This window comes from Streptomyces sp. NPDC046465 (genome assembly GCF_040646035.1).
Lineage (GTDB): Bacteria > Actinomycetota > Actinomycetes > Streptomycetales > Streptomycetaceae > Streptomyces.
This window is the reverse complement of record NZ_JBEYZK010000013.1, coordinates 1-113,772: the sequence shown is the minus strand read 5'-3', so window position 1 is coordinate 113,772 and position 113,772 is coordinate 1. Positions and strand designations below refer to the sequence as shown.

Annotated in this window: 104 protein-coding genes, 2 tRNA genes and 2 pseudogenes (1 of these 108 only partly in view); 53 read left to right on the top strand and 55 right to left on the bottom strand. The window is 70.7% G+C overall.

The genetic code is table 11. The features are described 5' to 3' along the window. Positions 1–327, bottom strand: the 5' portion of a protein-coding gene (locus ABZ953_RS21495; RefSeq protein WP_361726213.1) for an ATP-binding protein. It extends 90 nt beyond the left edge of the window; 327 of the gene's 417 nt are visible here — the first part of the coding sequence; the start codon lies at positions 325–327; the stop codon falls past the left edge of the window. Next, complete coding sequence (locus ABZ953_RS21490; protein WP_361726210.1) at positions 327–608, bottom strand: hypothetical protein; 282 nt, start codon at positions 606–608, stop codon at positions 327–329. The genes ABZ953_RS21495 and ABZ953_RS21490 overlap by 1 nt, the downstream gene beginning before the upstream one ends. A gap of 243 nt (positions 609–851) precedes the next feature. Between ABZ953_RS21490 and ABZ953_RS21485 the strand changes: the two genes are divergently transcribed. From ABZ953_RS21485 to ABZ953_RS21470, 4 genes are all read left to right on the top strand, one after another. Next, positions 852–1,703 carry a helix-turn-helix transcriptional regulator gene (locus tag ABZ953_RS21485; protein ID WP_361726207.1) on the top strand — a complete coding sequence of 284 codons (852 nt, stop codon included), beginning with the start codon at positions 852–854 and terminating at the stop codon, positions 1,701–1,703. A gap of 25 nt (positions 1,704–1,728) precedes the next feature. Further along, positions 1,729–1,941 carry a DUF397 domain-containing protein gene (locus tag ABZ953_RS21480; protein ID WP_361726505.1) on the top strand — a complete coding sequence of 71 codons (213 nt, stop codon included), beginning with the start codon at positions 1,729–1,731 and terminating at the stop codon, positions 1,939–1,941. Between the two features lie 89 nt (positions 1,942–2,030). Further along, positions 2,031–2,228 carry a DUF397 domain-containing protein gene (locus tag ABZ953_RS21475; RefSeq protein ID WP_361726204.1) on the top strand — a complete coding sequence of 66 codons (198 nt, stop codon included), beginning with the start codon at positions 2,031–2,033 and terminating at the stop codon, positions 2,226–2,228. Positions 2,229–2,304: 76 nt separating this feature from the next. Continuing rightward, positions 2,305–2,979 (top strand): class I SAM-dependent methyltransferase, encoded by a 675-nt coding sequence (locus tag ABZ953_RS21470; protein WP_361726201.1) that lies wholly within the window; start codon positions 2,305–2,307, stop codon positions 2,977–2,979. 35 nt (positions 2,980–3,014) lie between these two features. On the opposite strand, the gene ABZ953_RS21465 is transcribed toward ABZ953_RS21470, so the two are convergent. The 4 genes from ABZ953_RS21465 to ABZ953_RS21450 are packed head-to-tail and all read right to left on the bottom strand — an operon-like array spanning position 3,015 to position 6,881. Then, complete coding sequence (locus tag ABZ953_RS21465; RefSeq protein ID WP_361726198.1) at positions 3,015–4,223, bottom strand: serine hydrolase domain-containing protein; 1,209 nt, start codon at positions 4,221–4,223, stop codon at positions 3,015–3,017. A gap of 48 nt (positions 4,224–4,271) precedes the next feature. Further along, entirely contained in the window at positions 4,272–5,039 is a 768-nt protein-coding gene (locus ABZ953_RS21460; protein ID WP_361726195.1) for an ABC transporter ATP-binding protein, read from the bottom strand. After that, positions 5,027–5,788 (bottom strand): cobalt ECF transporter T component CbiQ, encoded by a 762-nt coding sequence (gene cbiQ, locus ABZ953_RS21455; protein WP_361726192.1) that lies wholly within the window; start codon positions 5,786–5,788, stop codon positions 5,027–5,029. Before cbiQ ends, ABZ953_RS21460 begins: the two co-directional genes overlap by 13 nt. A 1-nt stretch (position 5,789) precedes the next feature. Then, a complete protein-coding gene (locus ABZ953_RS21450) occupies positions 5,790–6,881 on the bottom strand; it encodes an energy-coupling factor ABC transporter permease (RefSeq protein ID WP_361726189.1) in 1,092 nt (363 codons plus the stop codon). 206 nt (positions 6,882–7,087) lie between these two features. On the opposite strand from ABZ953_RS21450, the gene ABZ953_RS21445 reads away from it, so the two are divergent. Continuing rightward, positions 7,088–7,432: an SsgA family sporulation/cell division regulator gene (locus ABZ953_RS21445; RefSeq protein WP_361726186.1), complete on the top strand. Its 345-nt coding sequence runs from the start codon at positions 7,088–7,090 to the stop codon at positions 7,430–7,432. 123 nt (positions 7,433–7,555) lie between these two features. Here the strand turns inward: ABZ953_RS21445 and ABZ953_RS21440 are convergent, their stop codons facing one another. Beyond that, positions 7,556–9,823: an MMPL family transporter gene (locus ABZ953_RS21440; protein WP_361726183.1), complete on the bottom strand. Its 2,268-nt coding sequence runs from the start codon at positions 9,821–9,823 to the stop codon at positions 7,556–7,558. A gap of 100 nt (positions 9,824–9,923) precedes the next feature. Then, complete coding sequence (locus ABZ953_RS21435; RefSeq protein WP_361726180.1) at positions 9,924–10,511, bottom strand: TetR/AcrR family transcriptional regulator; 588 nt, start codon at positions 10,509–10,511, stop codon at positions 9,924–9,926. Between the two features lie 170 nt (positions 10,512–10,681). Here ABZ953_RS21435 and ABZ953_RS21430 point away from each other — a divergent pair, with 170 nt between their 5' ends. Continuing rightward, positions 10,682–14,116: a S41 family peptidase gene (locus ABZ953_RS21430; RefSeq protein ID WP_361726177.1), complete on the top strand. Its 3,435-nt coding sequence runs from the start codon at positions 10,682–10,684 to the stop codon at positions 14,114–14,116. 89 nt (positions 14,117–14,205) lie between these two features. Beyond that, positions 14,206–14,400, top strand: coding sequence for a hypothetical protein (locus tag ABZ953_RS21425; RefSeq protein ID WP_361726504.1), 195 nt, complete (start codon positions 14,206–14,208; stop codon positions 14,398–14,400). Positions 14,401–14,512: 112 nt separating this feature from the next. Here ABZ953_RS21425 and ABZ953_RS21420 read toward each other — a convergent pair whose 3' ends face one another. From ABZ953_RS21420 to ABZ953_RS21410, 3 genes are read right to left on the bottom strand one after another with little or no spacing between them, the layout of a single operon-like run. Further along, complete coding sequence (locus ABZ953_RS21420) at positions 14,513–15,391, bottom strand: SDR family oxidoreductase (RefSeq protein WP_361726174.1); 879 nt, start codon at positions 15,389–15,391, stop codon at positions 14,513–14,515. Further along, positions 15,388–16,317, bottom strand: coding sequence for an alpha/beta hydrolase (locus ABZ953_RS21415; protein WP_361726171.1), 930 nt, complete (start codon positions 16,315–16,317; stop codon positions 15,388–15,390). Before ABZ953_RS21415 ends, ABZ953_RS21420 begins: the two co-directional genes overlap by 4 nt. Then, positions 16,314–17,888, bottom strand: a complete 1,575-nt coding sequence (locus ABZ953_RS21410) for an NAD(P)/FAD-dependent oxidoreductase (RefSeq protein ID WP_361726168.1) — start codon at positions 17,886–17,888, stop codon at positions 16,314–16,316. The genes ABZ953_RS21415 and ABZ953_RS21410 overlap by 4 nt, the downstream gene beginning before the upstream one ends. Before the next feature lie 240 nt (positions 17,889–18,128). Between ABZ953_RS21410 and ABZ953_RS21405 the strand changes: the two genes are divergently transcribed. Beyond that, entirely contained in the window at positions 18,129–18,755 is a 627-nt protein-coding gene (locus ABZ953_RS21405) for a MerR family transcriptional regulator (protein ID WP_361726503.1), read from the top strand. 85 nt (positions 18,756–18,840) lie between these two features. Here the strand turns inward: ABZ953_RS21405 and ABZ953_RS21400 are convergent, their stop codons facing one another. Both ABZ953_RS21400 and ABZ953_RS21395 read right to left on the bottom strand, forming a co-directional pair. Continuing rightward, the gene (locus ABZ953_RS21400) at positions 18,841–19,881 is read right to left on the bottom strand and encodes a DUF6528 family protein (RefSeq protein WP_361726165.1); all 1,041 of its coding nucleotides are present in this window, start codon (positions 19,879–19,881) and stop codon (positions 18,841–18,843) included. A gap of 175 nt (positions 19,882–20,056) precedes the next feature. Next, positions 20,057–20,848, bottom strand: coding sequence for an exodeoxyribonuclease III (locus ABZ953_RS21395; RefSeq protein ID WP_361726163.1), 792 nt, complete (start codon positions 20,846–20,848; stop codon positions 20,057–20,059). A 69-nt stretch (positions 20,849–20,917) separates the two neighbouring features. On the opposite strand from ABZ953_RS21395, the gene ABZ953_RS21390 reads away from it, so the two are divergent. After that, positions 20,918–21,466 carry a GNAT family N-acetyltransferase gene (locus tag ABZ953_RS21390; protein WP_361726160.1) on the top strand — a complete coding sequence of 183 codons (549 nt, stop codon included), beginning with the start codon at positions 20,918–20,920 and terminating at the stop codon, positions 21,464–21,466. Positions 21,467–21,681: 215 nt separating this feature from the next. On the opposite strand, the gene ABZ953_RS21385 is transcribed toward ABZ953_RS21390, so the two are convergent. Together ABZ953_RS21385 and ABZ953_RS21380 are read right to left on the bottom strand one after the other, a co-directional pair. Then, positions 21,682–22,455 (bottom strand): HAMP domain-containing sensor histidine kinase, encoded by a 774-nt coding sequence (locus ABZ953_RS21385; protein ID WP_361726157.1) that lies wholly within the window; start codon positions 22,453–22,455, stop codon positions 21,682–21,684. 314 nt (positions 22,456–22,769) lie between these two features. Continuing rightward, on the bottom strand, positions 22,770–23,321 hold the full coding sequence (locus ABZ953_RS21380) for an EF-hand domain-containing protein (protein ID WP_361726154.1): 552 nt from the start codon (positions 23,319–23,321) through the stop codon (positions 22,770–22,772). 1,286 nt (positions 23,322–24,607) lie between these two features. Here ABZ953_RS21380 and ABZ953_RS21375 point away from each other — a divergent pair. After that, complete coding sequence (locus ABZ953_RS21375; RefSeq protein WP_361726151.1) at positions 24,608–24,859, top strand: hypothetical protein; 252 nt, start codon at positions 24,608–24,610, stop codon at positions 24,857–24,859. Between the two features lie 108 nt (positions 24,860–24,967). Here the strand turns inward: ABZ953_RS21375 and ABZ953_RS21370 are convergent. The 7 genes from ABZ953_RS21370 to galU form a co-directional block, all read right to left on the bottom strand. Next, a tRNA-Ala gene (locus tag ABZ953_RS21370) sits at positions 24,968–25,041 on the bottom strand. An 85-nt stretch (positions 25,042–25,126) separates the two neighbouring features. Then, positions 25,127–26,425 carry a gephyrin-like molybdotransferase receptor GlpR gene (gene glpR, locus ABZ953_RS21365; protein WP_361726148.1) on the bottom strand — a complete coding sequence of 433 codons (1,299 nt, stop codon included), beginning with the start codon at positions 26,423–26,425 and terminating at the stop codon, positions 25,127–25,129. A 218-nt stretch (positions 26,426–26,643) separates the two neighbouring features. Then, on the bottom strand, positions 26,644–27,267 hold the full coding sequence (locus ABZ953_RS21360) for a GNAT family protein (RefSeq protein WP_361726501.1): 624 nt from the start codon (positions 27,265–27,267) through the stop codon (positions 26,644–26,646). Then, the gene (locus ABZ953_RS21355) at positions 27,264–28,058 is read right to left on the bottom strand and encodes a MogA/MoaB family molybdenum cofactor biosynthesis protein (protein ID WP_361726145.1); all 795 of its coding nucleotides are present in this window, start codon (positions 28,056–28,058) and stop codon (positions 27,264–27,266) included. The genes ABZ953_RS21360 and ABZ953_RS21355 overlap by 4 nt, the downstream gene beginning before the upstream one ends. After that, on the bottom strand, positions 28,055–28,579 hold the full coding sequence (gene moaC, locus ABZ953_RS21350; RefSeq protein ID WP_361726142.1) for a cyclic pyranopterin monophosphate synthase MoaC: 525 nt from the start codon (positions 28,577–28,579) through the stop codon (positions 28,055–28,057). Before moaC ends, ABZ953_RS21355 begins: the two co-directional genes overlap by 4 nt. Before the next feature lie 84 nt (positions 28,580–28,663). Further along, complete coding sequence (glp, locus tag ABZ953_RS21345) at positions 28,664–30,010, bottom strand: gephyrin-like molybdotransferase Glp (RefSeq protein ID WP_361726139.1); 1,347 nt, start codon at positions 30,008–30,010, stop codon at positions 28,664–28,666. Between the two features lie 4 nt (positions 30,011–30,014). Continuing rightward, positions 30,015–30,926, bottom strand: a complete 912-nt coding sequence (gene galU / locus ABZ953_RS21340; RefSeq protein WP_361726136.1) for a UTP--glucose-1-phosphate uridylyltransferase GalU — start codon at positions 30,924–30,926, stop codon at positions 30,015–30,017. A 162-nt stretch (positions 30,927–31,088) separates the two neighbouring features. On the opposite strand from galU, the gene ABZ953_RS21335 reads away from it, so the two are divergent. Next, complete coding sequence (locus ABZ953_RS21335; RefSeq protein WP_361726499.1) at positions 31,089–31,664, top strand: 5-formyltetrahydrofolate cyclo-ligase; 576 nt, start codon at positions 31,089–31,091, stop codon at positions 31,662–31,664. A 132-nt stretch (positions 31,665–31,796) separates the two neighbouring features. On the opposite strand, the gene ABZ953_RS21330 is transcribed toward ABZ953_RS21335, so the two are convergent. Beyond that, the gene (locus ABZ953_RS21330) at positions 31,797–34,676 is read right to left on the bottom strand and encodes a penicillin acylase family protein (RefSeq protein WP_361726133.1); all 2,880 of its coding nucleotides are present in this window, start codon (positions 34,674–34,676) and stop codon (positions 31,797–31,799) included. A 233-nt stretch (positions 34,677–34,909) separates the two neighbouring features. Between ABZ953_RS21330 and ABZ953_RS21325 the strand changes: the two genes are divergently transcribed. The 6 genes from ABZ953_RS21325 (at position 34,910) to mscL (ending at position 40,632) form a co-directional block, all read left to right on the top strand. Further along, a complete protein-coding gene (locus tag ABZ953_RS21325; protein WP_361726130.1) occupies positions 34,910–36,442 on the top strand; it encodes a potassium/proton antiporter in 1,533 nt (510 codons plus the stop codon). Positions 36,443–36,666: 224 nt separating this feature from the next. Beyond that, positions 36,667–37,938 carry an MFS transporter gene (locus ABZ953_RS21320; protein WP_361726127.1) on the top strand — a complete coding sequence of 424 codons (1,272 nt, stop codon included), beginning with the start codon at positions 36,667–36,669 and terminating at the stop codon, positions 37,936–37,938. Positions 37,939–38,005: 67 nt separating this feature from the next. Next, a complete protein-coding gene (locus ABZ953_RS21315) occupies positions 38,006–38,353 on the top strand; it encodes an FmdB family zinc ribbon protein (protein WP_361726124.1) in 348 nt (115 codons plus the stop codon). Positions 38,354–38,440: 87 nt separating this feature from the next. Then, positions 38,441–39,295, top strand: coding sequence for an S-methyl-5'-thioadenosine phosphorylase (locus tag ABZ953_RS21310; RefSeq protein ID WP_361726121.1), 855 nt, complete (start codon positions 38,441–38,443; stop codon positions 39,293–39,295). Positions 39,296–39,546: 251 nt separating this feature from the next. Then, positions 39,547–40,017 carry a hypothetical protein gene (locus ABZ953_RS21305; protein ID WP_361726118.1) on the top strand — a complete coding sequence of 157 codons (471 nt, stop codon included), beginning with the start codon at positions 39,547–39,549 and terminating at the stop codon, positions 40,015–40,017. 135 nt (positions 40,018–40,152) lie between these two features. Continuing rightward, a complete protein-coding gene (gene mscL / locus ABZ953_RS21300) occupies positions 40,153–40,632 on the top strand; it encodes a large conductance mechanosensitive channel protein MscL (RefSeq protein WP_361726115.1) in 480 nt (159 codons plus the stop codon). A gap of 7 nt (positions 40,633–40,639) precedes the next feature. On the opposite strand, the gene ABZ953_RS21295 is transcribed toward mscL, so the two are convergent. From ABZ953_RS21295 to ABZ953_RS21275, 5 genes are all read right to left on the bottom strand, one after another. Next, positions 40,640–40,861: a hypothetical protein gene (locus tag ABZ953_RS21295; RefSeq protein WP_361726112.1), complete on the bottom strand. Its 222-nt coding sequence runs from the start codon at positions 40,859–40,861 to the stop codon at positions 40,640–40,642. A 49-nt stretch (positions 40,862–40,910) separates the two neighbouring features. Then, positions 40,911–41,732, bottom strand: coding sequence for a pyruvate formate-lyase-activating protein (gene pflA, locus ABZ953_RS21290; protein WP_361726110.1), 822 nt, complete (start codon positions 41,730–41,732; stop codon positions 40,911–40,913). Positions 41,733–41,846: 114 nt separating this feature from the next. Next, a complete protein-coding gene (pflB, locus tag ABZ953_RS21285; RefSeq protein ID WP_361726107.1) occupies positions 41,847–44,117 on the bottom strand; it encodes a formate C-acetyltransferase in 2,271 nt (756 codons plus the stop codon). A gap of 296 nt (positions 44,118–44,413) precedes the next feature. Continuing rightward, on the bottom strand, positions 44,414–45,847 hold the full coding sequence (locus tag ABZ953_RS21280; protein WP_361726104.1) for a NarK family nitrate/nitrite MFS transporter: 1,434 nt from the start codon (positions 45,845–45,847) through the stop codon (positions 44,414–44,416). A gap of 135 nt (positions 45,848–45,982) precedes the next feature. Next, the gene (locus ABZ953_RS21275) at positions 45,983–46,597 is read right to left on the bottom strand and encodes a nitrite reductase (NAD(P)H) small subunit (RefSeq protein ID WP_361726101.1); all 615 of its coding nucleotides are present in this window, start codon (positions 46,595–46,597) and stop codon (positions 45,983–45,985) included. A gap of 146 nt (positions 46,598–46,743) precedes the next feature. On the opposite strand from ABZ953_RS21275, the gene ABZ953_RS21270 reads away from it, so the two are divergent. From ABZ953_RS21270 to ABZ953_RS21260, 3 genes are all read left to right on the top strand, one after another. Beyond that, positions 46,744–47,850 (top strand): P1 family peptidase, encoded by a 1,107-nt coding sequence (locus ABZ953_RS21270; RefSeq protein WP_361726098.1) that lies wholly within the window; start codon positions 46,744–46,746, stop codon positions 47,848–47,850. A 161-nt stretch (positions 47,851–48,011) separates the two neighbouring features. Continuing rightward, the gene (locus ABZ953_RS21265; protein ID WP_361726095.1) at positions 48,012–49,226 is read left to right on the top strand and encodes an Ig-like domain-containing protein; all 1,215 of its coding nucleotides are present in this window, start codon (positions 48,012–48,014) and stop codon (positions 49,224–49,226) included. 137 nt (positions 49,227–49,363) lie between these two features. Next, positions 49,364–50,146, top strand: coding sequence for a DUF6227 family protein (locus ABZ953_RS21260; protein WP_361726092.1), 783 nt, complete (start codon positions 49,364–49,366; stop codon positions 50,144–50,146). 107 nt (positions 50,147–50,253) lie between these two features. Here the strand turns inward: ABZ953_RS21260 and ABZ953_RS21255 are convergent, their stop codons facing one another. From ABZ953_RS21255 to ABZ953_RS21235, 5 genes are all read right to left on the bottom strand, one after another. After that, on the bottom strand, positions 50,254–50,517 hold the full coding sequence (locus ABZ953_RS21255; protein WP_361726089.1) for a hypothetical protein: 264 nt from the start codon (positions 50,515–50,517) through the stop codon (positions 50,254–50,256). Between the two features lie 152 nt (positions 50,518–50,669). After that, positions 50,670–52,772, bottom strand: a complete 2,103-nt coding sequence (locus ABZ953_RS21250; protein ID WP_361726086.1) for a fructose-specific PTS transporter subunit EIIC — start codon at positions 52,770–52,772, stop codon at positions 50,670–50,672. 67 nt (positions 52,773–52,839) lie between these two features. Beyond that, complete coding sequence (gene pfkB, locus ABZ953_RS21245) at positions 52,840–53,787, bottom strand: 1-phosphofructokinase (protein ID WP_361726497.1); 948 nt, start codon at positions 53,785–53,787, stop codon at positions 52,840–52,842. 53 nt (positions 53,788–53,840) lie between these two features. Then, positions 53,841–54,602, bottom strand: a complete 762-nt coding sequence (locus tag ABZ953_RS21240) for a DeoR/GlpR family DNA-binding transcription regulator (protein ID WP_361726495.1) — start codon at positions 54,600–54,602, stop codon at positions 53,841–53,843. Positions 54,603–54,797: 195 nt separating this feature from the next. Next, entirely contained in the window at positions 54,798–55,487 is a 690-nt protein-coding gene (locus ABZ953_RS21235; protein WP_361726083.1) for a TetR family transcriptional regulator, read from the bottom strand. A gap of 172 nt (positions 55,488–55,659) precedes the next feature. On the opposite strand from ABZ953_RS21235, the gene ABZ953_RS21230 reads away from it, so the two are divergent. Beyond that, on the top strand, positions 55,660–56,913 hold the full coding sequence (locus tag ABZ953_RS21230; protein WP_361726080.1) for an extracellular solute-binding protein: 1,254 nt from the start codon (positions 55,660–55,662) through the stop codon (positions 56,911–56,913). A 94-nt stretch (positions 56,914–57,007) separates the two neighbouring features. On the opposite strand, the gene ABZ953_RS21225 is transcribed toward ABZ953_RS21230, so the two are convergent. Next, positions 57,008–58,552 carry an MFS transporter gene (locus tag ABZ953_RS21225; protein WP_361726077.1) on the bottom strand — a complete coding sequence of 515 codons (1,545 nt, stop codon included), beginning with the start codon at positions 58,550–58,552 and terminating at the stop codon, positions 57,008–57,010. Between the two features lie 63 nt (positions 58,553–58,615). Here ABZ953_RS21225 and ABZ953_RS21220 point away from each other — a divergent pair, with 63 nt between their 5' ends. Beyond that, positions 58,616–59,719, top strand: coding sequence for a YafY family protein (locus ABZ953_RS21220; protein WP_361726074.1), 1,104 nt, complete (start codon positions 58,616–58,618; stop codon positions 59,717–59,719). Positions 59,720–59,764: 45 nt separating this feature from the next. Here ABZ953_RS21220 and ABZ953_RS21215 read toward each other — a convergent pair whose 3' ends face one another. After that, complete coding sequence (locus ABZ953_RS21215) at positions 59,765–60,763, bottom strand: sigma-70 family RNA polymerase sigma factor (protein WP_361726071.1); 999 nt, start codon at positions 60,761–60,763, stop codon at positions 59,765–59,767. A gap of 244 nt (positions 60,764–61,007) precedes the next feature. On the opposite strand from ABZ953_RS21215, the pseudogene ABZ953_RS21210 reads away from it, so the two are divergent. Together ABZ953_RS21210 and ABZ953_RS21205 are read left to right on the top strand one after the other, a co-directional pair. Next, positions 61,008–61,130: pseudogene (locus ABZ953_RS21210) on the top strand (GNAT family N-acetyltransferase); the annotation flags it as partial. A gap of 209 nt (positions 61,131–61,339) precedes the next feature. Then, positions 61,340–62,380 carry a questin oxidase family protein gene (locus tag ABZ953_RS21205; protein ID WP_361726068.1) on the top strand — a complete coding sequence of 347 codons (1,041 nt, stop codon included), beginning with the start codon at positions 61,340–61,342 and terminating at the stop codon, positions 62,378–62,380. Between the two features lie 63 nt (positions 62,381–62,443). Here ABZ953_RS21205 and ABZ953_RS21200 read toward each other — a convergent pair whose 3' ends face one another. Further along, complete coding sequence (locus ABZ953_RS21200) at positions 62,444–63,214, bottom strand: class III extradiol ring-cleavage dioxygenase (protein ID WP_361726065.1); 771 nt, start codon at positions 63,212–63,214, stop codon at positions 62,444–62,446. A gap of 181 nt (positions 63,215–63,395) precedes the next feature. Between ABZ953_RS21200 and ABZ953_RS21195 the strand changes: the two genes are divergently transcribed. Further along, positions 63,396–63,911, top strand: a complete 516-nt coding sequence (locus tag ABZ953_RS21195) for a MarR family transcriptional regulator (protein WP_361726062.1) — start codon at positions 63,396–63,398, stop codon at positions 63,909–63,911. A gap of 51 nt (positions 63,912–63,962) precedes the next feature. Here the strand turns inward: ABZ953_RS21195 and ABZ953_RS21190 are convergent, their stop codons facing one another. Next, positions 63,963–65,483, bottom strand: a complete 1,521-nt coding sequence (locus tag ABZ953_RS21190) for an MFS transporter (RefSeq protein ID WP_361726059.1) — start codon at positions 65,481–65,483, stop codon at positions 63,963–63,965. Positions 65,484–65,632: 149 nt separating this feature from the next. Next, on the bottom strand, positions 65,633–66,295 hold the full coding sequence (locus ABZ953_RS21185) for a TetR/AcrR family transcriptional regulator (protein WP_361726056.1): 663 nt from the start codon (positions 66,293–66,295) through the stop codon (positions 65,633–65,635). A 297-nt stretch (positions 66,296–66,592) separates the two neighbouring features. Between ABZ953_RS21185 and ABZ953_RS21180 the strand changes: the two genes are divergently transcribed. After that, on the top strand, positions 66,593–67,876 hold the full coding sequence (locus ABZ953_RS21180) for a M6 family metalloprotease domain-containing protein (RefSeq protein WP_361726054.1): 1,284 nt from the start codon (positions 66,593–66,595) through the stop codon (positions 67,874–67,876). Here the strand turns inward: ABZ953_RS21180 and rho are convergent. Further along, positions 67,863–69,335: a transcription termination factor Rho gene (rho, locus tag ABZ953_RS21175; protein ID WP_361726051.1), complete on the bottom strand. Its 1,473-nt coding sequence runs from the start codon at positions 69,333–69,335 to the stop codon at positions 67,863–67,865. The genes ABZ953_RS21180 and rho overlap by 14 nt on opposite strands. Positions 69,336–69,382: 47 nt before the next feature. Here rho and ABZ953_RS21170 point away from each other — a divergent pair, with 47 nt between their 5' ends. The 4 genes from ABZ953_RS21170 to ABZ953_RS21155 all read left to right on the top strand — a co-directional run bounded on the left by ABZ953_RS21170 (position 69,383) and on the right by ABZ953_RS21155 (position 74,097). Beyond that, a complete protein-coding gene (locus ABZ953_RS21170; RefSeq protein ID WP_361726048.1) occupies positions 69,383–70,201 on the top strand; it encodes a 2,3-dihydro-2,3-dihydroxybenzoate dehydrogenase in 819 nt (272 codons plus the stop codon). A gap of 326 nt (positions 70,202–70,527) precedes the next feature. Next, a complete protein-coding gene (gene dhbC / locus ABZ953_RS21165) occupies positions 70,528–71,733 on the top strand; it encodes an isochorismate synthase DhbC (protein WP_361726045.1) in 1,206 nt (401 codons plus the stop codon). Then, positions 71,730–73,433, top strand: a complete 1,704-nt coding sequence (locus ABZ953_RS21160; RefSeq protein ID WP_361726042.1) for a (2,3-dihydroxybenzoyl)adenylate synthase — start codon at positions 71,730–71,732, stop codon at positions 73,431–73,433. The genes dhbC and ABZ953_RS21160 overlap by 4 nt, the downstream gene beginning before the upstream one ends. A 28-nt stretch (positions 73,434–73,461) precedes the next feature. Beyond that, positions 73,462–74,097, top strand: a complete 636-nt coding sequence (locus ABZ953_RS21155) for an isochorismatase family protein (RefSeq protein ID WP_361726039.1) — start codon at positions 73,462–73,464, stop codon at positions 74,095–74,097. Here the strand turns inward: ABZ953_RS21155 and ABZ953_RS21150 are convergent. Next, entirely contained in the window at positions 74,060–74,629 is a 570-nt protein-coding gene (locus tag ABZ953_RS21150) for a MarR family transcriptional regulator (protein ID WP_361726037.1), read from the bottom strand. The two genes, ABZ953_RS21155 and ABZ953_RS21150, sit on opposite strands and share 38 nt — an antisense overlap. Positions 74,630–74,822: 193 nt before the next feature. Between ABZ953_RS21150 and ABZ953_RS21145 the strand changes: the two genes are divergently transcribed. Further along, entirely contained in the window at positions 74,823–75,236 is a 414-nt protein-coding gene (locus tag ABZ953_RS21145; protein WP_361726034.1) for an organic hydroperoxide resistance protein, read from the top strand. A gap of 3 nt (positions 75,237–75,239) precedes the next feature. On the opposite strand, the gene ABZ953_RS21140 is transcribed toward ABZ953_RS21145, so the two are convergent. Then, complete coding sequence (locus ABZ953_RS21140) at positions 75,240–75,554, bottom strand: helix-turn-helix transcriptional regulator (RefSeq protein WP_361726031.1); 315 nt, start codon at positions 75,552–75,554, stop codon at positions 75,240–75,242. A gap of 139 nt (positions 75,555–75,693) precedes the next feature. On the opposite strand from ABZ953_RS21140, the gene map reads away from it, so the two are divergent. After that, positions 75,694–76,500, top strand: a complete 807-nt coding sequence (gene map / locus ABZ953_RS21135) for a type I methionyl aminopeptidase (RefSeq protein ID WP_361726028.1) — start codon at positions 75,694–75,696, stop codon at positions 76,498–76,500. A 132-nt stretch (positions 76,501–76,632) separates the two neighbouring features. Then, positions 76,633–76,708: transfer RNA gene (locus tag ABZ953_RS21130), tRNA-Arg, on the top strand. A gap of 842 nt (positions 76,709–77,550) precedes the next feature. On the opposite strand, the gene ABZ953_RS21125 is transcribed toward ABZ953_RS21130, so the two are convergent. From ABZ953_RS21125 to ABZ953_RS21105, 5 genes are all read right to left on the bottom strand, one after another. Further along, positions 77,551–77,949 (bottom strand): hypothetical protein, encoded by a 399-nt coding sequence (locus tag ABZ953_RS21125; protein WP_361726025.1) that lies wholly within the window; start codon positions 77,947–77,949, stop codon positions 77,551–77,553. A 409-nt stretch (positions 77,950–78,358) separates the two neighbouring features. Continuing rightward, entirely contained in the window at positions 78,359–78,520 is a 162-nt protein-coding gene (locus ABZ953_RS21120; protein WP_361726022.1) for a hypothetical protein, read from the bottom strand. Beyond that, on the bottom strand, positions 78,513–78,707 hold the full coding sequence (locus ABZ953_RS21115) for a hypothetical protein (RefSeq protein WP_361726019.1): 195 nt from the start codon (positions 78,705–78,707) through the stop codon (positions 78,513–78,515). The genes ABZ953_RS21120 and ABZ953_RS21115 overlap by 8 nt, the downstream gene beginning before the upstream one ends. Beyond that, on the bottom strand, positions 78,704–79,183 hold the full coding sequence (locus tag ABZ953_RS21110) for a hypothetical protein (RefSeq protein WP_361726016.1): 480 nt from the start codon (positions 79,181–79,183) through the stop codon (positions 78,704–78,706). The genes ABZ953_RS21115 and ABZ953_RS21110 overlap by 4 nt, the downstream gene beginning before the upstream one ends. 106 nt (positions 79,184–79,289) lie before the next feature. Beyond that, entirely contained in the window at positions 79,290–80,492 is a 1,203-nt protein-coding gene (locus ABZ953_RS21105) for a helix-turn-helix domain-containing protein (protein ID WP_361726013.1), read from the bottom strand. A gap of 81 nt (positions 80,493–80,573) precedes the next feature. Between ABZ953_RS21105 and ABZ953_RS21100 the strand changes: the two genes are divergently transcribed. Continuing rightward, positions 80,574–81,242, top strand: coding sequence for an HAD family hydrolase (locus tag ABZ953_RS21100; protein WP_361726010.1), 669 nt, complete (start codon positions 80,574–80,576; stop codon positions 81,240–81,242). A gap of 114 nt (positions 81,243–81,356) precedes the next feature. Continuing rightward, complete coding sequence (locus tag ABZ953_RS21095) at positions 81,357–81,929, top strand: hypothetical protein (protein ID WP_361726007.1); 573 nt, start codon at positions 81,357–81,359, stop codon at positions 81,927–81,929. A 92-nt stretch (positions 81,930–82,021) separates the two neighbouring features. Here the strand turns inward: ABZ953_RS21095 and ABZ953_RS21090 are convergent, their stop codons facing one another. Beyond that, entirely contained in the window at positions 82,022–82,465 is a 444-nt protein-coding gene (locus ABZ953_RS21090; RefSeq protein WP_361726004.1) for an ATP-binding protein, read from the bottom strand. Between the two features lie 97 nt (positions 82,466–82,562). Beyond that, positions 82,563–83,303 (bottom strand): GntR family transcriptional regulator, encoded by a 741-nt coding sequence (locus tag ABZ953_RS21085; RefSeq protein ID WP_361726001.1) that lies wholly within the window; start codon positions 83,301–83,303, stop codon positions 82,563–82,565. Between the two features lie 81 nt (positions 83,304–83,384). Here ABZ953_RS21085 and ABZ953_RS21080 point away from each other — a divergent pair, with 81 nt between their 5' ends. Further along, entirely contained in the window at positions 83,385–84,473 is a 1,089-nt protein-coding gene (locus ABZ953_RS21080) for a DUF1152 domain-containing protein (protein WP_361725998.1), read from the top strand. A gap of 355 nt (positions 84,474–84,828) precedes the next feature. On the opposite strand, the gene ABZ953_RS21075 is transcribed toward ABZ953_RS21080, so the two are convergent. Beyond that, positions 84,829–85,203, bottom strand: coding sequence for a hypothetical protein (locus ABZ953_RS21075; protein ID WP_361725995.1), 375 nt, complete (start codon positions 85,201–85,203; stop codon positions 84,829–84,831). 371 nt (positions 85,204–85,574) lie between these two features. On the opposite strand from ABZ953_RS21075, the pseudogene ABZ953_RS21070 reads away from it, so the two are divergent. Both ABZ953_RS21070 and ABZ953_RS21065 read left to right on the top strand, forming a co-directional pair. Beyond that, positions 85,575–85,916 (top strand): annotated as a pseudogene (locus tag ABZ953_RS21070) (Scr1 family TA system antitoxin-like transcriptional regulator); the annotation flags it as partial. A 220-nt stretch (positions 85,917–86,136) separates the two neighbouring features. Next, entirely contained in the window at positions 86,137–86,556 is a 420-nt protein-coding gene (locus ABZ953_RS21065; protein ID WP_361725993.1) for a hypothetical protein, read from the top strand. Positions 86,557–86,630: 74 nt separating this feature from the next. Here the strand turns inward: ABZ953_RS21065 and ABZ953_RS21060 are convergent, their stop codons facing one another. After that, the gene (locus ABZ953_RS21060; protein WP_361725990.1) at positions 86,631–86,960 is read right to left on the bottom strand and encodes an ANTAR domain-containing protein; all 330 of its coding nucleotides are present in this window, start codon (positions 86,958–86,960) and stop codon (positions 86,631–86,633) included. A gap of 345 nt (positions 86,961–87,305) precedes the next feature. Here ABZ953_RS21060 and ABZ953_RS21055 point away from each other — a divergent pair, with 345 nt between their 5' ends. Continuing rightward, on the top strand, positions 87,306–87,470 hold the full coding sequence (locus ABZ953_RS21055) for a hypothetical protein (RefSeq protein WP_361725987.1): 165 nt from the start codon (positions 87,306–87,308) through the stop codon (positions 87,468–87,470). A 104-nt stretch (positions 87,471–87,574) separates the two neighbouring features. Here ABZ953_RS21055 and ABZ953_RS21050 read toward each other — a convergent pair whose 3' ends face one another. Continuing rightward, a complete protein-coding gene (locus ABZ953_RS21050) occupies positions 87,575–88,309 on the bottom strand; it encodes a hypothetical protein (protein ID WP_361725985.1) in 735 nt (244 codons plus the stop codon). Between the two features lie 401 nt (positions 88,310–88,710). Here ABZ953_RS21050 and ABZ953_RS21045 point away from each other — a divergent pair, with 401 nt between their 5' ends. Continuing rightward, positions 88,711–90,174 (top strand): cytochrome P450, encoded by a 1,464-nt coding sequence (locus ABZ953_RS21045; RefSeq protein WP_361725982.1) that lies wholly within the window; start codon positions 88,711–88,713, stop codon positions 90,172–90,174. On the opposite strand, the gene ABZ953_RS21040 is transcribed toward ABZ953_RS21045, so the two are convergent. Next, the gene (locus tag ABZ953_RS21040; RefSeq protein ID WP_361725980.1) at positions 90,128–90,565 is read right to left on the bottom strand and encodes a PPOX class F420-dependent oxidoreductase; all 438 of its coding nucleotides are present in this window, start codon (positions 90,563–90,565) and stop codon (positions 90,128–90,130) included. The genes ABZ953_RS21045 and ABZ953_RS21040 overlap by 47 nt on opposite strands. A gap of 354 nt (positions 90,566–90,919) precedes the next feature. On the opposite strand from ABZ953_RS21040, the gene snpA reads away from it, so the two are divergent. The 8 genes from snpA (at position 90,920) to ABZ953_RS21000 (ending at position 102,935) form a co-directional block, all read left to right on the top strand. Continuing rightward, positions 90,920–91,600 carry a snapalysin gene (gene snpA / locus ABZ953_RS21035; protein ID WP_361725977.1) on the top strand — a complete coding sequence of 227 codons (681 nt, stop codon included), beginning with the start codon at positions 90,920–90,922 and terminating at the stop codon, positions 91,598–91,600. Between the two features lie 110 nt (positions 91,601–91,710). After that, the gene (locus tag ABZ953_RS21030) at positions 91,711–93,660 is read left to right on the top strand and encodes a transglycosylase domain-containing protein (protein ID WP_361725974.1); all 1,950 of its coding nucleotides are present in this window, start codon (positions 91,711–91,713) and stop codon (positions 93,658–93,660) included. A 128-nt stretch (positions 93,661–93,788) separates the two neighbouring features. Further along, on the top strand, positions 93,789–94,706 hold the full coding sequence (locus ABZ953_RS21025; protein WP_361725971.1) for a MerR family transcriptional regulator: 918 nt from the start codon (positions 93,789–93,791) through the stop codon (positions 94,704–94,706). A 112-nt stretch (positions 94,707–94,818) separates the two neighbouring features. Beyond that, on the top strand, positions 94,819–96,633 hold the full coding sequence (locus tag ABZ953_RS21020) for a trypsin-like peptidase domain-containing protein (RefSeq protein WP_361725968.1): 1,815 nt from the start codon (positions 94,819–94,821) through the stop codon (positions 96,631–96,633). Between the two features lie 41 nt (positions 96,634–96,674). After that, complete coding sequence (locus ABZ953_RS21015) at positions 96,675–99,071, top strand: tetratricopeptide repeat protein (RefSeq protein ID WP_361725965.1); 2,397 nt, start codon at positions 96,675–96,677, stop codon at positions 99,069–99,071. Beyond that, entirely contained in the window at positions 99,020–100,444 is a 1,425-nt protein-coding gene (locus tag ABZ953_RS21010) for a vWA domain-containing protein (protein ID WP_361725962.1), read from the top strand. Before ABZ953_RS21015 ends, ABZ953_RS21010 begins: the two co-directional genes overlap by 52 nt. Beyond that, positions 100,441–101,643 carry a hypothetical protein gene (locus ABZ953_RS21005; protein ID WP_361725959.1) on the top strand — a complete coding sequence of 401 codons (1,203 nt, stop codon included), beginning with the start codon at positions 100,441–100,443 and terminating at the stop codon, positions 101,641–101,643. Before ABZ953_RS21010 ends, ABZ953_RS21005 begins: the two co-directional genes overlap by 4 nt. After that, on the top strand, positions 101,640–102,935 hold the full coding sequence (locus ABZ953_RS21000; protein ID WP_361725956.1) for an alpha-glucoside ABC transporter substrate-binding protein: 1,296 nt from the start codon (positions 101,640–101,642) through the stop codon (positions 102,933–102,935). The genes ABZ953_RS21005 and ABZ953_RS21000 overlap by 4 nt, the downstream gene beginning before the upstream one ends. 22 nt (positions 102,936–102,957) lie before the next feature. On the opposite strand, the gene ABZ953_RS20995 is transcribed toward ABZ953_RS21000, so the two are convergent. Next, on the bottom strand, positions 102,958–104,808 hold the full coding sequence (locus ABZ953_RS20995; protein ID WP_361725953.1) for an MFS transporter: 1,851 nt from the start codon (positions 104,806–104,808) through the stop codon (positions 102,958–102,960). A gap of 198 nt (positions 104,809–105,006) precedes the next feature. Beyond that, complete coding sequence (locus ABZ953_RS20990) at positions 105,007–107,415, bottom strand: D-alanyl-D-alanine carboxypeptidase (protein ID WP_361725950.1); 2,409 nt, start codon at positions 107,413–107,415, stop codon at positions 105,007–105,009. 220 nt (positions 107,416–107,635) lie between these two features. Here ABZ953_RS20990 and ABZ953_RS20985 point away from each other — a divergent pair, with 220 nt between their 5' ends. The 3 genes from ABZ953_RS20985 (at position 107,636) to ABZ953_RS20975 (ending at position 109,977) form a co-directional block, all read left to right on the top strand. After that, positions 107,636–108,400, top strand: coding sequence for a GPP34 family phosphoprotein (locus ABZ953_RS20985; RefSeq protein ID WP_361725947.1), 765 nt, complete (start codon positions 107,636–107,638; stop codon positions 108,398–108,400). Between the two features lie 259 nt (positions 108,401–108,659). Beyond that, positions 108,660–109,517 carry a helix-turn-helix transcriptional regulator gene (locus ABZ953_RS20980; RefSeq protein ID WP_361725944.1) on the top strand — a complete coding sequence of 286 codons (858 nt, stop codon included), beginning with the start codon at positions 108,660–108,662 and terminating at the stop codon, positions 109,515–109,517. 250 nt (positions 109,518–109,767) lie between these two features. After that, a complete protein-coding gene (locus ABZ953_RS20975; RefSeq protein WP_361725941.1) occupies positions 109,768–109,977 on the top strand; it encodes a DUF397 domain-containing protein in 210 nt (69 codons plus the stop codon). Positions 109,978–110,143: 166 nt separating this feature from the next. Here the strand turns inward: ABZ953_RS20975 and ABZ953_RS20970 are convergent, their stop codons facing one another. After that, positions 110,144–110,983, bottom strand: a complete 840-nt coding sequence (locus ABZ953_RS20970; protein ID WP_361725938.1) for a hypothetical protein — start codon at positions 110,981–110,983, stop codon at positions 110,144–110,146. Between the two features lie 90 nt (positions 110,984–111,073). Between ABZ953_RS20970 and ABZ953_RS20965 the strand changes: the two genes are divergently transcribed. Continuing rightward, a complete protein-coding gene (locus tag ABZ953_RS20965; RefSeq protein WP_361725935.1) occupies positions 111,074–111,868 on the top strand; it encodes an SDR family oxidoreductase in 795 nt (264 codons plus the stop codon). A gap of 294 nt (positions 111,869–112,162) precedes the next feature. Continuing rightward, positions 112,163–113,734 carry a sodium:solute symporter family protein gene (locus ABZ953_RS20960; protein ID WP_361725932.1) on the top strand — a complete coding sequence of 524 codons (1,572 nt, stop codon included), beginning with the start codon at positions 112,163–112,165 and terminating at the stop codon, positions 113,732–113,734. Positions 113,735–113,772 lie beyond the last annotated feature (38 nt).

Sequence of the window (113,772 nt, the reverse complement as noted above, 5' to 3'; positions counted from 1 at the left end):
GGCGACGAGGAAGAGCCCACGACCCGAGCACGCGTCACTGTCCGGCAGCGGCATCGGTCGCGGCAGCTCGCAGGCGGCGTCGTGCACCTCGATCCGTACGCCACCCGACATCCGCAGGTAGCGGGTCTCCACCTCCCGCCCTCGGGGCACGACCCCATGAACGACGGCGTTGCCGAACAGCTCCGACAGGACGAGCAGCGCGATGTCCTCGGCACCGCTCAACTCCCAGGCGGCCAGCACCTTCCGCAGCCCTTCCCTGGCCCGCCCGACGGACCGGGGGTGCCGGGGCCACCTGAGTACGACGACGCCGTGCGCTTCTCCCTCCATCAGGCCGCCGCCACACCGTGGATGAACCGTGGCCCCACGTCGACACCGTGCACGGCGAGCCACAGCGCCCGCCTCCGCCGCCGCTGCAACCGCAGCTCGTCGGCTACGAGGTAGGGCCGGACGATCGCGTTTTCCTCTCCGTTCAGCAGGTCCAACTCGACGTACGGACCGAGCTGTTCCCACCCGGGCGGCAGGAAGGTGGGCCCGCTTCGGTGCCGCCCCGTAGCCGGGAGCAACAACCGCAACAGTGCCCCGAAGAGACGGGCGATAAGGTCAGCCATGTCAGCGCTCCTCCAAGCGTTGGCCATGCCCCCGGACGCCGTGTCGCGTCGCGGGGGTGTTTCCGTGCGCTGCGGCACGCGGCAGCAGCAACGCCCCACGGTGATGAACAGATCACAGTGGGCAACCAACACCAGATTGCACCCGCAGCGATTCGAACTGCAACCGAACCGTTTGGAAATAGTTCCAACTTCCCGAGCGAGCCCTACTCTTGGTCCCGCAACGCACTGTGCAAGGGGGCTCACATGTCGCAGCCGCGACCCACTGTCCGCCGTCGCCGACTGGCGTCACTTCTCGTCGAACTGCGTGAGGCGGCAGGCAAGTCGATGGAGGACGCCGCAGAACGCATCGGCTGTCACAAGACAAAGATCAGCCGCATCGAGAACGCCCGGCTCGGCGTCTCGCTGGGCGAGTTGCGGGATCTACTCACGTTCTACGGAATCGATGACGCCTCATACATCGAGGAGTTGGTGAACCTGGCCCGGCGGGGAGGGGAGCGGGGCTGGACCCGTAACCTCGGAGCGACGCTCCCTTCGTACGCCGACCACATCGACTACGAGGAGACGGCCAATTACATCCGCTCGTTCCAACCGCTGCTGATCGCCGGGCTCCTACAGACGCCTGACTATGCGCGAGCCCTCTACGGAGCCAACCCCGAGAAGTTCAGCAGCGAGCAAGTGGACCAGTACGTGCACACCCGCATGCAGCGCCAACAAGTCCTGGAGAGGGACGACGCACCCCACCTTGTGATCATCGAGGGTGAGGCAGCGCTCCGGAACGAGGTGGGTGGCAGAGAGGTGATGGCGCCGCAGCTCGACCGCCTGATCGAGTCCGCCGACCGCCCCAACATCGATGTGCAGGTGCTGCCGTTCAATGGCGGCGCCCATGTAGGGCTCACCGGAGCCTTCGTACTGTTCGGCTTCCCCACCCCCGCTTTCTCCGACGTCGTGTGCGTGGAGCACATCACCGGGACCCTGCACATGGAGACCACGGAGGAGATGCGCTCGTATACGCTCGCGTTCGACTCGCTGAGGTCCCTTGCGCTGAGTCCTGCGGCCAGCCTCGATCTGATCCGGCGAGTCAGGAATGAACTCTGACGAACTGAAAGTCGAGGTAGCCACCATGCTGCTCGTCCCCGAACTCGGCAACGTCGCATGGCGCAAGAGCAGCTACAGCGGCGGGGGTTCGGGAGGAGGCGACTGCGTGGAAGTCGCCGACCTCCCCCGCCACACCGCGATACGCGACAGCAAGAACCCGAGCGGCCCCGCCCTCACCTTCCCCCAAGAGGCATGGGCCCCCTTCGTCACGGCGATCAGGTCGCCCCACACCTGGTAGCCGTGGGAGCGCGAGCCAACGATCAACGACGGAGCTGCCCGGATCCAGCACATCCTCACCACTAAGCCGCAACAGATGGATGACCAACCGTGAGCGCCGAGATAGTCACCGAGTTCCGCAAGTCGTCGTACTCGGACCAGCAGGGCGACTGCCTTGAGGTCGCACACACCAGCATCGGGGGGCACGCCGTACGCGACAGCAAGAGACCGGCGGGACCGACCCTCGCCTTCCGCCAGGAGGCGTGGGACGACTTCGTCGCGGGGATCAAGTCGGCCCGCTCCAGGTAGCCGAAGTCAGCCACCCGCTGCGCGGATACGGTGTCCAGCTCGATGGACACCGCCCCCCATCCTCCCGAGGACGTTCATGCCCCACGAACCGACGACCGCAGCCGAATACTGGGACAAGTACAAACCCCACAAGGGCGAGGGGCCCCAGGCCGTGCCACAGGCCGACCGGTTCGAGTGGACTCAGTATCCCGGTCACGGGCCCGGTGCCGAGATCCTCGGCCGCCCCCGCCGCGCTCTCGAGCTGGGACCGGCCGAAGGCAAGGAAGCCGCTCACCTGGCCCACCGAGGCGTGGACGTGACGGCGGTGGACTTGTCCGCGGTGCAGATCGAGCGGGCCCGGACCTTTTGGTGGGAGACCCCGGGGCTGTCCTTCGTCCACGGGGAGGCCCGCGCGTTCCTCGCCGCCGACACCACGGCGTACGACGCGATCTATTCGGTGTGGGGCGCCGTGTGGTTCACCGACCCCGAGGATCTGTTTCCAGTCGTCGCCACGCACCTCACCCCCGGCGGCATCTTCGCGTTCTCCCAAGCCGAGCCCGTCGCCGGTTTCTACGGCCCCCAGCAGATGCGCGGCAAGTGGCTCGAGGGGCGTGAGCGCGAACTCACCGTGATGCGCTGGCAGTTCTCCCCCGAGATGTGGGCGGACATACTCAAGCGACACAGCTTCACCGGCGTCGACGCCCACATCCTCAAGGCCCCCGACCCCAAGAGCTTGGGGACTCTCATGGTGCGCGCGCAGGCTCCGCGGTAGGCGCGGTAGGACCGGTCGAGGCCGAAGTCCACGGGCTACGTCGCCTCGCGCAGCGCCCGTACCAGTGCCTGTGCCCGTGGGTCTGCCGTCACTCCCTTGTTCATGCCGTTCGTCACGTAGCCGAAGGCGAGGCCCGAGTCCGGGTCTGCGAAGCCGAGGGCGCCGCCGCGGCCGGGGTGGCCGAAGGAGGCGGGGGACAGGAGCGGGGACGCGCCGCCGTGCAGCATGTAGCCGAGGCCGAAGCGGGTGGTGACGACCAGGACGCGGTCGGGGCCCGCGGACGCCTCGGTCCGGGCGAGCGCCACCGTGTCGGGGGTGAACAGGCGCCGCCCGCCGGGCACTTCGCCGATCAGCGCCGCGTAGAAGCGGGCGATCCCGTCCGCCGTGGCCACGCCGTTGGACGCGGGCAGCGCCGCCGCCCGGTACGCGGCGTCGTTCTCGTCCGGCACGGGATCGATCGCGCCGAACGCGCGGCGGGTCAGCGAGGCGGGGTCCTCGTACGCCTCGGACACGTTCCGCTTGGGGCGGACTCTTGGGCCACCCGGCGCCGGGGGCGGGTCGATGCGGCCCAGTCGGCCGGCCCGCGCCGCCTCCGCCTCCGGGAGTCCGACCCAGAGGTCGAGGCCGAGCGGGCGGGCGATCTCGGCCGCGATCCACTCCCCCACGGGCCGCCCCGTCACGCGCCGCACCAGCTCGCCGACCAGCCAGCTGTACGTATGCGCGTGGTAGCCGTGCTCCTCGCCGGGCTCCCAGAAGGGGGCCTGCGCCGCGACGACCGCGGCGGCGAGGTCCGGGTCGAGCGCCTCGGCGGGCGTCAGCGGGCGGTCCAGGGCGGGGACGCCCGCGCGGTGCGCGAGGACGTGCCGGACCAGGACCCGTTCCTTGCCGCGCGCCTTGAACTCCGGCCAGTAGTCGCCGACCGGCGCGTCCAGGTCCAGCTTGCCGCGCTGGTGCAGCAGGAGCAGCGCGGCCGCCGCCACGCCCTTGGTCGCCGAGCGGACGATCTGCGCGGTGCCGGGCTCCCACGGCGCGTCACCCGCGGCGAGGTCCCCGTCGACGTCCTTCGCGCCGCCCCACAGGTCCACGACCTGCTGCCCGTCGCGGTACACGGAGACCGCGGCGCCCCGTTCCCCGCGCTCGCCGAAGTTGCGTACGAAAGCGTCCCGGACCGGCTCGAACCCGGCCGCCACCGTGCCGTGCACCCCGACCCCGCCGCCCTGAACCCCACCCATGACATCGTTCATGACCTCGTTCATGACAAGGTCAACGGACCCGCACCTGCCGTCGATTCCCTAGCGTCCCGCCTTCACCGTCTTCGGATCGAAGCCGAAGGGCAGTTCCAGCCGGTGTGCGCTCATCAGGTCGTCGTCGGAAAGGAGCTCACCCGTCGGCCCGTCGGCCGCGATGACGCCCTCGCTGAGGATCAGCGCACGGGGGCAGAGCTCCATGGCGTACGGCAGGTCGTGCGTGACCATCAGGACCGTCACGTCCAGGGACCGCAGGATGTCGGCCAGCTCGCGGCGCGAGGCCGGGTCGAGGTTCGAGGACGGCTCGTCCAGGACGAGGATCTCCGGCTCCATGGCGAGGACCGTGGCCACCGCCACCCTGCGCCGCTGGCCGAAGGAGAGGTGGTGCGGCGGCCGGTCCGCGAACTCCGCCATGCCGACCTGCGACAGGGCCTTGAGGACCCGCGCCTCCAGCTCCGGCCCCCGCATCCCGGCCGCCGCGGGACCGAAGGCGACGTCCTCGCGCACCGTCGGCATGAACAGCTGGTCGTCCGGGTCCTGGAAGACGATGCCGACCCGGCGCCTGATCTCCGCCATGTGCCGCTTGCCGACGGGCAGTCCGGCCACGGTCACCGTGCCCGCGCCGCCGGTCAGGATGCCGTTCAGGTGCAGTACGAGGGTCGTCTTGCCCGCGCCGTTCGGCCCGAGCAGCGCGACGCGCTCGCCGCGCCCGACGGTGAGGTCGACGCCGAAGAGCGCCTGGTGCCCGTCGGGGTAGGCGAAGGCCAGTCCGGCCACGTCGAGAGAAGGTGGTGCAGAGGTCACAGGGTCCATCCCAACAGGCATACGACGAGTGCGGTCAGCGGCAGGGCCAGCGCGTACGTCCACTGCGCCCGGGAGGCCTCCACCTCGTCGATGACCGGCATCGACCCGGCGTAACCGCGGCTGACCATGGCCAGGTGCACGCGCTCGCCCCGCTCGTACGAGCGGATGAAGAGCGCGCCCGCGGACTTGGCGAGGACGCCCCACTGCCGCACGCCCCGCGCCTCGAAGCCGCGCGACTCGCGGGCGATCTTCATGCGGCGCATCTCGTCCGTGATCACGTCGCCGTACCGGATCATGAACGAGGCGATCTGGACCAGGAGCGGGGGCAGCTTGAGGCGCTGCAGTCCGAGGAGCAGGGCGCGCAGTTCGGTCGTGGAGGCGAGCAGCACGGACGCGGCGACGCCCAGTGTGCCCTTGGCCAGGACGTTCCACGCGCCCCAGAGTCCGTTGACGCTGAGGGACAGGCCGAGCACGTCGACGCGCTCGCCCTGGGCGACGAACGGCATCAGCACGGCGAACGCCACGAACGGGATCTCGATCAGCAGCCGCTTCAGCAGGAACCCGGCCGGGACGCGGGCGGCGTACGCGACGACGCCGAGCAGCACCGCGTACAGGCCGAAGGCCCACATCGCCTCGCGCGGCGTGGAGACCACCACGATCACGAAGCAGAAGACGGCCGCGAGCTTGGTGTGCGGGGGGAGCGCGTGCACCGGCGAGCGGCCCCGGCGGTAGAGCCGGTGGGCGTGGCCCGCACCCATGTCAGGCCTTCTCGGAGGTGACGCTCTCGGGCACGGCGGCCGGCGAGGCGTCACTCGTACGGCGGCGCCGCAGCGCCCAGAAGACCGCGGACCCGGCGACGACCGTGACGCCCACGCCGATCACCCCGGCGAGCCCGCCGGAGACGCGGGCGTCGGTGACGTCCTTGACCCCGTAGTCGGCCAGCGGGGAGTCCGCGGCGGCGTGGTCCTCGGCCTTCTCGTCGATGCCCTTGTCGTGGGCGACCTTCTCCAGGCCGTCGGGGTCGGCCGAGGCGTAGAAGCTGACGAAGCCCGCGAGGACGAGGGAGGTGACGATGCCCGCGATCCACACCTTGCGGGTGGAGTGGGTGGACCGGGGGGAGCCGTCGGAGCGGGCGGCGACCGGCGTCGGCTCGGCGCCCGGCGCGTCCACCAGTTCCCCGCCGACGCGCAGCTTCAGCGGCTGGGTCAGGCCGCGGGCCCCGTACACGAGGTCAGGGCGTACGGCGATGACGGCGCCGACGGTGAGCGCGGTGATCGCGGCCTCGCCGATGCCGATGAGGACGTGTACGCCGACCATGGCGGTGGCGACCTTGCCGATGGAGACGTCGGTCGTACCGCCGATGGCGTAGATGAGGGTGAAGGCGACCGCGGCGGCGGGTACGGAGAGCAGCGCGGCGGTGAAGGAGGCGATGGTCACGGAGCGGCGGCCGCGGGGCAGCACCTTCACCAGGCCGCGGAAGACGGCGTAGGCGACGACGGTGGTGACGATCGCCATGTCGGAGATGTTCACCCCGAGCGCGGTGAGGCCGCCGTCCGCGAAGAGCACGCCCTGCATGAGCAGGACGACGGAGACGCAGAGCACCCCGGTGAAGGGCCCGACGAGGATCGCGGCGAGCGCGCCGCCCAGGAGATGTCCGCTGGTCCCGGCCGCGACGGGGAAGTTCAGCATCTGTACGGCGAAGATGAAGGCCGCGACCAGACCGGCGAGCGGCGCGGTCCGTTCGTCCAGCTCCCGCCGCGCGCCCTTGAGGCTGACGGCCACGGCGCCGGCCGCGACGACCCCGGCGGCAGCGGACACCGGGACATTGATGAACCCGTCGGGGACATGCATGAGCTCGCTCCTGGGCAGGGGCCCTGGACAGGGCAGATCGCTCGTGACGCTCGTGAACCGTTCAATGATAGGGCCTTGTTGCAAACGGCTTGCAAGAGCGCTGCGGTCCCGAATCGGCTACGCCCCCCTGCGGCGGATTGCCGGACATATGGGACATTGGTGAGGAAGGGCCCGACGGAGTGCCCGGTGGGAAGAGGAGTTCAGTGATGTCCGCAGTTGAGCAGTACGCACGCGCCCACCTCGTCACGGACTCCTCCGAGGGCCACCGCGCCGTGCCCGTCATGCTCCACTACGACGCGGAGGCCGACCCGCAGGCGGTGCGGATCGGCCTCCCCGGCTCCCCCCACCGGGTCCTCGACCGGCACCTTCTGGAGCAGGGCCTGCGGGCCCCGGTCACGGCCGATGGCGTGCACGTCTGGCCGTGCGGCCGGGTCCAGACCGTCCTGGAGTTCCACGACGGGGACGGGGTGACGGTCGTCCAGTTCGACGCGTCGGCGCTGATCCGCTTCCTACGCCGCACCTACGCGGCCGCCACCCCGGTCACTCGCTAGGGCCGGTCACCCGCTGGGGCCGGTCACCCACTGGGACCGGTCACCCGCTGGGGCCGGACACCCGCTGGGGCCGGTCACCCGCTGGGGCCGGTCACCCGCTGGGGCCGGACCCGGGTACGGGTCTCAGACCCGCACCCGCTCCCGTTCCGCGTCGGCGGACCCGGCGCCCTTCTCCGCCTCCGTACGCAGGCCCTCGCCCTCGACGTCCACGTTCGGCAGCGCGCGGTCCAGCCACTTCGGCAGCCACCACGCCTTCTTGCCGAGCAGCGCGAGCACCGCGGGCACCAGCGCCATGCGGACCACGAACGCGTCGAAGAAGACGGCGATCGCGAGGCCGAAGCCGATCATCTTCACCATCTGCTCGGACGAGCCGATGAAACCGGCGAACACCGCGATCATGATGACCGCCGCCGCCGAGACCACCCGGGCCCCGTGCCGGAACCCGGTCACGATCGCCTGGCCGGGCCGCTCCCCGTGGACGTACGCCTCCCGCATCCGGGTCACGAGGAACACCTCGTAGTCCATCGCGAGGCCGAAGACGACGCCCACCATGAAGATCGGCATCATCGACATGATCGGGCCGGTCTGCTCGACGCCGAAGAGCGAGCCGAGCCAGCCCCACTGGAAGACCGCGACGACCGCGCCGAGGGCCGCGAGGACCGAGAGCAGGAAGCCGAGGGCCGCCTTGAGCGGGACCAGGATCGAGCGGAAGACGATGATCAGGAGCAGGAACGCGAGGCCCACGACCAGCGCCAGATAGGGCAGCAGGGCGTCGTTGAGCTTCTGCGAGACGTCGATGTTCATGGCCGTGGTGCCGGTGACCATGATGTCGGCGCCGGTGTCGGACTTGATCTGCGCGCCGGTGTCGCGGATCGAGTGGACCAGGTCCTCGGTCTCGACGCCGCTGGGCTTGGAGGACGGCACGACGCTGATGATCGCGGTGTCGCCCGCCTTGTTGAGCATCGGCGGGGCGACGGTCAGGACGTCGTCCAGCTTGGCGATCGACGTGCGGATGTCACCGGCCGCGGCCTTCGGGTCGTCGGCGCCTTCGAGGTCACCGACGACCATCAGCGGACCGTTGAAGCCGGGGCCGAACCCGTCGGAGACCAGGTCGTACGCCTTGCGCTGGGTCGTGGACGTCGGCTGCGCGCCGTCGTCCGGCAGGCCGAGCTCGAGCTGCGAGACCGGCAGAGCCGCGGCGCCGAGACCCACGATGCCGACGAGCAGCACGGCGATCGGGCGGCGCACCACGAAGCGGGCCCAGCGGGTGCCCATGTTCTGCTTCGGCTCGCCGCCTTCCGCCGCGGTGGCGGCCTTCTCCGCACCGGCCTTCTCCGCACCGGCCTTCTTCTTGCCGCCGAACAGCCTGCTCTTTTCGCCCATCGGCATGACCCGCTTGCCCGCGTACCCGAGCAGCGCCGGGATGAGCGTGAGGGCGATGAGGACGGCGATGACGACCGTCCCGGCCGCGGCGAAGCCCATCTTGGTGAGCATCGGGATGTTGACCACGGCGAGGCCGACCAGGGCGATGACCACGGTGAGTCCGGCGAAGACGACCGCCGATCCCGCCGTGCCGACGGCGCGGCCCGCCGCTTCCTCGCGGTCGCGGCCGTCGGCGAGTTCGCCGCGGTAGCGCGAGACGATGAAGAGCGCGTAGTCGATGCCGACCGCGAGGCCGATCATCATGGCGAGCGTCGACGTGGTGGTGCCGAGGTCGAGGGCGTTGGCGAGCGCGGTGATCGACGAGACGCCGATGCCGACGCCGATCAGCGCGGTGAGCAGCGGCAGACCGGCCGCGATCAGCGAGCCGAAGGTGATGATGAGGACGACCGCGGCGACCGCGATGCCGATGACCTCGGTGGCCCCGGTCTCGGGCATGGCCTGCAACGCGTCGCCGCCGACCTCGACCGTGAGGCCGGACTCGCGCGCCTGGTCGGTGGTCTTCTCCAGCGCGTCGCGGTCGTCGTCGGTCAGCTCCATCGAGGTGACCTTGTACGAGACGGCGGCGTACGCCGTGGAGCCGTCCTTGCTGACCGTCTTGGCCTTGAAGGGACTGTCCGCGCGGGCCACCTGGTCCGAGCCGGACTTGAGGGCGGCGACGGTCTTGTCGATCTCGGCCTTGTTGGCCTTGTCGGTGACCTTCTCGCCGTCCGGTGCCTTGAAGACGACGCGGGCGCTCGCCCCGTCCGCGCTGGCCTCGGGGGCCCGCTTCTCCAGGAGGTCGAAGGCCTTCTGGGCCTCCGTGCCGGGTATGGAGAAGGAGCTGGAGGCGGCGGTGGGCGCCGACGCGGCGCCGACCCCGGCGAGCGTCAGGAGCGCCACCCAGATCAGGGCGACGAAGTGCCTTCGCCTGAAGGCGAGTTTGCCGAGTTTGTAGAGGAAAGTGGCCACGAGGGCGTACTCCCGGTCAGGTCGTGGTGTCCGGATTGGGCAGGAGGAATCGGCCCGACGACTTGAGCGGCGACGTCAGGTACGGGGTGGTACGGGTGGGTCAGACGCCGAGGGCGGGGAGGATCACGGCGTCGATGTACGCGGCGAGGAAGGCGCGGTCGACCGGGCGGTCCTCGATGAGGTCCCGGGCCGCGAAGCCGCCGACCATCATGTGGACGACGAACTCGAGGGCCGGATTGTCCGCGGCGACTTCGCCGCGCTCCACCGCTCTGCGCAACAGGTCGTTGAGGCCGGTGAGCTCCGGCTCGATGAGCAGGTTCCGCAGCGCCTGGTGCAGTTCGGGGTTGTCGTGGATGGCGCGGAACAGGCCGCGCATCAGCGCGGTGTCCCGCTCCATCTGACAGTCGTCCGAGCGCGCCATCATGGCGTGGATGTCGCCGCGCAGCGTCCCGGTGTCGATGTCTTCCAGGGACGTCGGCTTGTCGTGCCGCAGCGCCTTGGCGATCAGCTCGGGCTTGCTCCCCCACTGGCGGTAGAGGGTGGCCTTGCTGGACCGGGTACGGGCCGCGACGGCGTCCATGGTGAGGGCGTCGTAGCCGACCTCGCGGAGCAGGTCGAGCACGGCCTCGTACAGCTCGGCCTCGCGCTCGGGTGTGATCCTGGTGCGCCGGGTCGTCGCCGTCTCCATCACGATCTGCACCTCCCTGCTCGAAAATCGGAACGAAACGGTTTCGTACGCCACGACTGTACGCGCCCTGCCCAACGAAACGAAACCGTTTCGTACGTGTGCTGCGTCACCCCCACCTTTCACCCCCGGCACGAGTTGCCGCCGCCTCCGGAGCGGAAAAGCATGGTGAGGTGACCGACGCGCGCGACGATGCCCAGGACGACCGCTCCTACCTGCGATTCCCGCACCTCAGCGGCGACCGCCTCTGTTTCGCCGCCGAGGACGACCTGTGGGTGGCCCCCCTCACCCCGGAGAGCTCCCCGGCCGGCCGGGCCTGGCGGCTCACCGTCGACCGGACCAAGGTGAGCCATCCGCGCTTCTCGCCGGACGGCAGCCACATCGCGTACACGACCTGGCGCAGCCTGGACCCGGAGATCCATCTCGCACCGGTGGCGGGCGGCCCCGCGCGCCGCCTGACCTACTGGGGCAGCACCGACACCCGGGTCTGCGGCTGGTCCCCCGACGGCGACATCCTCGCCGTGTCCTCGCACGGCCAGCCCTTCTCGTACTTCTGCTGGGCCTACAGCGTGCCCGTCGACGGCTCCCCCGGCGGCAAGCTGCCCTGGGGGCCGGTCTGGGACATCGCGATCACCGATTCCCTCGCCGACGGCGAGTGCGACCGCAAGACGCTGCTCCTGACCGGCAAGCCGCCGCACGAGCCCGCCGCCTGGAAGCGGTACCGGGGCGGCGCGACGGGCCGCCTGTGGGTGCACGGCGAGCAGATCCTCGCCGACCTCGACGGGCATCTCGACGCCCCGATGTTCGTGTCCGGGCGCATCGCCTTCCTCTCCGACCACGAGGGCGTCGGCAACCTCTACTCCTGCCTGCCCGACGGCACCGACCTGCGGCGCCACACCGACCACGACAGCTTCTACGCCCGGCACGCGGCGTCCGACGGCACCCGTGTCGTCTACCAGTGCGGGGGCGAGATCTGGCTGGTCGACGACCTCGCGCCGGATTCCGTGCCGCGCAGGCTCGACCTGCGGCTCGGCGGGCCGCGGGCCGGGCGGCGGATCTACCAGGTGCCGGCCGCACAGCACCTCGACGCGCTCTCCGTGGATACGACGGGCCGGGCCAGCGCCGTCGTCGTGCGCGGCTCCCTCTACTGGCTCACCCACCGGGACGGCCCCGCCCGCACCATCACCGACACCCCGGGCGTACGGGTCCGCCTCCCCGAGATGCTCGGCACCAGCGGGCAGGTCGCCTACATCACCGACGCCGAGGGCGAGGACGCCGTCGAGATCGCCTCACTGCCGCGGGCCAGCGGCGACCGCGCCCCGCGCAGACTCGCGAGCGGCAGGCTCGGCCGCGTCCAGGAGCTGGTGGCCGACCCCGACGGCAAACGCCTCGCCGTCGCCTCGAACGACGGCCGACTGCTCCTGATCACGGTGTCCGACGGGGCGACGATCGAGGGCTCGGATGGCCCCGAAGGTTCCGCGAGCTCTGAAGGTTCCGAAGGTTCCGAAGGTTCCGAGAGCTCCGAGGGGGCTGAGAGGGCTGAGGGGGCTGAGGGCACCCCCGACAGTCTCCACAACCCCGCCAACGCCGACGGCGACGTCACAGAACTCGTCCGCTCCCGGAACGGCCCCGTCCGCGACCTCGCCTTCTCCCCCGACGGCACCTGGCTCACCTGGTCGCACCCGGGCGTCGGCCGCTCCCTGCGCCAGATCAAGCTGGCCCGCATCGAGGGCCCCTTCGCCCGCACGGTCGTCGACGTCACCAACGGCCGCTTCGAGGACGAGAACCCCGTCTTCACCCGCGACGGCCGCTACCTCGCCTTCCTCTCCTGGCGCGGCTTCGACCCCGTCTACGACGTGCACACCGGCGACCTGTCCTTCCCGCTGGGCTGCCGCCCCTACCTCGTACCGCTGTCGTCGGCGACCCCGTCGCCCTTCGCGCTGCTGCCCGACGGGCGCCCGGCGGCGGGCGGCCTCGACCCGGCCGACGGCGGCGGGGGCTACGGCACCACGACGGTGGAGGTCGAGGGCCTTGAGGCGCGGGTCACGCCGTTCCCGGTCGCCGCATCGAAGTACTCGGCGCTGCAACCCGTCAGCGGCGGCGGCCTGGTCTGGCTGCGCTGGCCGATCTCGGGCGCGCTCGGCGAGACCTTCGCCAACCCGGCCGACACCTCGGGCCGCCCCACCCTCGAACACTTCAGCATCACCAAGACGAAAAAGTCCCAACTCGTCGACCACCTGGACTGGTTCGCGCTCAGCGGCGACGGCACCCGGCTCGTGGTCGTCGACGAGGGCGACCTGAGCGCCGTGCCCTCCACCGAGGTGGGCGACGGCGACACGACCGTCTGGATCGACCTGCGCCGCATCCTGCACGAGGTCGACCCGGCCGCCGAGTGGCGCCAGGCGTATGACGAGGCGGGCCGGATCATCCGCGCCTACTTCTGGGACCCGGGGATGTGCGGCATCGACTGGGACGCGGTGCTCGCCCAGTACCGGCCGCTGGTCGAACGCGTCGCGTCCCCCGACGAGTTCGCGGATCTGCTGCGCGAGGTCCTCGGTGAGCTGGGCACCTCCCACGCGTACGTCTCCGCCGCCCGCCGCAACGAGGGCCCGCCGCACTACCAGCGCGCCATGGGCCTGCTCGGCGCCAACCTCGTGCACCGGGACGAGGGCTGGATGGTCAAGCGGATCCTGCCCGGCGACTCCTCCGACTCCAAGGCCCGCTCGCCGCTGGCCGGTGCGGGCATCAGGGAGGGCGCGATCCTCACGCACATCGACGGCCGCCCGGTCGACCCGGTCACCGGCCCCTACCCCCTCCTCTCGGCGGCGGGCGGCACGACGGTCGAGCTCACCTTCCGGGCGGCGGAGCGCGCGGGGCGCCCCCGCCGGGTCGCGATCGTCCCCCTCGTCAACGAGCGCCCCCTGCGCTATCAGGACTGGGTCGCCAAACGCCGTGAGGTCGTACGGGAGTTGAGCGGCGGCAAGTGCGGCTATCTGCACATCCCCGACATGGGCGGGTCGGGCTGGGCCCAGTTCAACCGCGATCTGCGCCTGGAGGTGGACCGGCCTGCCCTGATCGTGGACGTGCGCGGCAACGCGGGCGGCCACATCAGCGAACTCGTCGTCGAGAAGCTGACGCGGAAGATCATCGGCTGGGACCTGACGCGCAACGCCGAGCCCGTCTCGTACGCGTCGAACGCGCCCCGCGGCCCGGTGGTGGCCCTCGCGGACGAGGCGACGTCGTCGGACGGCGACATGATCACGGCGGCCTTCAAGCTGCTCGGGCTCGGTCCCGTCGTCGGCCAGCGCACCTGGGGCGGCGTGGTCGGCATGACCGGGCGGCACCGGCTCGGTGACGGCACGGTGATCACGGTGCCGATGAACGCGGGCTGGTTCGACGCGTACGGCTGGGGCGTGGAGAACCACGGCGTCGCCCCGGACCTGGACATCCTGCGGACGCCGCTGGACTGGGCGGAGGGACGGCACGCCCAGCTCGACGACGCGGTGCAGCTGGCGCTCGATCTCCTGGAGCAGAATCCGGCGGCCTCGGCACCGGACCGCTCGGACGTCCCGGACCGCCGCCGTCCGCCGCTCCCGCCCCGCTCGTGAGGCCTCACCATGATCGAAATGCGGGTGCTGTCCGCGCGTGTAAATCTGGTCGAGGCCCCATCCCCCCACCCACTACGGGAGTGAAACGCATGGGCATCAAGGACCAGTTCCAGGACAAGGCTCAGGACCTCGCCGACAAGGCCAAGGGCTCGAAGGACCAGGCGAGCGACCGCGCTTCGCAGGGCCAGGACGAGGCGAGCGAGCGTGCCTCGCAAAGCAAGGACGATGCCCAGCGGGCGGCGCAGGAGCAGCAGGACAAGTTCGACCTCGACTACGACGCCTGACGTCTCACTCCGCGCACAGCCTGAACACCAAGAGGCCCCCCGGGACGCCGGGCGGGCCTCTTGCCGTTACCCGTTACGTGTCTCCGGTGCGCCCCGTGGGCCTCCGGTGGCGTCAGACACCGGCCCGCGCCTGCTCGTCCGCTGAGCCGCCCGCGCCGACAAGTCCGGTCGAGACGGTGCCGAGCCGCGGCTCGAAGCGCCGCATCTCCCGCTGGCCCACCGCACCGATGACACCGGGCAGATAGCCGCGGATGCCCTGCATGCCCCGCAGCCACCACTGCGCGTACACATGGCTGGAGCGCCGCTCGATACCGGCGACGATCCGGTCGACCGCCGGGCCCAGCGGATACGTCTTGTTGGACGGCCACGGCAGCCTGGAGCGCAGCTCCCGCATCACGTCGTCCTGGTCCGCGCCCCGCACCATGTCCGTGTCGGTCCAGGACAGATAGCCGACGCCGACCTTGACGCCCTTGTAGCCGACCTCGGCCCGCAGCGCGTGCGCGTACGCCTCGACGCCCGACTTCGACGCGCAGTACGCCGTCATCATCGGCGCCGGGGTGATCGCGGCGAGCGAGGCGATCTGCAGCAGATAGCCGCGGCTCTCCATCAGGACGGGCAGGAAGGCCCGGCCCGTCACCGCGCTGCCGATGAGGTTGACCTCGATGACGCGGCGCCAGGCGTCCGGGTCGGACTCCAGGAAGGGCCCGCCGCTGGCCACGCCCGCGTTGGCGACGACGATGTCGACCTTGCCGAAGCGCTCCTTGACCTCCTGCGCCACCCGCGCCATCGCGACGTGGTCGGTGACGTCCGCGTGCCAGTGCGCCGACTCGGTGTGCAGCCGCTCCGACACCAGCTTCAGCTCGTCCGGCTCCAGGCCGACGAGGGCGACCTTCGCGCCGCGCGCCGACAGCTTGCGGGCGAGCAGTTCACCGACTCCGCGCGCCGCGCCGGTGACGACGGCGACCTGCCCTTCCAGGCTGACCCTGTTCATGCGCCCTCCTTGACCTGTACGTACGTTGCGACGAGTTCGTTGATCCGCGCGGTGACGGCTTCCGGCGCCTCGATGGGCGTCATGTGGCCGACTCCGGCCAGTTCGGTGAGGCCCACGCACTCCGGCAGCGCGGCCGCGATCCGCCGGGCGTGCACGACGGGGGTGAGGCGGTCGGCCGTACCGGCGATGACGGCGGTGGGCGCCTGCAACGCGCCCACCTCTACGTCCAGTTGGAGCGATGCGAGGACGTGCGACCAGCCGTGGCGCACGATCCTCGGGCAGGCGTGCACGATCCGCGCGCACGCGTCGACCCGGTCGGGCGCCGCGCCGGGTCCCATCGTCGCGTACTTCAGGATGCGCCTGGCCAGCGGTGTGACGGGCCCGAGCGGCGCGCGCGAGCCGAGCACCGAGCCGGTGATCCGGGTCCGCACCCGCCCGGCCCGAAGCAACGGCACCACCGTCGCCTCGGCGACGAGCGCCGAACTCCCCGTACTGCAGAGCAGCACCGCGGCGGTGTGCTCGCGCACCCGGTCCCTGCCGCCCGCGGCCATGATCGTCATGCCGCCCATGGAGTGCCCCACGAGCACGGCCTTCTCGCCCGGCCCGAGGGTCGCCGCCAGGACCGCCTCCAGGTCGTCGGCGAGCGCCTGCGTGCTGTATCCGTCGGTGGCCGACGGGGCGGCGCTGCGCCCGTGCCCGCGCTGGTCGTACGCGATGACCCGGTGGCCGGTGGCGAGGGCGCGTATCTGCGCGGCCCAGAAGGCGGTCGAGCAGGTCCAGCCGTGCGCGAGCACCACGGCGGGCGCGCCCTCGGGGCCGTGCACCTCGACGTGGACGCGGGCCCCGTCGGCGGAGACGGCGGTCAGTTCGCGGGTGGCGACGGGCGGCGCGTAGGGCCCGCTCGTCACATGGGTCAGTCGGCTCATGCCCCGGCCTCGACCTTCTTCGTCCCTGACTTCTTCTCCGTACGGGGATCGGGCACGGCCTCCAGCGGCTTCGCGGGCCGCAGCACCTCGTACTCGGAGAGGTCGACCCGGCGGGTGGCCGCCCGGAACTCGGTGGTCGTGCCGGGCCACACGGTGGTGTTGACGCCGTTCTTGTCGAGGTACCAGCTGTTGCAGCCGCCGGTGTTCCACACCGTGCGCTTCATCCGCTCCTGCACCCGGTCGTTCCAGGCGCGCACGGCGTTCGGCCTGGCCGCGAGCGCGGCGGTGCCGCCGAGCACGTTCAACTGCCGCAGGTAGTCCGCCATGTAGTTCAGCTGCGACTCGATCATCAGGATCATGGAGGAGTTCCCGAGCCCGGTGTTCGGGCCGATGATCGTCATCCAGTTGGGGAACCCGGCGGCGGTCGCGCCGCGCAGCGCGTTCATGCCGTCCTTCCAGGTCTCCATGAGCGTGAGGCCCTCGTCACCGACGACCCGGTCGGCGATCGGCATGTCCGTGACGTGGAAACCGGTGCCGAAGATGATCGCGTCGACCTCGGTCTCCGTGCCGTCGGCGGCGATGACGGTGTTGCCCCGCACCTCGGCCAGACCGCTCGCGACGACGTCCACATTGGGCTTGGCCAGCGCCGGGTAGTAGGCGTTGGAGAGCAGGATGCGCTTGCAGCCGATGCGGTACGTGGGCGTCAGCTTGGTCCGCAGCACCGGGTCCTTGATCGCCCGGTACATGTTCCGCTTGGCGATCTGCTCGACCATGCCGAGCTCGTTGGGCCGCTTGGTGAACGCCTGGACCTGCAACTCCCGGATGCCCCACAGGAGTCCGCGCCGGGCCTGCGTGGTGAACGGCAACTGCTTGTGCAGCCAGCGCTCCACGCCGGTGATGGCCCGGTCCGCGCGCGGCATCACCCAGGGGGGCGTGCGCTGGAAGAGGGTGAGCTTGCCGACCTTCTTCTGTATCTCGGGCACGATCTGGATGGCCGAGGCGCCGGTGCCGATCATCGCGACGCGCTTGCCGCTCAGGTCGTAGTCGTGGTCCCAGCGGGCCGAGTGGAAGATCTTGCCGGGGAAGGTGTCGATGCCGGGGATGTCCGGGGTCTTGGGGTCGGAGAGCGGCCCGGTGGCGGAGACGACGACGTCGGCGGTGAGCGTGCCGTTGCTGGTCTCGATCTCCCAGCGCAGCTGTTCGGCGTCCCAGCGCATCAGCTTCACCTCGGTGTCGAGGCGGATGTGCGGGCGCAGCCGGAAGGTGTCGGCGACGTGCTCCAGGTACTCACGGATGCGTTCCTGGCCGGAGAAGGTGCGCGGCCAGTCCGGGTTGGGCGCGAAGGAGAAGGAGTACAGGTGCGAGGGCACGTCGCAGGCGCAGCCCGGATAGCTGTTGTCCCGCCAGGTGCCGCCCACCGCGCCGGCCCGTTCCAGGACGACGAAGTCGGTGATGCCCTCGCGGCGCAGCCGTACGGCGGCCCCGAGGCCACCGAACCCGGATCCGATCACCGCCACCCGTACGTGCTCGTGCTCGCGCCCCTGCTCAGGGCTCCGCTCGCGCTCGGCCATGCCGCCGCCTCCCGAAGTCACGACTCTGCCAGTAACCACTGGCGCAGTTCGGAGCGTAGAACACCCGCGTACTGATGGGTAGGGGTGGGAGCCAGGAAAGTTACCGGCGGTACAACATAGGCTTCTGGCGTGGCAGAGCGAGCGAACCGAGCAGAGCGAGCAGAGCGGCCCGAGGGCGGCGTGGACGGCCGGGTCGGCGAGGGCGGCGAGGGCAGCGAGGGCGGCGTTCGCGAGTACCGCATGGCGGAGCTTGCGCAGGAGGCCGGAATCACCGTGCGCACCGTGCGCTTCTATCGCGAGCGCGGCCTGATCCCGCCGCCGCGCCGCGAGGGCCGCATCGCCTGGTACGACGCGCACCACCTGGCCAGACTCCGCACCATCGCCGCCCTCTTGGAGCGCGGCCACACCCTGAACGGCATCGCCGAACTCTCCGACGCCTTCGACAAGGGCCGCGACGTCGGCGAACTCCTCGGCCTCGGCGAGCCGACCGAGGAGCAGCCGGTCCGCCTCACCCCCGAGGAACTCGCCGACCACTTCGCGGGCGAGGTCACCCCCGAGAACCTCGTCGCCGCCCTCGACCTCGGCTACCTCGGCACCGACGGCGACGAACTGGTCCACATCAGCCGCCGCCTCCTGGACGCGTCATCCACCCTGGTGCGCAAGGGAGTTCCGCTGGCCGCGGTCCTGGAGGCGGGCCAGCGCGTGCGCGAACACGCCGACGCCCTCGCGGAGTTGTTCATCACGGTCATGCGCTCCCATGTCCCCGCCACCGCGGAGGTGGACATCGAGCAGCTGCGCCCGCTCGCCAAGAGCGTGGTGGAGGCGGAACTCTCGATGGCCCTGGACCGCCGCCTCACGCAGTCCTGAGCCGCCTCACGCAGTACTGAGCCGCCTCACGCAGTCCTGAGCCGCCTCACCCAGCCCTGAAGGCCTCACCCAGCCCTGAAGGGCCTCACCGAGGCAGCCACCAACGGGCCTTGTAGATCCCGCCGTCGACATACTTGTAACTGCTCTCGGGCCGGTGCACGCTCACCGTCGTGGTCCACCAGGTCTCGCCGAGCCCGCTCTCCGGCACGGTGGTCACGACCTGCCCGGTGCGCGGGTCGTCCCCGACGGCCTTCACCGACTTCCGCGAGATCGTCTCGTACCCGGCGAAGTCCCGCACGAACTCCCCGCTCCGCTGCTCGTACTGGAAGACCGCGGCGCTGGTCGTCACCCACAGCCGCCCCGGCCGCCCGGCGACCGGGAACAGGTCGTGCCCGCCCGGCGACTTCCCCGGCGTGCCGACCGGCAGGCCCACCGCGGACAGCCGCGTCAGCGTGGGCCGCGCGGGCTTGCCGCCCACCCCGTACGTCACCAACTCGTCGTCACCGAGGGCCCACAACACCTCGCGCGCGGCGTCCCAGTGCAGCGCGTGCGCGCCCTTGAGCTCCGCCTCCGCGTACCGCGAGGCCTGCGACCCCTGCGACGCGGCGTACAGCCGCACCCGCGCGCCGGTGCTGCACGCGACGGCCACATTGCCGTCGGGCAGCAGCTCGGCGCTGTGCGGATTGAACAGATCGTCGCCGGGCCCGATCGCCGTGCCCCAGTACCGCCGGCCCGTCGGGTGCTCGACGACGGCCACGAAACCGAACGACGCGGTGGTCAAGACGTACGTGCGCCGCCGGTGCAGCCGCACCTTCGCCTCGCACGGATACACCCAGCTCACGTCCGGACTCAGGTCCGCGTAGCGCGGGTCGCCGAGCGGCGAGAACTCCCAGCGGACGGCGGACGGGTCGACGGCCGGATCCCAGACCCGGCGGCGCGGATCGAGCACGAGGATCCGCCTGCTCGCCTGCTCGGTCAGCAGAACGGGCGGCGCCCCCGCGAGAACCCCGCCACCGCCACCCTCCGCCCCCGACGCCCCCGCTGCCCGCCCGGCGGGCAGCGCCACCGCGATCCCGGCACCCGCCGCACCCAGCACGACGGCACGTCTCGACGGCACGGCAGACATGAATTCCCCCCGGAGCCCGGTCAGTTGGCCATCAGTTGGCCATCAGTTGGCCATGTGCGCGACCGCAATCTGCCATGCCGTCAGGTCCCGGGACAGCCTTCTACCGGACTTCGTGCCCGTGTCCCGCCGCCGACCACCCCGATGGAGGACGGTCGGAGGTAGGGGGAAAGGTGACCTACAGGTCGTAGACCACCGTCACCGGCGCGTGGTCGCTCCACCGCTCGGCGTGGCTCGCGGCCCGCTCCACGTACGCCTTCACCGCGCGTCCGGCGAGCCCTTCCGTCGCCACGTGGTAGTCGATGCGCCAGCCCGTGTCGTTGTCGAAGGCGCGCCCGCGGTAGGACCACCACGAGTAGGGGCCCTCGACGCCCGGGTGCTGCTGCCGTACGACGTCCTCGTACTCCTCGAAGACCTCGTCGAGCCAGGCGCGCTCCTCGGGCAGGAAGCCGGAGTTCTTCTTGTTGCCCTTCCAGTTCTTGAGGTCGGCCTCTTGGTGGGCGATGTTCCAGTCGCCACACACGACGACGTGCCGCCCCTCCGCGGCCGCCCGCGCCTTGAGCTCCTTGAGGTACACGAGGAACTCCCCCATGAACCGCACCTTCTCGTCCTGCCGCTCGGTGCCGACCTCGCCGGAAGGCAGGTACAGGCTGGCCACGGTGACGCCCGGCAGATCGGCCTCGACGTACCGGCCGCTCCCGTCGAACTCCTCCGACCCGAAGCCGACCCGCACCCGGTCCGGCTCACGGCGCGTGTACAGCGAGACACCCGCGCGCCCCTTGGCGGCGGCGGGCGCGTGCACGACGTGCCACCCCTCGGGGGCCCGCACCTCGTCCGGCAGCTGCTTCTCCTCGGCGCGCACCTCCTGCAGGCACAGCACGTCGGCCGAGGTACCGGCGAGCCACTCCACGAAGCCCTTCTTGGCGGCGGCACGCAGGCCGTTCACATTCACGCTGGTCACAGTGAGCATCCCGGCACGATACCGGCACACTGGACGCTGGATCTCCCACCCGTATCGCATAGAAGTACGATGGAGCGCATGAATATCCAAGCTCATGAGGCCGCCATTCCCGCGCCCGCCCCCGCACCGGCCGGCGCGGCCACCCCCGTCCAGCTGCGCACCGTCACCTTCGCGCACCCCGACGCGGTCCGGCTCAACGACCGCGTCCAGCTCGAATATGCGGAGCGCTACGGCGACGAGGGCGATGTCACGCCCCTCGACCCCACCATGTTCGAGCCGCCCCGCGGGCTCTACCTCATCGCGTACGACGAGCACGGCACCGCCCTCGCGACGGGCGGCTGGCGCCGCATGGACGAGAACGGCGAGGGCTACGAAGACGGCGACGCCGAGCTGAAGCGGATGTACGTCACCCCGGAGGCCCGCGGGCTCGGCCTCGCCCGCCGGATACTCGCGGCGCTGGAGCAGGACGCGAAGGCGGCGGGCCGCGTCCGCATGGTCCTGGAGACCGGCACGAAGCAGCCCGAAGCGATCACGCTCTACGCGTCCAGCGGCTACATACCCGCCCCGGCGAAATTCGGCCACTACCGCTTCGACGACCTGAGCCGCTGCTACGCAAAGGCCCTGTAGTCCAGCCGACCGCCCTTCCCGCAAAGCGCCCTACGCCTCGCACCCTCCGCCGCGCGCCCTCCGCCTCGCACCCTGCCCACACCGCCACCCGCACGGCCACCCGCACCGCCACCCGCGGCCACCCGCACGGCAAAGCCGACGCCGCCCCATCAACCCGCCCCACCGCCACGCCAGCCCCCTTGCACCCCGGGCCGCCCTCCCCTCCGCACCGCCCCCTACCCCCGCACAGCCGACCGCAGATCGAACTCCGCCAGCGCACCGCCCCCCGCCGGATTGCTGAACCGCAGCCCGGCCTTCAGCACCTGCGCCTGGCCCCGCGCGATCGTCAGTCCGAGGCCGAGGCCCACCCCCTTCTCCCCGCACCCGCTCCGGAACCGCTGCGGCCCGCCGGAGAGCAGGGACTCCGGAAAGCCGCCCCCGGAGTCCCGCACCCGCACCACCCCGGCGTCGACCTCGACCGCCACCGGCGCCGCCCCGTGCCGCAGCGCGTTGCTGACCAGGTTGGCGACCACCCGCTCCACCCTCCGGGGGTCGGTCACCACCTCCGCGTCCCGCACCACGTCCACCGTCACACCCGCCGCCCCCGCGGCGCCGGTGGCGGCCGACCTGCGGACCAGCTCCCCGAGGCCGCATGCCTCGGCCGCGACCTGCTCGCCCGCCCCGTCGAGCTGCGCCACCTCGATGACGTCGTCGACCAGCTCCCGCAGCCGCCGCGCGGCCTCGCGCACCAGCTCGGAGGGGCGCCCCGGCGGCAGCAGCCCGGCCGCCGTGACCATCCCGGCCACCGGCGTCCGCAACTCGTGCGCGATGTTCGCCGTCACCTCGCGCTCGGCCTGCAACCGCGCCGCCAACGCGTCGGCCATGGTGTTCACAGCGGCAGCGAGCCGGGTGATCTCATCCTTGCCGCGCAGCGGAAGCCGCGCCGTCAGGTCTCCCTCCGCGATGCGCTGCGCCGGGAACCGCAGGGCGGCAGCGACGGCACGGTGCATATCCCGTTGGACGGCCGCATCCGCCGGATTTCACACACGGAGTTGTCGACGCGGCCTCGCACATGCGGGCAGCGGGCCCACTGACCGCTGCTCGCAGTTGGTTGCCGCGCGAGGCGATGTTGCTGGGCGTGCTGTATGGCACGGTGGCGGTGGCGGGGATTCACGCACTTGTACTGGGGCGATCACCCGATTCATGGTGTTCATGGCTTCAACCCGATGTGCGCAGCCCCCTCTGAAGAAGCGACCGGCTCGACGACCGTGGCGAGCGCGGCCGCGCCGGACGACTTCGGCGGCCCCGGCGCTTGACCCGGGCCTCACCCGCGCGGCAGCGGCGAGCCGAGCAGCCAGTTGCCGGGGGCCTCCGTGTCGGTGCTGAGGTGAAACTCCTCGATGGCGGTGCGGAATTCGTCGTGGGAGATGGTGCCGCTGCCGTTGCGGTCGAGGCGCTGGAAGGCCGCACCGGAGGTGGCCGGGTCGATGCCGAGCGCGTCGTACATACGGACGTATTCGTCAGCGGTGAGTGTGCCGCTCCCATCGGTGTCCAGGGCTCGCATGAGGGCGTCGATGATGGGTATCACCAGGCGTTCGACGGTTTTGGCATCGGCAGCGACGTGGGACCGCATGGCGGTGATGAACTGGGCGGGCGCGATGCGGCCCTGCGCGTCGGCCGCTCCGGCCTCGCCCAGGACATCCCACCAGAGCATGAACGCCTCGCGCAGCGCGCTTTTCTCAGCCTCTTCCGGCGCCACCCGGGCGAACACCTCGCCGAACTCCTGGAAGTCGTCACGGGTCAGATAGCCGTCGCCGTTGCGGTCGAACCAACCGAACAGGGTGGTGAACTTCTGCTCTATGCTGCTCTGCGCCATGGTGGCCTCCTGGAACACCTCTGAACGCGGCGTACGCACACCGCGACGCCGTCCTGCCGCGTGCGCGGCCCATCCGTACGCGCACGGTAGGTGCGTGTCAGCGGTTCGACTAGGTGCATTCCCGGCCGCGTGAACACGTGTGAACCGGAAGTGCGGGAGTGGCAGGTGGCTTCCCACATACCCGGGAGCGCCGTACGCGGCGCTCCTCGCTGGGACCGCCGCAACACCCTCATCGCATGGCCCGATGTCGTCAACGAGCGCCTCGACCAGCTGGTTGCCGCAGGACTCGCCGCTGGCGAGAACCTGGAGTACGTCAGAAGACATGCCAGAGTTCGCGCCCAGATACCCGGCGGCACCAGTCGCGCTTCCGCAACGGGATCTGCGGCCGACCGTGCGCCCTCCGACGGATGTGCCGTCCGCTTGGCACGGCGGAGCGGATCTCGGCGGAAGGCGGCTGGGGTGTCCGAGTTCGAGTTGCTCGACCGGAAGGAAGGCGCCCTGCGCGCCGAGGCGGACATGTTGGACAAGGAGGCTGCGGAGATCCGCCAACAGGGCCGTGACCCTCCTGGCCACGTCCGGGCGGAAGATGCGGGCCCGTGCCATCGCGGAGGCGATCGGCGAGGACGTGTCAACGCCCGCCCGGGTCGAGACCCCCCGGGGCCGTCTTAAGGCCCTGGACACCGAAGGAACACTCGAGGAGGAGCCGCCAGGCGTGTTCTTCATCGCGGCCTCCGGGCGCCCCCACGATTGCGAGCCAGCCCCGGAGCGGACGGCGCGAGAAGGGAGTAACAGAGTCTCCCGCGTCGGCCGAGGAGCCGGTGCGGGGTGGGTCGGCGCCGCCGCAGCCCTACCAAGCAAAACGGCGGTGCCGCCACGCGAGCTGCCATGAGGTGGCTCCGCGCACTGGCAAGCGTAGGCAAGCTGCCCGCCGCCACGTGACCGGAGCCACGAAATCGCCATGTCCGAACGCTTCTTGCGTTCATCCAGGCGCGAATCGAGGCTGTTGCGTCACCCATTTCTTTCGTTTCTGACGGTCTGGGGCCACAGCGAGGCGCCGACGCCGACGCCGAGCCGGGCAACGGTGGCGACGTCGGGCCAGGACCGTAGCTCGCGCGGCGGGGTTCGCCGTTTCATACCGCCGACCATGTAGATGCACTCCTTTACGTGTAGATCGTGACCGACCTCTTCACTGGCTGCTTGACCAGCCAGTGGAGGTGGTCCGTGACGTTGAGTCCGCAGATCTCCGCCCGTATTCGCGATTACCGGCCCAAGCTCCCCGCAGAGCGGTGGGAACCGGTGGCCTCGCACGTGCGGGCCGTGGTCACAGCGGTGGCCCCGGGTTCTGCGACACCGCGCGGCGGCTGCTGTACGTGGTGAGCCGACTGGCGGTGTGGGCGGACTCCGTCGGCCTGCCACGCGATCCGGGGCTGTGGCTGCGGACGGAGACAATCGACCGGTTCGTCCTGGTGAGTTGGCAGCTCTGCGCCGGTGAGCGGAGTTGCTGCCCGGCCGGGCCCGGCTGGACGGCCTCGCTCTGATGGCTCTGACCGCCGGGTGCCCCGGAAACGACGAATTCCCGCCCGATCGAAGTGATCGGACGGGAATTCGTGAACCGTCTACGAGCTAACTCGCGAACGGCCCTGCAGTGGACCTGTGGGGATTTGAACCCCAGACCCCCTCGATGCGAACGAGGTGCGCTACCAGACTGCGCCACAGGCCCTTGCAACGAGTGAAACTCTAGCACCCCCAACCGGGTGCTCGGAAATCCGGTACTGGCTGGTCAGCCAGGGCGACCTCAGGACGCCTCACTCGTTGGCCGCGCGCGGCCGACCGCCGTCCTCGTACTGGTCGAAGAGCGGCGTGCGGCCGCGCTCGCGAGCCCGGCGCGCGGACGCCGCACGGCGCTTGTCGCTGCGACCGCCGTCCGCGTCGGCGCCCTCGGCCCCGTCGATGTCACCCGGCTCCTCGGCCAGCAGCTCCCGGTCGACGGCACGGTCGGCGGCACGCTGATCGACGGCGCGCTCGGCGGACGGCTCCGCCGTGCTGGACCGCGCCGCGCTCCAGGCGTCGGGCGAGCCCAGGTCGACGCTGCCGGTGGCGCGCGGGGCGACCGGCGCGGTCACGTACGTCGGGAGCGGTACTGGGACCGGGTCCCAGCTGTCGCCGCGGCCGGGGCCGCGCTGCCGCTCGCGCTGCTGGTCGATCCACTCGGCGTGGTCGGTCTGCTCGACGAGGGCGCGGCGGTCCGCGGCGAGCGCGGACAGGCCTGTCTCCGTGTCGGCCGCCGGTCCCTCGTCCGCCGCTTCGTCGGCGACGGGCTCCGGGTTCGCGGGCCTGCGCCGCGGCTGCCGCTCGCGAAGCCGCTGCGCCGCGACCTCGGCCCTGCGCCGGTCCATCGTGTAAGTGAAGCGGCGCCGCTCCTGGCCGCGCAGATAGACGATGTACCCGCTCAACAGCGCGGCGGGCGCGGCGGGCGCCCACAGGAAGGCGAGCCCGCCGACGCCTGCGACGACCGCGCCGATCGTGAAGACGAGGAAGAGGAGCACCGTCGTGCGCCGGCGCCGGGCGAGGACCTTCGTGCGCCGGGCGCGCGCGGCGGCTTCCGCCGACGCGGCGCGCTGCGCGGGCGTCGCCCTGGTCGGCGCCTTGGCCCGGGGGGCCGGGACGGAGTCGTGCCGGCGTTCGGGTACGGGTACGGGTACGGGTACGGGTTCCGGTTCGCGCTCGGGGCGTGCCTGCGGTCGAGCCACGGGTTCGGCTCGCTCGGCGGGAACCTGGACTCGCTCCTGGACCCGCTCCTCCCGGGGCTCCGTGCGGTGCCCTCCCGTATCGGATGGAGGCGCGACGAAGGACCGGACGTCCACCGAACCGGTGATGCCGTCCGCTTCGTCGCGCGACTCCCCTTCCTCAGGCGAGCGCGTTTGCAGGTCCTTGGCGTATCGGCGCTCCATGCCCGCCCGTCCGGACAGCAGCCGGATGGCGGTGCTGAAGCGTTCCGTCGGACGGGCTTCGTTCAGCTCGTCCTGCCTACGGAGCCACATCGGCACCAAGTAGGCGGCCCAGGCCCCGACGATGACTGCGTAGATGAGGCCGCTGCTGCTCACGCTCACACGGTAGAGGGGTTTCCGTGAGGCCATCTGCCAATTGAGTCGGTGTGTCGCACGATCTGGCTGATATCTCGAACTTTTTTTGCGACTGATGCGATCAACAGGCCGCCGACAGTGTGAAATTAATGCCTGAGACAAGACTCATACCCGTCTCGGACGGTCGATCGGCGATCAATTTCGAACACATATTTCATTTACGCGGGTCGGGAGCCGCTCTACGCCGTGTTCCGAGGTCGCGCCTGGTGCCAGCGGCGCAACAACCCTTCCGGTACCTCTTCGGTCGTCAGCGCGAAGACAAGATGATCGCGCCACGCGCCGTCGATGTGGAGATAGCGCGGCCGAAGCCCCTCCTCGCGGAATCCGAGTTTCTCCACGACCCGTCGGCTCGGCGTGTTCTCGGGGCGAATACACACCTCGATACGGTGCAGTCCGACCGAGCGGAAGCAGTGGTCGACGGCGAGCGCGACGGCGGTCGGCATGACTCCGCGGCCCGCGACGGACTCGTCGACCCAGTAGCCGACGTGGCCCGAGCACATCGAACCCCAGGTGATCCCGGCGACCGTCAGCTGTCCGACGAGACGGCCCTGGAACTCGATGACGAACGGCAGCATCCGGCCCGCACCGGCCTCCGCGCGCAGGTGGCGGACCATCTGACGGTACGTGGGACGGTGCACGATCGGGCCGCTGGGAGTGGGCGGCGGGATCGTGGCCTCCCAGGGGCGCAGCCAGTCGCGGTTGCGCCGGTTGACCTCGCGCCAGGCCCGCTGGTCACGCAGCTTTATGGGACGGAGGACGACATCGCCGTCTGTCAGCTCGACGGGCCAGGAGGAGCTGTTCAGCTCGCACCCCCGGCAGGGGCGGGATGGTCGCCGCCGCGCAGCTGGTCGACCGCGTGCCGCAGCAGCGGCTCCAGGACGGCGAGACCGTCGCGTACGCCTCCCGTGGAGCCCGGCAGGTTCACGATCAGCGTCCGGCCCGCCACACCGGCGAGTCCGCGCGACAGGACGGCGGTGGGGACCTTGTCCCTGCCGTACGCGCGGATCGCCTCGCCGATGCCCGGGACCTCGTGGTCGATGACGTGGCGAGTGACGTCCGGGGTGCGGTCGGTGGGCGAGATGCCGGTGCCGCCGGTGGTGAGAATGACGTCGTAACCGGCGTCCACACCCGCGCGCAGGGCCGCCTCGACGGGGTCGCCGTCGGGGACGACCTGCGGGCCGTCCACGGCGAAGCCCAGCGCGGCCAGGCCCTCGGCGAGGATCGGGCCGCCCCGGTCGGGGTAGACACCGGCGGCGGCGCGGTTGGAGGCGGTGACGACGAGCGCGCGGTAGGGCGCGGCAGCGCGCGAACCGGCATCGCGGGCCGCCCGGGCTTCGTGGCGCGAACCGGCGTCGCGGGCCGCACCGGCTTCGTGGCGCGAACCGGCATCGCGGGCCGCACCGGCTTCGTGGTGCACCCCCGCATCGCGGGCCGCACCGGCTTCGTGGTGCACCCCCGCATCGCGGGCCGCCCCGGCTTCGTGGCGCGGGCCGGCATCGTGGTGCACCCCGCCGGTCGCTCCCCCTCCGGTCACGTCCCCGCCGGTCGCTTCCGCGCCGGTCACGTCCGCGCCGGTCACGTCCCCGCCGCTCACGCCTCCGCTCCCTCGCGCGTCCAGTGGCCCGACTTGCCGCCGGTCTTCTCCTCGACGCGTACGTCGGTGATGACGGCGCCCTTGTCGACGGCCTTGACCATGTCGACGACCGTGAGGGCCGCGACGCTCACTGCGGTGAGCGCCTCCATCTCGACGCCCGTGCGGTCGGTCGTCTTCACCGTGGCGAGGATCTCGACGGCGTCGTCCGCTACGGAGAGGTCGAGTTTCACTCCGGAGACGGCCAGCGGGTGGCAGAGCGGGATGAGGTCAGGGGTGCGCTTGGCACCCATGATTCCCGCGATCCGCGCGGTGGCCAGGGCGTCGCCCTTGGGTACGCCCTCGCCGCGCAGCAGCTCGATCACGCGTGGCGAGACCCGTACGCGGCCGCTGGCGCGGGCGGTGCGGGCGGTCACGTCCTTGGCCGACACGTCGACCATGCGGGCCGCGCCCGCCTCGTCGATGTGGGTCAGTCGCTGCTGCTCAGGGGCTCCGGGGGTGTCCCCCCGGGAATTCGCGGTCATGTGCTTGGCGCTCCCGGTCCGGGCCCCGCGCGGTGCGGCGCGCGGGCCTGTTGTGCGCGACACGGTACCGCGCGGGCGGCCCACTCAGCCGAGCAGGACCACCTCGACGTCGGCGCCCGGCTCCACCGAGGTCATGTCCTCGGGGATGACGATCAGCGCGTCCGCGTGCGCGAGAGCGGCGATCAGATGCGAGCCGGAGCCGCCGACGGGCGTCACGCGGCCCGCCTCCGCGTCATACCGCCCCCGCAGGAACTGACGGCGCCCCGGCGGCGAGTTCAGCGGCTTGTCCGCGAGGAGCTCCGCGCGCGCGGTGGGCCGGTGGACCGTGGGCAGCCCCATGAGCGTGCGGATCGCGGGGCGCACGAAGAGCTCGAAGGAGACGTACGAGGAGACGGGGTTGCCCGGCAGCGCGAGCAGCGGCGTGTGGTCGGGGCCGATGGAGCCGAACCCCTGCGGCTTGCCCGGCTGCATGGCGAGCTTGCGGAACTCCACGCCGCTGCCCGCGCCCATGCCGTCCTCGTCGTCCGGGTCGCCGATGGAGGACAGCGCCTCCTTCACGACGTCGTACGCGCCGACGCTCACGCCGCCCGTGGTGACGATGAGGTCGGCGCGGATCAGCTGGTCCTCGATCGTGGAGCGCAGCGTCTCCGCGTCGTCGGCCACCGCGCCCACGCGGTAGGCGATGGCCCCGGCGTCGCGGGCGGCGGCGGTCAGGGCGAAGCTGTTGGAGTCGTAGATCTGGCCCTCGGCCAACTGCTCGCCGGGCTGGATCAGTTCGCTGCCGGTGGACATGACGACCACGCGAGGGCGGGGGCGCACCTTCACCGTGCCGCGCCCGATGGCGGCGAGCAGGGCGATCTGCGGGGGGTCGAGGACGGTGCCCGCGGTCAGGGCGCGGTCGCCGGTCTGAACGTCGCTGCCCCGCGCGCGGACGTGCGCGCGTGCCACTGCGGGGCGGTGCACGCGGACCTCGCCGGAGGCTCCTTCGGGGGAGGCGCTGTGGGCCCGCATTCCGGAGACGGGGCCCTCGCCCAGACCGCCGTCGGTCCACTCCACGGGGACGACGGCTTCGGCGCCGGGCGGCAGCGGGGCGCCGGTCATGATGCGGGCCGCCTGGCCCGCACCGACGGTGGGCTGTGCGCCGGCGCCCGCGGCCACGTCGCCGATGACGGTGAGGACGGCGGGGAACTCCTCGCTCGCGCCGTCGACATCGGCGACCCGCACCGCGTACCCGTCCATGGAGCTGTTGTCGAAGGGCGGCAGCGAGACAGGCACCGTGACGTCCTCGACCAGGACGCAGCCCTGGGCGTCGAGGAGTTGGAGCTCGATGGGTTCGAGCGGGCGGACGGTCTCGAGGATGTCGTCCAGATGCTCGTCCACCGACCAGAAGTGGTCCCGGTCGGTGATCGGTGTCGTCGTGCTGCTGCTCAAAGTGCTACATCTCCTCGGTGACGTAACTGCGGAGCCAGGCCTGGAAGTCCGGGCCCAGATCTTCACGTTCGCACGCGAGTCTGACAATGGCACGCAGATAGTCGCCACGGTCACCGGTGTCATAGCGGCGGCCCTTGAAGACGACGCCGTGCACCGGGCCGCCGATCTTCTCATCCACGGCGAGCTGCTGGAGGGCGTCGGTGAGCTGGATCTCGCCGCCGCGGCCCGGCTCGGTCTTGCGCAGTATGTCGAAGATGTGCGGGTCCAGGACATAGCGGCCGATGATCGCGTAGTTCGACGGGGCGTCGGCCGCGTCGGGCTTCTCGACCAGGCCGGTGACCTTGACGACGTCGCCGTCGTCGGTGGCGTCGACCGCGGCGCAGCCGTAGAGGTGGATCTGCTCGGGAGCCACCTCCATGAGGGCGATGACGCTGCCGCCGTGCCGCTCCTGGATCTCGACCATGCGGGCGAGGAGGGGGTCGCGCGGGTCGATGAGGTCGTCGCCGAGGAGGACGGCGAACGGCTCGCGTCCGACGTGCGGCGCGGCGCACAGGACGGCGTGACCGAGCCCCTTGGGGTCGCCCTGGCGCACGTAGTGCATCGTCGCGAGGTCGCTGGACTCCTGGACCTTGGCGAGGCGGGCCTCGTCGCCCTTCTTCAGGAGGGCCGACTCCAGTTCGTAGTTGCGGTCGAAGTGGTCCTCCAGCGGGCGCTTGTTGCGACCCGTGATCATGAGGACGTCGTCGAGACCCGCGGACACGGCCTCCTCGACCACGTACTGGATCGCCGGCTTGTCGACGACCGGCAGCATCTCCTTGGGGGTCGCCTTGGTGGCCGGCAGGAAGCGTGTGCCGAGACCCGCGGCAGGGATGACCGCCTTGGTGATCCGGGTGTGGGGGGGTTGAGACTCAGTCATGGCGCCACCATATCCGGTACGTATGTGCGGAATCTGTGGATCCAGATAAGTCGGCGGCATATGCGCCCACCAGGAAGGAATTGCGAGAACCCCATGAGCGGAACCAGTGGAACCAGCGGTACCGGCAGCGGTGCGGAACCCCGTGACCAGCCAACCAAGCGCATGTTGCGGCTGGACTTCCGCGCGGTGAGAAGCAGGTTGACTGAGGATGACGCACAGAAGGCGGCAGCGGTTCTGGCCGCCCGCGCGCTGGAATTGCCGGAACTCGCCGACGCACACACCGTCGCGGCGTACGTCTCCGTAGGCAGCGAGCCCGGCACGCGCGCCCTGCTCGACGCCCTGCACGCGCGCGGGACCCGCGTCCTGCTGCCGGTGCTGCTCGCCGACAACGACCTGGACTGGGCCGTGTACGACGGGGCCGGCTCGCTCGTCCGCGTGCAACACCAGGGGAAGATCACGCTGTTGGAGCCCTCAGGGGCGCGTGTCGGGCCCGAGGCCGTCCTCACGGCGGACGCCGTGCTGCTGCCGGGGCTCGCCGTCGACGCGCGCGGCATGCGGCTCGGACGCGGCGGCGGCTCGTACGACCGGGTCCTGGCCCGCCTTGAGCGCGCGGACGCCCATCCCGCCCTCGTGGTGCTCCTGTACGACTCCGAAGTGGTCCCGTACCTCCCCGAGGAAGCACACGATCGGCCGGTGCACGCCGTCGTGACGCCGTCGGGCGTGCGCCGCTTCCGCTGACCTCACGCCCTCACGCCCTCACGTCCTCACGAAGACCCTCCAACACCCCGAAAGGGCCCTCCACGTGTGCGTGGAGGGCCCTTTCAGTACGTGCCTTCAGTACGTGCCTTCAGTGCGTGCCGTGAGCGTCCGTCAGGGGCGCAGCACCAGCTTGTCGCTCGTGCTGTCCTCGACGGCCTTCTCCGTGTACGACCACGGAAGGAGTTCGCCCTTGGTCCACTTCTCCGTCTGGTCGGTGTAGTGGTCGTTGTACGCGTGCCCCGAAGCTCCGGTGAGGTTGATCCACTTGGACTTGTCGAGGTCCTTGAGGTTCACCACCATCCGCATCGACGGCACCCAGACCACTCCGTAGCCGCCCGCCGCGTTCCAGCCGGTCGCGTTGACCGCGGCCTCGCCGCCGCCCAGGTTCCACGGGCCGCGGTTGAGCACCCACTGCAGCCAGCCGGGTCCGTCGGTGCCGAGCGTCTGGTTCTTCAGCGTGAGGCGGTGCAGGCGGCCCCAGCTCCACGTGTCGACGTCCTTGCCGAGCTTGGCCGTCAGGTCCCAGCGCGCGTCCTCAAGAGCCCGCTTGAACAGCTGGTCGCGGTTCTTGGTCTCCTTGTCGGTACGGGTCGCGGGCGCCTTCCACCAGGCGTTGGTCTCGTCGTCGATGATCTTGCGGATCACTTCGTAGTAGCGGTCGCCGCCGTCCGGCTGGGCCGAGTCGGCCTCGCGCTCACCGCACTCGCGCACCTTCTTGCCCTCGTCGGCCGGGCCGGTGTTGTCGGCGGGCTCGACGTTCAGGCACTGCCCCTTGACCCGCAGCTCCTTGGGGAGCTTGTTGCCGAAGGCCAGCTTGAGGATGTTGCGCCAGACGGAGTTGAAGTACGCGGCGGCGGCCGAGTCGGCGTCCTGGGTGTAGTCCCAGCCCTCGAGGAGCTTCTGCGCCTCGCGGACGTACTTGTCCTTGACGTCGATCTTCAGCAGCTTGGGCACGAGCAGCTTGGCGATCTCGCTGCTGTTGTCCATCTGCATGAGGCGCATGTCCTCGGTGGAGATCTTGCCGCCGTTCTTGATCTTCGACTGGATGAGGTCGTCGATCCGCTGGCTGCGCGCTCCGTAGCCCCAGTCCGAGGTGAGCTTGTACGGGTACTTGGCCTGGTCGACCACGGCCTGGTTGGCGGTGACGATGTAGCCGCGCTTGGGGTTGTACTCGTAGGGCAGCGCGTCCTGCGGGATGTAGCCCGTCCAGCGGTAGTCGGGGTCCCAGCCCGGCGCCGGGAGCGAGCCGTCGCCCTTGCCGCGGGTGGGGATCTTGCCCGGCGCCTGGTAGCCGATGTTGCCCTTGGTGTCGGCGTAGATCAGGTTCTGGGAGGGCACTTCGAAGGAGCCGGCCGCCTTGCGGAACTGCTTGAAGTTCTTGGCCCGGTTGAGGTCGAAGACGGCGTCCATGGACTTGCCGGGGCTCAGCGCGGTCCAGCGCAGCGCCACTCCGTAGCCGTCGCCCCGGTCGGGGGCCGCGGTGTCGACCTGGGCCTTCTTGCCGACCTTGCCGAGTTCGTCGTCGCGGTCGGAGATGAGCGGGCCGTTGTCGGTCTCCCGGACCGTGATCTTCTTCGAGCTGCCGCCCGCGACCTTGATGGTCTCCTCGCGCGAGGTGAACGGCACGACCTTGTCGCCGGACAGGTAACCGTCCCCGGTGAACTTCTCCAGGTAGAGGTCCGTCACGTCGGCGCCGAGGTTCGTCATGCCCCAGGCGATGTCCTGGTTGTGGCCGATGACCACACCCGGCATGCCGGAGAAGGTGTAGCCGGAGACGTCGTACTGGCACTTCTCGGAGACCGACTTGCAGTGCAGGCCCATCTGGTACCAGACGGAGGGCAGCTGCGGCGCCAGGTGCGGGTCGTTGGCGAGGAGCGGCTGGCCGGTGATGGTGTGCTTACCGGAGACGACCCAGGAGTTCGAGCCGATGCCGTTGCCGCTCGGGCCGAGGATGGACGGGACCTCGTCCAGGGCGTCGGAGAGGCCCGAGAGCTGCGAGGTCATGCCCTCGGTCGCCTGGGTGCCGCCTGCGACACCCGTGCCTGCGGTGCCGCCGGTTCCGGTTCCAGTTCCGGACTGGGTACCGGTGCCGGTGCCCGTTCCGGTGCCGGTACCTGTACCCGTGCCGGTACCCGTGCCAGTGCCAGTGCCAGTGCCAGTGCCGGTACCCGTACCCGAACCCGAGCCGCTTCCCATGCCACTGGGAGTGCCCTCGGGGTCGTATTCCTTCGTGACGCTGCTGTACGCGCCCTCCCGGACGATGGGCTTGTTCCGCTTGTACGGGTACTCCGGGTACAGGTCCTTGATCTGCGACGGGCCGAGGCGGCTCGTCATCAGGGAGCGGTCGATCTCGTCCTGCATGTTGCCGCGCAGGTCCCAGGCCATGGCCTTGAGCCAGGCCACGGAGTCGACGGGGCTCCACTCCTGGGGTTTGTAGTCGTTCTTGAAGCCGAGCGCCGCGTACTCGACGGAGATGTCCTTGCCGTCCTTGCCGTCGAGGTAGGAGTTGACTCCCTTGGCGTACGCCTGGAGGTACTTCTTGGTCTCCGGCGAGAGCTTGGAGTCGTACTCCTTCTTCGCCACCCGGTGCCAGCCGAGCGTGCGCAGGAACTCATCGGTCTTGACCTGGCTCTTGCCGAACATCTCGGAGAGCCGCCCGGAGGTCATGTGACGACGTACGTCCATCTCCCAGAAGCGGTCCTGCGCCTGGACGTAGCCCTGTGCCATGAAGAGGTCGGCATCGGACTCGGCGTAGATCTGCGGGATTCCGTTTCCGTCGCGCTTCACGTCGACGTTGCCGGCCAGGCCGTCGAGCTTGATCGATCCCTTGGTCTGCGGGAAGGAGGCGCGCACGGTGCTCACGCTCCAGTACGCGCCGAAGCCGATGCCTCCGACGATGGCCAGGACCAGGACGATCACGACGAGTCGGGCTCGGCGCCCCTTCTTCTTGCCGGACTTATGACCGGAAGAGGCGGTGGTGTTGGAGGGCATCGCTGTCCTTGCTGTCCTTACGCGAGCGGCAGGGCGGGCTGTGCTGTCGACTTGGGGCGGCTCTGAGAGCGCTGGAGCAACCATAGGCGCAGGGCGTTGCAGCTCCGGACGCGGAGTCAGGAACCCGGCCTCCATGAGATCGAATAGTCATTCGATGGCATCAAGGAAGCGTTAACAATTAGGTAAGGTAACGAAGTACTCCTACGTAGTACTCGCGCTCCACTACGTAGTACGTGGCTCCACGGAGGAAGGAACGGCCCCTGACTGTCCACCACCTCAACCAGCTCCTGCTCGTCTGCTCGCTCGTTCTGCTCGTCGCGGTGGCGGCGGTCCGCATCTCGTCGCGCAGCGGGCTTCCCAGCCTGCTGCTTTACCTGGGCATCGGCATCGCCATGGGCCAGGACGGAGTGGGCGACGTCCACTTCGACAACGCCGAACTGACGCAGGTCATCGGCTATGCCGCCCTGGTCGTGATCCTCGCCGAGGGCGGCCTCGGGACCAAGTGGAAAGAGGTCAAGCCGGCCCTGCCCGCGGCAGCCGTGCTTTCGACCGCGGGTGTCGCCGTCAGCGTCGGCGTCACGGCCGCCGGTGCCCACTATCTCGTCGGGCTCGAATGGCGCCAAGCACTGATCATCGGCGCGGTGGTCTCGTCCACCGACGCCGCCGCGGTCTTCTCCGTACTGCGGAAGGTTCCGCTTCCCTCCCGCGTCACGGGCATCCTGGAAGCGGAGTCGGGGTTCAACGACGCCCCTGTGGTGATCCTCGTCGTGGCGTTCTCCACGGCGGGCCCGGTGGACGACTGGTACGTGCTGATCGGCGAGATCGCCCTGGAGCTGGCGATCGGTGCCGCGATCGGCCTCGCGGTCGGCTGGCTCGGCGCCTTCGGCCTGCGGCACGTGGCCCTGCCCGCCTCCGGCCTCTACCCCATCGCCGTCATGGCGATCGCGGTCACCGCGTATGCCGCGGGCGCCATGGCGCACGGCAGCGGATTCCTCGCGGTCTACCTCGCCTCGATGGTGCTCGGCAACGCCAGGCTGCCGCACTGGCCCGCCACCCGCGGCTTCGCCGAAGGGCTCGGCTGGCTGGCCCAGATCGGCATGTTCGTCCTGCTCGGCCTCCTGGTCACCCCGCACGACCTGCTCGACGACACCTGGCCCGCGATCCTCATCGGCCTGGTCCTGACCGTCGTGGCACGCCCCCTGGAAGTCGTCCTCAGCCTGCTGCCGTTCCGCCTGCCCTGGCAGGAGAAGGCGCTGCTCTCCTGGGCCGGGCTGCGCGGCGCCGTGCCCATCATCCTGGCGACGATCCCCATGGTGAGCGGCGTCGAGGACAGCCAGCGGATCTTCAACATCGTCTTCGTGCTCGTCGTCGTCTACACCCTCATCCAGGGCCCCACACTGCCCTGGCTGGCCCGGAAGCTGCGGCTCGGCGACTCCTCCGAAGCCGCCGATCTGGGCGTCGAGTCCGCACCCCTGGAGCGGCTGCAGGGTCATCTCCTTTCGGTGGCCATCCCCAAGGGCTCCCTCATGCACGGCGTCGAGGTCGGCGAGCTGCGGCTGCCCCCGGGCTCCGCCGTCACGCTGGTCGTGCGCGACGGAGAATCGTTCGTCCCGCTGCCGACCACGGTGCTGCGGCGCGGCGACGAGCTCCTCGTGGTGGCGACCGACCCGGTGCGGGACGCCGCCGAGAAGCGGCTGCGTGCGGTCGGCCGCGGCGGCAAGCTGGCCAGTTGGCTGGGAACCGACGGAGAAAAACACCAATCGTAGGTGGCGGAGGTCTCATCGGCCGCAATCACAGGCCGAATGGGATCTCCCCCTGTACGATGAAGGCACCTGATCGAACCAACTCTGCCTGAAGCAGAGCTGGCGCGACCGTATGGCGGCCGTGACGCCCTCGCAGTGGGCCCGGCATCTACCGCAGTTCCGCGCAAGAGGACAGCTCTCGGCGCCCCCGCACGGGCGCGCTACCAGGCGGCAGAAAGGCACGGGCCGTGGCATCCACGGTCACCGAAACCCGCCCCGGCTACGGACAGCTGCTGCGTACCCCGCGCGCCTGGACGTTCCTGCTGCCCGGCTTCGCGGCGCGACAGCCGTTCGCGATGCTGACCATCTCCATCGTCCTGCTCGTGCAGCACACCACCGGCTCGTACGGCGCCGCCGGCGCCGTCTCGGCCGCCACCGGCGTCTCCATGGCGCTCTTCGCCCCCTTCAGCGGCAAGCTCGCCGACCGGTTCGGGCAGCGCGCCGTGCTGGTGCCCGGCATCCTCGTGCACTCCGCCTCCGTCATCACGCTGACGGTCCTCGCGCTCTCCGACGCCCCCCTGTGGGCGCTCTTCGTGGCCGCCGTGCCCGCGGGCGCATCGACACCGCAGGTCGGCCCCATGGTGCGGGCCCGCTGGGGCGTCAAGCTCCAGGACTCCCCCCTGGCCACCACCGCGGCCGCCTTCGAGTCGGTCACCGACGAGCTGACCTTCGTTCTCGGCCCGCTCTTCGCGACCGCGCTGTGCACCACCATCGACCCCTCCGCCGGACTCCTCACCGAGGCCGGACTCACGCTGGTGGGCGGCCTGCTCTTCGCCGCGCAGAAGAGCACCCAGCCGAAGCCGTCCTCGCACGAGGACGGGCACGCACGCGTGGAGCACGTTTCCGCACTGCGCGTCCCCGGAGTGCGGGTCCTCATGGCGACGTTCATCGGCATCGGCGCCGTCTTCGGCGGCATGCAGGTCTCGCTGGCCGCCTTCACCGAGTCGATCGGCGAGCCCGGCCTGAACGGTGTCCTGTACGGCACGTTCGCGGCGGGCAACATGCTCTCCGGCATCGCCTGCGGCGCCATCGCCTGGAAGATCTCCCCGCAGCGCCGCCTCCTCGTCGGCTACACGGCCCTGACTCTGATGGCCTCCGGCCTGTGGGCCGCGCACTCCGTGCTGCTGCTCGCCGGACTCGGCCTGCTGGTCGGCGTCTGCATCGCCCCCGCGCTGATCACCGGCTACACCCTGGTCGACAAGCTGGTCGCGCCGACCGGCCGCACGGAGGCCTTCACCTGGCTGACCGGTGCGGTCGCGCTCGGCCAGGCGGCCGCCGTCACGGTGGCCGGACAGCTTGAGGACCACTTGTGGGACGGGGCCGGATTCCTGGTCCCGCTGGGCGGTACGGCCATGGCTCTCGTGGTCCTTCTGGCGCTCCGTTCACGGCTCGTTCCCAAGCCCTCCGGCCGCACGGTCGCGCGTGGCGTCGGTCACCGCGTGCCGGTGACGGTGGACTGATCTCGCGGAATACGTCACTATGGACCGTCGTTAGCACTCATCGAGTGAGAGTGCCAGGAGGAAGCAAGTGCCGACGTACCAGTACCAGTGCACCGAGTGCGGCGAGGGCCTCGAGGCGGTGCAGAAGTTCACCGATGACGCCCTGACCGTATGCCCGAACTGCGACGGACGCCTCAAGAAGGTGTTCTCGGCGGTCGGCATCGTCTTCAAGGGGTCCGGCTTCTACCGCAACGACAGCCGCGGCTCGTCGTCGAGCAGCACCCCGGCGAACGCGTCGTCGAAGTCCGCGGCATCGGGCTCCTCGGACTCGAAGGGCTCCTCGGACTCGAAGGCCGCGTCGTCGTCCTCGTCCTCGGATGCCAAGTCGTCCGGCTCCTCCCCGACGTCGTCCACGTCGTCGAGTTCGGCCGCGTAAGGCTCTCCGCACGCCTCTTCTGTGCGACCCCGCCGTCCTGCGACGGCGGGGTCGTCGGCGTTCCCCGCCGTCGCTACTGTGCGGGCCATGGTGAACACGGCGAACGCCGCGCGGGCCGAGATCGGCGTGATCGGCGGCTCCGGCTTCTACTCCTTCCTCGACGACGTGACCGAGACACGGATCGACACCCCGTACGGGGCTCCCAGCGACTCCCTCTTCCTGGGCAAGATCGCGGGCCGACGGGTCGCCTTCCTCCCCCGGCACGGCCGCGGTCACCATCTGCCGCCGCACCGCATCAACTACCGCGCCAACCTCTGGGCGTTGCGCTCGGTCGGCGTGCGGCAGGTGCTCGGCCCGTGCGCGGTCGGCGGGCTGCGGCCCGAGTACGGGCCCGGGACGCTGCTGGTGCCCGACCAGCTCGTGGACCGCACGCGGACCCGTGCGCAGACGTACTTCGACGGGGCACCGCTGCCCGACGGCAGCGTCCCGAACGTCGTGCACGTCTCGCTCGCCGACCCCTACTGCCCCGCAGGCCGCGCGGCGGCGCTGCAGGCGGCCCGCGGCCGTGACTGGGAGCCGGTGGACGGCGGGGTGCTCGCCGTGATCGAGGGGCCGCGGTTCTCGACCAGGGCGGAGTCCCGCTGGTACGCCGCGCAGGGCTGGTCGGTGGTGGGCATGACCGGGTACCCCGAGGCGGCGCTCGCCCGTGAACTGGAGCTCTGCTACACGTCGTTGACGCTGGTCACAGATCTGGACGCGGGCGTGGAGACCGGCGAGGGCGTGTCCCACGACGACGTCCTGCGGGTGTTCGCCGCCAACGTGGACCGGCTGCGGGGCGTGCTGTTCGACGCGGTGGCGGGGCTGCCGGCGAACGACGAGCGGCGGGATTGCCTGTGTGCGGGGGCGCTGGGCGGAATGGATCCGGGGATCCGGCTGCCGTGAAGTGAGGGCTCCGGGGGGGGAGCGGAAGTTCCCCTTCGGGTGAGGGAGTTGTCCACAACCGGCGAGTAGTCCACGGGGCTCAGCGGGAATCGGCGCGAGCCCGCATCGTGAGAGCGGAAGCCGAGCTCCTCGCATCGCAGGTGGTGGTTGTCGTGACCCATGTCCCTACCCATGTCCCTACCCACGCCCCTACCCATGTCCCTCCTCAGACCCGACCGGCAGACAGGTGCCAGGTCCCCCACTTCCCGCCCGTGCGGGTGCGCGGCGGCCATCCGCGGTTGCGCCGGTTGCTGCGGCACCGGCGGCGGGCCCTGGCCGTGGGCCTCGCGATGACCGCCGCCGCCCTCGCGGCCACGGCTCCGCGGGCCCCCGCACCGGCCCCACCGCAGGAGGCGGCCGCCGCGGAGCCTGCGCCCGAGGGGCGCCCCCTCGTCGCCGCGGAGCGGGCGAAGGTGACGGCGCCGGTGCGGATCGCGGACGCGGACGCGGTGCGTCTGCTGCGTCCCGGCGACCGGGTGGACGTGATCGCCGCCGACGGATCGGCCGGGGTCGGCACGCAGCCGCGCGTGGTGGCGGCGGGGGCGCGGGTCTCCGAAGTGCCCGAGTCGGCGGACGGCCCCGCCGAGAGCGGGGCGCTGGTGGTCCTCTCCGTACCGAGGGACACGGCGGCACGGCTCGCCGGGGCCGCGGCGACGATGCGCCTGGCGGTGACCCTGCGATGAGCCAGAATGTTCACGATCGCACTGACAGCCTGTCAAGTAGCTCGATGGTGCGTAGCAATTGGACAGGTACGCCATGGTCTGACGTAAGTTGCGAAGTTGTTTGTTCAGCAACCCGCACATGCAACGAAAGGCCTCGTGGTGAGCGAGAAGAAGGAACCGGGTCTCTGGGACGGCTTCAAGGCCTTCCTGATGCGCGGCAATGTCGTCGACCTGGCGGTCGCGGTGGTCATCGGCGCCGCGTTCACGAACATCGTGAACTCGGTGGTCAAGGGTGTCATCAACCCGCTCGTCGGCGCCTTCGGGACGAAGGACCTCGACCACTACAGCTCGTGCCTGAAGTCGCCCTGCGAGATGAACGACGCGGGCGAGGTCGTCAAGGGAATCCCGATCATGTGGGGTTCCGTGCTCAGCGCGGTCCTCAGCTTCGTGATCACCGCGGCCGTCGTGTACTTCCTGATGGTCCTGCCCATGGCCAAGTACCTGGCACGCGCGGCAGCCAAGCGGGCCGAGAGGGAGGGCACGAAGGAGGTCATCGAGATCAGCGAGCTGGAGGTGCTCAAGGAGATCCGCGACGCCCTGGTGGCGCAGCGCGGCTCGGGGCACCGCGAGGAGTAGCGCGGGCTCAGAGGTGGTGGGGCGGCTTCTCGTCGAGGAAGCGTGCCAGGTCGGCGGCGCTGCCGTGGCCGGGCTCAGCCCGCTCGCCCCACCCTCGGTCCGTGTCGTCCGAAGACTGCTGCGACAGCGGATCGTCGAAAATCAGCGCGTTCCCCGACCGCTTCTTCGGGTCCTGCGGGGTCTTCGGCTCGTCCGGATCTCGCGGTTCGGGGGCGGGGGCGGTGCTCATGTCTCCAGGGTACGCCGGGGGTGCGGGCGGCCGCCGCGAGCAGCTCGCGTCAGCTGGCCTTGAGGCCCTGAGCTGCGAAGATCTCCTTTGCCACGGCCACCTGCGCCGGGGAGGGCGAGGGGGTGCCGCGCAGTGCGAAGTCCTTGCCGAGCGCGTCCCACTTCGCCTCGCCCAGCTTGTGGAAGGGCAGCACGTCGACCCGGGAGACGTTGCCGAGCGAGGCGGCGAAGCGGGCGACGCCCTCGATGTTCGAGGGGTCGTCGGTCAGACCAGGCACGAGGACGAAGCGGACCCAGACGTTCTTGCCGAGGCCGGCCAGGCGGTGGGCGAAGTCGAGGGTGGGCCGCAGGGGCCGCCCGGTGACCTTCTGGTACGTCTCGGGGTCCCAGGACTTGATGTCGAGCAGGACCAGGTCGGCGTCGCGGAGCAGGGCGTCGGTGGCGCGTGCGCCGAGGAAGCCGGACGTGTCGAGTGCGGTGTGCAGCCCCAGTTCGTGCTTGAGGCGGTGCAGGAGTTCGCCGGTGAAGACGGGCTGCAGGAGCGGTTCGCCGCCGCTGATGGTGGCTCCTCCCCCGGCCGCGGAGATGAACCTGGTGTACTTGGCGGCCTCGGCGATCACCTCATCGGCCGTGGTCCGCTTGCCGTCGCGCATCCGCCAGGTGTCGGGGTTGTGGCAGTACAGACAGGTCAGCGGGCATCCGGCGAGGAACGTGACGAAGCGCGACCCCGGTCCGTCCACGCCGGTGGACAGGTCCCAGGAGTGGACGGAGCCGGTGACGGGGCGGTGGGTGGCGGCCGCCGCGGGGGTGGCCGCGTCCTCGTCGGCCCCGCGGGGGCGTACGGGGATGTCGGTACTGAGCAGAACAGCCATGGCGGAACTCCCGAACTACTGGCAGTACGTGGTGTGCGCGGCGCCCGGAGCCGGGGTGAGGGCCCGGCCCCGGGGCCGCGGTTCAGGGGCGGCTCCCCGGAGGGAGCCGGTGGCTCAGAGGGAGCCGTGGAAGGTGCGGTTGATGACGTCGAGCTGCTGGTCGCGGGTGAGCCGGATGAAGTTGACCGCGTATCCGGAGACCCGGATGGTCAGCTGCGGGTAGTTCTCCGGGTGCTCCATGGCGTCCTGCAACGTCGCCTGGTTGAGGACGTTGACGTTCATGTGGAAGCCGTCGCTGGCCATGAAGCCGTCCAGGACACCGGCGAGGTTCGCGATCCGCTCCTCGGGGGTGCGGCCGAGCGCGTCCGGGGTGATGGTGTTGGTCAGCGAGATGCCGTCCTCGGCGTCGTCGTAGTCGAGCTTGGCGACCGACATCGCGGAGGCGATGTAACCGTGCTCGTCGCGGCCGTTCATCGGGTTGGCCCCGGGGGCGAACGGCTCGCCCGCCCGGCGTCCGTCGGGCGTGTTGCCGGTCTTCTTGCCGTAGACGACGTTCGAGGTGATGGTCAGCACCGACTGGGTGTGCACCGCGTCGCGGTAGGTGGGGTGCTTGCGGACCTTCGCCATGAAGTCGTGCACGATGCGCCGCGCGATGTCGTCGACGCGGTCGTCGTTGTTGCCGTAGGCGGGGTAGTCGCCCTCGATCTCGTAGTCGACGGCGAGGCCCGTCTCGTCGCGGACCACCTTGACCTTGGCGTGCTTGATCGCCGAGAGCGAGTCGGCGGCGACCGAGAGGCCCGCGATGCCGCATGCCATGGTGCGCAGGATCTCCTGGTCGTGCAGCGCCATCTCGATGCGCTCGTAGGCGTATTTGTCGTGCATGTAGTGGATGACGTTGAGCGCGTGGACGTACGTCTTGGCGAGCCAGTCGAGCATCGCGTCGTATCCGCGCACAACGGTCGCGTAGTCCAGGTAGTCGCCCTCCATGGGCGTGAAGCCCTCGACGATGGCCTTGCCGGACTTCTCGTCGCGGCCGCCGTTGATCGCGTAGAGGAGCGCCTTGGCGACGTTCACACGGGCGCCGAAGAACTGCATCTGCTTGCCGACGGCCATGGCCGAGACGCAGCAGGCGATCGCGGTGTCGTCCCCGTACTTGGGGCGCATCAGCTCGTCCGACTCGAACTGGAGGGCCGAGGTGTCGATGGCGACCTGCGCGGCGAACTCCTTGAAGCCCTGCGGCAGTCGCTGCGACCAGAAGACCGTGAGGTTGGGCTCGGGAGCCGGGCCGAGGTTGTAGAGGGTCTGCAGGGCGCGGAAGGTGGTGCGCGAGACCAGCGGACGGCCGTCCTCGCCGATGCCGGCCATCGACCAGGTGACCCAGGTCGGGTCTCCGGAGAAGCCCTCGTTGTACTCGGGGGTGCGCAGGAAGCGGACGATGCGGAGCTTGATGACGAAGTCGTCGATGAACTCCTGGGCCTGGGCCTCGGTGATGCGGCCCGCCTCGATGTCGCGCTGCAGGTAGATGTCGAGGAAGTTGTCGATGCGGCCGATCGACATGGCCGCGCCGTTCTGCTCCTTCACGGCGGCGAGGTAGGCGAAGTACAGCCACTGGACGGCCTCGCGGCCTGTGATGGCCGGCTGCGCGATGTCGTAGCCGTACGACATCGCCATGGCCTTCAGTTCCTTGAGGGCCTTGATCTGCTCGGAGATCTCCTCGCGCCCGCGGATGACGTCCTCGGTCGCCCACTCCTCACCGAGGGCGGCCTTGTCGGCCTCCTTCGCGGCGATCAGGCGGTCGACGCCATAGAGGGCGACGCGGCGGTAGTCGCCGATGATCCGGCCGCGGCCGTAGGCGTCCGGCAGGCCGGTGATGATGCCGGACGAGCGGCAGGCGCGGATCTCGGGCGTGTAGGCGTCGAAGACGCCTTCGTTGTGGGTCTTGCGCAGGTGCGTGTAGACGTCCCTGACCTCGGGGTCGGCTTCGTAGCCATAGGCGTTGAGGGCGCTTTCGACCATCCGCCAGCCGCCGTTGGGCATGATGGCGCGCTTGAGGGGGGCGTCCGTCTGCAGGCCGACGATCAGGTCCTTGTGGTCGGCGGCGGTGCCATCGACGTATCCGGGCTTGAAGGCGTCGATACGGGAAGGGGTCCGCACGTCCACGTCGTGAATGCCGCGCTCGATCTCCGTGGGGAACATCGAGAGGAGCTGCTGCCAGGCCTGGGTGGTGCGTTCGGTCGCACCGGCCAGGAAAGAGGCGTCTCCTTCGTACGGGGTGTAGTTCTGCTGCACAAAGTCACGGACGTCGATGGCGTCCCGCCACAGACCGCCCTTGAAGCCCTCCCAAGCCTTACCGTTCACTGTCGTTTCCGCAGGAGTGGCAGTCATGACCCGCACCTTCCGTATCGCTTCTCCGGTACGTCTCCATTCCACTCCTCTTTGATCGATCAGAGGGTCAGCAATGGTCCCCGATCAGGGACCCAAGGTCCCTTTCCTCGGCCAGGTAAAAGCAACAAACCCCACCTGACCAGGCATTTCCTACAGGACCTTGGCCCTAAGTTCGCTTGTGAATCCGTTCACAAGAATTTCCGGGAAATCCCGTGGTAGCCCGCCACAAAAAGAGGGCGGGCCGAGTGCTCCCGCACTCGGCCCACCTGGGCCGGACCGCGCACGCCGTCAGGGCGTCAGCTGGGCGACTCCGCGCCCTTGCGGGCGTAGAACCACCAGGCGACCGCGATGCAACTGACGTAGAAGCCCACAAAGCCCCACATCGCGCTGGTGACCGCGAAGTTGGCGAACATCGCCGGGATGAAGAAGAAGCCGTACGCCGCGATCGCCGAGGTGAATCCGGTGACGGCACCCGATTCCATCTCCGACTGCTTCAGTGCCTTCGCGTACTCGGGCGTGCCCTCCGTCAGGCCCTTCAGGTGCTGGTTGCGGAAGATCACCGGGATCTGGCGGAACGTGGAGCCGTTGCCGATGCCCGAGAAGAAGAACGCGCAGAGGAAGCAGACGAAGAAACCCCAGAAATTGCCGCTGTCGCCGCCGGAGGGCAGGAAGTTGATGACGCCGATGATCGAGAGCGCCATGCCGACGAAGGAGATGATGGTGACCCTCGCGCCGCCGATCTTGTCCGCGATCCAGCCCCCGGCCCAGCGGGCGAGCGCGCCCACGGCCGGGCCCATCCAGGCGTACGTGGCCGCGGAGTAGGCCGCGTCGAGCGGGGTGAACGTGGTCTTGATGAGCATCGGCAGGGCCGCGGCGAAGCCGATGAAGGAGCCGAACGTACCGACGTAGAGCCAGGTCATCAGCCAGTTGTGCTTGCGCTTGAAGATGATCTTCTGCTGGCTGAAGGGGGTGGACGCGACCTTGAGGTCGTTCTGTCCGAACCAGGCGACGACCGCCAGGACCACCAGGACCGGCACCCACAGGAACGCCGCGTTCTGCAGCCAGATCGACGAACCGTCGGCCTTGTGCTGGGCCGAGCCCACCGCGATGACCGAGCTGGTGATGACGATAGGGGTGAGCAGCTGGACGACGGAGACACCGAGGTTGCCGAGACCGCCGTTGACGCCGGTGGCGTTGCCCTTGTCCTTCTTGGGGAAGAAGAAGCCGATGTTGGCGAGGGACGAGGCGAAGTTGGCGCCGCCGATGCCGCAGAGGGCCGCGATGGCGATCATCACGCCGTACGAGGTGTCGGGGTTCTGGACGGCGATGCCGAGCCAGATCAGCGGGACGACCAGAACGACCGTGGAGAGCGCGGTGAAGCGGCGCTGGCCGATCATCGGGCCGAGGAAGGTGTAGAGGATCCGGGCCGTGCCGCCCGTCAGGCCCGGCACTGCCGTCAGCCAGAACAGCTGCGAGGTGGTGAAGCCGAAGCCGACGTCCTTCAGGTTGGTCGCGGTGACCGACCACACCTGCCAGACGACGAAGGCGACCAGGAGGGCGGGGACCGCGATCCACAGGTTGCGCGCGGCGACCTTCCTGCCGGTGGACTTCCAGAAGAGTTCGTTCTCCGGCTCCCAGTCGGTGATGGTCTTGCCGGGGCGGTACTGCGCGGGGTCGTACGAGGTGCCCGTGGGCGCGGTCCGCGTCTCTTGGGCGGCAGGCGATCTCATATTGATTCCCAGTTCCCTCAGGGTCCCGACCTTGCTACGGGGCCTGACGTATCCACGATCACGCGCGCGGCGCTCCGCGAGCAGAGGCGTAGGGCACCTGCTGACCAGGCCAAACAGCGGGAATGTGACGGGACTTCAGGCCCCGGCCGCTGGGCCAAGGACCGATCGGACCTCGTGCGCCGGCGACGTGAACGACGGGTCGTCCAGACACCGGCCGGTCCGCAGGTCGAACTCCTGCTTGTGCATCGGCGACGCCACGACGGGGCGGCCCTCGCGGATGCCGAGGATGCCGTGGGCGATCACGTCGGCCCCGGAGAAGGGGTCACGGCTGCCGACCGCGTAGACCCGCCCCGCGCCGCCCTTGAACAGGGCTGCCTCCGAGCCGTCGGGCAGTACCGCCGCGCGGCCGTGGCCCGGCTCCAGGAATTCGGGCGACGGCTTCGCCAGCTGCTGCTCGAAGCGGGAAAGGGCCTGCGGGTCCGCCAGGACCGCCTGCCACGCGTCCCGGTAGGCCGCCGCGTGGCGGTCCTTCTGGGCCTCCGGTTCGGCACAGATGCCCAGCGAGTCGTCGATCAGGACCGAGATGAGGTGGTCGAGGCCGCCGATGCGCTCGAACCATGGTGCGGTGCGCTCCAGCCGTTCGCCGGCCCGCAGGTAGTACATGAGGAAGCGGTCGACGAGACGGAAGAGCTTGCCGACGACGGGCTTGCCGACGACGATGTCCTCGCCGCCCAGGCCGTGCTTCTCCATCAGTTCGGTGAAGGAGCTGGGCGGCGCTCGTGGCGGGGACCGGGACGGACGGCTGCGATGGTCGCGAAGGGGGTGACGCTCACCGCCCGTATGGCCCGCCGCGCGCGACCACGCCCGTGGCCGCGCCCCCGTGGTACGCCTTCCGCATGACCTCTGATGCCTCGAACACCACCGGGCCCCCCAAGCCCCCTGCCCCCTCCGGTTCCCTGGCTTCCGGTTCTCCGGCCTCCGGCTCCCTGACCGATGTCGCCGGTCTCCGCGTCGGGCACGCCACGCGGGCCGGGGGCGGGTGGCTCACCGGCACCACCGTGGTTCTCGCATCCGAGGGCGGTGCCGTCGCCGCCGTGGACGTGCGCGGCGGCGGGCCCGGCACGCGGGAGACGGATGCCCTTGATCCGCGCAATCTGGTGCAGCACGTCGAGGCCGTCGTCCTCACCGGCGGCAGCGCGTACGGCCTCGACTCCGCGTCGGGCGTGGTGGCGTGGCTGGAGGAGCGCGGCCGGGGCGTGCGGGTCGGCCCGGACCCCTCCCACGTCGTCCCCGTCGTCCCGGCCGCCTGCGTCTTCGACCTGGGCCGGGGCGGCGACTTCCGGGCCAGGCCCGACGCGGCGACCGGCCGGGCGGCCGCCGAGGCCGCCGCGCGCACCGCGCCGTTCGCCCCGGTCGAGGAGGGGGGCGTCGGCGCGGGCACCGGTGCGGTGGTCGGCGGCTTCAAAGGCGGTGTCGGCAGCGCGAGCGTCCGCCTCGACTCGGGGATCACGGTCGCCGCGCTGGTCGTCGCGAACGCCGCGGGCTCGGCGGTCGATCCGGCGACGGGTGTGCTGTACGGGCGGTACTTCGAGGGGCGACGGGTGGACTACCCGGCGCCCGAGAAGCACGAGGAGGCGAAGCGGCGCCTCGCCGAGGCCGCCGCCGAGAACGGCCCGCCGCCCCTGAACACCACCCTCGCCGTGGTCGCCACCGACGCCACACTCACCAAGGCCCAGGCGCAGAAGCTGGCCGGCACGTCGCACGACGGCATGGCGCGCGCGGTGCGGCCCGTCCATCTCCTCAATGACGGCGACACGGTCTTCGCCCTCTCCACCGGCGGACACACCCTGGCCGCCGACCGCCCGCTCGCCCTCAACGAGATCCTCGCCGCGGGCGCGGACGCCGTGACGGCCGCGATCGTGCGGGCGATGCTGGCGGCGGACTCGGTGAAGACGCCGGGCGGCTCCTTCCCCGCGTATCTCGATCTCTACGGTAACCAGTAGAAACGTATCAAGACGGTCAAATCGCCTCCATGGCACTGCCGTTGGGCCATGGATGTGCCCACACTCACACCGGTCGGCGGGAACCTCCGGGCACGCGCAGGCGCTCTTCACTCGTACTGGATTACTCGTACTGAATTCAGAACACGTACTTGGAGCAGCCCGTGACAAGGTCGGTCATAGTCAACCCCCGGCGCCGTGCCCTGCTGGCCGCCACCGCGCTCGCCGCCGTGGGCGCGCTGACCCTGTCGGCCTGCGGAGGTGACGCGGACGCCAAGGACGACAAGAACGGCGGCTCGGCCGCCAAGGGCGCGGACATCACCATCTCGTCCAAGGACGGCGCCACCGACGCCTCGATCAACGCCACCGGCGTCAAGGTCAAGGACGGCAAGCTGACCAGCGTGAAGATGACGTCGGTGACGTCCGGCACGGCGGTCGAGGGCACCATCTCCGGTGACGGCCTGAGCTGGAAGCCCAAGTCCCAGCTCGAGCGCGGCACGAAGTACAAGGTGACCGCCAACGCCAAGGACGGCAAGGGCAACGCGGCGACCGAGAACGCGACGTTCTCCACGGTCTCCTCGGCCAACAGTTTCATCGGCACCTACACGCCGGACGGCGGCGCCACGGTCGGTGTCGGCATGCCGGTCTCCTTCAACTTCGACAAGGCGATCACGGCGAAGAAGGACGTCCAGTCGCACATCACGGTCACGTCCAGCACCGGCCAGAAGATCGTGGGCCACTGGTTCGGCAACCAGCGCCTGGACTTCCGGCCCGAGGACTACTGGAAGGCCGGCTCCAAGGTCACGATGAAGATCAACCTGGACGGCGTGAAGGGCGCGGAGGGCGCCACCGGCGTGCAGAACAAGACGGTCACCTTCACCGTCGGCCGCGCCCAGGTCTCCACGGTCGACGTGCAGGCCAAGAAGATGACGGTCGAGCGCGACGGCAAGGTCATCAAGTCCGTCCCGATCTCCGCGGGCAGCCCGTCGAACCCGACGTACAACGGCAAGATGGTCATTTCGGAGAAGTTCACCCAGACCCGGATGAACGGCGACACGGTCGGCTTCGGCGGGGAGTACGACATCAAGGACGTGCCGCACGCCATGCGCCTGTCCTCGTCGGGCACCTTCATCCACGGCAACTACTGGGGCTCGCCCTCGATCTTCGGCAGCGCCAACACCAGCCACGGCTGCGTCGGCCTGCAGGACGCACGCGGCGCCGGCGACCCGAACACGCAGGGCGCCTGGTTCTTCAACAACTCCCTGATCGGCGACGTCGTGACGGTCAAGGGCTCCCCCGACAAGACCGTCTCCCCGGACAACGGCCTCAACGGCTGGAACATGTCCTGGAGCGAGTGGACGGCGGGCAGCGCGAGCTGACGCACCACCAACTGAGCGAGCCACGCGGGAACTTCCCGCGTGGCTCGCGCGTTTTCCGGTTCCCGGACATGATGTCGGACCCAGGGGCTACGGTATGCACTCACCAGGTGACATGTAGCAACGCCGGGAGAAGAACCTTGAGCGTTCCGTACGACACCGCGTACGAGCCACCCGAGTCGCCCGAGCCGCACTCCCCGGAGGAGCATCTCGAGCGACTCCTCGGCCGCGCCCTGAACTCCTTCGATCTGCCGGACGAGGTGATGGCCCGTCTCGACTCGGCCCTCGCCCACGACAGTTCCCTGCACTCCGCCCATCACAGCTCGGGCCTGCACCGCGAGACGTACAGACACACCTGGCTGCTCGCGGACGCCACCGTGCTCACGCTCTGGGAGCTCGTCCACAACACCGCGCCGGGCAGCGCCCCGACGCACGAGATCTACGCCGACGAGGAGGAGGCGGGTGTCGCCACCTCACGGCTGCCGCTGCCGCCCGACACACCCGCGTGCGGCCGCCCCGTCATGCTCCAGCTCCCGGCCGACTCCGAGCCCCGGCACGTGTACGCCCCCGACGACTCCGCGGACCACGCGCGCCGACTGCTGCGCCGCGCGGAGAACCCGGACGGCGACGCTCCGGGCAGGAGCGTGGTGCGTCTGCTGCGTTCGGCGTTCGCGCACCAGATCACCCAGGCCTTCGGCCGCCCCTGCCTGGCCGGCGAGATCCGCATGTGCTTCTCGCTCTACGAGCACGCGTTCCTGCTCTTCGACGGCGGCGAGAGGAGCCTGTGGGAGGTCGAGCACACGCTCACGCCCGACGGGCGCCACATGTGCGAGGTGTACGACACCGAGGAGGCGGCCCGCGCCGCGATGGAGCGCAGGGCCCAGGAGTGGATGCGGAGCCGGGGCAGCCGGGCGCAGGGCTGACGGGCCCAGGAGTGACGGGCGGGGCCAGGAATGACGGGGCCAGGGCTGACGGGGCCAAGGCTGAGCGACAAGACCCTCAGTAAGCCCCTCTGCACGGAACAGCGGGGTCAGGAACGACCGTCGCCGAACTGTCGTACGAGACCGGCGAAGGCGTCCCGCTCGTCCGCCGTGAGCTCCACGGTCTCCGCCCGCGGAGGGCCCTGCTGGGCGGGCAGCGCGCGGAGCGCCTGCGTCTGGCGCCACCCCTCCGCACTCTCCGCGCCGAAGCGGTCCCTGCGCATCACCCGCACCAGGCCGACGGCCCAGACGGCGGTCGCCAAGGCCAGCCCGGCCACGCCTATCTGCTGAACGATCGATACATCCTGGAACATGCGGCCCAGTAGACAACAGGACCGGGGGCTTTCGACAGGGGAGATCAGGACTTAGGTCCCGAAGTGACGCAACTCGCACACTCCGGGCCCTCAACCCTTTTATCCCCTTCTCCGCCTTCTCCGCCCTCACATACGGCCACGCGGCCGGGCGTTCAGACCGCCGCCGACGCCCGCTTGTTTTCAGCCACATCGGCCACAACGGACACATCGGCCGTCGACGCGTCGTCCGCGGCCACTTCCTCGGCCCCGCCCGAAGGCGCCGTCTTCCTGGCGCCCTTGAGCAGGACCACCACGACCGTCGAGACGCCGACACCGGCCGCGATCGCGACGAGGTAGAGGAGCGGCTGACCGATCAGCGGGACCACGAAGACGCCGCCGTGCGGAGCGCGCAGGGTGCAGCCGAAGGCCATCGACAGGGCGCCGGTGACCGCGCCGCCCGCCATGGACGCGGGAATGACGCGCAGCGGGTCGGCGGCGGCGAACGGAATCGCGCCCTCCGTGATGAAGGAGGCGCCGAGGAACCAGGCCGCCTTGCCGTTCTCCCGCTCGGTCTTGGTGAAGAGGCGTCCGCGGACCGTCGTGGCGAGTGCCATGGCGAGCGGCGGGACCATACCGGCCGCCATCGTCGCGGCCATCACCTTGAGGCTTCCGTCGGTCGGATGGGTGAGGCCGCCGATCGCGAAGGCGTAGGCCACCTTGTTGAGCGGGCCGCCGAGGTCGAAGCACATCATCAGGCCGAGGATGACGCCGAGGATGATCGCGTTGGCTCCGGAGAGGCCCTCCAGCCAGTCGGTCAACGCGCTCTGCAAGGAGGCGATGGGCTTGCCGACGACGAGGAACATCAGGAAGCCGACCACCGCCGAGGAGATCAGCGGGATCACCACCACCGGCATGATGCCGCGCAACACGGCCGGGATGCGGACCCGTTGGATCCCCATGACGACGGCGCCCGCGAGCAGGCCCGCGGCGAGACCGCCGAGGAAGCCCGCGTTGATGGTGACGGCGACCGAACCGCCGACGAAGCCGGGGACCAGACCCGGCCGGTCGGCCATGCCGTACGCGATGTAGCCCGCGAGGACCGGGACCAGGAAGGCGAAGGCGAGGCCACCGATCTGGAACAGCAGCGCGGCCCAGCTGGTGTGGTCCGTCCAGATGAAGTGCTCGGCGACGGACGGCGCCTTGTCGATCTTCCAGCCGCCGATGGCGAAGCCGAGGGCGATGAGCAGGCCCCCTGCCGCGACAAACGGCACCATATAGCTCACACCAGACATCAACCACTTGCGGAGCTTGGTGCCATAACCGTCACTCTCGTCCCCCGCGCCATCCACCGGCGTGGGGCCCGCGGGGGTGACGGTTTCGCCGGGGGCCGCCTTCTCCCTGGCTTCGGCGATGAGTTCGGCGGGGCGGTTGATGCCTGCCTTCACTCCTACGTCGACGGTGGGCTTGCCCGCGAAACGGGGCTTGTCGCGTACGGGGACATCGTGGGCGAAGACCACGGCATCCGCGGCGGCGATCACCGCCGGGTCGAGGCGGGTGAAACCGGCCGACCCCTGCGTCTCCACGGTCAGTTCTACGCCTGCGTCGCGGGCCGCGTTCTCCAGGGACTCGGCCGCCATGTAGGTGTGGGCGATACCCGTGGGGCAGGAGGTGACCGCGACGATCCGGAACGGCTCGGCCGCGCCGGGGGCTTCGGTGCCGGGGGCTTCGGTGTCGGGGGCATCGGTGTCGGGGGCTTCGGTGCCGGGGGCTTCGGTGCCGGGGGCATCGGTGTCGGGGGCATCGGCCGCCCGTTCCTCGCCCCTGATCAGGGCCGCCGCCTCCGCCGCCGTCGAGGCGGACCGCAGCGCGCCCGTGAACTCCCCGTCCATCAACTGCCGTGCCAGCGACGACAGAATCGTCAGGTGGGCGTCGTCCGCGCCCGCCGGGGCGGCGATCAGGAAGATCAGGTCGGCGGGGCCGTCCGGCGCGCCGAAGTCGATGCCCCGTGCCGAGCGGCCGAAGGCGAGGGTCGGCTCAGTGACGTGCGCGCTGCGGCAGTGCGGGATGCCGATGCCGCCGTCCAGGCCGGTCGGCATCTGCGCCTCGCGCGCGGCCACGTCGTCGAGGAAGCCGTTCAGATCCGTCACGCGCCCGAGAGCCACCATGCGCTCGGCGAGGGAACGCACTGCGGCTTCCTTGGTTGCCGTGGCTTCCTCGGTTGCTGCGGACCGGTCGAGTTCGAGGTCGACCAGGTCCGCAGTGATCATCTCGCTCATCGCGGGCTCCTTCGCACGCGTATCGCCCGGCGGGCGGGGGCTGCTGGGGGGACGGTGGCAGGGGGCATCATGCCGCGGGCTCCGTCAGTACGCGGTCCAGCGGGACCTCGTCCGTCACGGTGACCGCCTCCGGCGCGAGGTCCGCCGGGGTGGGCATCACGCTGCCGGGCAGCTGGACCGCGGCGGCGCCGTGCGCCACGGCCGAGGCGAGTGCGCGGGGGCCGGAGCCGCCCGCGACGAGGAAACCGGCCAGGGAGGAGTCACCGGCGCCGACGTTGCTGCGCACGGCGTCGACGGGGGCGCTCGCGAAGTACGCGCCCGACGCGTCGACCAGTAGCTGCCCGTCGGCACCGAGGCTGGCGAGGACCGCACGCGCGCCCGCCGCCCGCAGCTCCCGCGCGGCCTCGACCGCGTCGCCGACCGTCCTGAGGGGGCGGCCCACGGCCTCGGCGAGTTCACCGGCGTTGGGCTTGACGACGTCGGGGCGTTCGGCGAGCGCGGCGAGCAGCGCGGGCCCCGAGGTGTCCAGGGCGATCCGGGCGCCCGCCTCGTGCGCGCGGGCCACCAGCTCCGCGTACCAGGAGGGGCGCAGGCCGCGCGGCAGGCTGCCGCAGCAGGCGATCCAGTCGGCGCCCTGCGACCGCTCGCCGACGGTGGTGAGCAGCAGCTCCCGTTCCTGGTCGGAGAGTTCGGGGCCGGGTGCGTTGATCTTGGTGAGGGTGCCGTCGGGCTCGGCGACCGCGATGTTGGAACGGGTCTGTCCGGACACCGGCACCGGGGCGACCTCGATGCCCTGCTCGTCGAGGAGTCGGGCGACGAGCGCGCCGGGCGCGCCGCCCAACGGCAGCACGGCGACCGTCCGCACGCCCGCCGCCGCGACGGCCCGCGAGACGTTGACGCCCTTGCCGCCCGGGTCCATGCGGTCGCCGGTGGCGCGGACGACCTCGCCGCGGTCGAGCGAGGGCACCTCGTAGGTGCGGTCGAGGGAGGGGTTGGGGGTGACGGTGAGGATCATGCGTGTTCCGGCTGCTTCCGTGGTCATGCGCGTACCGGCTGCTGGTTCCGTGGTCATGCGCGTACTACTTCCGTGCCTGCGGCCTCGATGGCGGTGGCGTCGTCGGGGTCGAGACCCGTGTCGGTGATCAGCAGGTCCACGTCGGCGAGGTCGCCGAAACGGGCGAAGTGCTCCTGGCCGTGCTTGACGGAGTCAGCGAGCAGCACGACGCGGCGGGCCGCGGCCACGGCCGCGCGCTTCACGGCGGCCTCGGCGAGGTCGGGGGTGGTGAGGCCGCCCTCCGCCGAGAAGCCGTTGGCGGCGAGGAAGAGGACGTCGGCGCGGATCTCGCCGTACGCCCGCAGGGCCCACGCGTCCACCGCCGCGCGGGTGCGCTGCCGGACCCGGCCGCCGATGAGGTGGAGCTGGATGCCGGGGTGGTCGGCGAGGCGGGCGGCGGTGGGCAGCCCGTGCGTGACGACGGTGAGCGTCGACTCCAGCGGGAGCGCCGCCGCGAGCCGCGCGACGGTGGACCCGGCGTCGAGGATGACGCTGCCCTCGGCGGGCAGTTCGGCGAGGGCGGCGCGGGCGATGCGGTCCTTCTGGTCGGCGGCGGTGCCCTCGCGCTCGGCGAGGTCCGGCTCGAAGTCGAGCCGCCCGGCCGGGATGGCCCCGCCGTGCACGCGGCGCACGAGTCCGGCGCGGTCGAGCGCCTTGAGGTCGCGCCGGATGGTCTCGGCGGTCACCTGGAACTCCTCGGCCAGCGACAGCACGTCGACCCGCCCGCCGTCCCGCGCCAGCCGCAGGATCTCCTGCTGCCGCTCCGGTGCGTACATGTCCGTCTGCCTCCGCCGCATGCCCGAGTCTGTGGTTTCACTCGCAGAGTACGGTCGAACTTCCGGAAAGTAAACAGGTTCGGGCACCCCTCAGACACAAACGGACTTTAGTGCCGCACCTCGGATCCCCTTAGACCTTGGACCCCCTGGCCCCACGCCTGCCGGGGACCAGGCCCTACGGTCTACGCCCTACGCCTACGGCCAGCGGAACTCTCCGAGCTCATCCAGACACCGCTCCGCGAGCGCGGCCGGGCCCTCGGCGCCCCGCGCCGGAGCCGACCCCACCGCCCAGGTCTCCACCGCGACCCGCACCGCCGCACTCGCGATGCCCGCCGCCATGCGAGACTCCAGCGGCGACCCGGCGGCCCCGTCCGGCGACCCGGCCCCCGACCGTTCCGCGAGGATCGCGAGCAGCGTCTGCTCCGAGGCGTGGCACGCGTCCGCCCACACCGAGCGCAGCGCCGCGCTCTCCGCCGACATGCGCAGCAGCGCGCGCACCCAGTCCAGGGACGCCACCGCCGCGGCGGTCTCGGCCGCGAGGGCGTGCGTGACCGCGTGCCGCAGCGCGTCCGACATCGGCAGGTCCGCGGGCGCCCGGCGCACCGCCTCGGCCCACTGCTGCGCACCCGCCGCGAAAAGCGGCGCGACTGATTCCTCCTTGGTGGCGAAGTAGCGGTAGAAGGTGCGCGGCGCGACACCGGCCGCGCGGGCGATGTCCTCGGCGCGGGTGGCCCGCAGCCCGTCGGCGACGAAGAGCGCCGCCGCGGTGCGGGCGATGTCCAGGCGAGTCTCGGTCTTACGTCGCTCCGTCAGCGAACTCGCGGGCACGTCAGACACGTCAGGCACGTCAGGCACGTCGGGCGCCACCTCAGGCATATCAGGCATGCCAGGCAGGCTATGTCAGTCTCCACATAGGGCCACGGAGGCACGTAATGCCTGTATGGCAGAATCTGCCACCGTAATGGCGCAAGCAAGCAGCGCAGACAGTGCAGGCAGCACAGACAGCGCAGGCAGCACAGGCAGCACAGGCAGTGCGGACAAAGGGTGGCAATCAGCGGTGCGTCGTCGGCAGTTCCTTCTCCACGCGGCCGGTCTCACCGGCGCCACCGCGCTCGGCGCCGGCGGCCTCAGCGCCTGTTCAGCGGAGACCGACACCCCACTCAAACTCCTCGTGGCCAGCTACGACAAGAGCGTGGGCTCCTCGATCGGCGACCAGTGGGGCAGTCTCATCGCCGCCTTCGAGAAGGCCCACCCGGACATCAAGGTCGACCTCGAACGCATCCCGTTCGCCAAGCTCGACCGGACCCTGGCCCGGCGCGTGAAGGACGGCGACGCCCCCGACATCGCCCAGTCCAACTTCTTCGCGCCCTACGCCTATGAGAACAAGCTCTACGGCGCGTCCGACCTCTTCGACGTCCGCACCGAGGGCGACTTCCTCCGCTCCTACGCGGAGGCGGGCATGGTCGACCGCGTCCAGTACGGCCTGCCCTTCCTCGCCAGCACCCCGCGTCTCTTCTACAACCAGGCCCTCTTCAAACAGGCCCGTATCGAGGCCCCCCGCTCCTGGGCCGAACTGCGGGACGCCGCCAAGGCGTTGCAGGCGATCGGCGTGCCCACCCCCTACGGCCTGCAGCTGGGCCCGGAGGCCGCCGAGGACGAGGTGCTCGCCTGGCTGCTCGCGGACGGCGGCGGCTACGCCGGTCTCATGGGCTACGACTTCGCCAACCCCAGCAACATCGACACCCTCACCTGGCTGCGCGACCACCTCGTACGGCCGGGCCTTGCGGGCGCCGACCCGAAGGCGCTGACGAGGACGGACGCGTACGCCCAGTTCCTGCGCGGCAAGATCGGCATGATGATCGCGCATCCGGTCCTGATGGGCGCCGCCGACCAGGCCAAGTTCCCGTACGCGCACGCCCCGTTCCCCAAGAAGCTCGGCGGCGCCGCACCGCCCGTGGGACTCAACGACTGGCTGATGGCGTTCAAACGGAACGGGCGGCGCGAACAGTGCGGCACGTTCCTGAGCTACCTGTACGGCCGCAAGTCCGCCCTGGAGTACGGCGGGAGCCAGTCCGCCCTGCCGGTGACGAGCTCGGCGTCGGACGCCCTGCGCAAGGATCCGAAGCAGCGCCCGATGTGGGACTTCATCGACCAGATGCCGCAGGCGCAGTTCCAGCCGACGAACCTCGGCTCGTGGCCGGAGGTCAGGAGCGCCGTACGCCGCCACATCGGCGAGGCGGTCGCCGCGGGCGGCAACCCGAAGGACGTCCTGGAGTCCCTGGACACGGCGGCGGCCCAGGCCGAGCTGTAACGCCCGGCCGGGACCGACGAGCCGTACACCCCGATACGCCCCCCCCGATCACGCCTCCTGCCCCCCGATCACGCCCCCGGATCACGCCTCCCGGTCAGGAGGTCAACGCCGGTTCCTGTACGGGGATTTCGTCGTCGCCACCCGAGACGGGACCCTCATCCGGGCCTGCCCCCTCGACGTGCTGCCGCGGCTTCGCGGGCAGCGCGAACATCAGCAGGAAGATGACCACGAGGACGCCCATCACCCACCACAGCGCGTTCTGGAACCCGTCCGCGAACTCCGCCGGGATGCGGTTCGGCGCGACGTGCTCGTCGATCACTCCGAAGAAGGCCACCGAGACCAGGCCGAGGCCGAGCGCGTTGCCCATCTGCTGCACGGTGTTGATGAGGCCGGAGGCCGAACCGGCGTGCTCCTGCGGGACGTCGGAGAGGACCGCGTCGGTGATCGGGGCCACGATCAGGCCCATGCCGATGCCCATCACCGCGAGCGGCAGCGCCATCTGCCAGGAGGTTATGTCCGCGCCGTAGCGGTCGGCCTCCCAGATGTAGATGAGCACACCCGCGGCCATCGTCAGGGCACCGGTTTGCAGCACCTTGCGGCCGAAGCGGGGCACGAGCTTCTGCACGGAGATGCCGGCCGCCGCCGAGACGGCGATCGAGAACGGTACGCCGGTGACCCCGGCGCGCAGCGCGGTCCAGCCGAGGCCGACCTGCATGTAGAGGGTCCAGACGAGGAAGAAGATGCCGAGCGCGATGCCGAACACGGTCTGCACCGCGATGCCCGCCGCGAAGCTCTTCACCTTGAACAGCGAGAGCTCCACCAGCGGCGAACCGTCCTTGGCGGCCTTCCACTTCTCGTACGCGATGAGGGCGCCGAAGACGACGAAGGCGCCCGCCATCATGACGTACCCCCAAACCGGCCAGTCCAGCTCGCGGCCGCGGGTCAGCGGGTAGAGCAGCATCAGCAGGCCGAGCGAGACCAGGACGACGCCGACGAGGTCGAGCTTGAGGGCCCTCGGCGCCCTGGACTCGGCGATGAACTTGCGGCCGAGCAACAGACCGACGATGCCGACCGGCAGGTTGATGAGGAAGATCGGCCGCCACTGGAGGCCGAAGATGTTCCACTCGGTGAGCAGCGCGCCGAGCAGCGGCCCGGAGACGGCGCCGAGGCCGACGACCATGCCGAAGAGGCCGAAGACCTTGCCGCGCTCGTGCGCCGGGAAGGTCGCGTGCACGATCGAGAGGACCTGCGGCACCATCATGGCGGCCATGCCGCCCTGGAGGATGCGCGAGGCGACCAGCATCTCCGGGTTCACCGCGAAGCCGCAGAGCGCGGAGGCGATGGTGAATCCGGTGATGCCTATGAGGAAGAGCCGCTTGCGGCCGTGGATGTCACCGAGCCGCCCGCCGGTGATGAGACCCGCGGCGAAAGCGAGCGCGTAGCCCGCGGTGATCCACTGGATCTGGCTGAGGCTTGCGCCCTCGTTCCGCTGGATGGACGGAATCGCGATATTGACGATCGTCACGTCGACGAGGTCCATGAAGGCGGCTGTCATCACGATGGCCAGGGCGAACCAGCGCCGCCGGTCGCCGGTGGCCACCGGCGTCCCGGGTACTGAAGTGGTGCTCGGTGAAGTCATGCTGATCAGGCTAGAGGCCATGTAGGACAGCTAACGACCTAATTCTCCGGCATCCTGGACGCCATGACGACGGACGGCGTGAGCATAGGCGGCATGGCAGGCGCCACCAGGGCGAGCAGCGCCGCGACCAGCCGCACCGCTACGAACAACACCGCAGCCAGCCGCACCGCGACCAGCGGCTCGTCGGCCGGTACCGACACCCCCGCCCGCCTCTTCCAGCTCCTCTCACTCCTCCAGACGCCCCGCGAATGGCCCGGCGCCGAGCTCTCCGAGCGGCTCGGCGTCAGCAGGCGCACGGTGCGGCGCGACATCGACCGGCTGCGGGACCTCGGCTATCCGGTGCGGGCCAGCCAGGGCGCGACCGGCGGCTACCGCTTGGTCGCGGGCAAGGCCATGCCGCCGCTGGTCCTGGACGACGAGGAGGCGGTGGCCATCGCGGTCGGCCTGCGGGCCGGGGCGGGGCACGCGGTGGAGGGCGTCGAGGAGGCGTCGGTCAGGGCGCTCGCCAAACTGGAACAGGTCCTGCCGACCCGCCTGCGCCACCGGGTCTCCGCGTTGCAGATCGCGACGACGCCGCTGACAAGCGGCGACGGGGCGAGCATCGCGCCGGAGACGCTGACGGTGATGGCGTCGGCCGCGGCCGGCCACGAACGCCTGCGGTTCGCCTACCGCGCGGGCGACGGCACGCAGTCGCGGCGGCTCGCGGAGCCCTACCGCCTGGTGTCGACGGGGCGGCGCTGGTATCTCGTGGCGTACGACATCGACCGCGAGGACTGGCGCACGTTCCGCGTGGACCGGGTGAGCGAGCCCTTCGCGACGGGCGCGCGCTTCGCGCCGCGGCCGCTGCCCAACGGGGACGCCGCGCAGTTCATCCGCGACTCGGTGTGGCGCGGCCGCCAGTCGTACGACCTGGACGTGACCTTCGCCGCGCCCGCGGAGTTCGTCACCGCGCGCATGCCGTCGGGGATCGGCCCCCTGGAGCCGCTGGACTCCGGCCACTGCCGCCTGCGGACCAGATCGACGGACTCCATCGAGTGGCTGGCCGTACGCCTGGCGGTGATGGACTGCGACTTCACGGTGCACGGCCCCGGCGAACTGGTGTCGTGCGTAAGGGAGATGGGCGCGCGCCTGTCCCGGGCATCGGGGACGCGGGGTCCGGACAGCTAGGCAGGCCGCCTGGGCCATCTAGGCGGCCTAGGCCATCTAGGCCATCTAGGCCGCCGCGTCGAACCCCGTATCCCGCGCCAGCTTCTTCAGTTCGAGCAGCGCGTGCTTCTCGATCTGCCGGATCCGCTCGCGGGTCAGCCCGTGCTCCTTGCCGACCTCCGTCAGCGTCCGCTCGCGGCCGTCGTCGATGCCGTACCGCATCTTGATGATGGAGGCCGTGCGCTGGTCGAGTCGGCCGATGAGGTCGTCGAGCTCCTCGCTGCGCAGCAGAGAGAGGACGGACTGCTCGGGCGAGACGGCGGAGGTGTCCTCAAGGAGGTCGCCGAACTGGGTGTCGCCGGCGTCGTCCACGCCCATGTTCAGCGAGACGGGGTCGCGCGCCCAGTCCAGGACGTCGGTGACCCGCTCGGGCGTGGAGGAGAGCTCCTTGGCGATCTCCGCGGGCTCCGGCTCCCGGCCGTTCTCACGGTTGAACTCGCGCTGCACACGGCGGATCCGGCCCAGCTCCTCCACCAGGTGGACGGGGAGGCGGATGGTGCGGGACTGGTCGGCTATGGAGCGGGTGATGGCCTGGCGGATCCACCACGTGGCGTACGTGGAGAACTTGAAGCCCTTGGCGTAGTCGAACTTCTCCACGGCGCGCACCAGGCCCGCGTTGCCCTCCTGGATCAGGTCGAGGAGGGGCAGGCCGCTGCGCGGATAGCGGCGGGCCACCGCGACGACCAGTCGGAGGTTCGAGCGGATGAAGACGTCCTTGGCCCTCTCACCGTCGGCGAAGAGCGCTTCGAGCTCCTCGCGGTCCGCGGTGACCTTGCTGTCCTCGACCTCGCCGTCCAGAATCTTGCGGGCATACACCCCGGCCTCGATGACCTGGGAGAGCTCCACTTCCTTGGCGGCGTCCAGCAGTGGCGTACGCGCGATCTCGTCGAGGTACATGCCGACCAGGTCGCGGTCGGCGATCTCCCCGCCTACGGCGCGAACACTGCGTGCCGCGTCGCTTCCGCCGGAGGCGGACTTACGACGGGCGACGGCACGGGTTGCCATGCGTGCTCCCTTGCGATGTTGTCCTGGTCGGCCCATGCGTGGGGCCTCTGTGGTGGATGGCACACCCTCGGGTGCCCTGCATCCGATGGAAACAACGACTGGAATCCGGACAGAATTCCCAAGCCGCCCATCTTTTTTCCTGACGGTGCAGTACCCTGTTCCGCCACGCAGGGCGGCCGAGCGCTGTCGGAGTGTGCAGCGTTGCAGGTCAGGCCGGGCGCCGAGGCCTGTCATCCGGTGCCAGGAAGAGCGCCGCCGTTGGCTGCCCTCCCACCCCAAAGACGGTCCGCACCGCCTCTTGGTTGCTCAGGAACGGGATTCCGGCCTCCGCCCCTCCCGAGTGCTCGGTCACGCGACGAGTACTCCAGGAAAGGGGCAGAAAGTTCGCCCGGTACGGAAGAGTCACGCGGTACGAGCCGCCACCGGACCCGTTACGAGCCGCAACCGGATCCGGTACGAGCCGCCACCGGACCCACAGGCCTAAGCCCCGGGCCCATCCCCCCACCCTCTCCGGTCCTCCGGTCCTAGTCCCGCAGCCCGTTCCGCGCCCCCGCACCCACGCCCTACCGTCCCCGCATGACCGACACCGACACCGACACGGACACCGACACCACAGGCACCCTCGACGAAGCCCTTGAGCGGCTGCACGCCTCCGGGCCCGAGCGGCACGGGCGGCTCACCAATCACGCGCCGATGGCCGTCGAAGCGCTCGCCGCGCGCGGGCAGGCCGGTTCCGTCCACCGGTGGCTCGATCTCTACGCCCCGCGCCTCGAGGAGTTTCCCGCCCCCGTCGCCCCGATCACCGACGCCGACTGGCGCACCGCGCTCGGCGACCCGCGCCGGGCGGCCGACTGGATCACGTACTTCGGCCGGGAGACCGAGGCGCGACCCTGGCGCGACGTGCTCGCCGAGTGGTGGCCGCGCCTGCTTCCCGGCCTGTACGGGGGCGCCGCGCACCCGGTGATCAGGGTGGGCCACGCCGTGCGCACCCTGGAGGAGAGTGGCAGCAACGAGCCGCGCGTGGCCGAGCTCGCACACGGCCTCGGCTACTGGGCCGCCCGGCACCGCCCCGTCACCGGCATCGCCCCGCTGCCGGGCGCCCTGAGCGCGGCGGACGCCCTGGAAGCGGTGCCGCCCATCGCCGGGCGCACGGCGGGCAGCTTCCCGGAGCGGCTCGGGCGGGTCGAGGCCCTGCCGAGGTGGGGCGCCACCGTGGCCGACCCCGAAGAGGCACGGCGCAGGCTGACCGAGCTGGTGCGGGCCGCCACCCACCGGTACGCCACCCACGGTCACGGCGACGAGACGATGCTGGTGCACGCGGCGACCGCGCCCAACGCCGTGCTGCGCGCCCTCCCCGCGCTCCCCCGCACCCTGTGGGCGCCGAGCCTGCACGCCGCGTGGACCGCGTCGGCTGCGGTCACCGCCATGTACGCGCCGGACGAGCCGGTGGCGTACACCGCGCCCGGCACGTACACCGCAGAGGAGGTCTTCGAGCGGGCCCTCGCGCACGGCGACGAACACGTCATCAAGCTGACGGACACGGCGCTCGACGTCGGCGACGAACAGGCCCTGGCGGCGGCCCTGCGCGCGATCGAACTCAGCGAGCCCCTAGTCTGACGCCGGTCACTCCCACCCCGTCACCACCACCATCACCATCGCCATCGCCATCACCCGACACCATCACCCGAACTGCACCGACCTCTTCGCGAGCCCCATCCAGAACCCGTCGATCACGCTGCGCTGCCCGCCGAGATCCCCCGCGGCCTCGGCCGCGCCGAGCGTCACGAAGAGCGGTGCGAAGTGCTCGGTGCGCGGGTGGGCGAGTTGCCCGGCCGGTGACTTGTGCCCGAAGTCGAGCAGCGCGTCCACGTCGCCAGCCTCCAGGGCCTCGTACCCCCAGGCGTCGAACTCCGCCGACCAGGAGGGGATGCCGCCCTGCCGCAGCGCGGCGAGGTTGTGCGTGAAGAAGCCGCTGCCGACGATCAGCACGCCCTCGTCGCGCAGCGGCGCCAGCTTGCGGCCGATGTCCATGAGGCGGCGCGGGTCGAGGGTCGGCAGGGAGATCTGGAGGACGGGGATGTCGGCGTCCGGGTACATCTCCACGAGCGGCACGTACGCACCGTGGTCGAGGCCGCGGTCCGGCACGTCCTGCACGGGCGTGCCGGGCGCGTGCAGCAACGCCCGTACGGACGCGGCGAGTTCCGGGGCGCCGGGCGCCGCGTACGTCACCTGGTAGTAGTGCTCGGGGAAGCCCCAGAAGTCGTACACGAGGGGCAGCGTCCTGGTGGCGGAGAGCGCGAGCGGGGCCTCCTCCCAGTGGGCGGAGACCATGAGGATCGCCTTCGGGCGCGGCAGCCCCGCGGACCAGGCGGCCAGCTCGCCGGGCCAGACCGGGTCGTCGGCGAGCGGCGGGGCGCCGTGACTGAGATACAGGGCGGGCATGCGGGACATTCGCGCACCTCCGGACGGAACCAGGTATACGAATCCAGGTATACGGATCTAGATATACGGATCTAGATCCAGGTATAGGGACGACGGACACCCAATTACTTGAAACATCAAGCTCTAACTCCCATCGAGCGTACGTCTGGTTTGTTCAAAGTTCAAGGAACGACCTCGTACAGTGGTGTACATGGATACGGCAGCGACCCCTCCCCCGGCCGACGAACCGCGCTGGCTGGACGGCGATGAGCAGCGCGTCTGGCGCGCCTACCTCCAGGCGACCACGCTCCTCGACGACTACCTCGACCGCCAGTTGCAGCGCGACGCGGGCATGCCGCACATGTACTACGGCATATTGGTCCAGCTGTCCGACGCCCCCCGGCGGCGGCTGCGGATGACCGAGTTGGCCAAGACGATGAAGATCACCCGGTCCCGGCTCTCGCACGCGGTCGCCCGCCTGGAGAAGAGCGGCTGGGTGCGGCGCGAGGACTGCCCCTCCGACAAGCGCGGGCAGCTCGCGATCCTCACGGACGAGGGCTTCGAGGTGCTGCGCAGGACGGCTCCCGGCCATGTCACCGCCGTCCGCCAGGCCCTCTTCGACCGGCTTACCCCCGAACAGCAGAAGTCCCTCGGCGAGATCATGACGATCGTCGCCGAGGGACTTCAGCCGAAGGAGGCCGGGGCGGACCTTCCTTGGCTCCGCTAGACGCTCACCTCTAGACGCTCACCTGCGGAGGGGCGGTGCCCCTCAGCGGCATCAGTGCGCCAGCACCGGGACCTTCACCTCGTCCTCGACGCCGTCCTCCGAGGAGGCCGAGGCGTTGCCGCTCTGGGCGCCCGTGGTGATGAGCGTCGCCGCGAGCACCGCGGAGACCACCAGGATGCCGACCGACCACCAGATGGCGCTGATGTAGCCCTCGACCATGGCCTGGGCCTGGAGGAGCTTCGGGTTGGTCGCGCCCGCCGCGTGGTCCGTGAGGTACGCGGTCGTCGCCGAGGCGGCGATGGTGTTCAGGAGAGCCGTGCCGATGGCGCCGCCGACCTGCTGCGAGGTGTTGACCATCGCGGAGGCGACACCGGCGTCACGGGCCTCGACGCCGTGCGTGGCCAGCGACATGGCGGGCATGAACGCCGTACCCATGCCCAGACCCAGCATCAGCTGCCCGGGCAGGATCAGACCGGCGTACGAGCTGCCGATCTCCATCTGCGTCAGGAGCAGCATGCCGAGGGCGGCGAGCAGGAAGCCCGGAGCCATCAGCAGCCGCGGCGGGACGCGGGTCATGAGACGGGCGCCGATCTGCGTGGAGCCGATGATCATGCCGATCATCATCGGCAGGAAGGCGAAGCCGGTCTTGACCGGCGAGTAGCCCTTCACGACCTGCAGGTAGTAGGTGAGGAACAGGAACACGCCGAACAGGACGATGACGGCGAGACCGAGCGACAAGTAGACGCCGCCGCGGTTGCGCTCGGTCAGGACGCGCAGCGGCAGCAGCGGCGACTTGACCTTGGCCTCGGTGGCGACGAACGCGACGAGCAGCACGGCGGACGCGACGAACATCGCCACGGTCAGGCCGTCCGACCAGCCCGCGGACTCGGCGCGGGTGAAGCCGTAGACCAGCGCGACCAGACCGAGGGTGGACAGGACCACGCCGGGGATGTCGAGCGGCGAGCGGTTGCGGCCACCGGCCGGCTCACGGATGACGAAGTACGCGCCCAGGGCGGCGACGACCGCGAACGGGACGTTCACGTAGAAGGTCCAGCGCCAGTTCAGGTACTCGGTGAGGAAGCCGCCGAGGACCAGGCCGACGGCGCCGCCACCACCGGCGATCGCACCGTAGATGCCGAAGGCCTTGGCGCGCTCCTTGGCGTCGGTGAACATCACCGCGAGCAGCGAGAGGGCGGCGGGCGCGAGCAGCGCGCCGAAGGCGCCCTGCAGCGCGCGGGCGCCGAGCATCATGACCTCGCCGGTGGCGGCGCCACCGAGCGCGGAGGCCGCTGCGAAGCCGACCAGGCCGGTCACGAAGGTGCGCTTGCGGCCCCACAGGTCGGCGATGCGGCCACCGAAGAGCAGCAGTCCGCCGAAGGCGAGCGCGTAGGCCGTGATGACCCACTGGCGGTTGCCGTCGGATATGCCGAGGTCCTGCTGGGCGGAGGGCAGCGCGATGTTCACGATGGTCGCGTCGAGCACGACCATCAGCTGGGCGAGAGCGATGAAGACCAGCGCTCTCCAACGGTTGGTGTCAGGCCCCGAAGAGGGCTTGAGGGCAGTGTCAGACATAAGGGGTAGCCACCTAGCGGTACGGAGTGTGCAAGAGAACGGCCTGCAGAGGAACGCCCGGAATGCCAACCGGAGAAGACGAGGCCGGAGAAGACGAGGCCGGAGAAGACGAGGCCGGAGAAGATCAAGAGGAGCTCAGAGTTCAGAGCTCAGTGGGGATCCTGGCGGAGGTCCTCCAAAGTCGCCGCCTCCCCCGGGAGCTCGGACCGGGCGGGCGCCATCAGGCCGTCCAGGAAAAGCTGCAGATGACGGTGGATGAAGCTGTCCATGCTGGGGCAGGCCGCGCCCGGCAGCGGCCGGGTGAGCTGGGAGAGGGCGACCATCAGGTCTCCGACGGCGATGTCGGTGCGCAGTTGCCCGGCCGCGCGGGCCCGCTCCATGAGGCCTTCTATGGACAGTTCGAGCTGCTCGCGGGCGTCGAGCAGTTCGGGGTGGAAGGGGTCGAAGTCGGGCGACAGCATCGGGCACATGGCGCCGATCCGCTCCTCGACGGCGGCGTGCACGAAGGTGCGCAGCGCCCCGAACGCGGCGCCCTCGGCGGCGTCCGCCGTCGCGATGCCCTGCTCGGCGAGGGCCGCGACGCGCTCCATCACCGTGCGGACGACCTGGCGGACCAGTTCGCCGCGGTCGGCGAAGTGGCGGTAGACCGTGGCGTTGCCGACGCCGGCCCGGCGCGCGACCTCGTCGAGGGGTACGTCGGCTCCGTACTCCACGAACATCTCGCGTGCGGCGGTGACGATCCGCTCCCGGTTGCGCAGGGCGTCGGCCCGCGGGCGGGCGGCTCGGCGCTGCGGGGCGGTGGCGGTATCCACGGGTACTCCTCGGTTCATCTGTTCATCGAGAGGGCCTGAAACCCCCACATTCCGGAACTCGGCTCGGACGATCCGGGGACTCTCTCCCCGTTTCACTCGAACACCCTTCTAAACGGGGAGAGAGTCCCCGGATATTTCCAGCCCCTGAATCAATCTCATGTGACCTGAGTCACACCCCCCATCGGCGAGAAACCCACGATCGGTCGCACCCAGCGAGCGCACGCGCACCCCCCGGCACAGGGTGATCGGACAGGGTGCAGCCAGGACCGGCGGCTGCCGCGGAGCGGAGGGCCATGCATGCAGCAGCCGACCTGGATGCACATACGCCCTGCCCGCCGCAGCGTCGCCCTCGTCTCCGTCGCGGCACTCGCCCTCGCGGTCACCACGTCGGCGAGCACCGGACATCTGACGGCGGACTCGCGCAGCGCGGCAGGACCGGCGTCCCTGGCCCGGAGCTCCGCCCTCAGCCCCTGCATGATCAGCGGCACGATGGGCGTGCAGATGTCGGAGGGCATGCCCACACCGCCCGGCTACGCCCGCTCCACCGGCACCGTCCGAGCCCTGAACCTGATGATCGACTTCTCTGACGCCCCCGGCCAGGGCAGCGCCAAGGACCGCCTCGCGGAGTTCTTCCCGCAGACCACCGACTGGTTCAGGACCAGTTCGTACGGCCGTCTCGACTACCGTCCCGAGACCCCGCTCCCCGACTGGCTGCGGATGCCCAAGTCGTTCGCGGAGTACGGGATAGAACGCGGCGCCCCCTTCGACCCCGCCTATCGCACGCTGGTCAAGGACATCGTGTCGACCGCCGACCCGGACGTGGACTTCCGTGCGTACGACGTCGTGAACATCCTGATCACGCCGAACGCGGGCCCCTCCGCCCTCGACACCGTCCTGTCGGTGACCTTCGCGGGGAACCACGAGGCGCCGGTCGCGGACGGCGTCCCGGTCTCCAACGCATCCTTCGTCTACAGCCGCCAGGACGACGGCTCGGGCAGCTACCACGAGACCGGTTACCGGGTGCTCCCCCACGAGAACGGCCACGTCTTCGGCCTGCCCGACCTCTACACGCAGGAGGGCGGCGGCGCGGCCGGACACTGGGACATCATGAGCGAGGACTGGGGCGCCAACAACGACCTCCTGGCCTGGCACAAGTGGAAGCTGGGCTGGCTCGACGACGACCAGATCGGCTGCGCAGCGGATCCCGGCACGACCGAGCACGTCCTGTCACCGCTGGCGGGCTCCGGCGGCACGAAGCTGGCCTTCGCCCCGCTGACCGAGAAGACGGGGTACGCGATCGAGGTCCGCACCCAGGCGGGCAACGACGAGGCGGTGTGCAAGCCGGGCGTCCTGGTCTACCGGGTGGACGCGGACGTCGACACCGGCCACGGCCCGATAACGGTCTCCGACGCGGCGCCCGACAGCGGCGGCTGCACGCGCCGCCCCAACGTCCACGCGGAGCTGTCCGACGCCCCCTACGGCGCAGGCGAGACCTTCACCGACAGCAAGACGGGGGTACGGGTGACGGTGGCGGAAGTGACCGACGAGGGCAAGTATCGCGTGCAGATCACGCGGCCGTAGCGTCCCCGCCGGAGTGGGCCCCCGGCACGGTCTGGCGGACCTGCCGCAGGAACGCGGCGTTGCTCGGCGTCTTCTTGATCCGCTCGAGCAGCGTTTCCAGGGAGCCCTGCCCCTCCCTGCCGTGCAGGGCCCGTCGCAGTCCACGCAGGGCAGTCAACTCCGAACCAGGCACCAGCAGTTCCTCACGCCGGGTGCCGGAGGGGGTGACGTCGACGGCCGGGAAGACGCGCCGGTCGGCGAGGGAGCGGTCGAGTCGCAGCTCCATGTTGCCGGTGCTCTTCAGCTCCTCGAAGTAGTAGTCGTCGGCGCGCGATCCGGTCTCGACGAGCACGGTCGCGAGCATGGTCAGGGAACCGCCCTCCTCGGCGAGGCGCGCGGCCCCGAAGAGCCGCTTCGGCCCCTGCACGGCGGCGGCGTCGACACCGCCGCTGAGGGTGCGCCCGCTGCCGGTGGCGGCGTTGTTGAACGCGCGGCAGAGACGGGTGAGCGAGTCGAAGAGCATCACCACGTCCTTCCCGTCCTCGACCATGCGCTTGGCGCGCTCGACGGCGAGTTCGGCGAGGGCGATGTGTTCCTTGGCGGGCCGGTCGAAGGTCGAGGCGAGCACCTCGCCGCGGACCGAACGCCGCATGTCGGTGACCTCTTCGGGCCGCTCGTCGAGGAGGACGACCATGAGGTGGCACTCGGGGTGGTTCTGGGCGACGGCCGCGGCGATCTGCTGGAGCAACACGGTCTTGCCGGTCTTCGGCGGGGCGACGATCAGGCCGCGCTGTCCCTTGCCGACGGGCGCGACGAGGTCGACGAGCCGGGTGGCGGCGGGCCCGTCCGTGGTCTCCAGGCGGAGCCGTTCGCGGGGATGCAGCGGAGTGAGGTCCCCGAACCGGCGCCGCCCCCGCAGCTCCTCGACAGCCCGCCCGTTGACCCGCTCGGCCCCGGCGAGCACGCGGGGCCGCCCGCAGACGCCTTCGACGAAGTCCCCTGACCGCAGCCCGAGTTGACGGATGACGGCGCCAGGAACCTGCACATCGCGGGGCCCTGCCACCCCCTCACGCCCGCGCAGGAACCCACGCCCGTCGCGCCCGACATCGAGAACTCCCGTACAGGCATGCCCAGTTGTTCCGGTCTTCGTATCGATTTCAGTACTGGTGACAGTCATGGCGAGTTGATCCTTTCGCGGACACGCGGATACGTGAATACACGGGAGAGGCCCGACGGGGCGGCAACAACCACACCCCGCACGACGGGCGGAGAAGAGAACCACTGCGAGGCAGTGAGAGAAGAAAGAAGGGCCAGAGCGGCCCGACACACCCCGGCCAGAGAAAGCCAGGAGGAGAAGAGGGTCACAGCACGGGCGCCCGGAACGGGGCGTAACACACGTACTGCTTGCAAGGTAACACACGGACGACCGGACGCCCCAGACCTTTTTCCCGCCGGGGGGCGACCTCCATAGAGAGGACATACGTTAGGTTAGGCTTACCTAACGAGTTGGGGGAGGTCGCTCACACCATGCCAGAGCACATACCGAACGAGTCGCACGCCGAGGGCGAGTTCGCCGGGCGGACGGCTCTGGTGACCGGCGCGGGCCAGGGCATCGGTGCCGCCGTCGCCGCCATGCTCGCCGACCGGGGCGCCCATGTGGTCGCCACCGACCGTGACGCGCACGGCATCAACGAACTGGCCGCCGCGTCCAGGACGGCACCCGGCACGGTCACGCCCCGCGTCATGGACGTCACCGACGCCGACGCGGTCGCCTCCGTCATCGCCGGCATCGTCCGCGACCACGGCGCCCTCGACCTCCTCGTGAACGTGGCGGGCATTCTGCGCAGCTCCACCGTGGCCCAACTGACCGACGCCGACTGGGCCGACACGTTCGCCGTGAACGCCACGGGCGTCTTCCACACCTCGCGCGCCGCCGCCTCCCACATGACGGCGCGCGGCTCCGGCTGCATCATCACCGTCGGCTCCAACGCCGCCGGAATCTCCCGTACCGGCATGGCCGCGTACGCCGCGTCCAAAGCGGCGGCCGCGGCGTTCACCAAGTGCCTCGGCCTGGAGATCGCCCGCAGCGGCGTGCGCTGCAACGTCGTGGCGCCCGGCACCACGGACACGGCGATGCAACGCTCGCTCTGGCCCGACGACGCGGCGTCCGAGGCCCCGGCCGGAGTCCTCGACGGCGACCTGCGGACGTATCGCACAGGCATCCCGCTCGGCCGCATCGCCGACCCCCAGGACATCGCCGACGCGGTGCTGTTCCTCGCCTCGGACCGCGCCCGGCACATCACCCTGCAGGAGCTGTACGTGGACGGCGGCGCGACACTGCGCTGAACAGCGCGGCCCGCACCCGGGAACGCTCCGGAGGGGGTGTGGGGGTATGTGCGAACGGAGCACCGAGCACACTGTGCCGCCGTTGTCCGCACGGCGTGACGCAGGGATAGCGAGTACGCACATACCCCCGCGCCCCCGCCCCACAACACCCCGGCCACAGAGCCCCCGCACCCGCTGAACCAAACCACACCCCCACCCACCGTTCACGCGCCCCCACAGCACCCCCACGCACCCGCACCCGCACGCACCACACGCACGCACGCACCCGCACGCACCCGCACCCGCACCGCCTCCCGCCCAAACCCCACCTGAGAATTGGAGCCCCCGTGTCGACGGCACCCCAGGTAGCCACTCACGTCACGACGGCCGAGCAGGCCCACCCTGTCGTAGGAGCGGCCACCGCGCTCCTCGCCGCCTACACCCCCGGGGAACGGTTCCTGGCGACGCCCACCCGGACCCTGCTCACCGACGGCGTACACGCCGAAGTACCGCACGACGAGAGACCGTTGCCCGAGCGCGTGGCCACCACCCTGGCCGCCGCCCGCCGCGCCGGAATCAACGAGCCGTACGTCGTCGGCGCGGTCCCCTTCGACCACACGGCCCCCGCCGCACTGACCGTCCCCGAAACCCTGCGCACCGCGCCCCCGCTCGCCGCGGACCCCCTGATCGCGCTGCCCACCGAAACGCCGGACCCCGCGGGCTGGCAGCTGCGCCCGGTGCCCTCCCCCGAGGAGTACGGGGCCGGGGTGGCCGCCGCCGTGGACCGCATGTGGCGCGGCGACTTCAGCAAGGTCGTCCTCGCCCGCACCCTCGAACTCACCGCGCCCACCCCGCTGGACCTCCCCGCGATGCTCCAACGCCTGGCCCGCCGCGACCCCAACGGTTACACCTTCGCGCTGCCGACGACCCCGGGCCGCACCCTCATCGGCGCCAGCCCCGAACTGCTCGTCTCGCGCCGCGGCAACAAGGTCGTCGCGAACCCCCTCGCGGGCTCGACACCGCGCAGCGACGACCTCGCCGAGGACGTGCGCCGGGCCGCCGCCCTCCTGGAGTCGGCCAAGGACCTGCACGAACACTCCGTCGTGGTGGACGGCGTGCACCAGGCGCTCGCCACCTTCTGCACCGACCTGAGCGTCCCACCCCGCCCCACGCTCGTCCGCACAGCGGCCATGTGGCACCTGTCCACCACGGTGACCGGCACCCTCACCGACCCCGACGCGTCCGCCCTCGAACTGGCCTGCGCGCTGCACCCCACCCCCGCGGTCTGCGGCACGCCGACGGCGACCGCGCGCGAGGTGATCCGCGAGACGGAACCGTTCGACCGCGGCTTCTTCACGGGAGTGGTCGGCTGGGGCGACGCGAACGGCGACGGCGAGTGGGTCGTGACGATCCGCTGCGCCGAGGCCGAGGAGCGCGGTCTGCGGCTGTACGCGGGTGCGGGCGTGGTCGCCGCGTCGGACCCGGCGGCGGAGACGGCCGAGACGGGCGCGAAGTTCCGTACGTTCCTGAACGCGGTGGGAGTAGAGCTGTGAGCGCAGGCATCACACCGGAAGCACCCACCTGGCCGCAGGAGTTCGCGGACCGCTACCGCGCAGCGGGCTGGTGGCGGGGCGAGACGTTCGGCGGGATGCTGCGCGAGCGCGCGGCAGAGCACCCGGACCGCATAGCGATCGTGGACCCCGGCGGGCCGACATCGCGACGCTGGACATACGGCGAACTGGACCGCCGATCAGACCACTTGGCCGCGGGCCTGCTCGCGAGGGGCATCGGCAAGGGCGACAAGGTGGTCGTCCAACTGCCCAACGTCGCCGAGTTCTTCGAGACGGTCTTCGCCCTGTTCCGCATCGGCGCACTGCCGGTCTTCGCGCTGCCCGCGCACCGCGAGACGGAGATCCGCTACTTCTGCGAGTTCACCGAGGCGGTGGCGTACGTCATCCCGCAGGAGCTCGGCGGCTTCGACTACCGCGGCCTGGCGGCGAAGCTGATCGACGAAGTCCCCACGCTGAAGCACGTGTTCGTGGCGATCGGCGACGCGGGCCCGTTCGAGGCGCTGCCCGACGTGGCCACGGCCCCTACCCCTACCCCTACCCCAACCCCAACCCCTTCCCCGCCCGCCCCTTCCCCGCCCGCCCCGTCCGACCTGGCGTTCCTCCAGCTCTCCGGCGGCAGCACAGGCGTCCCGAAGCTGATCCCCCGCACCCACGACGACTACATCTACTCACTGCGCGGCTCGAACGAGCTCTGCGCGGTCGACGAGAACAGCGTCTACCTCGTGGCCCTCCCCGCGGCCCACAACTTCCCGCTCTCCTCGCCGGGTTCGCTCGGCGCGCTGTACGCGGGCGCCCGCGTCGTGCTCTGCCCGCAGCCCAGCCCCGAGACCGCCTTCCCCCTCATCGAGGCCGAGGGAGTCACCATCACCGGCCTGGTCCCGCCGCTCGCCCTGCTCTGGACGGAGGCGGCGCCGTCGACCGCGTACGACCTGAGCAGCCTGGAGGTGCTCCTGGTCGGCGGCGCAAAGTTCAGCGAGGAGGCGGCGCGCCGGGTGAAGCCCGCGCTGGATTGCACGCTGCAGCAGGTCTTCGGCATGGCGGAGGGCCTGGTCAACTACACGCGCCTGGACGACTCCGCGGAGACGATCGTCACCACGCAGGGCCGGCCGATCTCGCCGGACGACGAGATCCGTGTCGTCGACGACGAGGACAACGACCTGCCGGTAGGCGAGACGGGCCACCTGCTGACCCGCGGCCCGTACACGATCCGCGGCTACTGGAAGGCTCCCGAGCACAACGCCCGCTCCTTCACGGTGGACGGCTTCTACCGCACGGGCGATGTCGTCCGCCTCACCGAGACCGGCCACATCGTCGTCGAGGGCCGGGCGAAGGACCAGATCAACCGGGGCGGCGAGAAGATCGCGGCCGAGGAGGTGGAGAACCACATCCTCGCCCACCCGTCCGTGCACGACGCGAACGTGGTCGCCGAGCCCGACGCGTATCTGGGCGAGCGGACGTGCGCGTACGTGGTCCTGCGGGCGGGCACCGAGCCGCTGAAGCCGGCCGCCATCAGGAAGTTCGTGCGGGAGCGGGGCCTGGCGGCCTACAAGGTGCCGGACCGCGTCGAGTTCGTGGAGGTCTTCCCGCACACCGGGGTAGGCAAGATCTCCAAGAAGGACCTGCGAGCGGCCGCCCCACGGACGCCCGCGCCTGCCACTCCCTCCCCCTCTCCGGCCCCGTAAGCCCAACCCGAACGGAACGCCCGCCACCATGGCCCTCCCCGCCATCACCCCCTATCCGATGCCGTCGCGCGACGAGCTGCCGACCAACCGCGTCGACTGGAAGGTCGACCCGTCCCGCGCCGTGCTCCTCGTGCACGACCTGCAGAACTACTTCCTCTCGGCGTACGACCGGACGGCGTCACCCGTGCCGGAACTCCTCGCCCACGTAGCGGAGTTGAAGCGGTCGGCGGACCACCTCGGCGTCCCGGTCGTGCACACCGCGCAGCCCGGCGGCCAGACCCCCGCCGAGCGCGGGCTCCAGCAGGACTTCTGGGGTCCGGGCCTGCCCGACGACGCGCACGCGGCGGCGATCGCGGCGGAGATCGGCCCGGCGCCCGCCGACACGGTGCTCACGAAGTGGAAGTACAGCGGCTTCGTCCGCACCGACCTCCTGGAGCGGATGCGCGAACAGGGCCGCGACCAGCTGATCATCACCGGCGTCTACGCCCACATCGGCGTCCTGATGACGGCGTGCGACGCGTGGATGCAGGACATCCAGGCGTTCGTGGTCGCGGACGCGGTGGCGGACTTCTCGGCGGACGACCACGCGATGGCGCTGCGCTGGGCGGCGGGCAAGTGCGCGGTCGTCACGACGACGGGGGCGGTGTTCGCGCCGGAGGCGTAGGGGGCTGATCCCCGGACCGCCGTCCGGCACTCGCTTGGGCACCCGCTTGGGCACCCGCTTCGGCACTCGCTCCCGCACGCGCTTCGGCACCGTCGAGTGCGGCGGTCAGCGCGTTGAGCCGAGTACGGAGATCCCGCACCTCGCCGAGGGACAGCCCGGTGGACTCGGCGATGGCGCGGGGCACGCCCCGGGCCTTCTCGCGGAGGGCGATGCCTTCGTCGGTGAGCCGGACGGCCACGGACCGCTCGTCCTCCGGGCTCCGCCGCCGCTCCACGTACCCCGTCGCCTCAAGCCGCTTGAGCAGCGGCGAGAGCGTCCCGGAGTCGAGCCGCAGCCGCTCCCCGATCTTCTTGACGGGCAGCTCGTCATGCTCCCAGAGCACGAGCATCACCAGGTACTGGGGATAGGTCAGCCCCAGCTCCTTCAGCGCGGTGCGGTAGACGCCGTTGAAGGCGCGGGCAGCCGCGTGCAGCGAGAAGCAGATCTGCTCGTCGAGCCGGAGAAAGTCCTCGTCCCGTAGGTCGTCATCCATACTCCCAGCCTACAAGCCGCCATCACCACACCCAATTAAATTGTGCGCAACTAAGTTGCACACAACTAACTAGCGTGCTCTACTCGTAAGCAGACGCAGCCACCCGGCACCGAACGCGATGAACGGCATGGCCGGGATAGCCGGGATAGCCGGGATAGCCGGGATAGCCGGGACGAACGGAAAGAGGACCACCATGGACGCGCTGTACACCGCAGTAGCCACCGCCAACGGCCGCGAGGGCCGCGCCGTCAGCTCCGACGGCCAGATCGACCTGCGGCTCGGCCTCCCCACGGCCCTGGGCGGCAACGATCAGGGCACCAACCCCGAGCAGCTCTTCGCCGCCGGGTATGCGGCATGCTTCGCCAGCGCGATGAGCAACGTCGCGCGCCAGGAGAAGATCGACATCACGGACGTCTCAGTGACGGCCGAGGTCAGCATCGGCAAGGACACCGACGGCGGGTTCGGTCTCGCCGTGGTGATGCGGGCCGAGCTCCCGGACCACCTGCAGGGCCCCGCGGGCGAGGACCTCCTGAACAAGACGCACGCCTTCTGCCCCTACTCCAAGGCGACCCGCGGCAACATCCCGGTGGAGCTGGTGATCGAGTAGGACCTACGCGCCCACGGCCGAGGTCGAGGCGGAGGCGGAGGCGGAGGTCGAGGTCGAGGTCGAGGCGGAGGCCGGGGCCACGCGCCAGACGCGGGCGAGCTCGGCCAGCGGCACACCGAGGACCTCACTGAGCCGGACGACGGTGCCGAACGCAGGCGTAGGCAGCCGACCGGTCTCGATCTTACGGAGCGTCTCGGGCGAGATATCCGCCGCGAGGGCCACGTCGACGGGGCTACGCCCGGCCCGGGCAGCACGCAGCGCGGCCCCGAGGCGTCGGCCCGCCTCGATCTGTTCGGGGGCGAGCGGGTGGCGAACCATGCGGACAGGGTAGGGGCGCCGTAGTTCGAGCGGCAACCACGCCGCCCAGGTTCTGGTATAACTTTACCGGTCAAACTATACCGGTAGCTTTATACCGGCCGAAGAATGCCGACCGGCCCCGCGGAAAACGAGGATCGCAGTGATCGAGCACAAGTCGCCCAAGGACATCGAGCGCATGCATGTGACCGGCCGCTTCGTCGGCCAGGTCCTTGAGGAGCTCGGCGACCTCGCCGCGGTCGGGGTCGACCTGATGGACCTGGAGCATCACGCCCGCCGCCGCATCAAGGAACGCGGCGCGGAGTCCTGCTACTGGGACTACGCGCCCTCGTTCGGCAAGGGCCCCTTCCGCAACGTGGTGTGCCTCTCGGTCAACGACGCGGTGCTGCACGGCCTGCCGCACAAGTACAAGCTGCGCGACGGCGATGTGCTGACCATGGACATGGCCGTGACCATCGACGGCTGGTCCGCGGACTCGGCCCACACCGTGATCGTCGGCACCCCGGACGCGGAGGACGTACGGCTGATCGAGGCCACGGAGGTCGCCCTGGAGGCCGCGATCAAGGTGGCCCTGCCGGGCAACCGGCTCGGCGACATCTCGGCGGCGATCGGCGCGGTGGCCGCGGAGTACGGCTACCCGGTCAACCTGGAGTTCGGCGGCCACGGCATCGGCCGCACGATGCACGAGGACCTGCACATCCCCAACGACGGCCGGCCCGGCCGCGGCTGGAAGCTGCGCCCCGGCCTGACGATCGCCATCGAGCCCTGGTTCGCCCGCGGCACGAACAAGATCATCTTCGACAAGGACGGCTGGACGATCCGCTCGGCCGACGGCTCCCGCACGGCCCACTCCGAACACACGGTCGCGATCACCGAGGACGCCCCCCTGGTCCTCACCCACCGCCCCCGCCACCTCGCCGCGACCGCCCCGACACCGCCCACGCCCTGAGCCCCACCTCCCGAGCCCCACCTAGGGCGGATCCCACGAAATCTCCACCCGCTACACTGTCGGCGGTGGCGCGGGCCGACCCACACCACCAGAACTGCCGGAAGCGCTCAACACGCTCTCCGACAGATCCCCGCCTTCGTAGCTCAGGGGATAGAGCACCGCTCTCCTAAAGCGGGTGTCGCAGGTTCGAATCCTGCCGGGGGCACCAGGTCAGAACGGCTAAGGCCCAGGTCACGGAGCAAGTCTCCGGTCTTGGGCCTTCGTTGTGTGCAGCCTGGCTACCGCCCCAAACGGTCTCACTACACCGCAACTACCGAAGATCATCGTCCAAATATCGCCCAACCGATCTCTGCGTTTCCGCAGATGGGCGCCGGGCTGCGGACGTCGCCGACGCAGACCGCCCCCGCACTGAAGCGCGCAGGGGGCGGCCCCAAGTGCCGGGTCCGCCACGAGGGGGGTACCAAGTTGGACGGTTCCGGCACGTTCAAGGTGGGGGGTGATCCATCTATGTGTAACAGGTCGTTCCGGTCCAGGGTATCGCCCTTTCGAGTGAACGTATGTTCTATTACCGACCGTACCTCTAGCCCTACGGCATATGCCAGAGCCGCAGGGCTAGCTGATCGTCGCCTGGTGAGGCGCACAGAGATGCTGGACAGAAGGGCGCGGGCGGGGTCCTGGGGCGCGCCGAAGATTTGCCGTCGTCTCACACCTGATCTCCCTGAGGCGGGAGTGTGTGCAGATGGCACTTGATTGCGTTCCGTTCACACGAGGTGTGTAGCGACGCCCGCGCCCCCCTGAAGGTCAGCCGGCGGGGGTGCCGCTACCCGGACACATCTCGCGACCGCCGCCGTGGGGTTGGTGGGGCGGCATGGGCTGTCCCGTCTCGACGCCGGAGTAGGTGCCGCACTGCTGGCACACGCCAAAGCACAGGCCGGGATCGAATCGGCGGGCGGGCTGGTGGTCACACATGATCAGTTCTCCCTCGGGTGGTGGGATGGTGCTGATTGGTGTGGTGCACTCCGCCGCTCGGCCAGAGGCCTGCGGGGAGGGTCAAATCTTGCGGATAAACGTCTTCTCGCCGTTGTGCCAGACGATCGTCACGCCCTGCTGAGTTTCGCCTTCACGGGGCGACCAGGCGTCGAGAGACGCAATCTCAGGAGACTCAGCCGCGCTGACCACGCCAGCCAGCCAGGCATCCGGCGTGCCTGTCACCGGGGCGGCCACGACCGGCGCCGGCGTTGCCTGAATGTCCGCTGTAGGGGTGCCGTGCTTCGCACCCTCGGCGAGCTGGCCGTACACCTGCCACCGCACCTCGCGCCCGGCGACGGTGACGGCCAGGCCGTACGGATATGCGGTTTCCCCTGCCTCGGCGAGGGTCTGCACACGCTGGACATCGGGCGAGTTCTTCAGCAGGTCGACAGCAAAATCTTGGAACGCGGCGGGGCGCATTTGTGATCATTCCTCTCGTGGCGGCTCAGCCATCCTATGAGCGGGCGCCGACAGATCACGGGCTACTGCCCTCGCCGCTCGCAGTGCAGGACTCTCCGCGTGTAGGACATGCTGACACCGGCAGGGGCACTCCGTTTCACAGCCGACGAGGAGGTTCCCCTCCTCGACGATCAGTGACGTGCCGCCGTCGCAGACATGCAGTTCCACCACGTCCGCGGTGAGGAGCTGCTGCAGGCACGGTCCGCACGGCACGAGGGTGGAGCCTGCGGGCTGGTCGCCTTCCGTGATGCTCATGGGGTCTTCTCCACTTCTCCACTCAGTGGCTGGTGACGGCCCGCCCCGTGGCCGGCGTGGGGCGAGCCGTCCTTCCCGACTCCGCAGCGCTCCCGACGAGGTCGCGGGCCGAGGTTCAGGGGGTGCGGCGTACATAGGTGGGCCGCTTCAGGCACGTCTCGTGCAGCGAGACGCTGCGGCCGCCGGCCGACATGGAGACCTTCACGACCGTCACCACCGTCTGACCGCAGGTGATCGGCTCGTCGCAGCGCCAGCAGAACCGCGGGCCCTCACTCATCGCTGGCCGCATGCTCGGCGGTGCGGTGGAGGACGAGCCGGGTCTCTCGAAGCGCCCGCCGGATCCGTGTCGCCTGCGTGCAGTCCTCCTCGGCCCTGCAGGTGGCGCACTCCACGGTGTGCAGGAGGAGGATCTCGTAGACCTCCTGCTCGTGCTGCACCAGCTCGGACCTCTCCATGAGGCTCACCGGTGCCCCCTGGAGCGCGCGCTGCGGGCGATGTGGACGAGCGCGGCGACGGACGGCACCGGGCACAGGTCGCCGACGATGCGGGGCCGCACTGCCCAGTGCAGGCCGGTCGGGCCGCGGAGGTCGGAGGCGGGGATGCTGAGGAAGTGCCCGGTGCCCAGCATCGGGGCTTCGTCGGGGTACGCCCATCGCGCCGTCGGGTACTTCTCGACCAGCGCGTAGTACGTGTTCTGCGGGGCATTGTGGATGACCGGGCCGCAGAGCAGCTCGGCCAGCGTCCGGGCCACCACGTCGAGGTCGTCGGTGCCGACGCCCGCGTACACGATGGGCGCGGGCAGGCACACCGAGTTGAACCTCTTGCCGAGCGGCAGCAGGGCGCTACCGCGCTCCTGCCACTCTCGGTGGGCTTGTTGTGGCTCTTGCTGGGCACGCGCGAGCCAGTCGAAGGCCGCCGGGGTGCCTCTTGGAGTGGTCATAAGGGACGCCTCACAGTCGCGGTGATGTGCCTCACATCGGTGACCGTAGGCAGCCCGTGCTCAGCTCGCCCGAGCTGACAGTTCGGGTGGACCACAGGCTCGTCAGCTACACCAAGCCCATCCGCTGCGCGAGTTGCTCGGCCTGCCGCGCGTGCATAGCTCGCGCCCGGCGAATCACCGTGAGCACCAGCTGCCGCGCGAGCGGCGTGCGAGCCAAATCCTCCGGGGCGACGACCTCCAAGCCGAGGAGGGCCAGCAAAACGGCAGCGTCATCCCGGCGCTGGCTGTGACAGGCGGCCACCTCCAGCCCGAAGGTGAACTCACGCTCGATCGAGGGCAACCCACTGATGTCGATGGCGTCCGCAGTGTGCAGAGCCTCGCCGGTCTCGCCCGCCTCCATCTCGATGGACAGGGCGTGAAGCGCGATGTTCGTCGGTCCGAACACCGTCCAACCGATGTTGCTGACGTCGGGCACCGCGCGGGCCGCGGGCGCCGCATACTCGACCAATCGATCACGCGCCTCCCACCACCGGCGCCGACGTGACGCCCCAAGCACAGCCACCAATTGGAGAGCGCCGGCCATCGCGGTTCGCTCGACATCCGGCATCTGCGCGGTGGCAACGTCCTCAGCAGCCCGCAGCGCGAGTTCCTCAGCCTCGGCAGGCTGGCCAGCTGCGAGCAGGACGTGCCCCAAGTTCCACTGAGCGGCGGCGATACGTAGTGGATCGTCAGCGTCTTCAGCGGCGCGCATCGCCCGGTCCGCCGCGATAGTGGCAAGGTCGACGCGGCCGGTACGACGCAGGTACGAGCGGAGCAGGCAGTACAGGTCGGCGGCCGCACGAAGCGTGCTTCGGCGCTCTCCGGGATCGGTGCCGCCCCGAGCTGCCCGCGCGGCGTGCTCGACATCGGCGACCAGTTGGGGCAGTGCCTCGGCCGCCTGAGTGAATCGGTCGCCAGCGGTCTGCCAGGACTGCCAGGCGGCTTCCACCCTGTCTCTCAGCTCGGCAGCTGCGACGGGCGCCGAACTGAGGGCGGGCCCATAGCCGAGCAGAGCTCGGGCGACCGCCGACTCCGCAGAGTCCGTCGGCTCTTCGTCCTCTGGTGGTCGGTCCGACAACAGTGCCGCAGTGGGCACTCCCAGCTCCTGCGCGAGGGCATACAAGATGGACAGCGAAGGCACCTTGAGACCGCGCTCGATCTGGGACAGGTAGTCGGGAGAGATCCCCACCAGCCCAGCAACCGCATCTTGTCGGCGGCCTCCGCGGTAGTGCTTGATCCGGTCCCCGATCGGGAGGTCTGCTGCAACCATGCGCCCGCTCCTCGCTCTGTTCTCTGAGCGTAGGGTGCCCGCAAGGTGGGGACACGGGAATGCACCGAGAGAGGGGGCACCGTGGCGAAGCTGGTGCTGTGGGACATCGACCACACGCTCATGTCCATGCGTGGGCTCGGCGGCGAGCTGTGGGCCGTCGCGTTTGAGGAGGTGACGGGTGTGCCGCTGCGTGAGCAGGCGTCTGTGACCGGGTCGACGGAGCGTGTGATTCTGCGGGAGACGGCGAAGTTGCACGACATCCCCTTCAGCGATGAGCTGTTCGCGCGTTTCGCTGACGCGCTCGGCGCCGTCCACCTGCGGCGGGCTGCCGAAGTACGCGAACGCGGTCATGCGCTGCCCGGCGCCGCCACGGTCCTGGCAGCGCTCGACGCGCGCGGGGTCCGGCAGTCCGTGGTGACCGGCAACGTTCGCACGGTCGCCGAGGTGAAGTTGGCGACGTTCGGCCTCGACACGCACCTCCGCCTCGACGACGGCGCGTACGGGGAGGACGGCGAGGAGCGGCCTGAGCTACTGCGCGCCGCGTTGGCCCGCGCGGGCATCTTGACGGAGGACGCCGTGTTCCTCGGGGACACCCCTGCCGATGTGGCGGGCGGGCACGGCGCTGGTGTGCGGGTTGTAGCGGTCGCCACGGGCAAGACGTCTCAAGCCGAGTTGCAAGAAGCTGGCGCCGAGGCCGTCCTCGACGGACTCGCCGACACAGAGCAGGCCATGGCCGCGATCGGGATATGACGAAAGAGCCCCCTCCCGCCCGAAGGCGGAAGGGGGAATCTCCGGCATTCGCTCCGCATAACGGCACAGGCTTCGCCATGGTGGAACTCCGCACCAGCATGAGAAGGGGCACCCATGTGGACGACGGAGCAGTTCGGAGCCGCACATGAGGGGTACGTGGGCGCCGTACTCGACGATGACACCGAGCCGGAGCCCGCCTACCTAGACCCTGGCAGCGGCGCCAACTTCCACAAGACTCGCGAGTGGTGGGCATACAGCGGCATTCTGAACCGTCCGCGAGCCACGCGGGCCCGCGCCGCCTGCTCCTGTGGATGGCGAGGAGCGACCGGGTGCGCTATCACCTGGGAGAACGTTGACGACTTCGACGCCGTGTTCCCTTCGCCTGAGCCGCGCGCCGACTGGTCCCAACACATCGCCGACGTAGAAGCCCACACGGTCCCACTGCCCGTAGAACTCACCGCGCTTATCCATCAGCTCGAGGCATCACTGGCACGCCTCTCCGACGAGGCGCCCCTCGCCGCTATCAAGGCCGTAGACGTACTGGAGAGGCTGACCAAGCGAGTCACACGCGAAGCCGCATTCAACGCGGAGGCGGACGGCCTTTCGGACGAGGACCTCGGCCAAGCGCTCGGCGTGCCCCCTGCGGATGGGAAGGCGCACCTCCACGGATATCGCCTCCGACGGTAACAACAGGGCATGACGAAAGGCCCCCTCCGGCCCGAAGGCGAGAGGGGGCCTGTGCCCATACGAAATAGTGACTTGGCGGGCCTCCGTGTCTCTCAGTCATGCTTGAAGGCGCGGTACATGAGGAACACAACAGCCGTCCCTCCATCCTGACTCGGGCCAGACCACCAGTCATCGGCCAGCGCGTCGACAAGAAGCAGGCCACGCCCGTGAGCCTCCGTGGTCTCGGGCGAGCGCAGGCGGACGTGGGCGGGACAGCCGGGATTGTGTACGTCCACGCGCAGCGTTTCGCCCAAGCGGTACCAGCGCACGCGCACCTTCCAGGGCTCGTCCGCTTCCCCGTAGAGGATGGCGTTAGTGACCAACTCCGAGACCATCAGCTCGCAGTCATCGATGGAGCAGCCGAGTTCGTGCGGCTCGGTGAACTTCCTGAACCAGCGGCGAGCCCGCCCGACCGACTCCGGGAGGGGATGGAGGACCATCCCGCCGAGTGGCTGGAGTAGGGCGTCGTCGCCGGAGTTGCCGTCGGTGCGCGTCATTGCGCTTCCCCTTCCGGTAAGTGGCTAAGGCCACTTACCGGATAGTGGCATCGGCCACTTTGGACGGCAAGGTTTCTGGAGAATCTCCACCCTCCGCTCACCCCAACGGGTAACCCTGCTCGAACGCCCAGCGCCCCGGCGGATAGACGGCCTCCGCGAACTCCAGCGGACGATCCTGCAGGTCGTAGACGACATGACGAACTACCAATACAGCAGCGGGCAGTTCGAGCCCGAGCTCGTCACCCTCCTCCGAGGTGGCCAGCCGGGCGCAGACACGGTCTTCGCCATAGCTGCCGCGCCGACCGGTGGCTTCCTCGACGTACGAAACCGTTCCCTCCCGGATCCGCTCGGGCTCCAGGAGCCGGGGCGCCCTGCGGCCCACCTCGGCCGGGAACCAGGACGTGGATACCTCGACAGGCCCGTCTGCCGAGTTGGTCACGCGTCGGCGCTGAACAGCCGCACGGACCGCGCCCAGTTCGAGCGCTTCGACCACATGGTCGGGTGCCTCGGCGTATCCGGCCGACGCGATGACCGCGTACTCCCCCGGCCCGTAGATCCGCCCGGTCTGCCGCGCCCGCCCATAGCGCTCACGCGCCCGCCGGTGCACCTGCTGATCACGTACATACGTCCCCGAACCCTGCCGCTTCTCGACAAGCCCCTGATGCCGCAGCGCCTCCAGGGCGCGGGCGCTGGTGGGCCGGGACACGTTCCAGTCGGCGGCCAACTGCCGCTCGGAAGGCACTTCCTCGCCTGCCTGGAGATCCCCACGCAGAATCTGATCGCGCAGGTACTGGGCGATCTGCAGGTACTTGGGCAAGGCTTCAGCGATCTCGGGCACGCGACATTCCCTTCACCGACTGGCTAATACCAGCAGCCACTATAGGTGTGCACGGAAAGAGCGCACCCCTACCCTGTACTCGTGAAACGGCTCATGGTGGCGGCCGGAGGCGGCGGCGACGCGGTAGCGGCGGCGATGCTGCACGCCGCCCTGTACGGGGACGACGAGCCGGCGCTGATCCTGACGTACTCCTGGGACCGCCTGATCATCGACCCGGTCCCGGGCCCGCGCTCCCCCGCCGACTTCCTCGGCCTGCGCCAACTCACTCCCCACGTCTGGGCAGTCCCCGGCACCGCGACGCTGAAGCCACCGCACGCGGCGACACTCCCCCGCCTCGCGGCCGAACTCCCCCACACCTTCGCCCTGATCGACCCGTACGGCGGCGCAAGGGGCATCACCCGCCAACTCAACGACCTGATCGCCCACTTCACCCCGGAGACAATCGACCTCCTGGACGTCGGCGGGGACATCCTGGCCCACGGCGACGAACCCACCCTGCGCAGCCCCCTGGCCGACGCCCTCACCCTGGCGGCCTGCGCCCGAGCCGAGGCACCCATACGGCTCCTCGTGGCGGGCCCCGGCCTCGACGGCGAGCTCCCCGCAGACGTCCTCCGCCCACGCCTCGGCCCCCTGATCACCACCTTCACGCCCGAGCACGCCCAATCCATCACCCCCGTACTCACCTGGCACCCCTCCGAAGCGACGGCCCTCCTCACCGCCACAGCCCTGGGCGCCCGAGGCCTCTGCGAGATCCGCGACGCCGGACTCCAGGTCCCTCTCACCGCCGAAGGCCCCACCGTCCACCAGGTCGACCTGGCAGCCGCGTTCACTGCCAACCGCCTCGCCCGGGCCATCACCGCCACGACCACGCTCGACGAAGCAGAGGAAGTCTGCCGCACCGTCTACGGCACCTCCGAGATCGACTACGAACGCGCCAAGGCACGAGGGCTGCTCCAGCAGCAGCGAGGCCGTACCGCCCCGCACGATCTCCTGACCCAGATCAAGGACTTCGAAGAGGCCGCCACCACACGGGGATCCACACACACAACCGTCCGCCACCTCGCCGAGGCCCTGGGCCTCACTAGCGAGGCACTCCCACACCTCACCCGCCTCAACGCCGCGCACACCGGCCATCTCCCGGCATCTGTGTGGAAGCTTCACCACAGGTGAGTTGCGGGAAGCGCAGGCAGGGCCAAGGCGGCCCTGACCTCCTTGGAGCCCAACACCAGGGGGTACCGCTCTAGCGGGAGGGCCGATAGGCACCCCGCCTGGAAGGCAGAACGGGCAAGGCATTCGCTGCTCGCGTCGACCAGCGAAGGGCTGGCAGGCCATCATCGCCGACCTAAGTGACGGAACTTCCCTGCCTCGTCAGAATCACCTACCCAGACGGCAACTAGTCCGACTACCCATAGCCCGAGATGGTGTTACGGGTTTCTCTAGCTCATCGAGACTGCACTCCCGTCTGCGCAGACGGCTGTGCCCCACGAAGCCCCGGGCCCCGATAAGCGCCCGGGGCATCCTCTGTTCAGATGGGCTCCGCACCGAGATCGACCCTCATGCCAGTACGCAGGTTCCGTAAAGCCTCGTGGTAGGCATCGCGCGCTTCGAGGTACGGCTCACTATTGAACAATGCACCACTCTCAATCCGGGTCCGCAGAGTCCTCAGCGACTTGTAGGCGTCTTCAGCAAGGTCGACTAGTGCAGCGGATGCAGAGAGTTGAATCTGAAACCGCAGCTCGTACGCTCCTGAGGAGAGAAAGATCTCCCGGGCCCTATCAACTCGCTCGTCTGGAAAGAGAGTCGGAGCATGGGCCACTTCGCGTAGACCGTTGCGCACCTTAGACAATGCAGCCAGGTACTGCGTGTAGATCTCACGGCGGAGGGCTGTCTTGCGGTTCACCTCCTCGCGAGCTAGATCACTTTGGCGATCTTCGCGATCACGGCGCCATCGCAGTCGATCCGCAAGCAGGGTCGATCCGGAGCCGATGACGCCACCGAGGGCCGCACTAGCGAGAGGAAGCCAATCCATGACGTCAGCGTAGGAGGACCGTTGCAACTTCCGGCACCTGGAGCAGCACAGGCTCCCCCTCGGTGAGTTACAACTTTCTCTACCGGTTCAAGCACCTGGATAGGGCCGAGGCCAATCGGCGAGCACTCGACGAACCGACATAGGGCAAGGACATGCCTCCGGCGGGGGCGCTCTGACTCTGGGATGGAGGGGGCGCCGTACGCGACTGCAGGCACACCGCGGCGAGCGTGGGGAGCTCCCAGTTCCATGCCCTCGTGTGGGAGCCCGCTCTCCACGCGCTGATCTGCTCACCGTCTGTCCTGATGAGTCAGCTCGACAGGCTCGCGGGAACCATCGGGATGGACACGGTGCACCTCGGCATCATCCCGCTCTCCGCCTCGCTGAAGGTCCCGGCGGCCAATGGGTTCTGGGTCTTGGACGATCGGCTCGTCATCGCCGAAGACTGGCACGCGGAACTGTGGCTCGACGATGACGACAACGTGGCCACGTACCTCCGTGTCTGGCACACACTCAAGGAATCCGCCGTGTACGGGGCAGCCGCCCAAACCGTCATCACCCGTGCTCAGCGATCCGTTCGCCCATGAGGGGCTCAGTCACGCGTACTCATGAGTCAGCCGCACCCCTCGGGAGACAGCGGGACTCCTCAGCGTCGGCGATCCCTCTCGTCACTCTTCTTACGACTCCTCCCGGCCTTACTGGGCTTGGCCGCATTTGGGGGTGTCTGGGGTGGGGAGTGACCCGCGATGGTGGGGCGCAGGCCGGTGGCGTTCGTCGTCGGTCCAGACGGAACGAGAGGAACTGACCATGCCCTCGATCCAACTTCCGCCCGGCGTCTACACCTTCGACGCCCACATCATCGGATCCCTCGCCCGCGTGACGTCGGGGCAGGAGCGACTCGACCATGGTGTCCCCGTCACCACCGCCGCGTTCCAGGAGCCGTTCTTCCAGGAGTGGGAGGTTCTTCCCGAGGGGCCCGGGTACCGGATCCACCTCGCCGACCAGGAGGAACTGCATCTGGTGACCGCCGAGGACCGGCTCTGGGTCAGCGACTCCGGGCAGCCCTCGATATGGACGTTCGAGAAGACCCTGGGCGGGATCCACATTCTGTCGGAGAAGGGCCTGAGGTGGCGTTCCAGGTACCTCGGCGGGCAGGTCGACGTGACGACCCCCGAGGTCCTTCCCAACCAGATCTGGACCGTGCGCCGGGTGCGCGACACCGACTGAGCACCGAGGAGTGCTGAAGGGCACCTTGAAGCACTGAGGCCTGGTCGGACGCTTCCGACCAGGCCTCTTCCGGTTCACTCGACGGGGGCGTCCGGCGACGACGCGTCCGTTCGTTTGGCAAGGCCCGCCGCGAGTGCGGACCGCACCTCGGGGGGCAGGTCTCCGCCCTGGCCCCACGCCACGATGAGGTCGGCGACGGAGCGCAGTTTGGTGTTGGTGTGCTGGGACACCTCTTGCAGGACGTCCCACCCCTGCTCGGGGGAGATGCGCCCCAGGGCGACGACGACGCCGATCGCCTGGTCGACCGTGGCGTGCGACACCACGGCCCGTTTCAACTGGCCAACTTGCTCCACGAGGTGCGCGACGGTCTTCGCTGACTGCTCGACATGCTCAGGCTCATTCAAATCGACTCTCCGGTGCGGGGTCTGGGGACCGGTACGCGGTTAGCGTATGGGCGCCATCCTGCCGGATATCCACTCGACCAGCGCAAAGCCCCCCGCCTCCGCATGAGTGCGGGCGGGTGGTGAGCGGGCGGAGGTGTCGCGGGTCACTCGTGTGGGTGGATCAGTCAGGATCGGTCAGGATCGGTCGTACTGGGGAAATGGCGTGGCGTACCGGGCGGGACAAGGGGATTCCGGCCCTGTGGGCCATGGCGTCCGTTCGGATGATTTGAGGCCCAGGGCGATTGCTCGCCCGTCGAATTCGGGGAAGCCCGTGGTGTCCCTTCACCCCTCTCAGAGAGGCCCCACATGCGTATCCGCACTGTCTTCGCAGCCGCCGCAATCGCCGCCCTCACCGTCCTGGGCGGCGCGGGTGCCGCCTCCGCCGACGACTTCGACGGCCACGGCGGCGACATCCTCACCCACATCTCCGAGACCTCCGTTGCCGCCTTCGGCGACATGGACCTGGACTGATCGTTCCCAGCGTCTCGGCGTCGGCACCCAGCTGATGTGGAACTGCGTGTGCCCCCTCTCCCGAACGAGGAGAGGGGGCACACGCACGTGCCGAGGCCCGGGGGTCAGGCGCGGATCCGGACCCCGTAGCGCGTCCGCATGCGGTGCAGTTCCCACAGGGCCACCGCCGTGACCGAGACCGGGCCGCCGAGGACCGCGCACCACTGTGCCGCCGGGGGGCCGTGCGGCAGGCCGCCTTCGAGCGCGACGCTGCAGAGCGTCAGTTCCCAGACGAGTACGACGGTGAGCACGGCCGGGAGCGCGGCGTGCACCGTGGACGTGTTGAAGGCGTAGCGGGCCGCGTAGGCCGAGGCGAACAGCATGAACGGCAGGAGCCAGATGAGGCCGAGCAGGAGGGCGAGCGCCACCAGGCCGTTCAGGAGCACGCCGTAGTTCTGCTTCAGGAGCAGGGCGCTGCCCGCCAGTACGAGGCCCACGCCGACGAGGATCCCGACGTACCAGCCCACGGCCTTGAGCGGCGCGCGCAGGCGGGAGCGGAGCTCGGACCGGTGCTCGGCGGGTACGTAACGGATGAAACCGAGGACGACCAGCGGGCCGGTGAAGATCAGCAGCAACGGGGCGAGGATCAGTTTCACGACACCGTCATTGGCTACACCGCTCCAGCCCTCGTCCGCCCCGTAGGTGTAGATCAGGTAGAGCGTCGCCGCCGCACCCGCGAGCGCGCGCCACAGCTGGACCCGGGACACGAGGCGGTCCGCTACGTGGCCCGCGCCCGGCCGGTTGAAGATCGCCTCTGCACGGCGGCGGGCGGAGCGGAGCACCGGGATGAGCGGCGACACGAAGAGGAAGCCGAGACCGGAACGTCGGCGCCGGGCGGGTCGCGGCTGAGGGTACGGAGACGGGCCCCGGTACGGATTCGTCGGGGGGTACGGCGCCGCTGGGGGCGGGATGTACGGGTGTGGAGTGCCGCCGCCCTGTGGTGGGGTGTGTGGGGTGTGTGGGGTGTTCTGCGGGCCCCGGCCCTGGTGTCCCCCGTGTGTCACTGTTCGTTCTCCCTCGTCCGTCTGCATGTCTGAACCGGCTCTGAACCGGTTCTGAGCGGGCGCAGTTTACTGGCCTGAATCCGACGGACGTCACCTCCGCGCAGAGCCCGTCGGGAACGCGACCCGTGCGAGGGGCAGTTACCCGGTCACGGGTGCGGGTGTCGGTGCGGCGTGAGGGAAGGGGTTGACGCGTGGACATGGGGATTCCTGGGCCCGAGCCGCAGGACGACGGTGGGGTCGGGGCCATCGGGGCGGCCGGCGGGCTGCACCTCTACCAGTTGTGGCTCCATGCGGAGTACGGGCCCGTCGTGCGGTTCCAGTTGCCGGGAGCGGGCACCGCCGTGTCCATCGCCGATCCCGTGCTCCTTGAGGCCACCGCCCGGCTCGACGAGCGGCCCGCGGCGTTGTTCGACTTCCTCTCGCCGCTGTGCGAGGCCGGGAACCTGCAGGTCATCGGCGCCGAGGAGCACGCGCCCTGGCGCCGCGTGCTGTTGGAGGTGTTCGCCGGGCGGCCTTCGCACGAGCGGCACTTCGGGGAGTTCGTCGCGTTGGTGGAGGGGCTCGCGGACCGTTGGGGCGCGCTGGGCGACGGTGCGGCCGTCGGTCTGCAGAAGGAGCTGACGTCGCTGTCGCTGCGGATGATCTGTGCGTACGCGCTGGGCGGCGACGACCTGAGCGGTAGCGGTAGCCGTAACGGTAGCCGTGGCCGTAACGACCCGAGCGTCGTCGATCCGGACGGGGTCATCGCCGCGTTCGAGACCGTGCTCACCGAGTCCCTGGGGCAGCGGTACCAGGTGCCGGGGGATCAGGAGGCCCGTGCGAAACGGGTCGAGGGCGCGCTCGGGTATCTGCGCGCCACCGTCGACCGCGTCCTCACCGCCCGGCGGGGCCCCGCCCGGCAGGGCCCCGCCCGGCAGAGCCCCGCACGTCAGGAGGGCGCGCACCGCGACAGGAGCGACCTCGTCGGCGCCCTCGCCGACGCAGGCATGTCCCCCGCCCGTATCCGCGACACCGTCATGGTGACGATGCTCGCCGCCCACCACACCACCGGCGTCGCCGTCTCCTGGACCCTGCATCTGCTCGGGCGCCACCCCGAGGTCGCCGAGCGCGTCACCGAGGAGCTGGACCGGGTCCTCGGCGAGCGTGCCGTGCCCGACTACGCCGACCTGCGGCGCCTCACGTATCTGGAGATGGTCCTGAAGGAGTCGATGCGGCTCCGTCCCCCGGGGCCCTACGGCGCCCGGGAGACGACCGAACCGCTCGTCGTGGGGGCGTACGAGGTTCCGGCCGGGACCACCGTCTTCTACCCCTTCTGGGCGGTCCACATGAACCCTGCTTACTGGCCGGAGCCCGAGCGGTTCCTGCCCGAGCGGTTCACCCCGGACGCGGTGGCGGAGCGGCCGCGCCTTGCCCACATCCCCTTCGGGATCGGGCCGCGCAGCTGCGAGGGCGCCCAGTTGGCCATGGTCGAGGCCGAGCTCGCCCTGGCCGTCCTGCTGAAGCGGTTCCGCTTCCGGCCCGTGCCGGGGCACGAGGTGGCGCCCGTCGAACGGTTCGTGCTGTGGGCCGAGGACGACATCCGCATGACCCTGAGCCCGCGGGACGCACCTGTTTTCAGCCGATCCGCTCGCCGTACACGCGGTCGACCGTCATCGTCATGAGCACCCGGCGGTCGGCCACCATCGCCGACCTGTACTCGTCCCAGTCCGGGTGCTCCCCGGCCGCCGTCCGGTAGTAGCGCACCAGCGCCTCGACCTCGGGGCCGTGGGGGTCGGTGCCCGGTCCTGTGAGGGTGGCCGTGCCCTCGACGGTGGCCCAGGAGCGGCCGTCGGGGGAAGTGACCTCCAGCGTGGCCCGCGGGTCCCTGCGCAGGTTCACCGTCTTGGCGCGGCCCTCCGTCATCGAGACGTGCAGGACGCCCGCGTCCCGGTCGTAGAAGGGCATGACGGGAGAGAGCTGCGGGCGGCCGTCCGCCTTGATCGTGGCGAGGACGCCGAGCCTGCTCTCCGCGAGGAGCTCGTAGGGGTCGTACGGCTGCGGGGTGGCGTTCACGGGCGGGCCTCCGGGGGCGTTGCGGATCGGTGGGGACGTATGAGGAACACGTACGAGAAGCACGCACTAACAGCGCGTACTAGCAGCACGCACTAGCAGCACATACGAGAAGCGCGAACGCACCCGACCCATTCCCCGCAACGGCAAATACCGATCGCCTAACGGCAGTTGATGTCATCGGGCTATCACGAAATGGCATCGGTACGAACACGCCCCGCGCTCCCGATACTCGTCCCGACCGGAGGCCGCACCCGCAGGCCACCTGTCCCGGGACCCCGGACACGCCCGCGTACCGGTCCGTCCCGGCCACCCCCATGGCCCGTCCTCGGGCCATCCCGGAAGGGACACACCCCCATGAACAGATCCAGGACCAGCCTCGCCGCCACCCTCGGCGCCGCCGCACTCGTGGCCTCTCTTGCCGCCGCCCCCACGGCGTTCGCCGCACCGGCGCCCGCCGTGGAGTCCGTGCAGCCCGCGGCCGCGACCAGCACGTCGGCGTACACGGGCGGCGACGAGGCCGGGAACCGGGAGTTCTTCGCGGCCGTCATGAAGTCGGCCCTGAAGAAGCAGGCGGAGAAGCCCGGCATCCAGGTCGTCACCGTCACCTACAACACCAGCCGGGCGCCCAGCTTCCGCAGCCAGATATCCCAGAGCACGCAGATCTGGAACTCCTCGGTCAGTAACGTGAAGCTGCAGGAGACCAGCTCGACCGGTAACTTCCAGTACCGCGAGGGCAATGACTCGCGCGGCTCGTACGCCTCGACCGACGGGCACGGCCGCGGCTACATCTTCCTGGACTACCGGCAGAACCAGCAGTACAACTCCACGCGGGTGACGGCCCACGAGACGGGTCACGTGCTCGGTCTGCCCGACCACTACTCGGGCCCGTGCAGTGAGCTGATGTCCGGTGGCGGGCCCGGCACGTCCTGCACCAACGCGTACCCGAACGCCCAGGAGCGCTCGCGGGTCAACCAGCTCTGGGCCAACGGCCTGGCCACCCTCAAGGAAAAGGGCGAGCTGACGAAGGTCCGCTGACGAAGGTCCGCTGACCCGGCCGGCCCACCGAACCTCCCCTCGGCGGGCTGTTACGTACCGCAAACAGCCTCCGGGCCAACCCGGCCGCGTACGGCGCACTCTCCTCCGGCATGGGGACACATGCTCAGGAGAACAAGTCGCGCCGACGCGGCCGACGGCGGCTCGTGGACTACCCGCGCACCGGCAGGAGCGGCATCCGCCGCTGGCTCCCGTCGTGGCGCCAGCTCCTCGGCACGGCGGGGCTCTTCGTCACCGCCGTCGCCGTGCTCTTCATCTGCGTGTACGTCAGCGTGGACATCCCGGACGAGAACGAGGCGGCCCGCCGCGAGGCCAACGTCTATTACTGGTCCGACGGCACCCAGATGGTCAGCACCGGCGAGGTCAACCGGCAGAACGTGGAGCTCGACCAGATCGCCCCGTCCGCCGTGCACGCGGTGATCGCCGCCGAGAACGAGACGTTCTACCGGGACTCCGGGGTCTCCCCCAAGGGTCTGGCCCGCGCCGGGGTCAACATGGTCCGCGGGCAGGAGACGCAGGGCGGCTCCACCATCACGCAGCAGTATGTGAAGAACACCTACCTCTCGCAGGACCAGACGGTCACGCGGAAGGTCAAGGAGTTCGTCATCGCGCTGAAGCTGGACCGCAAGAAGAGCAAGGACGAGATCCTCAAGGGCTACCTCAACACCAGCTGGTTCGGGCGCGGCGCCAACGGCATCGAGGCCGCCGCCCACGCCTACTACGGCATCCCCGCGAAGAAGCTGAACCCCAGCCAGGGCGCGCTGCTCGCCGCCATGCTCAAGGGCGCCGACCTGTACGACCCGGCGGTCGGCGCGGCCAACCACGAGCGGGCGCGGGAACGCTGGGAGTGGATCCTGGACCGGCAGGTCGGGGTCGGCCTGATGACGAAGAAGGAGCGGGCGAAGTACCGGACCTTCCCCGAACCGCGCAGACAGTCGCGCTCCACCAGCCTCGGCGGCCAGACCGGCTATCTCGTCGACATCGCCAACCGCTACCTCAAGCAGCGCACCGGCCTCACCGACAGGGAGCTCGCCCGCGGCGGCTACGAGATCCACACCACCTTCGACAAGGGCAAGGTGCGCGGTCTGGAGCGCGCCGTGCGGCGCGTCCTCGCCCGCGACACCGACCCGGAGAAGCGCGCGGCCGACCGGCACGTGCAGGTCGGCGCCGCCTCCGTGCGGCCCTCCGACGGGGCGCTCGTGGCGCTGTACGGCGGGCCCGACGCCACCGAGCACTTCACCAACAACGCCGACACCTCCGGCGTCCCCGCGGGCTCGGCCTTCAAGCCGTTCGTGCTGGCCTCGGCGTTGCAGCACGGGATGGCGGTACGGGATGTCCCGGCCACCGAGGCCCACCTCGCGCGAGCGCCCGATCTGGGGCCGAGCATCCTGGCCGACAGCTACTACGCGACCGACGGCACCCTGCGCCCCGCCGACGGCGCCGCCGACGCCGACCACCCGACGCTCCGCCGGGCCCTGGCCTCCGGCGGCAACGCGACGTACGTACGCCTCGGCACGGACGTCGGCCGGGACAAGGTCCGCCGCACGGCCGTCGACGCCGGGATGCTGCGACGGAGCATGGCCCGCCTGGAGCCGACCTTCTCCATCGGCACGTCGACGCCCAGCGCGATCCGGATGGCCACCGCGTACGGGACCTTCGCGGCCGACGGAATCCGGCACGACCCCTACTCGGTGACCAAGGCCCTCAGGGACGGCGAGCGCCTGCCGGGACTGACCCCGCCCTCGGCCAGCCGCGCCCTTGACCCGCAGGTGGCCCGGCAGGTCACCGACGCCCTGCGCGAGGTCGGCAAGGACCTGGGCACGGACGTGTCGGCGGGCCGCACCGGCGACCAGGACCGCCTCAAGTCGGCCTGGTTCACGGGCTTCACGAAGGACCTGTCGACGGCGGTGACCCTGTTCCGCCTGGACCCCGACAACCCGCAGCTGCTCCCGATGTCGGGGGTGGGCGGAAGGAAGTCCCAGCGCGGAAACGTGCTCCCGCCCCGGATCTGGCAGGAGTACGCGGCGGGCTCACGGAGCTGACCGTTGACCTTGCCCCCGTTGACCTTGACCTTGCCCCCGTTGACCTTGCCCCTGTTGACCTTGCCCCTGGGGCAGACCCCACCCTCTCCGTCATCGGGCCGACCGGCCCGATGACGGAGGATGACCCCGTGAACGTGGCACCACGACGACCGGCGCGGGCCGGCGACGATCTGACGTCCAACGGCGACGACCTGCTGTCCATCGGCGAGTTCGCCGCCCGCGCGCGGCTCTCCCCGAAGGCGCTGCGGCTGTACGACCGGCTCGGTCTGCTGACGCCCGCGCACGTCGACGAGGTCAGCGGGTACCGCTACTACCGTCCCGGCCAGATCGAGCGCGCCCGCACGGTCGCGCTGCTGCGCCGCCTCGACATGCCGCTCGCGGCGATCGCCGAGGTCGTGGAGTTGGACGGGGAGCGGGCGGCGCGCTCGCTCGACGGCTACTGGGCCGGGGTCGAGGAGCGCTTCGCCGAGCAGCGGACGCTCGCGCGCTACCTCCGTGGACGACTGTCGGGAAGGAATGCCGAGTTGTACGCGACGTTCGAAGTGCGAACCGTGGACGTGCCGGAGCAGTACGTCATCAGCGAGACCAGGCACGTGCGCGGCGGGGAGCTGTCCGCCTGGATCGGTGCCTCCGCCGAACGCCTGGAACGGGCCGCCGAGGAGTGCGGGGGCATCGCCGCCCCGCCCTTCGTCGTCTACCACGCCGAGGTGACCGAGGAGAGCGACGGGCCCGCCGAGTCCTGTGTGCCGGTCGTGGACGTGGGGGCCGCCCGCGCGTGGGCGGCGCGGCAGGGCCGGGGGTCGGACGTCCGGGTCCGGGTGGAGCCCGCGCACCGGCTCGCCTACACCCGGATCACCAAGGCGCAGGTCTCCTATCCGCAGATCATCGCGGCGTTCGACGCGGTGGAGGCATGGGTCGCCGGGCAGGGGCTCGCCCTGGCCGGGCCGTGCCGTGAGGTGTACTTCGCGGACTGGACGCGGACGGGGCCCGATGACCAGGTGTGCGACGTGGCGTTCCCGGTCGTGCAGGTGTTCCCCGGCGGGTAGCCGGGCGTACCCCCTCCGCGTGCAGCGCAGGCGCCTTTGGCCTCCTCCGCACCTATTCTGAGGAAACATGGAGGGGGATGCGGGCGCTGCGGACGGGGGCATCAACTCTCCGATGGACCATTCGAGTTGGCGGGTGCGGCTGCGGCGGTGGGCGGCCTCGGGGAGCGGTGACGTCCTGGGCGCCGGGGTGCTGTTCGGCACCGACCGTGTCCTCACCTGCGCCCATGTGATCCGCGACCCGGCCACCGGCCTGCGCCCCGACCGCGTACAGGTCGAGTTCCCGCTGCTCCAGGGCCTGCAGCGCACCCCGCACCGCACCGCGACCGTAGAGGCCGGACACTGGGTGCCCGCCTTCGGCAAGGCGCAGGGCGACCTCGCGGTGCTCGTCCTTGACGGCCCCGCGCCGCTGCCCTCCCCCATCACGCTGCACCGCACGCTCGACTACCGGGGAGCCACGGTCCTCATAGACGGCTTCCCCGCGCACCGGTCGGGCGGCCAGTGGCTCACCGGCGCCTGCCGGGGGCCCGGCGGCGAGGGTGACGAGCGGGTGCAGATCGACCTCACGGGGGCGGGGGCGGGGGCGGGCGCGGAGGCGGGGGCCGCGGGGCGGCTGCGGGGCGGGTTCAGCGGGGCGGGCGTACGGGAGGAGGGCACGGACCGGCTCCTCGGCATCCTGGCGCAGGCCGACGAGCGGGGCGAGCGCGGCTACATGATCCCGGCGGCCACCGTCGCCAAGTACTTCCGGCACTTCGCCGAGCGGCACGTGACCGGGCCGCACGCCATCCCCGGCCACCGCGTCGTCTCGGCGGACGCGGCCCGCACGGCCCGCCCGCACGGCTTGCAGCGCACCGTCACCCGCTGGCTGAACGGCGAGGCCGACGCGTGGGACGCCGAGGTCCTCTTCATCGCCGAGGACGACGACCGGGCACGCCAGGCCCTGTACGTCGTCCTGAACATGGCCGACCGCGAACAGTCGCCCCAGCTGGCCGTACGACCGGTCGAGTTCCCGGCGGGCGGCGACTCGCTGCTGTCCCGTGCCGGGATCGCGCCGCAGGTCGGCAGCATCGCCCTCGCCCTCGACCTGGAGGGCGCCGCGCTCGACGACCCCGGGCGGCCCGAGCTGCGCGAGGCCCTCGCGGTCCTGCGGCACGAACTGCGCCACGGGCGCGCGGCGCGCGGGCACACCACCCCACGGCGGCGCCCCGCCGTCGCCGTCCTCTACGCCGACCGGTCCCCCACCGACCCGGCCACCTCCGCCCGCCTCCTCGGTGAACTCGCCGACTCCGGCGCCCGGTTGCTGCTCGTGGTGCGCTCAAGCACCCACGGCTTCACCTACGCCCTCGCGGAGCGGCTGCTGCCCGCCGAGCGCGCCGCGCAGTGGCTGCAGCGGATCGGCACCCGCGTCGACGTCCTCGCCGACACCGAACGGAACGCCCGGCGCCTCTTCCACCGCGTGGAGCCGCACGTCGTCGACCCGCCGGTCGCCACCGCGTACGCGGCACGGGCCGCGCTGTGGACCGTACAGCTCAGCAACGAACTGCCGCCCTCGGCCGGGCGCGGCGGACCGCGTCTCCTGGAGAAGCTCTCGTACGCCGAACAGGCCGTGGAAACCTATCTGTTGCGGGCCGAGCGCGCCGAGAGCGGGCTGCGCGATGTGCTCGACGAGCACCTTCGGCTGCGCGGCCTTCTCCGCGACCACCTGGCCCGGCTCGCCCGGCGCGGCCTCGCCGAACACCCCGACGCGGTCGGCCCGTACCGCGAGGCGCAGCGGCTCCTGATGGCGGGGCCCTGCCCGCTGGCCGACGCCGAGCGGGCGGTCGCGGCGTTCACGCGGGTGGTGCGGCGCCTGGCGGACGGGGACGCGGGTAGGGATACGGATACGGATGCAGGTGCGGATGCGGGTGCCGATACCGGCGGTGACGCGTGATGGCCGTCAAGACCTGTCCTCAGCCCGGGTGTTCGGGCACCGTGACGCCCACCGGGTACTGCCTGGCCAGCGGCGAGCGCATCGATCCGTACACCGGGCTGCACTCCGCCGCGGACCGCCCGGAGAGCGACATCGACACCGGCCCCGGCTCTCAAGAGCGAGAGCCGGAATCCTCCCAGAACTGGATCGTCGAGCCGGGCTTCACCACCGGGCCCCCGCCGCGCCCCGCCCGCGTCGACCTGCCGTCCGAGCACCCCGACCCCACCGTCCTGCCCGAGATCACCCTCCTGGACCGCGCGGACAGCGGCGGGCCCGGTCCGCACGCCCCGGACGCCCCGGACGCCCCGGACGCCCCGAGCGGCCTTCCGCTGCCGCCCGGCACGCTGCTCGCGGGGCAGTACCGCCTGGTGCGGCCGCTCGGCTACGGCGGGATGGGCGAGGTCTGCCTCGCGCACGACACGAAGGTCGACGACCGGGCGGTCGCCGTGAAGATGCTGCACGCGGAGCTCGCCGCGGACTCGTACAGCCTCCTCAAAGGCGAGCGCAAAGAGCTCGTCGAGCTGAACCACGACGGCTTCATCCGGGTGTTCAACTACGGGCACCACTCCGGCGTCGGGGACTTCCTCGTCCTCCAGTACGTCGACGGGCTCAACCTCGAAGAGGTCAGGGACCGCGCGCACGCCCGCCCCGAGGAGTTCGGCCGCGAACGCTTCCTGGAGTTCGTGCTCGCGTACGGCGTGCGGATCCTGGCCGCGCTCGCGCATCTGCACGCCCCCGAGCGCGGCAAGGTGTACGGCGACCTGAAGCCGCCGAACGTCATGCACGACGGCTCCACCACCAAGCTCGTCGACGTCGGCAGCGTGCGCCGCGCGGGCGCGCCCGGACTCACCACCGCCCCCTTCCGCGCGCCCAGCGTCGGCGAGCGCGGCGAATCCGCCCCGCAGGACGACCTGTTCAGCCTCGGCGAGACGCTCCGCACCCTGTGCGGCATCGGCGCGACCCGGCACGATCTGGCGGACCTGGCGGCGCTCGCCCCGCTGGACGACGCCGCCGCCGACCACCGCGGGCTCGGCCTCGTCTCCCTCGCCAGGGTTCTGCGCCGCGCCACCCGCACCGGGCGCGCGGGCCGCTTCGCCACGGCCAGGGAGATGGACGAGCAGCTCCGCGGCGTCTTCCGCGAACTGCGTTCGCTGCGGACCGGGGCGGAGACCTTCGAACCCTCGCCGCTCTTTCTACAGTCCGCGCACGCCCTGGACGGCGGCCTCGGCGCGGCCCCCGAGGTGTCACGCTGGGCGGCGGCACCGCTCTCGCCGCCGGGCCACCCCGCGCCCGACCCGCCCGAGGTGGCCCGGCGCCTTCCGGTGCCGCGCCCCGACCCGGACGACGACCACCACGGCGAGCTCAGCAGGCTCAGCGACGACGACCCTGAGGCGCTGCTCCAGCACACCGGCGACTGGCGGGACTCCCCCGAGGTGCACCTGCTGCGGTGCAGGCTGCGGCTGCGGACGGCGCCGCGCACGGACCGCGGGCCGCTCACCGACGCCGAGACCGCGCTCGCCCTGGCCGAGGACGCCATAGGTCCCGCCCACGCCCCGTACGACTGGCGGCTCGACTGGCACCGGGGGCTGCTCGCGCTGGCCCGCTCGCGGGTGGCGGAGGCCCGCGGCCACTTCGACCGGGTCTACGGCGCGATCCCCGGTGAGTACGCGCCCAAGCTGGCCCTCGGTTACTGCGCGGAGCGGCTCGGCCGGCGGCACGAGGCCCTGACGTTCTACGAGGCGGTACGGCTGCGCAACCCCTCGCTGGGCAGCGCCGCGTTCGGCGCCGTCCGGGCGCGGCTCGCGCTGGGCGGCCCCGACGCCCTCACCGCCGCCATCGCCGCCCTCGACGCGGTGCCCCAGCACTCCCGGCACCGCACCGCCGCCCGTACCGCGGCGGTGCGCATCCGCGTCGACCACGCGCGGGACGCGGCCGGTCTGGGCGCGGCGGTGCGCGCGCTTGCCCAGCTCTTCTCCGCGCACGGCCTGACCGACGAACAGTCCCGCGTACGGATGAAGGCGGAGGTGTGGGGCGCGGCGCACCGCCTGCTCGACGCGGGCGAGAGCAGTGGCGAGGGGGGAGGCGAAAGCCGTGGCGGGGGCATGAGCGCCGCCGAGCTGCGGGCCGTCGCCGCGCACGCCGACCCGGTACTCGAATTCCCGGCGCACGAGCGGGGGTTGCGCACCGACCTGGCCGGGTTCTACCGGGGCCTGGCCCACCAGGCGGCCCGCGACGCCCCGGCCGCGGCCGACGACACCGGCACCCCCCTCGCCGAGCTCCTCCTCGACCGCGCCTACGCGGTACGCCCCTTCGGACTCCGGCACTCCCGACTCGGCAAGGACACCCCATGGCTGGGCAAGAAGATCAGGAACCGGCCGCCTCGGTCGCCCTCGAAGTGAGCCAGGTCGTCGAGCTGCCCCGGCCCCGCTCGCCGGGCGCGGCGGAAGCGGCCCGGATGTACGCCGTCCTCACGGTGACCGTGCGCAGACCCGGCGCCGCGCCCGCGCCGCCCGAGGCCACCGTGCGCCCCCGGCTCGCCGAGGTCCTGCTCATCGACCACTCCTCGTCGATGGTGATGCCGCCGAGCCGGCTCGCCGCCGCCCGCGCCGCCGCCGTGAGCGCGCTGGCCCGCATCCCGGACGGCTCGCTGTTCGCCCTGGTCGCCGGGGGCGACAGGACCGCCATGATCTATCCGAGGCGGCCCGGTCTCGCCGTCGCGCACGCCGAGTCCCGGGCCGCGGCGGAGGCCGCCCTGCACGACTGCACGCCGGGCGGCGGCACCGCGATGGGCACCTGGCTGGAGCGGGCAAGGCACCTCTTCCACGACCTGCCCGCCGCCGGTGCGGGCGGCTACGTACGCCACGCGCTGCTGCTCACCGACGGCAAGAACGAGCCCGGTTACGAGACGCGCGCCGAGCTGCGGGAGCGCGTCGAGCGGTGCGCGGGCGCCTTCGCCTGCGACGTCGTAGGGATCGGGGACGCCTGGGAGACCGAGGAACTCCTGCTGATCGGCGGCGCGTTGGGCGGCCGCACCCGCGCCGTCGCCGACCTGACCCGGCTGCCGGAGGAGCTGGCCGCGCTCACCGGGCGGGCCGCCGACCGCGACGTCACCGGCCTGCGGCTGCGCCTCTACCACCGGGCCGGGGTGCGCCCGTACTCCTTCGAGCAGGTCCATCCGACGCGGTCCGCGCTCAGCCCCGACCACGTCGACCTGTCCGGCGTGTCCACGGGCGCGGGCGGCCCCGTCGAGGAGTACGGGCTCGGCCCGTGCGGTGCGGAGACCCGCGCCTACCTGCTCTGCGTCGGCGCGCCCTACGACCCGGCGCAGCTCGGCAAGGAACTCCTGCTCACCGAGGTCGAGCTCGACACGGACGGCCCGCCGACGGTTGAACTCCCGCCCGCGCAGCCCGTGTTGATGCGCTGGACCGACGACGCCGACCTCTACAGCCGCCTCGACCCCCAGGTCACCCACTACCGGCACGAGGAAGAGCTGCACCGCACCTTCGAGGAGGCCTGCGCCGAGCTGAAGCACGGCAGGCGCCCGGCGGCCGAGACGCTGCTCGGCACGGCCTGGCGGCTCGCCGTCGAAGCGGGCGACACCGCCATGCAGGAGCATCTGCGGCGCCTCGTGCGCGTCCGCGACTCAGGCCGGGGCGCGGTCGAACTCCGCGACCGCATCGACAGGTTCGATGTGGAGGCGGCCCGCATCCAGTCGAGCACGACCGTCCTGCCCGGCGCCTCCCCGCCCCCACCCCCGGGCGGCACTCCGTGACGGGCCGCCGCCACACCGCACGGCAGAACGCCCGACAGACCGTCCGACAGACCGCCCGGCTGATCGCCTCCGGCGTGCTGCGCGGCCTGCTCCGGCACGCCTGGCCCGTGCCGCTCACCGAACAGCCGCGCAACCGCGCCTACTTGCGCGAGCGGCTCGTCGCCCTGCCGCTGCTCACCGTCGTCGCGGCCGCCACGTTCGGCTGGGCATACGCCGGGATCCGCGACGACTCGGCGGCCCTGCGCGACAGCTTCACGCCCGCGCTCGTCGGCCTCGCCGAGGCCGAGACGTCCCTGCGCATCGCCGATCGCGAGGCCGAGGACAGCCTGGCCGCCGGGGAGGCGGTCCAGCTCAGCGGCCTGAGCAAGCGGTACAGCACCCGCACCACACGGGCCGTGCAGCGCCTCAACCAGGTGGCCCGCAGCGGCGCCCTGACCACCGTCGAACGCCAGGAGCTCGACGTGGTCTCCGGGCTCGTCGTCGACTACGGCACGTGGATCGCCTTCGCGCAGAACAACGTCGCCGACCCCGCGCTGCGCGCCGCCGGGCTCTCCTACGCCCGCAGCATGCTCTGCTCGGCCCCCGCGACCGCCGGGCGGGCCGACCCGGACGGCTACCCGTCCTGCCGACCGGGCACAGGGTCCGACGCGACCGCCGTCGTCGACCGCATCGCCACCCTGGAGGACCACCTGCGCGCCAGGCTCGCGGACCGCGCCGCGCTCGGCGGCCCGGTGATCGCCGCGGCCGTGCTCGCCGCCCTCGCCCTCGGCCTGCTCGCGTGCGGCCTGTGGCGCACCCAGCTCTTCCTCCACCACCGCCTGCACCTGTACGTCAGCGTCCCGCTCCTGGTGGCCGCGGTGCCGCTGCTCGCCGTGCCGTTCCTGGCCACCGACGCCGTCCTCGCCCACCGCGCACAGCAGCGGGTGGTGTCCATCGCGGGTGACCTGGCCGACCGGACGTCACCGGCGATCGAGTCGGCCGCCGACGACCGCCCCTTCGGCCGCCCGGACCCGCTGCTCATCGCCTCCCTCGACGCCCGCGCGCACCACGACCTGGCCGCGGGCCGCCTCTCCTCCCTCGACGGGGCCGCGCCGATGGTGACGCCCGTCGGCCTCGCCTGCGCCGCACTCACGGGCGTCACGCTCTACGCCTACCGCCGCGAGTACGTCCTCATCTCCCGCCCGGGAGCCGCCACGTGAAGCGGCCGTGGCGCCCTGTTCTCCGTGGCGCCTTCCGTGCCTTCCTCGCGGCCTGTCTGCTGGCCGTCACCGGCGCCTGCGGGGGCGGCGAGCGGCCCGAGACGCTCGTCGTCCTCGGTCCCTGGACGGGCCCCGAGGGCGAGGCCTTCGAGAAGATGCTGCACCGTCTCGACGACGGCACCGGGAAGGCGTACACCTACCAGGGCACCCGCTCCCTGCGCGAGACGCTGGGCGCGCAGCTGGAGGCGGGCGACCCGCCGGACGTGGCCATCCTCAACAGCATCGGCGAACTCACCGAGTACGCCCGCGCGGGCCGCCTCACCCCGCTCGACCGCGCCGCCACCGCCCGCGCCTACCCGCCCTGGTCCCTGCCCCTCGCCGTGGACGGCCTGCGCCGCACCTACTGGGTGCCGCTGAAGGTCGACCTCAAGAGCCTGGTGTGGAGCAGGGAGGGGCGGTCGGCGGCGGCGCCCGCGTGGTGCGTGGGCCTCGCCTCGCAGGCCACCTCCGGCTGGCCCGGCACCGACTGGGTGGAGGACATCCTGCTGCACCAGGCGGGCCCCGCCGCGTACACGCAGTGGGCCACCGGGCACCTCAGCTGGCACGATCCACGCGTCCGCAGGGCGTGGACGACCTGGGCGAAGCTCCTCGGCGACCGCTCCAAGGCGTCGGTCGACCAGTCGCTGACCACGCGTTACGAGGGCACGCCCGACCCGGCGAAGGGCGGCGGCCCGCGCGGCCTCCTCGACTCCCTGACGCCCCGCTGCACGCACGAGCACCAGAGCGCCTTCATCCGCTACCTGTACGCGGACGACCGGGTCCGCGTCGACCCTGCGGCGGGCTTCCTGGACGGCAGGACCGCCTACGACGGTGCCTACGAAGTGGCGGGCGACATGGCCGCGGTGTTCACCCGCGAGCCCGCCGCGCGGGCCCTCGTCGACCGGCTCTCGGGCGAGCGGGCCCGCAGGCTCTGGCGGGCCGGGGCGAGGACGGAGCTGCGGCCGCTGTTCCCCGACGCGACCGACCCCCAGCCCACCGACCCCACGGGCCGCCGCATCGCCGGGATACTCACGACCGACGCGCGGACGCTGTGCTTCGACGCCTCGGACGTGATGCCGCCGGGCCTGCGCGACGCCTTCCACCGGGCCGTCCTGCACTACTTCAGGGACCCGTCCGACGGGCGGCTCGACGCGCTCCTCGACCAGCTCGACACCGTGCGCGCGGAGGCCGCGGCGGACGCGGGCCCCGGGCACCTGCCCACGTCCGGGATCTGCGCGCCGCCGGGCGGCTGACAGGCCCCGTCGACAGGCCCTGTCAGTGCCGCATCTCCTCCGGGCAGGCCGTGCCGCGGGGCAGCTGGTAGGGCGAGCCGAGCCGGTAGGCGCCCGCCTTCGGCGCGAGCAGTTCGACCCACTCGTCGCCGTTGTGGTCCTCCTCGGCCTCAAGGAGGCAGCCGTTCACGTTGGAGTACTCGCGGGGCTGCCGGTCGTCGTGCTCGCGCCGCTGCTTGGACGCGTCGGTCTCCTTGGGCCGCTCGACGCCCTTGCCCTTGGCGTCGACGATGCTCAGCCACGGCGAGTACGGGATCCGGATCAGGACGCGGCCGGGCTCCTTCACGCGCAGGGTCATCTCGCCCTGCTCGGCGCGCTCCACGACGGCGTGCGGCCCGGCGAGCGCGATCGGGTCGGTGACCTCGTACAGCTTCCAGTTGGAGTCGACCCACACCTGCTTCAGATACGGCAGGCCGTCCGAGATGAGCTGCGTCTCGCGCTTGCCGCCGTCGCCGTCGGGCTCGCCCTTGGGGACGGCCACGTAGTGCACGGCCCAGCGCTGCAGCCACTCGTGGTAGTTCGCCGAGTTGAGGGTGTCGTCGTAGAAGAGCGGGTTGCGCTCCATGTCGGCCTGCCGGTTCCAGCCCCGGGCGAGCTGTACGTACGCGGGGAGCGCGGACGCCTCGCGGTGGCTGCGGGCCGGCACCACCTCGACGCGGCCCTTGGCGGCGCCCCGCTCCTTCAGCTCGTGCACCAGCGGCGCGACCTCACGCGTCCAGGAGGCGTCCGACGACGTGTGCACGATGTCGTCGACGGCCTTGTAGCCGACCCAGCCGACGAAGCCGGTGAACGCCACGACGATCACGTACCACTTGCGGGACTTCGGCACGGTGAAGGGGAGCGCGGCGAGCAGCGCGACGCCCGCGAAGGACATCGCGAGGCGCGAGATGTTGGAGCCGATCTGCGAGTTGATCAGCCAGACGCCGAGCACGAACGCCCCGTACACGGCCGTCGTGATCCGTACGGTCTTCCACTCCCGCGGCACGGCGTAGTAGACGAGGACGGCGAAGAGCAGCGGCAGCGACGCCGAGCCGAACGACATCGGCTGCGTGCCGGAGAACGGGAAGAGCCACGCGGAGAGACCCACGACGATGGCGGGCGCGATGCCGAGCGCGTAGGCGCCCGGGTAGCGCTTGCTGAGGAACAGCGCGACGGCGACGAGGCCGACGAAGAGCCCGGCCACCGGGCTGCCCATCGTCGCGAGCGCCGCGAACGGCGCCGCGACCAGCGCCTTCGCCCACCGCTTGTAGCGCCAGCGGTAGGGCCAGCAGAAGACGGCGGCGACCGCCATGAGCGCGAACATCTGACCGAGGCCGTACGTCACGCGCCCCGACACCGCGTTGCACAGCAGCGCGAAGACGCCCGCGACGGTGGGCCAGAGCAGCCGATGCACCGCACGGCTGCGCATCAGGATCAGCGTGAGCAGCGAGGCGGAGACGGTCCCCGCGATCATCATCGTGGTCCGCACGCCGAGCACGGACATCAGATACGGCGAGATGACGCTGTACGACACCGGGTGCATGCCGCCGTACCAGCCGAGGTTGTACGCGGAGGCGGGGTGCCGTCCGACGAACTCGGCCCAGGCGTCCTGCGCCGCGAGGTCGCCGCCGCTGTTGGCGAAGACGAGGAACCAGACGACGTGCAGGACGGCGGCGACCGCCGTCGTGATCGTCACCGGGTGGCGGAGGAAGCGCCGCGAGCGCGAGGGGACGGGTCCGTCCTCGGATCCGCGGCGCTGGCCCGGCAGCTGTATTCGCGTACCGCTACGGCGGCCTTCGCCCGTGTCAGGCGCGGCGGCGTCGTGATCGGCGCGCGTCGGCTCCGCTGTGGCCACTGGAGGTTCTCCCCGTGTCGTCCGTGTTTCCGGAGTACCCCGGGTCCGTGCCGACGAGAGCTCGTCCCGGAACACTCGTTTTCCGCCCCGGCGTACTACCCCCCGAGTTTGTGACGCTAGCACGCGGGCACGGGAGGAGACCCGGGGTGGGGCCTCCTCCCGTGGGGGTCCGACGGGACTTCCGACACAGGCCTCGGGTCAGCCGACGCGGGTCAGCTTGGCGCCGAGGCCCGGTTCGGCCAGGTCCTTCTGGAGCGCGATGGGCACCTCGACGGCGTCGCCCTTGCCCTTGCCGTCACCGACGTGCAGCACACCGACCTCGGTGCCCGCCTTCGCCGAGTGCGGGACGGCCTTGCCCTTGTCCTCGTCGAGCATCAGCTTGACGGTCAGACCGGACCAGCCCACCGCGGAGACGTCCTTGGTGGCGACGACCGGGGTCGTACCGCCCAGACCGTCGTCGACCTGGCCGACGACGTCGCCCTTCTTCACGATCGTCTTCGCGGTCAGCGCGCCCTGGCCTGCCTCGATGAGCTTGCGGGTGACGCCGGTGACCTCGTCGATGTTGGCGACGCCGTTCTTGCCGTACTGGCCGAGGGCGGCACCGATGATCGTCTGCGTCTTGCCGCCGACCTTCTTCTCCGCGGCGAAGAGGATGTTGCCGCCGGCCGCGGTGGTCGTGCCGGTCTTGATGCCGATCGCGACGGTCGGGACGAGGCCGAAGAAGTTGTTCTGCTTGTCGCCGTTGAGGTCCTTGTAGCTGGGCAGGCGGGAGATCTCGTTGAAGACCGGGTTCTCCATCGCGGCACGGCCGAGCTTCACGAGGTCCTCGGCGGTGGAGACGGTCGTCTTGTCGAGGCCGCTGGGGTCCGTGTAGCGGGTGTTCTTCATGCCCAGCTCCTTGGCGGTCTTGTTCATCTTCTCGACGAACGCGTCCTCGGAGCCGCTCTTGGTGTCCCACCGGGCGAGCAGCTTGGCGATGTTGTTCGCGGACGGCAGCATGACCGCCTGCAGCGCCTCGTACTCGGTGATCTTCTGGCCCTCGGTGACCTTCACGACGGACTCGTTCTCCGCCTTGCCGGTCTCGTAGTGCTTCTGCGCGGCGGCGTCGACCGGGATCTTCGGGCCGCTGTCGCCGCCCCTCTTCAGCGGGTGGTCGCGCAGGATCAGGTAGACCGTCATGACCTTGGCGATGCTGGCGATCGGCACGGGCTTCTGGGCGCCCGACGTACCGAACGAGCCGATGCCGTTGACGTCCATCGCGGCCTGGCCCTGGCCCGGCCACGGCAGGGACGGCTTGCCGCCCTCGAAGGAGACGGTCTCCTGCGCGGTGAGCTTCAGCGTGGGCGTCGGCAGCGGCCGTACGGCCTGTACGACTGCAAAGACGACGATCATGAGCAGGACCAGCGGCGTCCAGATCTTGACCCGGCGCACCGCGGTGCGGGTCCGCGTCTCGGGCGGCGCCGGGGTGTTCGTCAGCTCGGCGAGCAGGTCGATCGGCGGCTTGGGCGGCAGGGGCTGCTGGGTGGTCCGCTCTATCGGCGGGGGCGCCTGGGGGGTGGGCGGGGCGGGCTTGGACGCGGCGCCGGAGGCCGGTGCGGCGGCCGATGCGGCGGTGGCGCCCTTCGGGGCGGCCTTCGGGCCAGTCTTCGGGGCGGCCTTCGCGTCCGGCTTGGGCTCGTCGCCGGGGGTGGCCTTGGGGGCCGGTTTGGCGGACGGCTCGTCGAGGGGCTTCAGCGCGACGAACTTGCTGGTCCGCTCGGCGTCCGTCTCGGACGTGGGCTTGGGCTTAGGCTCGGGCTTGGGCTTTGCAGTGCCCTTTGCGTTCTTGTGGTCGCCCAGCTTGAGCATGGTGGTGGGCTGGTCGACGCTCTTGCCGGGCTTCTTCTCGGGCTTCTCCTCGGGCGCCTTGGCGGCATCCTCCGGAGACGGCATCTTGAAGACGGCAGTGGCCTGGTCGATACCGGTTTCGGTGCTGGTGGACTTGTTGTCGTCCTTGGCGGGGGCGTCGTCCTTGGCAGGGGCGTCGTCGCTGTCGGCGGCCGGAGCGTCTTCGCTCTTCGCGGAAGCGTCGTCGTCCTCGGCGGCCGGGGCGTCCTCGTCCCTCGCCTCGCCCCCGGCTTCGTCCTCGCCCTCGCCCTTGCCCTCGGCGTCGGCCTCGGCCTCGGCTTCCGCAGAAGCGTCACTGCCGGTCGAGGGCTCTTTCCCGGCCGATTCCCCGCCTTCGGGTGTCACCTCAGGTGTCTCCTCAGGCGCCTCCTCGGGCGTTTCCTCGTCCGAGGTCGCGACCCACGCCGCCACCGCGTCCCGCAGCCGCGCGTCGCCGCCCGCCTCGCCCTTGGGGCCAGGCTCGGGCTCCGGCTCGGGCTCAGGCTCCGCCTCGGGCTCGGGCTCGGAACCAGCCGCCTTCCCTGCGACGTCCTTCGTCGAGAAGACCGCGGTCGCGTTGTCCTCCCGAACCTCCGGCGTCTCGCGGGTCATCGCGAGACGCGGGTCTCGTTCCTCCGGCGCCGACTCAGAAGAATCCGCCGCAGTCGGGTTCCCCGACGACTTCCGCTGCTTCGACCTGTCGGGGGTCTCGCCCGCCACCGATGCCTCCTCGTACGCCATGCCGTATGCCGATGCTGAATGCTGACCGTGTACTGACCGTGCGCCAAACCGGGCCGGACCCCACTGTCCGAACCGTGTACCAGTGTCCTGTGTGAGGGCTTAACCCCCGTGGTAGACGAGAACGACATACCTACTGGTTCCCGTACATCCCGCCCACGCGCTCTCGACAGACCAATGTGAGAGGGGTCACCCTGTCATTCATCCACGCGGGGAGGCATGGATGGGCAGGAGCCGCAGAACAATTCCGGAGGAGCTTCTGCTGCTCGCTTTGGACCCGACAACGGGCACCACAGCGCAGCCGCAGTCGCTCGACCTCGGTCTGGCCGGAGCACAGCTAGTGGAGCTGGCGCTGGCCGGACGGATAGCCCCAGACGGGGATCGTATCGCCGTGGTGATGCCACGGCCGACCGGAGATCCGACTCTGGACTCCGCACTGGAACTGCTGCGCAGGCGCGGCAGCCCGGTTCGGGCGGTCCACTGGATCGGCGGGCCCCGACTGGGGCTCCGCCAGACGTACCTCTCGCACCTGGAGCGGTGCGGCATGGTTCATGCCGTGGCGGGCCAGATGTGCGGGGTACTGCCGACGACTCGCTACCAAGCGACGGAGACGGCCATCAGCCGGGAAATCAGGTCCCGGCTCGATTCGGCGATCCGCACCGGCGTACCGCCGGACCCGCGGACCGCCGCGCTCGCCGCACTGGCCCACGCGGTCGGTCTCGGCAAGCATCTGTACCCCGGGAACGAGGGGCGTTCATCGCGCTCCCGGCTCCGGGACCTGATCAGGCACGACCCGATGGGCGGCCTCGTGGCGCACGCCGTGATGGACGTCCAGAACGGCGTGGCGGCACAGCCGCGTCGCAGCGCCGCACCGGCGGGCCCCACGGGGCCGGGCGGTGGGCGGCAGCCGGCCAGGGCGACAGCGGACCCCGGCGGGGTTCCTCTGCAACCGCGCCGCGGAACCATGGCACGCGCCGTCGCTCACTGAGCACAGCACGGCCCGCACCACCATCACGTAACCGCTCAGCACCACCGCACCAGCGCCGCGCCGCAGTCCCCAGACCCGGTTCGGGAGCCGCTGGGCCGCGCGGGGAAGCGATACCGGAGGACGGACTACGCCCCCTCGGTACCGCCGCCCCGCGCGGCCGCATATCCGCTGTTTCCCAGCGGTGTCAGCCCAGTTGGTGGCACTCTGCTGAGCAGTAGATACGCAAAGTAGAGGCATGCAAGCCGGAGGTGCGCGTCCCGTGGCGTCCAATGTCAATCCCACTGTCAGGCGACGCCGGTTGGGCCAGGAGCTCCGTCGGCTCCGCGAGCTCAAGGGCATGACGGCCGAGGAGGTCGCCGAGCGCCTGCTGGTCTCGCAGTCGAAGATCAGCCGCCTCGAGAACGGCCGCCGCTCGATCAGCCAGCGCGACGTCCGCGACCTCTGCGGCGTCTACGAGGTCGAGGACCACCGCGTCGTCGACTCGCTCATGCAGATGGCCAAGGACTCCCGCCAGCAGGGCTGGTGGCACTCCTTCGGCGACATCCCGTACAGCGTGTACATCGGCCTGGAGACGGACGCGGCGTCCCTGCGCGTGTACGACCCGCAGGTCGTCCCCGGCCTGCTGCAGACCCGCGCGTACGCCGAGGCGCTCATCACCGGCGCGCTCCCGGAGACCACGCCGACCGACATCGAGAAGCGCGTCCAGGTGCGCATGCGCCGCCAGGACCGCGTGGCGGCGACGGACAGCCCGCTGCGCCTGTGGACCGTGCTCGACGAATCGGCGCTGCGCCGTGTCGTCGGCTCCCGGCACCTCATGCGCGACCAGCTCGAGCACCTCGTCGAGCAGTCCCAGCTGCCGCACGTGACGGTCCAGGTGATCCCCTTCGAGATGGGCGCGCACCCGGGGCTCAACGGTCAGTACGCGATCCTGGAGTTCCCCGACGCGGCCGACTCCAGCGTGGTCTACATCGAAGGTGTCACGAGCGACCTGTATCTGGAAAAAGCGAATGATGTCCAGCAATACAGCGTCATGTACGAGCACTTGCGGGCTCAGGCGCTCAACGTGGAGCAGTCCAGACAGCTCATCGCGGACATCGCGAAGGACTACGCACGCTGAACGACGGACGTACCGACGGACGTACCGACGGACGTGCCGACGGACGTGCCCGCGTGAAAGCGGCGCACGGTACACCCTCGCCGCATCGTCGCGGAAGACCCACCTGGAATATGCCATCCGGTTGAGTGAACGATCCCTTCACGCCACGATGTTGGCGAGTAGCGTCGTTCACGCCATCGAGCAAGAACGTTGGCGCTACCGCAGCAATGCGGCGACAGCAACTCAACAACTGGAAAAAACCGGAGCGAACATGGCAATTCAGCAAGGTGCTTCGCACACGTGGGTCAAGTCCTCCTACTCCACGGGGAACGGCGCGTGCGTCGAAGTCAAGTCGCCCGTGCGGCGCGGGATTTCGGTGCGCGACTCCAAGGTCGCCGAGGGCCCGGTCCTCGCCTTCCCCGCCGAGTCGTGGAACGCGTTCGTCAGCGAGGTGAGCAGGGGGGCTGCCGACCTAGCGTGAGACCGCAGCGCCCACAGCGCATACCGGCAGCGGACACAACCGCAACAACCGCAACAACACCGCATAAGCACCGCATGAGCACCACCGTAGGAGCCCTCTCGACTGGCCCGCCGTCCCGGCCGAGGGGGCTCGGCCCCCGTGCGGACCGTCGCCCCTGCCCGGACCGTCAGCGCAGCGCGTCGACGTACTGGTCCGTGCCCGGCACCGTGGGAACGAACGGCGCCACCAGCTCCACCCGCCCGAGTCCCGACTCCGCCACGGCCTCCTCCCGCCCGGCGAACCATGCCTCCCAGCAGTCCCGCGGGTCCTCCTGGAGGAACCAGAGCAGGGTCAGGCGGGTGTCCACGCCCTCGACCTGCTTCACATACGTCATCCGGTCCCCCGGCAGCGGCGTCGGACGGAACAGCGTGACCATCGCGGCGGGCGAGCCGGTGAGGGTGCGCGGCAGATGCCGGGCGCGCAGCCACTCCAGGAGCTCGGCCCGCCGCTGCGGCCCCTCGGCGTCGATGACCTCCAGGACCAGGCCCTTGTACGGGTGGTCGAGCGCGTGGAAGTCGCGCGGGCCCGCCGCGCCGTCCCGGTAGACGGTCGCCTCGTGGTCCTGGAAGGCGGTGAAGACGTGGGTCCGGTCCTGGTAGACGCGGGCGTCCCGGTTGAGCCGCTTGTTGATGCCGACGGTCCACTTCATGTGGTCGTCGTAGCGCCCTTCCGTCACCCAGTACGTGGAGAGGTAGCACCCCGCGGTGACCGGCTCGGCGACCGCGGACTTGGCTGGGTAGCGCAGGAGCTGGAGTTCGCGCGTGGCCACCCAGCGGCGCCCCGCGAACATCCAGGGCATGGCCATCGCACCGGCGTAGTAGTGGTCGTCCTCGTACCAGCGGTTGTACGCGTACTCGTGCCCGGGGTGCGGTTCGACCATGGTGATCAGGGCGTGCCCCGGGTGTACTCCGTAGGGCCCGACGGCGGCCAGCTCGGCGTAGACGTCGCTGCGGGTGTCCTCGCTCATGCTTCTCCCCTGCCTCCCTCTTCCTTCCTCCGGTGGACGCCCATACTCTGACGCCCCGTCAGCCAAACTGCCAGAGCCGGGAGGCGCCCCATGGAGTCGTCGCTCCTCGAGTCAAAGACCGTCGTCGTCTCGGGCGTCGGCGCCGGGCTCGGCCACCAGGTCGCGGCGGCCGTCGTGCGCGACGGCGGGCACGCCGTCCTCGGGGCGCGCACGGAGGCGAACCTCGCCAAGACGGCCGCCGAGATCGACCCCGAAGGCACCCGCACCGCCTACCTGCCCACCGACATCACCGACGAGCGGCAGTGCCGGGCCCTCGCCGAGCTCGCCCGCGAGCGCTTCGGCGGCATCGACGCGGTCGTCCATGTCGCCGCCTGGGACAGCCACTTCGGCGGCGTGGAGGACGCGGACTTCACGACCTGGCAGCAGGTGATCGACGTCAATCTCCTGGGCACCCTGCGCATGACGCGCGCCTGTCTGCCCGCGCTCAGGGAGCGCCGGGGCGGTTCGGTGGTCTTCATCGGCACACAGTCGGCGGTCGCGTCGCCCTCGCAGGTGCGGCAGGCCGCGTACGCGGCGTCGAAGGGCGCGCTGACCTCGGCGATGTACTCGCTCGCGCACGAGCTGGGCCCGGACCGGATCCGGGTCAACACCGTGCTGCCGGGCTGGATGTGGGGGCCGCCGGTCGCGGCGTACGTGCAGTTCACGGCGGACTCGGAAGGCGTGCCCGAGGAGGAGGTGCGGGGCCGCCTCACCGAGCGCATGGCTCTGCCGGATCTGGCGACGGACGGGGACGTGGCGGACGCGGTGGTGTTCCTCGCGTCCGACCGGGCCCGCGCCATCACCGGGCAGTCGCTCTTGGTCAACGCCGGTGAGCTCATGAGGTAGTTGGTTGGCCGTGCGGCCGCCGTGGCTGGTCGCGCAGTTCCCCGCGCCCCTTGAAGGGGCGCTTTTTTGTTCCCCGAACCAGAATCCCGCTGGTCATGTATGTGAACACAAGTCAGTTAAGCGAACGAATTTACTTGCTCTTGACCTTGCGGGCGGTTGTCGGCGGGCTGTGGCCGAACCCACGATGAGCGGGCGCTTCCGGGCCGTTCCCGGCCCCTCCGGCCCCTCCGGCCGGTTCTGGCGAAGTGCGAGCCAGCTATGCGCAGTTCACCAGGCGGACCCCTGGAGGGCCATATGAACAGTCTCGACTGGGCCGTGCTCATCGGCTACTTCGGCGTGATGGTCGCGATCGGCCTGTGGTCCCACAAGCGGGTCGACAACGTCAGCGACTTCTTCACCGCCGGCGGCAAGATGCCCTGGTGGCTCTCCGGCATCTCGCACCACATGTCCGGCTACAGCGCCGTGATGTTCACCGGCTACGCGGGCATCGCGTACACCTACGGCGTGACGTCCTTCGTCACCTGGTCCTTCCCCATCGCGCTCGGCATCGCCATCGGCGCCCGGCTCTTCGCCCCCCGCATCAACCGGCTCCGCTCCCGGCTGCACGTGGCCTCACCTCTGGAGTACCTGAAGAGCCGCTACAACCTGGGCACCCAGCAGGCCCTCGCCTGGTCCGGCATGCTCCTCAAGATCGTGGACGTCGGCGCCAAGTGGGCGGCGATCTCCACCCTGTTGTCCGTCTTCACCGGCGTCTCCCTCAACCAGGGCATCCTGATCACCGGCGTGATCACGGCGATCTACTGCACGATCGGCGGGCTGTGGGCCGACGCGCTGACCGAGCTCGGCCAGTTCATCATCCAACTCCTCGCCGGTGTCGCCATGTTCGTGGCGGTCGTCTCCAAGCTCGGCCCGCACGGCGGCTTCTTCGGCGTCTGGGACGAGCCGGAACTCGCGGGCCACGGCAAACCGCTCGTCGGCCCCTACGGCACGGTCTTCCTGCTCGCCTTCCTCTTCATCAAGCTCTTCGAGTACAACGGCGGCATGCTCAACCAGGCCCAGCGCTACATGGCGACCGCCAACGCCAAGGAGGCCGCGCGCTCCGCGAAGCTCTCCGCGATCCTGTGGCTGGTCTGGCCGGTCGTGCTGTTCTTCCCCATGTGGATGTCGCCGCTCCTCGTCGACGCGAAGAAGCCCGACGGCTCGGACGCGTACGCCCTGATGACCGAACAGCTCCTTCCGCACGGCCTGTTGGGCCTGGTCATCGTCGGCTTCTTCTCGCACACCATGGCCATGTGCTCCTCCGACGCCAACGCGATAGCGGCGGTGTTCACGCGGGACGTGGCACCGGCGTTCTCCGCGAAGGCGCGGGCCTGGACGGAGCGGAAGGGCCTGATCGCGGCCCGCTTGACCACGGTGATCTTCCTGGGGCTCTCCATGGCGGTCGCCACGCAGGTGAACTCCCCCACGTTCAAGGACATCATCACGGTCGTCATCAAGTGGGTCGCCGGTCTGATGGGGCCGATCGCGATCCCGATGATGCTGGGCCTGCTGCGTACGTTCAGGAAGTCCGGGCCGACCGCGGCGCTGACCAGCTGGGGGCTCGGGCTCTTCGCCTTCTACCTGGTCAACTACCCGATCGACGACGCGATCGAGGGCGGTGTCGCGCTCCAGTACCAGGTGTCGATCCCGCTGGCCGTCTCGCTCGTCCTCTACATCGTCATCGGCTGGGTGAAGCCGGAGGACACGCCGGAGCGGGACGCGCTCATCGAGCGCATCAATACGGACGACGACGGGTCAGCCGGGGCGGCTCCTATGCGAGTGGGGGTGCCCCGTCAGGGGCGCGGGGAACTGCGCGAGCAACCGTAGAAGAGCCGCAGTCGCGTCTGCCGGGATCCCCGCAGACG

Bases quoted from the DNA above. Each gene is read 5' to 3' on its own strand.
- galU (WP_361726136.1), bottom strand. From the start codon at position 30,926: ATGACTGAGTCTCAACCCCCCCACACCCGGATCACCAAGGCGGTCATC.
- ABZ953_RS21155 (WP_361726039.1), top strand. From the start codon at position 73,462: ATGGCCCTCCCCGCCATCACCCCCTATCCGATGCCGTCGCGCGACGAG.
- ABZ953_RS21240 (WP_361726495.1), bottom strand. From the start codon at position 54,602: ATGTACGCACCGGAGCGGCAGCAGGAGATCCTGCGGCTGGCGCGGGAC.
- ABZ953_RS21105 (WP_361726013.1), bottom strand. From the start codon at position 80,492: ATGGTTGCAGCAGACCTCCCGATCGGGGACCGGATCAAGCACTACCGC.
- ABZ953_RS21010 (WP_361725962.1), top strand. From the start codon at position 99,020: ATGGCTGGGCAAGAAGATCAGGAACCGGCCGCCTCGGTCGCCCTCGAA.
- ABZ953_RS21280 (WP_361726104.1), bottom strand. From the start codon at position 45,847: ATGAGATCGCCTGCCGCCCAAGAGACGCGGACCGCGCCCACGGGCACC.
- ABZ953_RS21205 (WP_361726068.1), top strand. From the start codon at position 61,340: ATGACCGACACCGACACCGACACGGACACCGACACCACAGGCACCCTC.
- ABZ953_RS21030 (WP_361725974.1), top strand. From the start codon at position 91,711: ATGGGGACACATGCTCAGGAGAACAAGTCGCGCCGACGCGGCCGACGG.
- ABZ953_RS20970 (WP_361725938.1), bottom strand. From the start codon at position 110,983: ATGAGCGAGGACACCCGCAGCGACGTCTACGCCGAGCTGGCCGCCGTC.
- ABZ953_RS21220 (WP_361726074.1), top strand. From the start codon at position 58,616: ATGACGACGGACGGCGTGAGCATAGGCGGCATGGCAGGCGCCACCAGG.
- ABZ953_RS21380 (WP_361726154.1), bottom strand. From the start codon at position 23,321: ATGGCGCAGAGCAGCATAGAGCAGAAGTTCACCACCCTGTTCGGTTGG.
- ABZ953_RS20990 (WP_361725950.1), bottom strand. From the start codon at position 107,415: ATGGCGTACGAGGAGGCATCGGTGGCGGGCGAGACCCCCGACAGGTCG.
- ABZ953_RS21420 (WP_361726174.1), bottom strand. From the start codon at position 15,391: ATGAACAGGGTCAGCCTGGAAGGGCAGGTCGCCGTCGTCACCGGCGCG.
- ABZ953_RS21390 (WP_361726160.1), top strand. From the start codon at position 20,918: ATGAATATCCAAGCTCATGAGGCCGCCATTCCCGCGCCCGCCCCCGCA.
- ABZ953_RS21310 (WP_361726121.1), top strand. From the start codon at position 38,441: ATGGTGAACACGGCGAACGCCGCGCGGGCCGAGATCGGCGTGATCGGC.
- ABZ953_RS21125 (WP_361726025.1), bottom strand. From the start codon at position 77,949: ATGCGCCCCGCCGCGTTCCAAGATTTTGCTGTCGACCTGCTGAAGAAC.
- ABZ953_RS20965 (WP_361725935.1), top strand. From the start codon at position 111,074: ATGGAGTCGTCGCTCCTCGAGTCAAAGACCGTCGTCGTCTCGGGCGTC.
- ABZ953_RS21295 (WP_361726112.1), bottom strand. From the start codon at position 40,861: ATGAGCACCGCCCCCGCCCCCGAACCGCGAGATCCGGACGAGCCGAAG.
- pfkB (WP_361726497.1), bottom strand. From the start codon at position 53,787: ATGATCCTCACCGTCACCCCCAACCCCTCCCTCGACCGCACCTACGAG.
- ABZ953_RS21255 (WP_361726089.1), bottom strand. From the start codon at position 50,517: ATGTTCCAGGATGTATCGATCGTTCAGCAGATAGGCGTGGCCGGGCTG.
- ABZ953_RS21480 (WP_361726505.1), top strand. From the start codon at position 1,729: ATGCTGCTCGTCCCCGAACTCGGCAACGTCGCATGGCGCAAGAGCAGC.
- ABZ953_RS20975 (WP_361725941.1), top strand. From the start codon at position 109,768: ATGGCAATTCAGCAAGGTGCTTCGCACACGTGGGTCAAGTCCTCCTAC.
- ABZ953_RS21190 (WP_361726059.1), bottom strand. From the start codon at position 65,483: ATGTCTGACACTGCCCTCAAGCCCTCTTCGGGGCCTGACACCAACCGT.
- ABZ953_RS21250 (WP_361726086.1), bottom strand. From the start codon at position 52,772: ATGAGCGAGATGATCACTGCGGACCTGGTCGACCTCGAACTCGACCGG.
- ABZ953_RS21045 (WP_361725982.1), top strand. From the start codon at position 88,711: ATGGGGATTCCTGGGCCCGAGCCGCAGGACGACGGTGGGGTCGGGGCC.
- ABZ953_RS21020 (WP_361725968.1), top strand. From the start codon at position 94,819: ATGGACCATTCGAGTTGGCGGGTGCGGCTGCGGCGGTGGGCGGCCTCG.
- ABZ953_RS21410 (WP_361726168.1), bottom strand. From the start codon at position 17,888: ATGGCCGAGCGCGAGCGGAGCCCTGAGCAGGGGCGCGAGCACGAGCAC.
- ABZ953_RS21405 (WP_361726503.1), top strand. From the start codon at position 18,129: ATGGCGGAGCTTGCGCAGGAGGCCGGAATCACCGTGCGCACCGTGCGC.
- ABZ953_RS21170 (WP_361726048.1), top strand. From the start codon at position 69,383: ATGCCAGAGCACATACCGAACGAGTCGCACGCCGAGGGCGAGTTCGCC.
- ABZ953_RS21435 (WP_361726180.1), bottom strand. From the start codon at position 10,511: ATGGAGACGGCGACGACCCGGCGCACCAGGATCACACCCGAGCGCGAG.
- ABZ953_RS21180 (WP_361726054.1), top strand. From the start codon at position 66,593: ATGCAGCAGCCGACCTGGATGCACATACGCCCTGCCCGCCGCAGCGTC.
- ABZ953_RS20985 (WP_361725947.1), top strand. From the start codon at position 107,636: ATGGGCAGGAGCCGCAGAACAATTCCGGAGGAGCTTCTGCTGCTCGCT.
- ABZ953_RS21095 (WP_361726007.1), top strand. From the start codon at position 81,357: ATGTGGACGACGGAGCAGTTCGGAGCCGCACATGAGGGGTACGTGGGC.
- ABZ953_RS21450 (WP_361726189.1), bottom strand. From the start codon at position 6,881: ATGCATGTCCCCGACGGGTTCATCAATGTCCCGGTGTCCGCTGCCGCC.
- ABZ953_RS21120 (WP_361726022.1), bottom strand. From the start codon at position 78,520: ATGAGTGAGGGCCCGCGGTTCTGCTGGCGCTGCGACGAGCCGATCACC.
- ABZ953_RS21090 (WP_361726004.1), bottom strand. From the start codon at position 82,465: ATGACGCGCACCGACGGCAACTCCGGCGACGACGCCCTACTCCAGCCA.
- ABZ953_RS21195 (WP_361726062.1), top strand. From the start codon at position 63,396: ATGGATACGGCAGCGACCCCTCCCCCGGCCGACGAACCGCGCTGGCTG.
- ABZ953_RS21485 (WP_361726207.1), top strand. From the start codon at position 852: ATGTCGCAGCCGCGACCCACTGTCCGCCGTCGCCGACTGGCGTCACTT.
- ABZ953_RS21145 (WP_361726034.1), top strand. From the start codon at position 74,823: ATGGACGCGCTGTACACCGCAGTAGCCACCGCCAACGGCCGCGAGGGC.
- ABZ953_RS21445 (WP_361726186.1), top strand. From the start codon at position 7,088: ATGTCCGCAGTTGAGCAGTACGCACGCGCCCACCTCGTCACGGACTCC.
- ABZ953_RS21065 (WP_361725993.1), top strand. From the start codon at position 86,137: ATGCCCTCGATCCAACTTCCGCCCGGCGTCTACACCTTCGACGCCCAC.
- pflB (WP_361726107.1), bottom strand. From the start codon at position 44,117: ATGACTGCCACTCCTGCGGAAACGACAGTGAACGGTAAGGCTTGGGAG.
- rho (WP_361726051.1), bottom strand. From the start codon at position 69,335: ATGTCCTCTCTATGGAGGTCGCCCCCCGGCGGGAAAAAGGTCTGGGGC.
- ABZ953_RS21275 (WP_361726101.1), bottom strand. From the start codon at position 46,597: ATGGAGAAGCACGGCCTGGGCGGCGAGGACATCGTCGTCGGCAAGCCC.
- moaC (WP_361726142.1), bottom strand. From the start codon at position 28,579: ATGACCGCGAATTCCCGGGGGGACACCCCCGGAGCCCCTGAGCAGCAG.
- ABZ953_RS21470 (WP_361726201.1), top strand. From the start codon at position 2,305: ATGCCCCACGAACCGACGACCGCAGCCGAATACTGGGACAAGTACAAA.
- ABZ953_RS21490 (WP_361726210.1), bottom strand. From the start codon at position 608: ATGGCTGACCTTATCGCCCGTCTCTTCGGGGCACTGTTGCGGTTGTTG.
- ABZ953_RS21270 (WP_361726098.1), top strand. From the start codon at position 46,744: ATGACCTCTGATGCCTCGAACACCACCGGGCCCCCCAAGCCCCCTGCC.
- snpA (WP_361725977.1), top strand. From the start codon at position 90,920: ATGAACAGATCCAGGACCAGCCTCGCCGCCACCCTCGGCGCCGCCGCA.
- ABZ953_RS21110 (WP_361726016.1), bottom strand. From the start codon at position 79,183: ATGACCACTCCAAGAGGCACCCCGGCGGCCTTCGACTGGCTCGCGCGT.
- ABZ953_RS21460 (WP_361726195.1), bottom strand. From the start codon at position 5,039: ATGGACCCTGTGACCTCTGCACCACCTTCTCTCGACGTGGCCGGACTG.
- ABZ953_RS21235 (WP_361726083.1), bottom strand. From the start codon at position 55,487: ATGCCTGATATGCCTGAGGTGGCGCCCGACGTGCCTGACGTGCCTGAC.
- cbiQ (WP_361726192.1), bottom strand. From the start codon at position 5,788: ATGGGTGCGGGCCACGCCCACCGGCTCTACCGCCGGGGCCGCTCGCCG.
- ABZ953_RS21425 (WP_361726504.1), top strand. From the start codon at position 14,206: ATGGGCATCAAGGACCAGTTCCAGGACAAGGCTCAGGACCTCGCCGAC.
- ABZ953_RS21385 (WP_361726157.1), bottom strand. From the start codon at position 22,455: ATGCACCGTGCCGTCGCTGCCGCCCTGCGGTTCCCGGCGCAGCGCATC.
- ABZ953_RS21395 (WP_361726163.1), bottom strand. From the start codon at position 20,848: ATGCTCACTGTGACCAGCGTGAATGTGAACGGCCTGCGTGCCGCCGCC.
- ABZ953_RS21330 (WP_361726133.1), bottom strand. From the start codon at position 34,676: ATGCCCTCCAACACCACCGCCTCTTCCGGTCATAAGTCCGGCAAGAAG.
- ABZ953_RS21465 (WP_361726198.1), bottom strand. From the start codon at position 4,223: ATGAACGATGTCATGGGTGGGGTTCAGGGCGGCGGGGTCGGGGTGCAC.
- ABZ953_RS21215 (WP_361726071.1), bottom strand. From the start codon at position 60,763: ATGGCAACCCGTGCCGTCGCCCGTCGTAAGTCCGCCTCCGGCGGAAGC.
- ABZ953_RS21140 (WP_361726031.1), bottom strand. From the start codon at position 75,554: ATGGTTCGCCACCCGCTCGCCCCCGAACAGATCGAGGCGGGCCGACGC.
- ABZ953_RS21055 (WP_361725987.1), top strand. From the start codon at position 87,306: ATGCGTATCCGCACTGTCTTCGCAGCCGCCGCAATCGCCGCCCTCACC.
- ABZ953_RS20960 (WP_361725932.1), top strand. From the start codon at position 112,163: ATGAACAGTCTCGACTGGGCCGTGCTCATCGGCTACTTCGGCGTGATG.
- ABZ953_RS21200 (WP_361726065.1), bottom strand. From the start codon at position 63,214: ATGTCCCGCATGCCCGCCCTGTATCTCAGTCACGGCGCCCCGCCGCTC.
- ABZ953_RS21150 (WP_361726037.1), bottom strand. From the start codon at position 74,629: ATGGATGACGACCTACGGGACGAGGACTTTCTCCGGCTCGACGAGCAG.
- ABZ953_RS21225 (WP_361726077.1), bottom strand. From the start codon at position 58,552: ATGACTTCACCGAGCACCACTTCAGTACCCGGGACGCCGGTGGCCACC.
- ABZ953_RS21400 (WP_361726165.1), bottom strand. From the start codon at position 19,881: ATGTCTGCCGTGCCGTCGAGACGTGCCGTCGTGCTGGGTGCGGCGGGT.
- pflA (WP_361726110.1), bottom strand. From the start codon at position 41,732: ATGGCTGTTCTGCTCAGTACCGACATCCCCGTACGCCCCCGCGGGGCC.
- ABZ953_RS21415 (WP_361726171.1), bottom strand. From the start codon at position 16,317: ATGAGCCGACTGACCCATGTGACGAGCGGGCCCTACGCGCCGCCCGTC.
- ABZ953_RS21335 (WP_361726499.1), top strand. From the start codon at position 31,089: ATGTTGCGGCTGGACTTCCGCGCGGTGAGAAGCAGGTTGACTGAGGAT.